Annotated in this window: 93 protein-coding genes and 1 pseudogene (1 of these 94 running past the window's edge); 33 read left to right on the plus strand and 61 right to left on the minus strand. The window is 61.0% G+C overall.

Annotation, left to right across the window (positions count from 1 at the left end):
- Positions 1–269 precede the first annotated feature (269 nt).
- The gene (locus tag DXB86_RS01465) at positions 270–1,850 is read left to right on the plus strand and encodes a lipopolysaccharide biosynthesis protein (protein WP_233504110.1); all 1,581 of its coding nucleotides are present in this window, start codon (positions 270–272) and stop codon (positions 1,848–1,850) included.
- Positions 1,851–2,205: 355 nt separating this feature from the next.
- On the opposite strand, the gene DXB86_RS01470 is transcribed toward DXB86_RS01465, so the two are convergent.
- Positions 2,206–3,045 (minus strand): metallophosphoesterase, encoded by an 840-nt coding sequence (locus DXB86_RS01470; RefSeq protein ID WP_117735905.1) that lies wholly within the window; start codon positions 3,043–3,045, stop codon positions 2,206–2,208.
- 253 nt (positions 3,046–3,298) lie between these two features.
- On the opposite strand from DXB86_RS01470, the gene DXB86_RS01480 reads away from it, so the two are divergent.
- The 3 genes from DXB86_RS01480 to DXB86_RS01490 all read left to right on the plus strand — a co-directional run bounded on the left by DXB86_RS01480 (position 3,299) and on the right by DXB86_RS01490 (position 7,484).
- Positions 3,299–4,900 (plus strand): potassium/proton antiporter, encoded by a 1,602-nt coding sequence (locus DXB86_RS01480; protein WP_117735906.1) that lies wholly within the window; start codon positions 3,299–3,301, stop codon positions 4,898–4,900.
- A 226-nt stretch (positions 4,901–5,126) separates the two neighbouring features.
- The gene (gene serC, locus DXB86_RS01485; protein ID WP_117735907.1) at positions 5,127–6,251 is read left to right on the plus strand and encodes a 3-phosphoserine/phosphohydroxythreonine transaminase; all 1,125 of its coding nucleotides are present in this window, start codon (positions 5,127–5,129) and stop codon (positions 6,249–6,251) included.
- 69 nt (positions 6,252–6,320) lie between these two features.
- On the plus strand, positions 6,321–7,484 hold the full coding sequence (locus DXB86_RS01490; RefSeq protein WP_117735908.1) for a phosphoglycerate dehydrogenase: 1,164 nt from the start codon (positions 6,321–6,323) through the stop codon (positions 7,482–7,484).
- Between the two features lie 347 nt (positions 7,485–7,831).
- On the opposite strand, the gene DXB86_RS09950 is transcribed toward DXB86_RS01490, so the two are convergent.
- Positions 7,832–8,881 carry a hypothetical protein gene (locus DXB86_RS09950; protein WP_117735909.1) on the minus strand — a complete coding sequence of 350 codons (1,050 nt, stop codon included), beginning with the start codon at positions 8,879–8,881 and terminating at the stop codon, positions 7,832–7,834.
- A gap of 154 nt (positions 8,882–9,035) precedes the next feature.
- On the opposite strand from DXB86_RS09950, the gene DXB86_RS01500 reads away from it, so the two are divergent.
- Both DXB86_RS01500 and DXB86_RS01505 read left to right on the plus strand, forming a co-directional pair.
- Positions 9,036–10,256 (plus strand): M20 family metallopeptidase, encoded by a 1,221-nt coding sequence (locus DXB86_RS01500; protein ID WP_117735910.1) that lies wholly within the window; start codon positions 9,036–9,038, stop codon positions 10,254–10,256.
- A gap of 39 nt (positions 10,257–10,295) precedes the next feature.
- Positions 10,296–10,985 carry a DUF1015 family protein gene (locus tag DXB86_RS01505; protein ID WP_117563978.1) on the plus strand — a complete coding sequence of 230 codons (690 nt, stop codon included), beginning with the start codon at positions 10,296–10,298 and terminating at the stop codon, positions 10,983–10,985.
- A gap of 129 nt (positions 10,986–11,114) precedes the next feature.
- Here the strand turns inward: DXB86_RS01505 and DXB86_RS01510 are convergent, their stop codons facing one another.
- The 3 genes from DXB86_RS01510 to DXB86_RS01520 all read right to left on the minus strand — a co-directional run bounded on the left by DXB86_RS01510 (position 11,115) and on the right by DXB86_RS01520 (position 13,065).
- Positions 11,115–11,750, minus strand: a complete 636-nt coding sequence (locus DXB86_RS01510; RefSeq protein ID WP_117563979.1) for a histidine phosphatase family protein — start codon at positions 11,748–11,750, stop codon at positions 11,115–11,117.
- 17 nt (positions 11,751–11,767) lie between these two features.
- A complete protein-coding gene (locus DXB86_RS01515; RefSeq protein WP_055252053.1) occupies positions 11,768–12,310 on the minus strand; it encodes a histidine phosphatase family protein in 543 nt (180 codons plus the stop codon).
- Between the two features lie 83 nt (positions 12,311–12,393).
- On the minus strand, positions 12,394–13,065 hold the full coding sequence (locus tag DXB86_RS01520; protein ID WP_117735911.1) for a nitroreductase family protein: 672 nt from the start codon (positions 13,063–13,065) through the stop codon (positions 12,394–12,396).
- A 233-nt stretch (positions 13,066–13,298) separates the two neighbouring features.
- Between DXB86_RS01520 and DXB86_RS01525 the strand changes: the two genes are divergently transcribed.
- Positions 13,299–13,901 (plus strand): HdeD family acid-resistance protein, encoded by a 603-nt coding sequence (locus tag DXB86_RS01525; RefSeq protein ID WP_117735912.1) that lies wholly within the window; start codon positions 13,299–13,301, stop codon positions 13,899–13,901.
- Complete coding sequence (locus DXB86_RS01530; RefSeq protein ID WP_055252057.1) at positions 13,902–14,384, plus strand: DUF188 domain-containing protein; 483 nt, start codon at positions 13,902–13,904, stop codon at positions 14,382–14,384. It abuts the gene before it with no gap.
- 164 nt (positions 14,385–14,548) lie between these two features.
- Here DXB86_RS01530 and DXB86_RS01535 read toward each other — a convergent pair whose 3' ends face one another.
- Complete coding sequence (locus DXB86_RS01535) at positions 14,549–15,637, minus strand: putative manganese transporter (RefSeq protein WP_117735913.1); 1,089 nt, start codon at positions 15,635–15,637, stop codon at positions 14,549–14,551.
- A 171-nt stretch (positions 15,638–15,808) separates the two neighbouring features.
- Here DXB86_RS01535 and DXB86_RS01540 point away from each other — a divergent pair, with 171 nt between their 5' ends.
- The 5 genes from DXB86_RS01540 to DXB86_RS01560 all read left to right on the plus strand — a co-directional run bounded on the left by DXB86_RS01540 (position 15,809) and on the right by DXB86_RS01560 (position 21,628).
- Positions 15,809–16,777 (plus strand): 3'-5' exonuclease, encoded by a 969-nt coding sequence (locus DXB86_RS01540; protein ID WP_117563984.1) that lies wholly within the window; start codon positions 15,809–15,811, stop codon positions 16,775–16,777.
- Positions 16,778–17,417: 640 nt separating this feature from the next.
- Positions 17,418–18,539, plus strand: coding sequence for a hypothetical protein (locus tag DXB86_RS01545; RefSeq protein ID WP_117817598.1), 1,122 nt, complete (start codon positions 17,418–17,420; stop codon positions 18,537–18,539).
- A gap of 389 nt (positions 18,540–18,928) precedes the next feature.
- Entirely contained in the window at positions 18,929–19,294 is a 366-nt protein-coding gene (locus tag DXB86_RS01550) for a helix-turn-helix transcriptional regulator (protein ID WP_055252065.1), read from the plus strand.
- 63 nt (positions 19,295–19,357) lie between these two features.
- Positions 19,358–19,576 carry a cation transporter gene (locus tag DXB86_RS01555; protein WP_006235433.1) on the plus strand — a complete coding sequence of 73 codons (219 nt, stop codon included), beginning with the start codon at positions 19,358–19,360 and terminating at the stop codon, positions 19,574–19,576.
- Between the two features lie 99 nt (positions 19,577–19,675).
- Positions 19,676–21,628, plus strand: coding sequence for a heavy metal translocating P-type ATPase (locus DXB86_RS01560; protein WP_199410963.1), 1,953 nt, complete (start codon positions 19,676–19,678; stop codon positions 21,626–21,628).
- Positions 21,629–21,852: 224 nt separating this feature from the next.
- On the opposite strand, the gene DXB86_RS01565 is transcribed toward DXB86_RS01560, so the two are convergent.
- The 9 genes from DXB86_RS01565 to DXB86_RS01605 all read right to left on the minus strand — a co-directional run bounded on the left by DXB86_RS01565 (position 21,853) and on the right by DXB86_RS01605 (position 31,572).
- The gene (locus tag DXB86_RS01565; protein ID WP_117735915.1) at positions 21,853–22,230 is read right to left on the minus strand and encodes a metal-dependent transcriptional regulator; all 378 of its coding nucleotides are present in this window, start codon (positions 22,228–22,230) and stop codon (positions 21,853–21,855) included.
- Positions 22,231–22,435: 205 nt separating this feature from the next.
- Entirely contained in the window at positions 22,436–23,206 is a 771-nt protein-coding gene (locus DXB86_RS01570) for a Cof-type HAD-IIB family hydrolase (RefSeq protein ID WP_117735916.1), read from the minus strand.
- A 6-nt stretch (positions 23,207–23,212) separates the two neighbouring features.
- A complete protein-coding gene (locus DXB86_RS01575; protein WP_117735917.1) occupies positions 23,213–25,072 on the minus strand; it encodes an ABC-F family ATP-binding cassette domain-containing protein in 1,860 nt (619 codons plus the stop codon).
- A 203-nt stretch (positions 25,073–25,275) separates the two neighbouring features.
- Complete coding sequence (gene pstB, locus DXB86_RS01580; RefSeq protein ID WP_117564461.1) at positions 25,276–26,151, minus strand: phosphate ABC transporter ATP-binding protein PstB; 876 nt, start codon at positions 26,149–26,151, stop codon at positions 25,276–25,278.
- Entirely contained in the window at positions 26,148–27,074 is a 927-nt protein-coding gene (gene pstA, locus DXB86_RS01585; RefSeq protein ID WP_117735918.1) for a phosphate ABC transporter permease PstA, read from the minus strand. Before pstA ends, pstB begins: the two co-directional genes overlap by 4 nt.
- The gene (gene pstC, locus DXB86_RS01590; protein ID WP_117735919.1) at positions 27,067–27,975 is read right to left on the minus strand and encodes a phosphate ABC transporter permease subunit PstC; all 909 of its coding nucleotides are present in this window, start codon (positions 27,973–27,975) and stop codon (positions 27,067–27,069) included. The genes pstA and pstC overlap by 8 nt, the downstream gene beginning before the upstream one ends.
- A 25-nt stretch (positions 27,976–28,000) precedes the next feature.
- Positions 28,001–28,936, minus strand: coding sequence for a phosphate ABC transporter substrate-binding protein (locus DXB86_RS01595; RefSeq protein WP_117735920.1), 936 nt, complete (start codon positions 28,934–28,936; stop codon positions 28,001–28,003).
- 482 nt (positions 28,937–29,418) lie between these two features.
- Positions 29,419–30,855, minus strand: a complete 1,437-nt coding sequence (locus DXB86_RS01600; protein WP_117735921.1) for a M20 family metallopeptidase — start codon at positions 30,853–30,855, stop codon at positions 29,419–29,421.
- Between the two features lie 54 nt (positions 30,856–30,909).
- Positions 30,910–31,572, minus strand: coding sequence for an HAD hydrolase-like protein (locus DXB86_RS01605; RefSeq protein ID WP_117735922.1), 663 nt, complete (start codon positions 31,570–31,572; stop codon positions 30,910–30,912).
- Positions 31,573–31,728: 156 nt separating this feature from the next.
- Here DXB86_RS01605 and DXB86_RS01610 point away from each other — a divergent pair, with 156 nt between their 5' ends.
- Positions 31,729–32,589: a DegV family protein gene (locus DXB86_RS01610; protein ID WP_117735923.1), complete on the plus strand. Its 861-nt coding sequence runs from the start codon at positions 31,729–31,731 to the stop codon at positions 32,587–32,589.
- 93 nt (positions 32,590–32,682) lie between these two features.
- On the opposite strand, the gene DXB86_RS01615 is transcribed toward DXB86_RS01610, so the two are convergent.
- From DXB86_RS01615 to DXB86_RS01635, 5 genes are all read right to left on the minus strand, one after another.
- Positions 32,683–32,991 (minus strand): type II toxin-antitoxin system YafQ family toxin, encoded by a 309-nt coding sequence (locus tag DXB86_RS01615; RefSeq protein ID WP_055250871.1) that lies wholly within the window; start codon positions 32,989–32,991, stop codon positions 32,683–32,685.
- A 2-nt stretch (positions 32,992–32,993) separates the two neighbouring features.
- Positions 32,994–33,293, minus strand: a complete 300-nt coding sequence (locus DXB86_RS01620) for a type II toxin-antitoxin system RelB/DinJ family antitoxin (RefSeq protein ID WP_055250873.1) — start codon at positions 33,291–33,293, stop codon at positions 32,994–32,996.
- 113 nt (positions 33,294–33,406) lie between these two features.
- Positions 33,407–34,165 carry a TIGR00730 family Rossman fold protein gene (locus DXB86_RS01625; RefSeq protein WP_117564470.1) on the minus strand — a complete coding sequence of 253 codons (759 nt, stop codon included), beginning with the start codon at positions 34,163–34,165 and terminating at the stop codon, positions 33,407–33,409.
- Between the two features lie 214 nt (positions 34,166–34,379).
- Positions 34,380–35,519: a tRNA guanosine(34) transglycosylase Tgt gene (tgt, locus tag DXB86_RS01630; protein WP_022093813.1), complete on the minus strand. Its 1,140-nt coding sequence runs from the start codon at positions 35,517–35,519 to the stop codon at positions 34,380–34,382.
- A gap of 436 nt (positions 35,520–35,955) precedes the next feature.
- Positions 35,956–36,756: an SDR family NAD(P)-dependent oxidoreductase gene (locus DXB86_RS01635; protein WP_006235414.1), complete on the minus strand. Its 801-nt coding sequence runs from the start codon at positions 36,754–36,756 to the stop codon at positions 35,956–35,958.
- Positions 36,757–37,050: 294 nt separating this feature from the next.
- Here DXB86_RS01635 and DXB86_RS01640 point away from each other — a divergent pair, with 294 nt between their 5' ends.
- Positions 37,051–38,814, plus strand: a complete 1,764-nt coding sequence (locus DXB86_RS01640; RefSeq protein WP_117735924.1) for a hypothetical protein — start codon at positions 37,051–37,053, stop codon at positions 38,812–38,814.
- Between the two features lie 332 nt (positions 38,815–39,146).
- Here DXB86_RS01640 and queA read toward each other — a convergent pair whose 3' ends face one another.
- The 3 genes from queA to DXB86_RS01655 form a co-directional block, all read right to left on the minus strand.
- Entirely contained in the window at positions 39,147–40,358 is a 1,212-nt protein-coding gene (gene queA / locus DXB86_RS01645; protein WP_117735925.1) for a tRNA preQ1(34) S-adenosylmethionine ribosyltransferase-isomerase QueA, read from the minus strand.
- A 70-nt stretch (positions 40,359–40,428) separates the two neighbouring features.
- Positions 40,429–41,004, minus strand: a complete 576-nt coding sequence (locus DXB86_RS01650) for an epoxyqueuosine reductase QueH (protein ID WP_117735926.1) — start codon at positions 41,002–41,004, stop codon at positions 40,429–40,431.
- 37 nt (positions 41,005–41,041) lie between these two features.
- On the minus strand, positions 41,042–41,611 hold the full coding sequence (locus tag DXB86_RS01655) for a DUF3267 domain-containing protein (RefSeq protein WP_117735927.1): 570 nt from the start codon (positions 41,609–41,611) through the stop codon (positions 41,042–41,044).
- Between the two features lie 132 nt (positions 41,612–41,743).
- On the opposite strand from DXB86_RS01655, the gene DXB86_RS01660 reads away from it, so the two are divergent.
- Together DXB86_RS01660 and DXB86_RS01665 are read left to right on the plus strand one after the other, a co-directional pair.
- A complete protein-coding gene (locus DXB86_RS01660; RefSeq protein WP_117735928.1) occupies positions 41,744–43,894 on the plus strand; it encodes a methionine--tRNA ligase in 2,151 nt (716 codons plus the stop codon).
- A gap of 59 nt (positions 43,895–43,953) precedes the next feature.
- Positions 43,954–45,057 carry an RsmB/NOP family class I SAM-dependent RNA methyltransferase gene (locus DXB86_RS01665; RefSeq protein WP_117735929.1) on the plus strand — a complete coding sequence of 368 codons (1,104 nt, stop codon included), beginning with the start codon at positions 43,954–43,956 and terminating at the stop codon, positions 45,055–45,057.
- 24 nt (positions 45,058–45,081) lie between these two features.
- Here the strand turns inward: DXB86_RS01665 and DXB86_RS09955 are convergent, their stop codons facing one another.
- Positions 45,082–45,252: a hypothetical protein gene (locus DXB86_RS09955; protein WP_156333777.1), complete on the minus strand. Its 171-nt coding sequence runs from the start codon at positions 45,250–45,252 to the stop codon at positions 45,082–45,084.
- A gap of 190 nt (positions 45,253–45,442) precedes the next feature.
- On the opposite strand from DXB86_RS09955, the gene DXB86_RS01670 reads away from it, so the two are divergent.
- Entirely contained in the window at positions 45,443–46,534 is a 1,092-nt protein-coding gene (locus DXB86_RS01670) for a hypothetical protein (RefSeq protein ID WP_117735930.1), read from the plus strand.
- Positions 46,535–46,614: 80 nt separating this feature from the next.
- On the opposite strand, the gene DXB86_RS01675 is transcribed toward DXB86_RS01670, so the two are convergent.
- Complete coding sequence (locus DXB86_RS01675) at positions 46,615–47,505, minus strand: DegV family protein (RefSeq protein WP_117735931.1); 891 nt, start codon at positions 47,503–47,505, stop codon at positions 46,615–46,617.
- Between the two features lie 320 nt (positions 47,506–47,825).
- Here DXB86_RS01675 and DXB86_RS01680 point away from each other — a divergent pair, with 320 nt between their 5' ends.
- The 3 genes from DXB86_RS01680 (at position 47,826) to DXB86_RS01690 (ending at position 50,842) form a co-directional block, all read left to right on the plus strand.
- Positions 47,826–49,742, plus strand: coding sequence for a fructose-1,6-bisphosphatase (locus DXB86_RS01680; RefSeq protein ID WP_117735932.1), 1,917 nt, complete (start codon positions 47,826–47,828; stop codon positions 49,740–49,742).
- Positions 49,743–49,820: 78 nt separating this feature from the next.
- Positions 49,821–50,216 carry a GtrA family protein gene (locus DXB86_RS01685; protein WP_006235398.1) on the plus strand — a complete coding sequence of 132 codons (396 nt, stop codon included), beginning with the start codon at positions 49,821–49,823 and terminating at the stop codon, positions 50,214–50,216.
- Positions 50,217–50,434: 218 nt separating this feature from the next.
- On the plus strand, positions 50,435–50,842 hold the full coding sequence (locus DXB86_RS01690; RefSeq protein ID WP_055250894.1) for a GtrA family protein: 408 nt from the start codon (positions 50,435–50,437) through the stop codon (positions 50,840–50,842).
- Positions 50,843–51,002: 160 nt separating this feature from the next.
- On the opposite strand, the gene DXB86_RS01695 is transcribed toward DXB86_RS01690, so the two are convergent.
- From DXB86_RS01695 to DXB86_RS01730, 8 genes are all read right to left on the minus strand, one after another.
- On the minus strand, positions 51,003–51,878 hold the full coding sequence (locus DXB86_RS01695) for a DUF4430 domain-containing protein (RefSeq protein WP_233504111.1): 876 nt from the start codon (positions 51,876–51,878) through the stop codon (positions 51,003–51,005).
- Positions 51,879–51,887: 9 nt separating this feature from the next.
- The gene (locus DXB86_RS01700) at positions 51,888–55,001 is read right to left on the minus strand and encodes an InlB B-repeat-containing protein (RefSeq protein ID WP_158555252.1); all 3,114 of its coding nucleotides are present in this window, start codon (positions 54,999–55,001) and stop codon (positions 51,888–51,890) included.
- 431 nt (positions 55,002–55,432) lie between these two features.
- Positions 55,433–57,196, minus strand: coding sequence for an AarF/ABC1/UbiB kinase family protein (locus DXB86_RS01705; RefSeq protein WP_117639742.1), 1,764 nt, complete (start codon positions 57,194–57,196; stop codon positions 55,433–55,435).
- 8 nt (positions 57,197–57,204) lie between these two features.
- A complete protein-coding gene (locus tag DXB86_RS01710; RefSeq protein ID WP_117583986.1) occupies positions 57,205–57,621 on the minus strand; it encodes a hypothetical protein in 417 nt (138 codons plus the stop codon).
- Positions 57,622–57,720: 99 nt separating this feature from the next.
- Positions 57,721–59,244: a C69 family dipeptidase gene (locus tag DXB86_RS01715; RefSeq protein ID WP_117735934.1), complete on the minus strand. Its 1,524-nt coding sequence runs from the start codon at positions 59,242–59,244 to the stop codon at positions 57,721–57,723.
- A gap of 365 nt (positions 59,245–59,609) precedes the next feature.
- Entirely contained in the window at positions 59,610–60,464 is an 855-nt protein-coding gene (locus DXB86_RS01720) for a bifunctional 5,10-methylenetetrahydrofolate dehydrogenase/5,10-methenyltetrahydrofolate cyclohydrolase (RefSeq protein WP_117735935.1), read from the minus strand.
- A 2-nt stretch (positions 60,465–60,466) separates the two neighbouring features.
- Positions 60,467–61,099: a cyclodeaminase/cyclohydrolase family protein gene (locus DXB86_RS01725; protein ID WP_158555253.1), complete on the minus strand. Its 633-nt coding sequence runs from the start codon at positions 61,097–61,099 to the stop codon at positions 60,467–60,469.
- A 185-nt stretch (positions 61,100–61,284) separates the two neighbouring features.
- Positions 61,285–62,136 carry a zinc ribbon domain-containing protein gene (locus DXB86_RS01730; RefSeq protein ID WP_117735937.1) on the minus strand — a complete coding sequence of 284 codons (852 nt, stop codon included), beginning with the start codon at positions 62,134–62,136 and terminating at the stop codon, positions 61,285–61,287.
- A gap of 341 nt (positions 62,137–62,477) precedes the next feature.
- Between DXB86_RS01730 and DXB86_RS01735 the strand changes: the two genes are divergently transcribed.
- From DXB86_RS01735 to DXB86_RS01760, 7 genes and pseudogenes are all read left to right on the plus strand, one after another.
- On the plus strand, positions 62,478–63,077 hold the full coding sequence (locus tag DXB86_RS01735) for a hypothetical protein (RefSeq protein ID WP_117735938.1): 600 nt from the start codon (positions 62,478–62,480) through the stop codon (positions 63,075–63,077).
- Between the two features lie 217 nt (positions 63,078–63,294).
- Complete coding sequence (locus tag DXB86_RS01740) at positions 63,295–63,888, plus strand: hypothetical protein (RefSeq protein ID WP_117735939.1); 594 nt, start codon at positions 63,295–63,297, stop codon at positions 63,886–63,888.
- Positions 63,889–64,192: 304 nt separating this feature from the next.
- The gene (locus DXB86_RS01745; RefSeq protein ID WP_117735940.1) at positions 64,193–66,673 is read left to right on the plus strand and encodes a phosphatidylinositol-specific phospholipase C; all 2,481 of its coding nucleotides are present in this window, start codon (positions 64,193–64,195) and stop codon (positions 66,671–66,673) included.
- Between the two features lie 385 nt (positions 66,674–67,058).
- Positions 67,059–67,298 (plus strand): annotated as a pseudogene (locus tag DXB86_RS10170) (DUF1016 N-terminal domain-containing protein); the annotation flags it as partial.
- A 35-nt stretch (positions 67,299–67,333) separates the two neighbouring features.
- On the plus strand, positions 67,334–67,990 hold the full coding sequence (locus DXB86_RS10085; RefSeq protein WP_233504112.1) for a YhcG family protein: 657 nt from the start codon (positions 67,334–67,336) through the stop codon (positions 67,988–67,990).
- Positions 67,991–68,053: 63 nt separating this feature from the next.
- On the plus strand, positions 68,054–68,842 hold the full coding sequence (locus DXB86_RS01755; RefSeq protein ID WP_117735941.1) for an ADP-ribosylglycohydrolase family protein: 789 nt from the start codon (positions 68,054–68,056) through the stop codon (positions 68,840–68,842).
- Between the two features lie 32 nt (positions 68,843–68,874).
- Positions 68,875–69,096 (plus strand): hypothetical protein, encoded by a 222-nt coding sequence (locus DXB86_RS01760; RefSeq protein WP_055250924.1) that lies wholly within the window; start codon positions 68,875–68,877, stop codon positions 69,094–69,096.
- Positions 69,097–69,609: 513 nt separating this feature from the next.
- Here DXB86_RS01760 and DXB86_RS10175 read toward each other — a convergent pair.
- The 3 genes from DXB86_RS10175 to DXB86_RS10035 form a co-directional block, all read right to left on the minus strand.
- Positions 69,610–69,780 (minus strand): SHOCT domain-containing protein, encoded by a 171-nt coding sequence (locus DXB86_RS10175; protein WP_117735942.1) that lies wholly within the window; start codon positions 69,778–69,780, stop codon positions 69,610–69,612.
- A complete protein-coding gene (locus DXB86_RS10030) occupies positions 69,707–70,078 on the minus strand; it encodes a DUF1499 domain-containing protein (protein ID WP_147330810.1) in 372 nt (123 codons plus the stop codon). Before DXB86_RS10030 ends, DXB86_RS10175 begins: the two co-directional genes overlap by 74 nt.
- Positions 70,079–70,194: 116 nt before the next feature.
- On the minus strand, positions 70,195–71,532 hold the full coding sequence (locus DXB86_RS10035; RefSeq protein ID WP_199410965.1) for a hypothetical protein: 1,338 nt from the start codon (positions 71,530–71,532) through the stop codon (positions 70,195–70,197).
- Positions 71,533–71,750: 218 nt separating this feature from the next.
- On the opposite strand from DXB86_RS10035, the gene DXB86_RS01775 reads away from it, so the two are divergent.
- Positions 71,751–72,932 (plus strand): cation diffusion facilitator family transporter, encoded by a 1,182-nt coding sequence (locus tag DXB86_RS01775; RefSeq protein WP_117735943.1) that lies wholly within the window; start codon positions 71,751–71,753, stop codon positions 72,930–72,932.
- A gap of 18 nt (positions 72,933–72,950) precedes the next feature.
- On the opposite strand, the gene DXB86_RS01780 is transcribed toward DXB86_RS01775, so the two are convergent.
- The 15 genes from DXB86_RS01780 to DXB86_RS01850 form a co-directional block, all read right to left on the minus strand.
- Positions 72,951–73,934: a hypothetical protein gene (locus tag DXB86_RS01780; RefSeq protein ID WP_117735944.1), complete on the minus strand. Its 984-nt coding sequence runs from the start codon at positions 73,932–73,934 to the stop codon at positions 72,951–72,953.
- 174 nt (positions 73,935–74,108) lie between these two features.
- Positions 74,109–75,776, minus strand: coding sequence for a formate--tetrahydrofolate ligase (locus DXB86_RS01785; RefSeq protein WP_117735945.1), 1,668 nt, complete (start codon positions 75,774–75,776; stop codon positions 74,109–74,111).
- A 144-nt stretch (positions 75,777–75,920) separates the two neighbouring features.
- On the minus strand, positions 75,921–76,988 hold the full coding sequence (gene ruvB / locus DXB86_RS01790) for a Holliday junction branch migration DNA helicase RuvB (protein WP_117735946.1): 1,068 nt from the start codon (positions 76,986–76,988) through the stop codon (positions 75,921–75,923).
- The gene (gene ruvA, locus DXB86_RS01795) at positions 76,988–77,608 is read right to left on the minus strand and encodes a Holliday junction branch migration protein RuvA (RefSeq protein WP_117735947.1); all 621 of its coding nucleotides are present in this window, start codon (positions 77,606–77,608) and stop codon (positions 76,988–76,990) included. Before ruvA ends, ruvB begins: the two co-directional genes overlap by 1 nt.
- Positions 77,608–78,129, minus strand: a complete 522-nt coding sequence (ruvC, locus tag DXB86_RS01800; protein WP_035137351.1) for a crossover junction endodeoxyribonuclease RuvC — start codon at positions 78,127–78,129, stop codon at positions 77,608–77,610. The genes ruvA and ruvC overlap by 1 nt, the downstream gene beginning before the upstream one ends.
- 137 nt (positions 78,130–78,266) lie before the next feature.
- A complete protein-coding gene (locus DXB86_RS01805) occupies positions 78,267–80,252 on the minus strand; it encodes a hypothetical protein (RefSeq protein ID WP_117735948.1) in 1,986 nt (661 codons plus the stop codon).
- Between the two features lie 117 nt (positions 80,253–80,369).
- Complete coding sequence (locus DXB86_RS01810; protein WP_089572163.1) at positions 80,370–80,732, minus strand: desulfoferrodoxin family protein; 363 nt, start codon at positions 80,730–80,732, stop codon at positions 80,370–80,372.
- A 150-nt stretch (positions 80,733–80,882) separates the two neighbouring features.
- The gene (locus DXB86_RS01815) at positions 80,883–84,347 is read right to left on the minus strand and encodes an SNF2-related protein (RefSeq protein WP_117735949.1); all 3,465 of its coding nucleotides are present in this window, start codon (positions 84,345–84,347) and stop codon (positions 80,883–80,885) included.
- 135 nt (positions 84,348–84,482) lie between these two features.
- A complete protein-coding gene (dnaE, locus tag DXB86_RS01820; RefSeq protein ID WP_117735950.1) occupies positions 84,483–88,286 on the minus strand; it encodes a DNA polymerase III subunit alpha in 3,804 nt (1,267 codons plus the stop codon).
- Positions 88,287–88,484: 198 nt separating this feature from the next.
- Complete coding sequence (locus DXB86_RS01825; RefSeq protein ID WP_117564497.1) at positions 88,485–89,906, minus strand: 6-phospho-beta-glucosidase; 1,422 nt, start codon at positions 89,904–89,906, stop codon at positions 88,485–88,487.
- Positions 89,907–90,033: 127 nt separating this feature from the next.
- Entirely contained in the window at positions 90,034–91,464 is a 1,431-nt protein-coding gene (locus DXB86_RS01830; RefSeq protein ID WP_117564498.1) for a PTS transporter subunit EIIC, read from the minus strand.
- Positions 91,465–91,570: 106 nt separating this feature from the next.
- Positions 91,571–92,425, minus strand: coding sequence for a PRD domain-containing protein (locus DXB86_RS01835; protein ID WP_117564499.1), 855 nt, complete (start codon positions 92,423–92,425; stop codon positions 91,571–91,573).
- Between the two features lie 398 nt (positions 92,426–92,823).
- The gene (locus DXB86_RS01840) at positions 92,824–96,447 is read right to left on the minus strand and encodes a UvrD-helicase domain-containing protein (protein WP_117735951.1); all 3,624 of its coding nucleotides are present in this window, start codon (positions 96,445–96,447) and stop codon (positions 92,824–92,826) included.
- 3 nt (positions 96,448–96,450) lie between these two features.
- Entirely contained in the window at positions 96,451–99,639 is a 3,189-nt protein-coding gene (locus tag DXB86_RS01845) for a PD-(D/E)XK nuclease family protein (protein WP_117735952.1), read from the minus strand.
- A gap of 221 nt (positions 99,640–99,860) precedes the next feature.
- Positions 99,861–100,160 carry a YerC/YecD family TrpR-related protein gene (locus tag DXB86_RS01850; protein WP_022094855.1) on the minus strand — a complete coding sequence of 100 codons (300 nt, stop codon included), beginning with the start codon at positions 100,158–100,160 and terminating at the stop codon, positions 99,861–99,863.
- A gap of 324 nt (positions 100,161–100,484) precedes the next feature.
- Here DXB86_RS01850 and DXB86_RS01855 point away from each other — a divergent pair, with 324 nt between their 5' ends.
- A complete protein-coding gene (locus DXB86_RS01855; protein ID WP_055250947.1) occupies positions 100,485–100,850 on the plus strand; it encodes a phage holin family protein in 366 nt (121 codons plus the stop codon).
- Positions 100,851–100,992: 142 nt separating this feature from the next.
- Here the strand turns inward: DXB86_RS01855 and DXB86_RS01860 are convergent, their stop codons facing one another.
- Positions 100,993–101,421, minus strand: a complete 429-nt coding sequence (locus DXB86_RS01860) for an Rrf2 family transcriptional regulator (RefSeq protein WP_117564502.1) — start codon at positions 101,419–101,421, stop codon at positions 100,993–100,995.
- A gap of 253 nt (positions 101,422–101,674) precedes the next feature.
- Here DXB86_RS01860 and cysK point away from each other — a divergent pair, with 253 nt between their 5' ends.
- Together cysK and mnmA are read left to right on the plus strand one after the other, a co-directional pair.
- A complete protein-coding gene (gene cysK / locus DXB86_RS01865; RefSeq protein ID WP_055250951.1) occupies positions 101,675–102,613 on the plus strand; it encodes a cysteine synthase A in 939 nt (312 codons plus the stop codon).
- A gap of 181 nt (positions 102,614–102,794) precedes the next feature.
- Positions 102,795–103,895: a tRNA 2-thiouridine(34) synthase MnmA gene (mnmA, locus tag DXB86_RS01870; protein ID WP_117735953.1), complete on the plus strand. Its 1,101-nt coding sequence runs from the start codon at positions 102,795–102,797 to the stop codon at positions 103,893–103,895.
- Positions 103,896–103,903: 8 nt separating this feature from the next.
- On the opposite strand, the gene DXB86_RS01875 is transcribed toward mnmA, so the two are convergent.
- From DXB86_RS01875 to DXB86_RS01890, 4 genes are all read right to left on the minus strand, one after another.
- Complete coding sequence (locus DXB86_RS01875; RefSeq protein ID WP_117735954.1) at positions 103,904–105,277, minus strand: DNA-binding protein; 1,374 nt, start codon at positions 105,275–105,277, stop codon at positions 103,904–103,906.
- Between the two features lie 138 nt (positions 105,278–105,415).
- The gene (locus DXB86_RS01880) at positions 105,416–106,435 is read right to left on the minus strand and encodes a M42 family metallopeptidase (protein ID WP_117736017.1); all 1,020 of its coding nucleotides are present in this window, start codon (positions 106,433–106,435) and stop codon (positions 105,416–105,418) included.
- A 274-nt stretch (positions 106,436–106,709) separates the two neighbouring features.
- Positions 106,710–107,876 (minus strand): lactaldehyde reductase, encoded by a 1,167-nt coding sequence (fucO, locus tag DXB86_RS01885; protein WP_022094861.1) that lies wholly within the window; start codon positions 107,874–107,876, stop codon positions 106,710–106,712.
- Between the two features lie 165 nt (positions 107,877–108,041).
- Complete coding sequence (locus DXB86_RS01890; RefSeq protein ID WP_117735955.1) at positions 108,042–108,758, minus strand: YoaK family protein; 717 nt, start codon at positions 108,756–108,758, stop codon at positions 108,042–108,044.
- A 268-nt stretch (positions 108,759–109,026) separates the two neighbouring features.
- On the opposite strand from DXB86_RS01890, the gene DXB86_RS01895 reads away from it, so the two are divergent.
- Positions 109,027–111,177, plus strand: coding sequence for a YgiQ family radical SAM protein (locus tag DXB86_RS01895; protein ID WP_233504113.1), 2,151 nt, complete (start codon positions 109,027–109,029; stop codon positions 111,175–111,177).
- On the opposite strand, the gene DXB86_RS01900 is transcribed toward DXB86_RS01895, so the two are convergent.
- The 5 genes from DXB86_RS01900 to DXB86_RS01920 form a co-directional block, all read right to left on the minus strand.
- Complete coding sequence (locus tag DXB86_RS01900; protein ID WP_158555254.1) at positions 111,174–112,094, minus strand: CPBP family intramembrane glutamic endopeptidase; 921 nt, start codon at positions 112,092–112,094, stop codon at positions 111,174–111,176. The two genes, DXB86_RS01895 and DXB86_RS01900, sit on opposite strands and share 4 nt — an antisense overlap.
- A gap of 83 nt (positions 112,095–112,177) precedes the next feature.
- Positions 112,178–112,378: a hypothetical protein gene (locus DXB86_RS01905; protein WP_117583961.1), complete on the minus strand. Its 201-nt coding sequence runs from the start codon at positions 112,376–112,378 to the stop codon at positions 112,178–112,180.
- Positions 112,379–112,593: 215 nt separating this feature from the next.
- Positions 112,594–113,970, minus strand: coding sequence for an ATP-binding cassette domain-containing protein (locus DXB86_RS01910; RefSeq protein ID WP_147330811.1), 1,377 nt, complete (start codon positions 113,968–113,970; stop codon positions 112,594–112,596).
- 3 nt (positions 113,971–113,973) lie between these two features.
- Positions 113,974–115,029 carry an ABC transporter substrate-binding protein gene (locus tag DXB86_RS01915; RefSeq protein WP_117735959.1) on the minus strand — a complete coding sequence of 352 codons (1,056 nt, stop codon included), beginning with the start codon at positions 115,027–115,029 and terminating at the stop codon, positions 113,974–113,976.
- 2 nt (positions 115,030–115,031) lie between these two features.
- Positions 115,032–115,343: the final stretch of a [FeFe] hydrogenase, group A gene (locus tag DXB86_RS01920; RefSeq protein ID WP_117736018.1), read on the minus strand. The gene runs 1,443 nt beyond the window's last position; only the last 312 of its 1,755 coding nucleotides appear in the window; the start codon falls outside the window, past its right edge — the gene reads right to left on this strand; it ends in the stop codon at positions 115,032–115,034.

Here is a 115,343-nt window from a genome sequence, read left to right on the forward strand (position 1 = left end):
TAGCCCGAGACGGGCCCGGGCTGACAATTTCGACTGTAATGGACGTTTTTAAACGACTAATCGTTGGGGACACTCTTGAACAGGCAACAACCAAGGAGCGTCCCCGGATGCCGGCACTCGGGGACGTTCCTAAAGTGCCGGCACATAAGGAACGTCCCCGAGTGCCGGCTACTGAATGGCGCCGCCGAAATTATCGAACAACCTGTTCAAATACACGAACGAACACCGTCGCGTCTATACTAGAGTGCAGCAATAGAAAGGACTCCGCTTTGAGCATCACGCCCCTCGATAGCATTCGCCGCGCCATCGCCCGCCGCAATGGCGTCGCCGACCCCGCCGTAGCGGGCAGCGGCACCGCAAGGGCCCAGGGCGGACGCATCGAGAACGGCCTGTTCCCCGCCTCCCACACGGCCGAAGAGCTCGCGCGCATCCAGGAGCTAAGCCAGCGTAACGCCGGCGGTCCCGACAGCAGCCAGGCCACACGCCGTCGCCGCGAGCGCGATCGCCAGCCCGGCCCCATCCACCGCATGGTCAATGCCTGGTGGAACCGCCTGCTCGGAGCCGTCTACGGCGGCGGCTTCTCCACGCAAGAAGCCGAGTACGAAGATCACGCCACCCGTCGCGACTACCTTTGGAATACCCTGGGCACCGCCGTATGGGGCATGGCGTTTCCGTTGCTCACCATCGTGTCCACACAGCTCGTGGGCGCCGAGGAGGCTGGCAAATTCTCCATCGCCTTTGTCACCGGCACGCTCATCATGATCGCGTGCAACTACGGCGTGCGCAATTTCCAGGTCTCGGACATCGACGAAAAGACGTCCTTTGCCTCTTACCAGCTCAACCGCTGGATCTGCGGAGCGCTCGCGCTGGCATGCGGCCTGGTATACAGCAGCGCCCGCGGCTACGATGCGCAGATGGCCACAATCGGCCTGGGCGTCTACCTGTATAAGGTGATCGACGGCATTGCCGACGTGTACGAGGGCCGCCTGCAGCAGGCCGACAAACTCTACCTGGCCGGCATGAGCCAAACGCTACGATCCGTCGGCGTCATCGCGGTCTTTAGCGTGGTACTGTTCCTCACGCGCAGCATGCCCATCGCCGCCATGGCCATGGGTGTTACCGCGATCGCCTCGCTCGTTCTGGTCACCGCGCCGCTCGCCCTGCTCGAAACCGAAAAATCGCGCCGCGTGAGCCTGCGCGAGGTCGGTCACCTGTTTATCCAGTGCGCCCCGCTTTTTGGCGCGCTGTTCCTGTTCAACCTTATCGAGAGCATGCCCAAGTTCGTGATGGAAGGCACGCTGGCCTACAAGCATCAGCTGTACTTTAATGCCCTGTTCTTTCCGGCGCAGGCTATTTTGTTGAGCATTGGATTTATCTATAAACCGCAGCTCCTGCGTTTGTCGAGCATTTGGGCTAATCCTCGCAAGCGTCGTCGCTTTGACCTGATTATTGTTGCCGTTATGGCACTGATCGTGGTCATCACCAGCGTGTGCGCCGCATTTATGGCAGGTCCCGGTATTCCCCTCATGAGCTTCATGTACGGCCTCAATTTTGAGCGCTACCGCACGCTGGCACTGCTGATGGTTGTCGCCGGCGGCGTCACCGCGGCCATCGACTTTCTCTACGCCATCATCACGGTGCTGCGCCATGCCGGCGACGTCACCAAAATCTACCTGATCTGCTTCGCCGTAAGCGTAGTGCTGCCGGTGATCCTGATCAACCTGCTGGGTCTGATGGGCGCCGTGGTGAGCTACCTAGCCATCATGGCCCTACTCCTGGTGCTGCTGATTATCGAATACGCCCACATCCGCCAACGCATCGAGCGCGACCGCAACCCGTACGGCGCCTAATTGGCGCAATGGGGGGTCTCGTTGCGGACGATTTGCGACACGCAAAACTAAGTGAGTAGACTTTTGCCGAATCCCTGACCACACCGGCAAAACACAAGTCAGTGACCTGCGGTTTTGTTGAGGCAAATTTGCCGGCTGCTCGGCATTTCCAAAAAAGTCTACTCACTTAGCCAGCGGGCAGCCAAAAAAGAACCGTCGCAACGTCGTTTGACTCCGTTGCGACGGTTTTTCGAGCATTTTCGCACTGCCGAGGACGCAGACGTTCCTCATTTCTCGCGCTTACCGAGCAAGAAGGCGCTATTCTCCGAAAGTAGTCAAAAAAGCTCCGTCCCAAATTAGCTACCCTTTGCACCGATTATTCGCCTGGGTTGATATTCGCGTAGAACTCCGCGCCATCATCCAGGCGCAGGATCCCGACGCGGCCGAACTCGGAGCCGGTGGCGGCGGCGCAGTCGATATCGATACGATCGGGCACGCCGGCGGTATCCTCGCCACCCAGGCGCACAATCTGCCCGCGGCCCGACTCCTCATCAAGCCCCGCCAGGCCGCCAACCTCGCAATAGCGCCCAAGCGACACCGTGGGCGTGTGGCCGCTCACCACGACCGGACCCTCGCCCTCGGCAGAAAGCAGTCCCGTCGGCGCATCCCAATAGCCGTGACGAATCCACAGCAGGTCATCGGACGACTGCACCGCGAGCATCTGCTGCAGCAGCTCGCGATCGGCACCCACCGCTCCGACGCCATCGGCACAATCGACGCCATGCTCAAGTAAAAACGCGCGCGCCGCCTTCATCTCGATTCCAGCATGTACCAGCAGATACGGGCGCTCCTCGGTCTCGGCCACCGCGTAGAGCGGCAGCGCGGCCATCCATCGCACGAGCTCCTCGTATGCCTCAAATTCCATGTCGTTGAGCTGCTCGCTCGTCGTCCAGCCACCGTTGATATCCCAGGTCTCGGCATCGAGCGGATCCTGGCCAATGATGGCATCGAGCATGATCTGCTCGTGATTGCCCTTGAGCACACGGGCGTTGGGCAGCGAGCACACGAGCTTAATAACGCCGACCGGATCGGGCCCGCGATCGATCATGTCGCCCAGCACGTACAGCGTGTCGTCGGACGTCAACGAGATCTTAGACAGGGCCTCGTCAAGCGCACGCACGTGCCCGTGAGCATCAGATGTCACATAGATCGCCATGGTACGCCTCTCCTTGCATTGCGGCCAAAGCCCGGCGCCGCAACTAAAACTTCAAGTTGAACTTAAACGTTACCCATTGTACTCCGTTGCAATAAAGCTGGAAAGGGTTTCCGAGCAGAGGCAAAGACGGCAGCCGTCTATGACGATATCGCGCACGCCCGCAATCCAACCCCATAAACCCACCATCTTTGGGTACAAATAACCGCAGACAACTAACCGTGCCACGCCAACCACCCAGGAGCGGACACCATCCATGAACCAGATCCTTCTTTTTATCGGCCTCGTCATCATTTTGTGCCTGACCATCAAACCCGTCGGCAAAAAGCTCCCCTTCCCCACCCTGCTTATCTTTATCGCGCTCGGCATGCTGTTGGGCGTCAACGGCCCGGCGCATATCGACTTTAGCGACTACGCACTCACCGAAACCGTCTGCAGCACGGCGCTATTGTTCATCATGTTCTACGGCGGCTTTAACACCAACATAGACCGCGCCAAGCCCGTCGCCGCGCCGGCGGTGCTGCTGAGCACGCTCGGCGTCGTCATCACCGCAGGCATCACCGGCGTGTTCGCCCACTTTGTGCTGGGCTTCGACTGGATCGGCGGCCTGCTGCTGGGATCGGTCGTGGCGTCCACCGACGCGGCCAGCGTCTTTAGCGTTCTGCGCGAGCACAGCCTTTCGCTGAGGGGCGGCACCGACTCGCTGCTCGAGGTCGAATCGGGCTCCAACGACCCCGTCGCCTACATGCTCACCGCCGTGCTCGCGACCCTCGCGGCGGGCGGCAATATCGACATTCCCGTGCTGCTGACCAAGCAGATCATCCTGGGCGTGGGGTTGGGCCTTGCCATCGGCTGGACATCCAGCCGTCTGATTGAGCGCGCACACGCAACGGCCGAAGGCGCGCAGACCATCTTCTTGTTCGCCGTGGCCATCGTCGCCTACGCGCTGCCGAGCTACCTGGGCGGCAACGGCTTTTTGGCCGTATACCTTGCAGGCATTGTGCTGGGCGCAAGCGACATCACCGGTAAGGTCGAAATGGCGCACTTCTTCGACACCCTCACCGAGATGGCAGAGATGACCATCTTCTTCTTGCTCGGCCTGCTCGTAACGCCCGCACGCCTGCCGCAGATGCTGCTGCCGGGCCTGGCGCTCATGGCGTTCATGCTCTTCGTGAGCCGCCCCATCGCCGTCGGCGTGCTCCTAGCGCCCTTTAAGACGAATCCCAGCCAGGTCGCGCTCGTAAGCTGGGCGGGCCTGCGCGGAGCAGCTTCGGTCGTCTTTAGTCTCTTTGCCGTGGTGGCCGGCGTTCCCGGCGGACACGACCTATTTGACCTGGTGTTTGTGATTGCCGCGTCGAGCATCGTGGTGCAGGGCTCGCTGCTGCCGGCGGTGGCGAAGAAGCTCGATATGATCGATGCGACCGGCGACGTGCGCCGCACCTTTAACGACTACCGCGACGAGGACGGCATGTCGTTTGTAAAGCTCAAGGTGGGCGCTGGCCATCCGTTTGCCGGGCGCTCGCTCGCCGATATTGGCAGCGCGACGGACATGCTCGTGGTCTTGGTGCTGCGCGACGGGGCACACCCGGTACTGCCCAACGGCGATACCGTCATCGAGGAAGGCGACCTTCTGGTGATGGCAGCCCCAACGTTCGAAGAGCGTGCCGAGGTTACGCTGCGCGAGGTCACCGTGACGCCCCACGGTCGCCTGGCCGGTCAGCGCCTGCGCGACGTGCCGCAGGGCAAGCACCCGTTTATCGTGGTGATGCTCAAGCGCGACGGCCAAACCATCATCCCCGATGGCAACACCCTAATATACGCCGGCGACGAAGCCGTCATCGCCACGCTGGCGTCGTAGTGACCAGGGGTTAGCTAATTTGCGACGAAGAAATCAAGCGCCTAGAGAACCTCATGCCTTCGCTCGCAGATTTGGATTTGCCCGAGGAGTAAAGCACCCCTCCTCCATGTAACCATCCTGTAAATCATAGCGGCGCACTCGGGTTTTGCTGTGATTCGGTCGCGCCTGACGCTCCACTGTGCTAAAGTATCCCGAACGTTCAAACGACTACGAGGGGAACTAGAAGATGGCACGTGTGCACAACTTCTCAGCTGGCCCGGCCGCGCTGCCTACAAGCGTGCTCGCCGAGATCGCCGACGAGATGATGGACTACCGCGGTTGCGGCATGTCCGTACTCGAGATGAGCCATCGATCTAGCATGTACCAGCAGATTATCAACGACGCCGAGGCAACCCTGCGCCGTCTGCTGAGCATCCCCGACAACTACCGCGTCCTGTTTTTGCAGGGCGGCGCCACGCTGCAGTTTGCGGGCATCCCCATGAACCTCATGCGCCGCGGCCGCGCCGGCTACGTCGTGACCGGCAACTTTGCCAACAAGGCGTACAAGGAGGCCGCCAAGTACGGCGAGGCCGTGCTGCTCGCGAGCTCCGAAGACACCAACTTCGACCGCATCCCCGACATGGCCGACATCAACGCGCGTATTGCCGCCGAGGCCACGGGCGACGGGCTCGACTACGTCTACATCTGCCAGAACAACACCATCTTTGGCACCATGTACCGCGAGCTGCCTAACTGCGGCGATGTGCCGCTGGTCGCCGATGTTTCGAGCTGCTTTTTGTCGCAGCCACTCGACGTCGAGCGCTACGGACTCATCTACGCCGGCGCTCAGAAAAACGCCGGCGCCGCTGGCGTGACCGTGGTCATCGTGCGCGACGACCTGATCGCCGACGGCCCGGCCTTTGCGCAGACGCCGCAGTACATGAACCTTAAGACCCAGGCCGCCAAGGGCTCCATGCTCAACACGCCCAACACCTTTGGCATCTACGTGTGCGGCAAGGTGTTCCGTTGGGTTGAGCAGACCGGCGGACTTGCCGCCATGGCCGAGCGCAACTGGGCCAAGGCCAACCTGCTCTACGACCTGCTCGAGCACAGCGAGCTGTTCCATGGCACCGCGCAGGCCAACAGCCGCTCCATCGCCAACGTCACGTTCCGTACCGGCGACGCCGAACTCGACGCGGCCTTTGTTGCGGGCGCGGCAGAGCACCAGATCCAAAACGTCAAGGGCCATCGCCTCGTCGGCGGAATGCGCGCCAGCGTGTACAACGCCGTCACCATGGAGGACGTGCAGGCGCTGGCCACGTACGTGAAGGACTTCGAAGCGCAGCATAGTTTGAGCCCGCGATCTAACTAGCCCGCAACACGCGGGCCGACCAGCCACTTCAAACCACTTGTTATAAACAAATCCGCTAAGGAGTTTTTCATGCGCAAGATTAAAACCATCGACGACATTACCAAGGACGGCAAAGTCGAATTTGGCGAGGGCTACGAGTTTGTGGGCACCGCCGAGGAGGCCGACGCCATTCTGATGCGCTCCACCGACCTGCACGGCTACGAGCTGCCCGAGGGCATCCGCGCCATCGCCCGCTGCGGCGCCGGCGTCAACAACATCCCCGTCGAGGAGTACGCCAAGAAGGGCGTCGTCGTCTTTAACTCCCCCGGCGCCAACAGCAACGCCGTCAAGGAGCTCGTCCTGGGCATGTTGGTGCTCTCGAGCCGCGGCGTGGTGCAATCGATGAACTGGGTGCGTGACAACGCCGACGACCCCGAGATTCAGGTCGATGCCGAAAAGGCCAAGAAGGCCTTTGTGGGCCGCGAGCTCAAGGGCAAGCGCATCGGCGTCATCGGCCTGGGCAACGTGGGCTCCAAGGTCGCCAACGCCTGTGTCGATCTGGGCATGGACGTCTACGGCTACGACCCGTTCATTTCCGTCGAGCACGCATGGGTGCTGAGTCGCGAGGTGCAGCGCGTGGGCACGCTCGAGGACCTCTGCCGCGGCTGCGACTACCTCACCGTGCACGTGCCCAGCAAGGCCGATACCATCGGCATGATCAGCACCGAGCAGATCGACCTGCTGGCGCCCGACGCCGTGCTCATCAACTACGCGCGCGAAACCATCATTGACGAGGACGCCGTCGACGCTGCCCTGCGCGAGGGCAAGCTCAGCTGGTTTAGCTGCGACTTTGCCACGCCTAAGACCGTCAAGATGCCCAACACGTTTATCACCACGCATTCGGGCGCCGGCACCGGCGAGGCCGAGGCCAACTGCGCCGACATGGCCATCAGCGAGCTCAAGGATTACCTGGAAAACGGCAACATCGCGCACAGCGTCAACTACCCCGCCTGCAGCATGGGCAAGGCGCGCGCCGCAAGCCGCATTGCCTGCCTGCATGCCAACGTGCCCAACATGATCGGCCAGATCACGGCCATTCTCGCCAAGGACAACGCCAACGTGCAGCGCATGACCAACGAGTCCGCTGGCGAGAACGCCTACACCATGTTCGACACCGATGAGCACCTGGACGGCAGCACGATCGAGGCACTCAAGCATATTCCGTCGATGTATCGTGTGCGCGTGATTAAATAGCGCCGGCGCCAATCCTGCCAGACAGACCACGAAGCCCATTCGGCCCCCGTTTTCACGAAACGGGGGCCGATTTTGTTGCTCCGGACGACTTTAAAATGATACCCATAACAAGTTTTTTCAGATAATCGATAGTGAGGCTCAAGTCGCTAAGCACACCCGCTTTGATAAACAGCTTTATCAGGGACTTTAGTAGGTAAAAATCGATCTCTATGTGCCGAATGTAAGTTGACTGTCCATTTTCCGAAACAACTTATTCTAGATAGCATTTTTAAGGCCCCTCCAAGGCGAAATATAAGTCTTTTTGTGACCAAAACTCTAGTCCGCGCGACCGTTTTCCACCCGCGCGGCTACATTCCTGCCCAATCGATAAAAATCTCCTCACGAAGCCGCCGTTCGAGCTCCTGCTGTCGCGGCGTCTTGTCTTTCAGCGGCACATCGAGATAGGACATGATGAGCTCCATCACCACGCGGAAGGCATCGGAGTCGGCCAGCTGACCATAGGTCATCAGAATGACGGGATATCCCATCGCTTGCAGCGCCGTCGTTCGATCGGAGTCCGAAATCTTGGATTCAATGGATCCGTGAATGGCTTTACCCTGGCATTCAACCAGACACTCTCGGCTGCCGTCCTTATTTGCCAGCAGGATATCGGCATAGCGCCTATCAAGCCCCGAAATCAGGCGGGCGCTGCGCGTCATACGAATCTCAACGTTATTGGTAAGGCTCAGCCCTTCGCCGCCGCGCAACCTCGTAAGGCCAAACAGCATCGAAGCCTGGACCTCGAGCGGCGATGCTGCCACCCCCGTAATGCATTTCGCGGCTCGTATGAACGATTTAGCGCCGCGGAGCCCCCGGACCTTATCGACGAACTCTGTAAGCTCAGAGAGCTCGATCAAGGGAGGTCGTTTCCACAAGTCCGTTGGATTCCCCGAGACATCCTTTACGTTTTCCCAGCCCGACCGTGCGTCACCCCACCGGCCCCCGTATGCCTGCTCAAGTGCCGACTTTACCTGAGGCGCAATCTTGCACACGGCAAAGGTGCCGCACATCTCATACATGCACATGATTAGACGCTCGTTTGAGACCGAGGAAGCCAGGGTCAGCAGGGTAAAGAGTGGGGACGCAACATCGAGGCCAAACTCCGTCTGCCGCACGGAATCAAACGGCCTCTCCCCGTTCCAAACATGCCTGACAATGCGATCGCCCTTACGTCCGCAGCTGCCCTGCGCCAACACGTGTAACGGGGTGCCCAGGAAATGCGTGACGAGCGGATGCTCACATAGGTGCTCCCTGCGCGGATCGTCCGCAGAATCGGGCAGGTCCGGCATTATTGCCAAGACCTGTGGAGGTATCCGGTGATACCGAAAGGCAGATATGTCGCACAGCATGTCGTCCATGAAGGGTACGTACCCGCTGCGTCGCTTGTGAACCCGCCCGGACGGCAAACGCGCTGGCTCGGCCTGCGAACGGTAAATACTGCCACGCCCACGTCGCGGATCTCTCAGGAGGCTTACAATCGGTTTGGAAAGCAAACTGATTGTGAGGTTGCATATGGTTGATGAGGATTTTGCCTGGCGGCTTGCGCAGGAGCTTGTGCGGATCGACAGCTCAGACCCGGGCGCGTATGAGGATGAAATTGAGCGCTTCATTAAGAGGCTCATTGAGCAGCAGCTGGCACAACTTGATAGTTCTGCGCTCGATGCCGTGCAGATTGAGGAGCTCGAAGTGCTGCCCGGGCGCCGCAACCTTAAAGTCACCGTGCCGGGCCAAAGCGACGAGCCGCGGCTGATCTATATCTGCCACATGGATACCGTCACCTTGGGCGATGGCTGGGACGCAGACATCGAACCGCTTGGGGCGGTTGTGCGCGACGATAAACTCTATGGCCGCGGTGCCTGCGATATGAAGGGTGGCCTGGCCTGCGCCATTGCCGCACTGGTCCATACGCTCGAGCGCGTGGCGGCGGATGGCGCGCTGCCACGCCGCGGCTTTTCGCTCATCTGCTCGGTCGACGAGGAAGACTTCATGCGCGGCTCAGAGGCCGCGATCGATGCCGGCTGGGTCGGCTCGCGTGAATGGGTGCTGGACACCGAACCCACCGACGGACAGATTCAGGTGGCGCACAAGGGGCGCACGTGGTTCGAGATTGAAATGGCTGGCGTGACGGCGCATGCGAGCCAGCCTTGGAAGGGCGCGGATGCCGTCGCCGCCATGGCCGAGGTCGTGTGTTCGCTTCGTCGCGCGTTTGCGGCGCTGCCCGCGCACGATGAGCTGGGGCCTTCGACCATCACGTTTGGCCAAATCGAGGGCGGATATCGCCCCTACGTCGTACCCGACCGCGCCAAAGTCTGGGTCGACATGCGCCTGACCCCGCCGACCGATACGGCCGCCGCAATCAATATGGTCGAGCATGCCATCGCCGTCGCCGAAGCCGCCGTTCCCGGTTGCCATGGCAGCTACACCGTGACGGGCGACCGCCCCGCCATCGAGCGCGACCCGAACTCTCCCCTTCTAGCAGCGCTCAAGCGTGCCGCCGATGACGTAACGGACGCGGACACGACCGTCGGCTTCTTTACCGGCTACACCGATACCGCCGTCATTGCCGGCAAGACAGGCAACCGCAATTGTATGAGCTACGGCCCCGGCTCGTTGGCGCTCGCACACAAGCCCGACGAGTATGTGCCCCATGCCGATATCGTTCGCTGCCAAAACGTGCTCATCGCGCTTGCCGATAACACGCTCTGGGACGCAAGCGGCCAAGTTGGGGCATAATAAGCCGCGAACAAACCGACTCGCGCGTTAGGACCGCCCATGAAAGCACTTCCGTTTCCCTGCATCCGCCCGGCTCAGGACCGTGTGCTCGAGGCGCTGCCTGCGATGGGCGGTATCCTGAGCGGCAACGACGCCCTGCGCGGCGCCATTGCTGACGGCCTAATGCTCAAGGATCCAGGCGCGGCGTATTACGTGTACGAATGCTCGGGCGAGCCGGGTCGCGCGACGGGTGTCGTGGCGATTTGCCCGGTTAACGTACTGACGGGTAGCGACGAGGCTGCCGCCGAGAGCGTCGACGCACTCGCCGCCGCGCGCGCGATCGCCGAGCTCAAGGTGCAGCCGCGCCCCGTGTCGCTCGCCTACGAGGCGTCGCCCGTCATGGATATCATTTTGAGCGCTGCCAAAGAGGGCGCATCGCTCTACGCCGTCACCGATCCCGCGGGCGTCACACATCGCGTGTGGGAGGTCAAGCGCGAGGACGCCGTTGCCGCCATCCGTGCCATGCTCGATCAGGCGCCCGACCCGGTGTTCGCCGGTGACTCCGCCTATGTCGCCGCACTGGCTGGGGCATCGCAGATTCTGGCCGACGAGGCCCGCGCTGCCGGCGCCTACTCTGGCAAAGAGCCGTTCAACTTTGCTGTAGCCGTGCTGTTCCCCGCCGCGCAGGTCAGCGGCAGCGCGCCGCAGGTTCCGACGGGTCTGCTCACTCACCAGGTCTCACGGTTCTAGCGAACTCAAACGCTAAGCTGGAAAACCCAGCATCCAAACAAACAAGGGGCGGAGATGCAGCAAACGCATGCACCTCCGCCCTTTTCGCATCAAACAATTACGCCGGTAAACCGGGCCGCAACGTCAGCGTTATCCACGCTGCGGACCTGCCGCCGCCACGAGCGGCTCTAGCCCCAGCTCGCGCGCGTAGTCTTCCTGCGTAAAGACTTCGACCAGTTCAAACGTATCGGCCGCATCGTCAAACGCAAAATGCAGCACTGAGCAGTTGCCCGGCACGCGTTCGCGCTCGTCGGCCGCCGCGCCCCGCACGTGGTCCAAAAACTCCTTGATAGCTGAGCCATGACTTACCGCGAGCACGCACGTATGGTCCGGACGCTGCATAAGATCGGTCAGCGTCGCCACCATGCGCGTGCGCACCTGGATCTGGCCCTCGCCGCCAAACTGCCGATAGAAGTCGCGCCACGGGCGCTCGGGCATAAGCATCACGCGCTCGGCCTCAAAGTCGCCAAAGAACCACTCACGCAGGCCGTCCAGGCGCTCGTACGCCAAGCCCGGCCACAAGTTGGCGATAGTCTGCTCGGTGCGATGAAGCGTAGAGGTGTAGGCATGATCGGGCTCAATGCCGCGCGCACGTAAAAACATGCCGGCGCGCGCCGCCTGGTCGCAACCCAACTGCGTAAGCGGCGAGTCACTCCACCCCTGAATGATACGCTTAAGGTTGAATATCGTCTGTCCATGACGGACCAGATACAGATCTTTATTCATAGGGGTCCTTTCGTTCCTTACCAACCCAAGAGCGAAAACGCCCCGTCGCAATAGCCAAAATGAAGCACGGCACCGTTGTCGGGTAGCTCTCCCCCGCCAGTCACATACTCAAGAAACTCCTGGCAGGCTGAGCCGTGGGAAACCGCCAGCACGCAGTCGTGCTGCGGCCGGGCCATAATACGGGACAGCGCCGCGACCATGCGCGACTGAAGCTGCACTTCCGACTCGCCGCCAAAGGCCACCGGATAATCGCCCCAGGGCTGCGGCGGCATCTCGCGATTTGATGTGCCCTCCAGCGAGCCAAAATGCCACTCACGCAGGTCATCGACCAGCTCAATGGAACGGCCCTCGCCAACGATAAGCTCGGCCGTATGCCGCGCCCGGCCCAACGGCGAGGAATACACATGATCAAAGGCCACGCCACGCGCCGCAAACGCCGTACGCGCCGTCAGCGCCTGCTCGCGCCCGCGCGCCGTAAGCGGCGAATCGTGCCAGCCCTGCAAAATGCTCTGCACATTGAGCTCAGTCTGCCCATGCCGCACCAAATACAGATCTGCCACACACCCTCCCCTCGTACCACCACAAAGGGGACAGGAGCCTTTGTGGTGATTTTGCCGCCGGATTGCACCGCAACGACGCACAACTACAGCAGCACGTCGGCAAGCGGACGCTTGGGTACGTGGTGCACCTGCGCCTCGTCGCGCCAATAATTGATGGAGCCGTCGGGGTTGGAATCGATCGCATCGATCACCTGTGTCTCGGCCGGAACGCCAAAGGCCATGATCAGCTTGAGCTCATACTTGTCGTTATCGAGCCCCATGGCATCGATCGCGCGGGGCGTAAAGGCCTTGAACATGCAGGCTGCCACCTCGGGCGTGGCGCTGCGGGCGGCGAGCATCATCGTCTGCGCGGCAATGCCCGTGTCGACCTCGGTAATGGGAGCGGCAGGCTTGCCCGGAACGGCGCGCTCGGCCAGAATCGCGATGTAGCCGGTCGGACGCTCGCCCTCGGCAGGACCCGGCCAATCCTTAAGCGCGCCGGCCCATGCAAGCTCATCAAATACACGCGCGCAATCCTCGGCACCGCTCACCACATGAAAACGCAGACGCTGAGCATTGGCGCCGCAGGGAGCCAGGTGCGCCAGTTCCGCCAGCTCGAGCAAAAACTCGCGCGGCACGCGCATGGACTCGTCAAAACGGCGGCACGTACGGGCGCGGCGGACCAGCGCGTCAAACGTGTCCAGGCCAAGCTTTTCGCAGCCCTGCTTTGCCATCGATTCTGCGCTTACCGGCGCTGCGGGAACTGCTTCGTTCATAAGACCCCCAATAAAAGCCAATTGTTCTTAAGAAAATCTAACCTAAAACGTAGGCAATTACACACAGCGGCGCAATGTTCCACACCTGTTGAATATTCCGCATCCAAACGGGAACAAAGGTAACAATTCGGGAAGATGAGGCTCCCATTCGCCCTTCCCGCCCCACGCGACGGCGCCCTTGGGCGATACTGGTTGCAAGAGCTACGGCTTACGCCGCACGGAAAGGAGACATCATGGGCATCTTTAAGAACGATGACAAGCAATCGAGCGCGTTTGGATTTGACGAGAAAAGCATGGCAGGCAAGGCCGTCAAGGCCGTGCGCTGGATTTACGCCATCACGGGCGTCTTGGCGCTCATTGCTGGTATCGCGCTGCTTTTTGCACCCGCCAAGTCCCTCGTCTTTTTGACGACCGTCCTGGGCTTCTACTTTGTGATTACGGCAGCCATCAGGCTGTTCACTGCCATTTTTGAGCCGCTGCTGCCCACCGGCTGGCGCGTCACGAGCATCATCTCCAACCTACTCATTATCCTGGGCGGCGTCATAATCCTGCGCAACCAGGCCTTCTCGACCGCGACGCTCACCACGATGGTGGTTATCGTGGCCGGCTTTGGCTGGATTGTCGAAGGTGTCATGTCCATTCTGGAGTCCGAGCTTTCGTCCAACCGCGCCCTCGCTATCCTGAGCGGCGCACTTTCCATCATCGCCGGCATGTTCGTGTTTATCTATCCGCTGTGGTCGGCCAAGATGCTCGTCATCTTTAGCGGCGCCGCGCTGCTGGTGTTTGGCGTAACGCTGATTGTTCGCGCTATTCAATTTGGCAAACTGGTGCACTAGATGCCGCGAACGCTCTTTATTGATGCCGACGCCTGCCCGGTCACGCGCGAGTCGATTGACTGCGCGCGGCGGGCGGGCGTCGCCGTTGTTATCGCCGGCAACAGCACGCAAAACCTGGAACGGCACATTCGCCGCGACGACCCGCGCGATGCCGAGCACGCGCGTCGCGGCTTTTGGGTCACGACGCTCGACGTGAGCGTGGGCGCCGACAGCGCCGACTTTGCCATTGTCGAACGCCTGCAGGCGGGCGACGTGGTCGTGACGCAGGACATTGGCTTGGCGAGCATGGTGCTCGGGCGCGATGCCGCCGCCATCGGTGTGCGCGGGCGCGTGTACGACAAGGCGACTATCGATATGCAGCTGTTTATTCGCCACGAGGAAAAGAAGGTACGCCGCGCCGGCGGACGCACTCGCGGTCCGGCAGCATTTACCAGCGAAGACCGCGCCCGCTTTAAACGCAACCTCACCGAGTTGCTGCACTAACCAAGGTAGATTTTTGAGACATGCCTAAAATCTACCTTTTTGTTTTGAGCGGTGTGAGCGCTCGGAATCCATAGCTCAACAAAAAACGGGCTTCAAAATGCCATGCGTCGCCGCATTGCGCAGGCGCTGAGCATGGCTATTTGAAGCCCGTTTTTTAGGCCTACTTAGAGGCCAACGGCGGAGAGGATGAGGCCCCAGCCAGCGCCGATGACGTACATCATGATCAGGAACACGGCATTTTCGCGGGCGCTGCGGTTGGTGCGGAACAGCACCAGATAACCCACGCCGGCGGAAATGAGCGTGCTGGCGAGCATCGGCGCCAGTTGCAGCGCGCCTTCCAGATACAGCTGCGTAATGACCACGCTCGCCGAGCAATTGGGAATCAGCCCGACAAGCGCCGAACCCAGGACAGCGAGTGTCTCGTTGCCGCGCAGGAACTGCTCGATCGCGGACTCGCCGAACGTCTCGAGCACGGCGACCAGAATCAGCGTCACCAGAAAAATGAATACCGAGACCTGCACGGTGTGCGAGATCGCACTGCGGATGATCGACAGGACAGGCGTCCCTTCGTGGGAGTGAGAGTGACCGTGACCATCATGGTGTTCATGTTCGCCCTCATGACCGTGATCGTGGCCATGTCCGTGTTCGTGCTCGTCCTCGTCTTCATCACAACCGCAATGGTCGCGCTCGCACAGCTCGTGGATGTGGTCGGCGCTCACGCCTGCCTCGGCCACCTCGTCGATGATGTCACCGCCGCTGTGGTCGTCGTGCGCGCAGTTCACGTGGGCCGGGTTGGCCGCGGTTCCCAGCACGGTACGGCGAATCGCCGCGTGCGCGCGGGCGTTACGGCGCAGGCCGCGAATGGCAGCGTCCACGATAAAACCCGTGACCAGTGCGATCAGCGCTTTCGAAGCCAAAAGCATCGCCATAGTCTGCACGGGAACCTGCTCGGCAAGCAACAGCGGCAGCATCTCATCGGAGGTCGAAAGGAACACCGCCACCAACGTGCCCAAGGTCACGACACGGCCGGCGTACAGCGTTGCTGCCATGGCCGAAAATCCGCACTGCGGCACCATGCCCAGCAGCGAGCCAACCACGGGACCCGCAGCGCCGGCGCGCTTGATAGCGCCGTTGACGCGGTCGCCCGCAACGTGCTCAAGTGTCTCGAGAGCAAGATACGTCACCAACAAAAACGGCAGCAGCGACAGCGTGTCCTTGCCGGCGTCGAGCAGAATATCAATCAGTAAATCCATGACGGATGGAACCTTTCGTGTCTTTCGGCAGCATTGTAAAAGTCCTAGCGGTCAACTAGGGTATTGTAGTTGTCCCGGGCGCGGTGCCAATAGTTGCCTATGGTAAACTATCATCTCGCCATAACTCAGTAACCTCGAGCCGCACAACGCGGCCCGTCCAAGGAGTAGCATATGAACGTATCGCAAGCACTCGAATACGAGCGACAGCCGTTTATCCCCATGTTTATCTACGGCGACCACGGCGCCATGGAGTCCGAGCGCCAGAAGGGCGAGGAGGCCCTCAAGGTGCTCGAGACCGAGTACTTTACCGCCGAGGGCGACCCCGGCTTCGACTTTGCCACCGTGCGCGACCTGGCCGACCGCAACCGCGACCTGTGCGACCAGATTGGCGAGGCGCGTCTGCGCAACGTGACGCCCGCGACGCTCTCGCGCGGCCTGTCCGATGCCGACACCTGCGCCGCCATCGGCAAGATGCAAAAGCGCACCGCCGCGTCCGTTATGCGCGAAATCCGCGGCGACCGCGACGCGCTCGGCGTGGCCTACGCCCGCAAGCCCATCCAGGGCACCGTGCTCGGTATCGACATCGAGACCACCGGCCGTGCACCCGAGCGCGGCTATATCATCAACGTGGGCTGGGAGATCATGGAGCTCACCAGCGACGCCGTCCCGCATGACGCCGAGGCACACTACTGCGGCCTGCCCGACATCTACCGCGGCGAAGATGTGCCGCTGTCGAATATCCACCACATTACCTGGGACGACATCGACGGCAAAACGCCGTTCCGCGAGAACAAGGAGCTGCAAAAGCAGCTGCTCAAGCTTATGAAGAAGTACCCGTACATGGCGCATAACGCCGCCTTTGAGGACAGCTGGTTCAAGATTCACCTGGACGGTTACGCCGAGGCACGCCGCGCGGGTAAGATCATCGTCATCGACTCGCGCCAGATCTGCCGCAGCCTGGACGCCGACGCGCGCTCGCTCCCCCGCGAGTCCGCCCCCGCCGCGCTCGAGAACTGGGCACGCCGTCGCGGCACCCTCGCGCCCGACGCCAACGAGCAGCATCTGGGTCTGGACGACACCGACCTCATGCTCCGCACGGTACAGGCCGAGTTCAACCTCAAGAACCTATTCGCGAAATAACCGATCCATCTGCGGGAGCGCCTGCCAGGCACAGTGCAATCCGTCTGGACGCACCGGCACGCAGTAAACTAGGGCGCAGTCTTATGGCTGCACCCTAGTTTTAATCAAAACGAGCAAATACGCATGCTTCACATAGTCGGCAGGTTGGCCCACCTACTTTTTTCGAGTTGTTCGGCCAGCTGAACCACTAGTCGAGGCCCCTTGAACCGCAATCGAGCGCTATAGTCGCCCCAATTTCGCAACCAAGCCCTATAAATCTACCTGAATCAATTCGAATAGGACGTTGCGATCGCACCATTCGTATAGGATAAGGCCGAATAACTCAAATTATGTTGGTGAGGCATCTGAGCGGTCGGCAAAAACGCTTAGAAGCTACGAATCCGCAACTAAAGTTCACCAAAATGGGGCAGCCGACAGAAACCTCCCCAGCTGAAGCTGCCCCCCCTCAATACGACAGCTCAAAAACCCACCGTTCGCAGAAGATAAGCCGCGCCCCAATACCGTTGCCCGAAGTTTCGAGCGTATATGGCGTCCGCTATGCCATCATGCGCGTATGGGAATCGTTCTGTCACATACCACGGCACGCGCTGTATACCAAACAGTCAGCTCGCTCGCAAGCCACGCGACCGATCCCATACCTATGGAAAAGATCAAGGTGTCTGCGCCGACCACGTCCAACCTGGAAGCGGCGCGAGCATGGCTCAACAGAAAGAATGTCGATTCTGAAAGCATCCATGTGCTGACGTTTTCCAATAATGCCAAAAGGCACCGCAAGGGCTGCATCTGCCACTGCACGCGCTATACGTTTGATGCAGAAAGCTACCTAGAACTCGAGCCGAACGTTTACATCGTCGATATCAAGCTGTGCGCGTTAGAAGCAGCAGCCGACCTCAACCTTTCGGAGCTCGTTGAGTATTACTTTGAAATCTGCGGCTCCTACGCGCTTGGAACGTCCGACGAAACTCAATATCGCGAGCGCCCAGCCCTAACCAGCGTTGAAGAGCTCAGAGCCTTCTTTTCAGAGGCATCGGGGTATCGTGGATCTAATAAAGCACTTAAGGCACTTTCTTATGTACGCGAAGGCTGTCGCTCCCCACTCGAAACGGCGTTTGTCATGATGCTGACAATGCCCAAGTCAATGGGTGGCTTAGCCATACGCGCTATCAAAACGGACTATCCGATCCCAGTCCCCAAAAGATACGCCGCCCTAACGCGACGGACGGTTTTCTACCTCGACGCGCTGCTCGAAAATTCGATGACCGATATCGAATACAACGGCTTTTACCACGACGAGCCCGAACAGCAATCAATTGACGAGGAACGCCGAAACACGCTGCGAAACATGGGATATGCCGTTATCACAGTTAGTCGTCATTCGTTTTTCAAGCAGTCCGCTTTTAGGCGGGTCATGGAAGCGATTCGCATTCGCGAGAAGATATGGCCCGGTCGACTCCCGGATAACTTCGCCATCCTGCAAGAAACTCTTCGTCAATTTGTCTTGCGGCGCTACTTCGAATACGGTCGCCGCGTCCTGGAGACACTCAAAGAAGAAGAGGCCGCCAAGCGCGAAATTGCAAGCCAATATCCGCAAGCTGATGACCCGAGCATCAACGATGTGCCAGAACCCGACGACATGCAACACGTCGGGGCCCTTGCTGAGGAAATCAATGGGCCTTGGGAATGCGACATGTTCGCAAAAATCGATGAAAACCGCACGGAAGACGACACGATTATTGATCTAATTGAGAATTCGCTCTTCTAAAGGCGATCTCTGCGGATGTCCACCTACATTTTTCGACTTATTCGGCCACCGATGTGCCAGATTGGCTGCAGCAATGCTCAATATAACTTTAGATAAAACTGATTCTGCAGGAACTCCCGTAGAGGAAGAACTGATTCTCGCTGTATTTAACACGATAAAGTACAAATATGAACAGTCCTAATGCTTCTCAAGGTGGCTTTCTTAGCATGCTGGCCGAACATCTCGAAATATGTTGGCGAGTATTGCGTCGATGTATCCCAACCCGCAGAAAATCGCAGAGGCGGCAAGCAGTCATCGAAGTTAACGTAAATTGTATTGACATATGAACATGCGCTCATATAATCGGAAGTAAGTTATATGATCGCATGTTCATATGAAAGGATATTGCAATGAGCAGCCACGCTGATGAAACAAAGACTGGCATCGAGGCCACCGAGCCGATCGTCCCCACCACCTGCTCGCCCGAGGACCTTCCCGACGAGGAGCTGTTGTACGACCTGGCCGACCTGTTCAAGGTCTTCAGCGACACCACACGCATCAAGATTCTCTATGCCCTCATGGGTCGCGAGCTCTGCGTGGCTGACATCGCCGAAGCGACCGCGACCTCGCAGTCTGCGGTGTCGCACCAGCTGCGCACGCTTAAGCAGTCGCACCTGGTCAAGTTCCGCCGCGACGGCCGCAACATTCTCTACTCGCTCGCCGACGATCATGTCTACACCATGCTCAACCAGGGCATGAGCCATATCTGCGAATAGCAATCAACCACGGTATCAGCGCGGCCGGCACCCAGACCGCTAACACAGGGAAAGGAACCCACCATGAAAAAGCAGTTTAAGCTCGACGAGATCGATTGCGCCAACTGCGCGCGTGAACTTCAGGACGAGCTGGCTAAGCTCGATGGCGTCAAGTCCGTTTCGGTCAACTTTATGACCCAGAAGCTGACGCTCGAGGCCGACGACGCCGAGTTCGACGAGGTCCTGGACCGCGTCGTTGAGTTTACCGCCGATGCCGAGCCGGACTGCGAGATCATTCTCTAACCCGCGCATACGTTGACCTGTAAGGCCGCGCTTGCCGCGGCCTTTGCTCGCGAAATTATATGAGCAAGTGTTCATACACTCAAATGGGAGGTTTGAATCATGGCGGCCGCCGATTCCAAAAAGAAAAAGAAGAAGCGCAAGAAGAAAGAGTCCCTTGAGCACAAGCGCAACCGCATCCTGGTAGCACTGGGCATTTTTGCCGTTGTTTATGCCCTCGACGAGCTCGGCGCCCTCGCTATCGCATTTGGGGAGCCCGGCAACATCTACGCCAGCTTTGTGCTGTTCCTCGTGCCGTTTTTGATTGCCGGCTACGACGTACTGCAAAAGGCATTCAATAACATCCGCCGCGGCAAGGCCTTCGACGAGAGCTTCCTCATGGCCGTCGCGACCATCGGCGCGTTTGCCATGGTGCTCTTCCCCGACACCGACCCGCACATGGCCGAAGGCGCCGCTGTCATGCTGTTCTACCAGGTCGGCGAGTTGTTCCAGGCATACGCCGTGGGCAAGAGCCGCAAGTCGATCAGTGCCATGATGGACATCGCGCCCGACTACGCTAACGTCGAGCAAGCCGACGGCACACTCGAACAGGTCTTTCCCGATGACATCGCCGTCGGCACCGTGATCGTGGTCAAGCCCGGCGAGCGCGTGCCTATCGACGGCGTCATCGTCGAGGGCGAAACCCAGCTCGACACCGCCGCACTCACGGGCGAGTCGGTCCCCCGCCCGGCCAAGACCGGCGACGATATCATCAGCGGTTGCATCAACATGACGGGCCTCATCCACGTGCGCACCACCAAGCCCTTTGGCGAGTCCACCGTCGCGCGTGTTCTGGAGCTCGTGGAGAATGCCAGCGAAAAGAAGGCGCGCACCGAGAACTTCATCACGCGCTTTGCCCGCGTCTACACCCCCGCCGTCACTGGCGCTGCCGCGGTGCTCGCGCTTGGCGGCGGCCTGGTGACTGGCGCTTGGTCCGATTGGATCCTGCGCGGCCTGACCTTCCTGGTCGTCAGCTGCCCGTGCGCCCTCGTGATCAGCGTACCGTTGAGTTTCTTTGGCGGCATCGGCGGCGCGTCCAAGCTGGGCGTTCTCATCAAGGGCTCCAACTACCTCGAGACGCTCGCCGACGTGGACACCGTCGTCTTCGACAAAACGGGCACCCTCACCAACGGCACGTTCTCAGTCGTCGCGGTGCACCCCGAGGCTGGCTATACCGAGCAGTCGCTGCTCGAAGTCGCAGCCCTTGCTGAATTGTTCTCTGATCACCCCATCGCGCAGTCCGTGCGCGACGCCTACCAGGGCGAGGTCGACCCCAAGCGCGTGAGCGACTCCGCCAACGACGCGGGCCACGGCGTGACGGCAACCATCGACGGCAAGCACGTCGTCGTCGGCAACGCCAAGATGCTCGCCGCGGCCGGCGTTGAAGCACCGGACTGTGAGGTTGCCGGCACAATCCTCCACGTTCTCGTTGACGACGTGTACGCCGGCCACATCGTGATTGCAGACACCGTTAAGGCCGATGCCGAGCAAACGATTCGCAACCTGCACGCCGCCGGCGTCAAGCGCACCGTCATGCTCACGGGCGACCGCGAGGAGGTTGCGACGTCCGTTGCCGAACAGTTGGGGCTCGACGAGTTCCACGCGCAGCTGCTGCCGGGCGACAAGGTCGAGCGTGTTGAAGTGCTGCTCGAGGCCGAAAGCGGCAAGGGCAAGCTCGCCTTTGTCGGCGACGGTATCAACGACGCGCCTGTGCTTACGCGCGCCGATGTGGGCATTGCCATGGGCGCTATGGGTTCCGACGCCGCAATCGAGGCGGCGGACGTCGTGCTGATGGACGACAAGCCGTCCAACATCTCCCGCGCGATCCGCGTGGCGCGCAAGACCATGTCGATTGTTTGGCAGAACATCATCTTTGCGCTGGGTATTAAGCTGCTGATTTTGGTGCTTGCGGCGCTGGGCATCGCCAATATGTGGCTTGCCGTCTTTGGCGACGTGGGCGTGGCGATCATCGCCATCCTGAACGCCATGCGCGCGATGGGTGTCAAGAACCTGTAGCGCCTGTGGTCCCTCCGGCCGGGGCCGGGCTTGGTTTTGAAAACGTCCTCGACCAATGAAGCGCCCCCGTTCTGCTCCTTCGGAGCTACGAACGGGGGCGCTTCTGGTCTGCGGAGTGTTTTCAAAAACCAAGCCCGGTCCCGGCCTGCGGTAACGTTGCTGGCGGTTCTTGGACATCGCTTGGTGGCGGGGTTCCTTGTCTGAGTTGGACTTGGTTGGCGGGGCTACTGGTCCCGGTCGCTGTCCCGTCCCAGCATCGCCCTCAGCTTCTCAAAGCTTTCCTCGCTCAGGCAGTGCTCCATGTGGCAGCCCTCTTGCGACGCGACCTCAGCCGAAACACCCGCATCCTCCAGCAGCCCCACGAAAAAGCAGTGACGCTCCCACATTTGGCGAGCGACCTCCAGACCACGCTCCGTCAGATGAACGTCGCGCTTGCCCATTTCGACATAGCCGTTGCTTTCCAACGTCGCCATGGCCTTGGAAACGCTCGCCTTGGTTACGCCGAGGTACTCCGCAACGTCGATCGAGCGCACGATGCCCTGACGTTCCGATAGAACGTAGATCGATTCGAGATAGTCTTCTCCGGATTCACGCAGGGCCATGGGCCGCCTTTCGCGATGGCTTCTAGTTAGCCTTTGGATACTTTTGCTTGATTTACTTTACCGCAAAAGTTGCCCATGTCTTACTACTTTGCCTAAAAGTTAGCCGTGTTTCACAAAACATGCGGGACGAAAACAAAATGGAGACCCCGCAAGGAGTGTCCCCAGCTGCCGGCAGAAAAGGAACGTCCCTAAGTGCCGGCCGCAGCTACAGTAGCCCAAAGTGCTTGGCGGCGTTGTAAATGCCGTCGTCGTCTACGGCGGTCGTCACGTAGGTCGCCGCGGCCTTCACGGTATCCTGCGCGTTGCCCATGGCCACACTTGTGCCCACGGCCGAGAACATCGACAGGTCGTTCTCGCCGTCGCCAAAGGCGATCGCCTCGCTCGCGTCGATGCCCAAGCGCTCCAGCGTCGCCGCCACGCCCAGGTCCTTGCCGCCGTTAGCGGGAATAATATCGCAGAACAGATCGCACCAGCGCGTAGTGAGCGAATGCGACACCGCGTCGGTCACGATATGCTCGTCGGCCGGATCAACAAAGGCGCAAAACTGGTAGACCGGCGCGTCAAAGGCATGGTCAAACGGCTCCTCGTGATAGACGATTCCCGCGTTGTTGCCGGCCGCCACCACGCGCTCGGACAGGCGATTCACAAACGAGTTCTCGCCCTGCATGCACAGCGAGTCGTAGCACCCCTCGGCCACCTGGTCCACAATCACCGCAACATCGTCCGGATCGATCGGGCAGCTGCGGTAAACGCCCTTGCCATCAAAACAATGCTGGCCCGAAAGCGTAATGTACGCATCCCAACCCAGGCCGAACAGCCAATCCGGCATCTGGTAGGTCGGGCGACCCGTGGCGATCACGCACGCAATCCCCTGCTCATGAAAGCTGTCGAGCACCTGCTGCGCCGACGCCGGAATCCGGTGCGTCTTAAAACTCAGCAGCGTGCCGTCGATATCGAAAAATGCGGCCTTGATCATCCTCGCCTACTCCTCGCCCTCGAGCTTTTCACTCGCCTCGAGCCACGCCATCTCCAGCTCGTCCATGGCGGCGTGGGCCTCGTCGATCTTTGCCTGCTGCTCGCCGAGCGTCGTGTAGTTGGTAGGATCGACCTGGGCCATGGCGGCCTCGGCCTCCTCCACGCGAGCGCGCTGCGTTTCCATCTTGCGCTCGAGCGAGCTCACCTCACGACGGAGCTTTTGGCGCTCGGCATTGGAAAGGCCGTTGGGCTGACCGCTCGACTTGGGCTTTTCGGCCGCAGCTGCCGCGGCACCGGTGTCGAACGTACCGGTCTTGGCGCTCGGTGCACCCACGGGCTCGCCCTCGGCGGTGGCGTTGCACAGGCGCAGGTATTGGTCGACGCCACCGGGCATATGCGTCAGGTGGCCGTCGAGCAGCGCCCACTGCTGGTCGGTCACGCGCTCCATCAAAAAGCGGTCGTGCGTCACCAGAATCAGCGTGCCGGGCCAGCCGTCCAGCAAGTCCTCGACAATCGCCAGCATGTCGGTATCCAGGTCGTTGCCGGGCTCGTCCAGGATGAGCACGTTGGGTTCGTCCAGGATCGTCAGCAGCAGCGACAGGCGACGGCGCTGGCCGCCCGAAAGATCACCGATGCGGCTCCAGAGCTGCTGCGTCGTAAAGCCCAGGCGCTCGCAAAGTTTCTCGGGCGAGGTCTCCTTGCCGTCGATGACGTAGTACTTCTTATAGCTGCTCAGCACCTCGCGGATCGTGTCACCCATGTAGGGCTCGAGCTCCTCGAGCTGCTGCGATAGCACGCCAAAACGCACCGTCTGGCCAATCTTCACGCGGCCGCGAAGGGGCGCGATCTTGCCCTGGATCACTTCAAGCAGTGTGGACTTGCCAGCGCCGTTCTCACCCAGCAGACCATAGCGATCGCCCGCGCCAATGAGCCAGGTCACGTCGGAGAGCACCTGCTTGGGCGCGCCATCGGCATCTGCATAGCCGGCGTCCACGTCGATCACATCGATAACCTGCTTGCCCAGGCGGCTCACGGCCAGGCGCTTGAGTTCCAGCTCGTCACGCACGGGCGGCACGTCGGCGATCAGCTCGCGAGCAGCCTCAACGCGAAACTTGGGCTTGGTGGAGCGCGCCTGGGCACCGCGGCTCAGCCACGCGAGCTCCTTGCGCGCCATGTTGCGACGGCGTTCCTCGGTAACAGCGGCCATGCGGTCGCGCTCCACGCGCTGCAGGATGTATGCCGAGTAGCCGCCCTCGAAGGGATCGACCTGGCCGTCGTGGACCTCCCACATACTGGTGCAGACCTCGTCCAAGAACCAGCGGTCGTGCGTGACCACGAGCATGGCGCCCTGACCGCGCTGCCAGCGGGCCTTTAGGTGGCGCGCGAGCCAGTTGATGGTGCGCATGTCCAGGTGGTTGGTGGGCTCGTCGAGCATGAGCACGTCGTAGTCGCCAATCAGCAGGCGCGCGAGGTCCACGCGGCGGCGCTGACCGCCCGAAAGCTCGCCCACCGTGCCCTCCCAGGGCACATCACTAATGAGGCCGGCGAGGATCTGGCGCGTACGGGGGCTCGACGCCCACTCGTACTCGGGGGCGTCACCCACAACGGCATGATGCACGGTATCGGTATCGACAAGCTGGTCCTTTTGGCCGAGTAGACCGATCGTGATGCCGCGGCGGTGCGTCACGCGTCCGTCATCGGGCTCCAGCGTGCCGGCGAGCACGCTCAGCAGCGTCGACTTGCCGTCGCCGTTTTTACCGACAATACCAATGCGGTCGCCCTCGCCCACGCCGAGCGTCACGCTATCGAAAATATGCTTGGTGGGAAACTCTAGGCTGACGGAATCGCATCCCAAAAGAATCGCCATATGCCCTGCTCCTTCGTAGAAATTCAACGTTCTCCATGATAGCGAAAACCACCACAAAGGGGACGGGCGCCTTCGTGGTGGTTTTGGGCAAGCGCACCAGCACACGACACAAAAAGGCGGGCCATCTCCCGCAAGAGATGACCCGCCTCTCCAATCAGTCCCGCGGCAACCGTGGCCGCCGCGGGCCTCAAGCATGTCCCGGACTAGGAGAACATGCCGGTGAGGTAATCATTCAGCCGCTTATCCTTGGGCCGTTGGAAAATCTCGTCGGTCTCGTCGTACTCGACCATATCGCCCATGTAGAAAAACGCCGTGCGGTTGGACACGCGCGACGCCTGCTCCATGTTGTGCGTCACGATGACGATGGCGCGGTCGGCCACGATCGACGACATGAGGTCCTCGATCGCCAGCGTCGAGATGGGGTCGAGCGCCGAGCAGGGCTCGTCAAACAGGATTACGTCGGGGTTGAGCGCCAGCGTGCGCGCAATGCACAGACGCTGCTGCTGACCGCCCGAAAGCGCGTAGGCGCTCTTGTCGAGCTTGTCTTTGACCTCGTCCCACAGCGCGGCACCGCGCAGACTTTCCTCGACCATGCGGTCGAGCTCGTCACGGTCGGTGATGCCGTGGCGCTTGGGCGCAAAGGTGATGTTGTCGCGAATGGACTTGCGGAAGGGGTTTGGCTGCTGGAACACCATGCCGATGGAGCGACGCAGCTCGTACGTGTTCTCGGTCTTGGTGTTCACGTTGCGCCCGCGGTAGTTGATCTCGCCCTCCACGCGACAGCGGCGAATCTCGCGATTCATCAGGTTGAGGCTACGCAAGAAGGTCGACTTGCCGCAGCCCGAAGGCCCGATGAGCGCCGTGATCTCACCCTTGTGGAAGTCGAGCGACGTATTGTGCAGCGCATGGTGGTCGCCATAGTACACGTTGACGTCCTTGGCGGAGAGCACGACCTCGTCGCTCACGGCCTTGCCGCTCACGCGCACGCGCCTCTCGCTCTCCCCCACGCTCGACAGAAAGTCCTGGGGGGTGTCGGACGTGGCCGCCTCGGTTGCGGGCGTTGCATTCATATCGCTCATTCGGCCGTCATCTTCCTTGCCAGTTGCTTGCCCACGATACGGGCGACTACGTTAAACAGCAGCACGCAAATCATCAGCAGTGCCGCGGTGCCCCAGACGATCTGCTGGGCCTCGGGGCTGCCCTCGCCATAGATCTTGTAGATGTGCACGGCCAGCGACTCGCCGGGACGGAACACGTTCCAGGCGCAGGTGGGGCTCGACAGGTTAAAACTCAAGAAGTTCAGGCGAACCGGCGAGCTCATGCCCGAGGTAAAGAGCAGCGCCGCGGCCTCGCCAAACACGCGGCCGGCCGAAAGCACGATGCCGGTCACGATGGCGGGCATGGCCTCGGGAATCAGGATGTGCAGTGTGGCCTCCCAGCGAGTGAGGCCCATGGCCAGGCACGCATCGCGCTGGGCCTGCGGCACGTCCTCGAGCGCCTGCTGAATCACGCGCACCAGGATGGGGATGTTGAACATGGTGAGCGCGACGGCGCCGGAGATGATGGAGTACTTCCAGCCCAGCTGCACCGAGAACACCAGAAAGCCGAACATGCCTACGACAATGGAGGGCAGCGAGGACAGCGTCTCGATGGCGGCCGAGGCGATGTCGCGAATAGGCCCATCGGGCGCGTACTCAACCAAAAAGACCGCGCCGCCCAGGCTGATGGGCACCGAGATGATCAGGGTGATCAGCAGCAGATAGAACGAGTCGAACAGCTGGTAGAGCACGCCGCCCTGCGTTCCGTTGGCGCGTGCGGGCTGCGTGAGAAAGCCTGGCTGGAACAGCGTCGAGATACCCTCGAACAGGATGTAGGCCACCATGGAGACGACGATAAGCATGACGATGGCGACAATCGCCGTCAGCACGCCCGTGGCGATGCGGTCCTGCTTTTGGACACGCCCGAGTCTCGCCTCGTCGATGTGGATGCGCGTGCTAGCCACGAGCCTTCGCCCCCTTGCGGCCGATAAGGTGGATGATCAGGATAAAGATGAGGCTCATGCCCATCAGCAGCAGACCGAGCGCCCACAGAACGTCGTCCTGGGCCGAGCCCTCGGCATAGACCGCCATGGACGTGGTGAGCGTGGTGGTAATGGTCGAGGCAGGCGACAGCAGCGACGTCGGCATGGCCTCGATGCCGCCGATAACCATGCGCACGGCGAGCGTTTCGCCAAAGGCGCGGGTCATACCAAGGATGACCGCGGTCATGAGCGACGGCATGGCGGACTTGAGCACCACGTGCCAGATGGTCTGCCAGCGGGTATAGCCCAGCGCGAGCGAGCCCTGACGGTAGCTATCGGGCACGGCGCGCAGGCCGTCGACCGAAAGCGTAGTCATCGTCGGCAGAATCATGACCGCCAGTACGATGGCGCCGGGCAAGATGCCCAGACCCGTGCTTACGTGGAAAACGCTCTTCATAAGACCGACGACCACGTGAAAGCCAATCAGGCCAAAGACGACCGAGGGAATGCCGGTCAAAAGCTCAATAAGCGGCTGAAAGACCTTGGAGCCAAACTTAGGCTGGATCTCGACCGCAAAGATGGCAGAGCCGATGGCGATGGGCAGCGCGATGAGCGTGGAGAGCACCATGACCGCAAACGAGGTGACGATCAGGGGCAGGGCGCCGGTGTAGGGCAGGCCGTTTTCGGCTGTGTTGGCCAGGTCCCACTTGGTGCCGGTGAAGAACTCGACGACCGAGACGCCGTCCTTGAGAAAAGCCGAGAGGCCCTTTTGGGCGACCATAAAGATGAGCGCGGCAACGACAAGCGTCACGAGCGCTACGCACGCGCCCGTGACGCCCAGGCCCACGTTCTCAAGGTCGCGCTTTGGCAGCTGTTTTGCCATTGCAAACCTTTCCGGGGGCGATTGCTTATTTAGCAGAGACCTTGCCGCTGGCGTCCTTGACGACCTTCATGGCAGAGACGGGGATAAAGCCCTGCTCCTCGACGAGCTTACCCTGGACGTCGTCGGAGAGCATGAACTCTAGGAAGGCCTTGGTGGCCTCGTCGGCGTCCTTCGCGCAGTACATGTGCTCGGTAGCCCAGATCTTAAAGGAGTCGTCGGTGACATTTGCGCTCTTGGGCTCGACGCCCTCGACCTTAATGGCGTTGAACTTGGAGTCGTCGAAGTGCGAGAAGTCGAGGTAGGAGATGGCGTTGTCGGTGCTGCCCATCTGAGTCTGGACGTCGCCGGACTTGTCGAGCTCGGCGTCGCCCTTAAAGTCGACGGCCTCGTCACCAAAGACGGCGGCCTCGAAAGTGGCGCGGGTACCGGAGCCGGCCTTGCGGTTGAGGACGACGATGGTGGCGTCGTCGCCGCCGACCTCCTTCCAGTTGGTGATCTGGCCGGAGAAGATGCCCTTGAGCTGCTCGAGGGACAGGTCGTCGACCTTGACGTTCTTGGAGACGACGGGGCCCATGCCCACGACGGCGACCTCATGGTCGACGAGGTTCTTGACCTGGTCGGCCTCGAGCTTGGTCTCGGCGAAGACATCGGAGTTGCCGATGGTGACGGTGCCGGCGGCGACAGCGGTCAGGCCCTTGCCCGAACCGTTGCCCGAACCGGAGACGGAGACGTCGGGGTTGGCGTCCATGAACTTCTCGGCAGCGGCCTCGACGAGAGCCTGGAACGAAGAGGCGCCGTCGTAGGTCACCTCGCCGGAGACGGACTCGGCGGCGGTGCTACCCTTGGCGGCGGCGTCGGATGCGCCGGAGCCGCCACAACCAACGAGACCGAGACCGACGATGCTGGCAAGACCACCAGCGAGGCCGAGGAACTGACGACGAGAATAAGCCTGATCGAGCATGATCTTCCTTTCATACATGCGACTCGCGGGCACCCTGCCCGCTTTGCTGAAAGGAACGATACGGCCCCGACCGGGCAGCGGCTGCGCCAACTGCGGTTTCTTACGGGCATTTGATAGGCCCTTACCGCAAGCGCGGCTCGGCTTTACAAACGAATAACAAACCCGCCGCCAAGCATGACCCGCCTTTTACAAGGTAGTCATTGGGGACGTTCTTAAACGACCACCCCAGCGAGCGAGGATTATTGGACACTCAAATAACGAGAGTGGATAATCTCCCACTTTGAGCCTGTACACAGGCCAAAAACGGCAGACTATCCACTCTCATTCCGAGATGAGCTGCTACGCGGGCTGGTAATACCGCGTAACCCCAAGCAAGATATAGGGGTTTCCCAGGTGCCCGAGATTGCCCCGAAAGAGGAGCGCCGCGTACTTTGGTACGCAAGCGACGGTTTGAGGGGCAAGGTCGGGTGCCTGGGGAAGCCCTAGAGCTCGAGTTCGTTGAGGCGAAGGATCGCCACGATATAGATCTTGAGCGCCTGCTTGAGCTGTTCTTCGCTGGCGCACTCGTTGGGGCCGTGCATCTGGCCGCCCCATGCGGGCAGTTCCAGGCCAGTCTCCTCGAGACCAAACGAGACGGCGCGGGCAAAATTGCGCGCGTACGTGCCGCCGCCCATGGCAAAGGGCTCTGCATGCTTGCCCGTAAACTCGTTGTAGGTATCGATGAGCGCCTTCACGGCCGGGTCGTCGGCAGAGACCGAGAACGGCACCTTTGTACGACCCACGCGGCACGTCACGCCAAAGCGGCCCACGAGCGGCTCGAGCTGCTCACGGATGGTATCGGCGCTCGTGCTATCGGGGAAGCGCACGTCGATGACCTGCTCAATGTGGCCATCTGCCACACGAATGACGCCGGGGTTGCAGGTGAGCGGGCCAAACGCCGGGCTCGTCGCGTCGATACCCAGGCCGCGACCATAGGCGTCCGCATGCACAAAGGCCAAAAACTTGACAAACTCGTGCTCGGCAGGCGCCAGCAGGCGCTCGTTGCGTGCGCCAAACGTATCCTCCACCTCGCGCAGATACCCCACGATCAGGCCGACGGCATTAATCGTTCCCTCGGGCATCGAGGCATGGCCGCCGATACCGTGGGCAAAAATCTGCGCATGACCGTTGTCGAGCGTCGTAATCTCAAGGCGATCGGCGTTTTCGACGGGCGCCGGCAGCTCCTCGGCGGCAATCGCCAGCTCGCAGATAGACTGCGACGGAATGGCGTTGCTCGCCTCGGCACCGCTCCAGGACACAATGCGCCCGCCGTCGATCTTGGGGCTCACAAGCGTCGCCCCAAACTGGCCCTTCTCGGCATTGCAGACCGGAAACTCGGCATCGGGCGTAAACAAAAAGTCGGGGTCTGCGTGGTTCTCCAGATAATGGTGAACGTCGGACATGCCCACTTCCTCATCGCAGCCCAGCAGCGCGCGGAAAGTATAGCGCGGGGTAATGCCGTGCTTGAGCAGATAGGCGCCGGCGTAGAGTGACAGCACCGCCGGACCCTTGTCGTCGATAACGCCGCGGCCGAGCAGCCAGCCCTCGCGACGCTCCAGCGCAAACGGGTCGGTGTTCCAGCCCGGGCCGGCGGGCACCACGTCCACGTGGCAGATGGTCGCGAGCTGCTTGTCGCCGCGGCCAGGGATATCGGCAATGCCCACATAGCCCTCGTCGTCGCTCGTCTGATAGCCAAGCTTCTGCGCGATGCCGAGCGCACAGTCGAGCGCGTCACGGACCGGGCGGCCAAACGGCGCGCCGGGCTCTGCATCGGCAGAAACTGCCACGGACGGATAGCTCACCAGCTGCTCGATATCGGCGACGACATCTTCCCAGACCTCGTCGACATACTCAGCGACGCTCTGCTCCACCTGATTCATAGACTGCCTCCTTACCAATGAGCGGCAAGCGTACCCGCCCCTCACATTTAGTTCCTAGATAGAGAAAAGTTTAGCAAGCTCGGCCACCGAGTGCACCACTGCATCGGCACCCGCCGCCTCATGCTCACCCGGCGCCGCCGCGCCCGAATAGATGCCGATGCACGGCACGCCCATCGCGTGCGCGCCCTCGACGTCGTTAAAGCGATCGCCGATCATCACGGCATCGTCCGCCGTCGCGCCGAGCGCCGCCAGGGCATCGCGAACCGAATCGGCCTTGGTCTCGCGCCCCTGCGGCGGATTCATGCCAACCACGGCTTCGAACTGAGAAAGACCAAGCTCATGCACCATGTCGATGCATTTGGCCTCCATGCGTGACGTCGCCACGGCCATACGCTTGCCCCGGGCGGCCAACTCATCCAGCAGCTCGGGAATCCCATCGAACACGGGGTACTCCTCCGGTCCCAGCTCATCAAAAAAGGCGCGGTACTCGTCGGCCACCACAAGCGACTCCTCGCGGGAAAAGCCGTAAAAGTCGTGAAAGCTCTTCCACAGGGGCGGCCCGATCATGCGGCGCAGATCACCCATCTGCGTCTCCGAAAACCCGCGCGCAGCCAGCGTCTTGCGCGTCGAGGTCATCACTACCCGACCCGTATCGGCCACCGTGCCGTCAAAATCGAACAGCACAACCGGCCGCTCGCAAAGTTGCAATGCCGCCATCGGCACCCTTCTTCCCCAGTTGATGATTTCCACACCACCGCTTCAAACTGTTGACTATTCAACAATTGAACCTAGCAATGTAGAGCAACTCCACTATACTTGTCGCACTTTGCTTTCAGAAGGCGGCGCTGCCGCGCCCCAACGAAAGGTGCAATTATGTCTTTTGCCATCATAACCGACTCCACGTCGGACATCTCCCCCGCCCGTGCCCAAGAGCTCGGCATTTACGTGATTCCGCTGCATGTGATTATCGAGGGCGAGGACCTGCTCGACCAGGTGCAGATTACCGCCGAGGAATACGTCGCCCGCATGGCTGGCTCCGAGCAGCTGCCGCACACCTCGCAGCCGAGCGCCGGCGAGTTCAAGGCGCTGTTTGACCGCGTACGCGCCGATGGCCACGACAGCGCGATCTTTATCTCGCTGTGCAGCGAGTGGTCCGCCTGCTATTCCAACGCATGCCTGGTCGCCGAGACCCACGAGCTCGACGTGCGCTGCATCGATTCGCGCACCGGCTCGGGCGCCGAGGGCCTGCTGGTGGAGTACGCGCTGGCTATGCGCGAGGACGGCCGCAGCCTGGACGAGACCGAGGCGCAGATCCGCGCGGCCCTGCCCGACGCCCACCTGCTGCTGATTCCCCGCACGCTCGAGAACCTCGTTAAGAACGGCCGCGCGCCCAAGCTTGCCGGCCAGCTCACGCAGATGCTCAACATTCGCCTGGCCGTTTCGCCGGAGTGGAAATCGGGCGAGATCAAGGCCATCAAAAAGGGCCGCGGCGCCAAGCGCATCGTCGCCAACACCATGGCAGATTGCCTCGCGTTTTTGGACGAGCACCCGGGCTCAAGCGTGCGTGTGCTCACGACCGGCGCCGCCGAGGAGCAGGAACTTGTCAACGAGGCACTCGCGGGCCAGGATTACGTAGACGCCGGCACCGGCCCCATCGGCTGCACCATCGCCACCCATGTAGGCGTCGACGCCATCGCCATCAGCTACTGCCCCCGCTACCAGCCCATCCACTAGGGGCACCTTTACCACTTGCGGTGGAATAGGAACTGTTTTTGGCTTATCAGCCGCAAATCAATCCCTATTCCACCGCAACTTAGAAATCGGCGATCAGCCCAGCGGACCCTGAAACAGTTCCTGATGAGTGCCCATTCTCACCAGCCTAATCACTGGGTTAGTCTTATGGGGAAGATAAAGAACGACCACATCGACCAAGCCATCGGATAGGTGGAAATCGATGTGGCCGTTGTAGTTTCCGCCCGGGTTTGAGAGCTCGTGGGCGCCATACTCCGCCGGAAGTGACCCATGAGCCACAAGCTCTGCAACCGCCGCTTTAAACTCACTTTTTAGCTGCGGATGCATGCGCATCGTTCGTTTGTAGTCCACCTTAAATTGAGCCTCGACTTTAATCTCGAACATCGCTATTCCTCATCGAGGAATGACATAAGCTCATCAGCGTTATTGAATGACAGGCTATCGTCCGGCAAAATCCCCAGCTCATGAGCCTCGGCGATCACCATGGCGCGCCTCGTCACCTCGTTGGGCACCTCCGCCCTTCCTACAATCTCAAAAGGAATCTTTCGCTGATTTACCAGCTGCCGAACGGCAAGATTGAGATAGGAATTGAGGCTGAGGCCGACCGAATCCAAGAACTCAGTCGCCTGCTCCTTGAGCCCCTCTTCGATTCGAACCGTCGTAGGCTTAACTGTTGCTGTAGACATTTGCGACCTCCTCGCCCTCGTCTTTTACACCAGTATACCCAATATAAATGGCAATCTGATGTTAGATAACATCAGATTGCCATGCGTATTCATGTCGCGTGGGCACGATTGATCTACATCAGCCCGCTGAGCGCAATGTCAACGGCCTCGTTGAGGTCGTCGGTAATGTGTACCAGATCCGGATCGAGCGGGCTAATCATACCGGTGCTCATCACCGGGCCGTTGAGCCAGTCGAATAGGCCCTGCCAGTACTCGGTGCCCACCAGCACGAGCGGCATGCGCTTGACCTTGTGCGTCTGCACCAGCGTGAGAACCTCGAACATCTCGTCGAGCGTGCCAAAGCCGCCGGGAAATACGATGGCGCCCGAGCTGTACTTAACGAACATGGTTTTGCGCACAAAGAAGTAGCGGAAGTCCATGCCGAGGTTCACGTATTTATTGAGCCCCTGCTCGTGCGGAAGCTCGATACCCAAGCCGACCGACTTGCCGTTGGCGCTCGCCGCTCCCCTGTTGGCCGCCTCCATGACGCCGGGACCACCGCCGGTGATAACCGCCACGCCGCGCTGGGCGATCTTGCGGCCAACGGCGCGTGCCGCCTTGTAGAGCGGATCGGTCTTGGGCGTGCGGGCACTGCCGAAGATGGTCACCGCAGGACCAAGCTCGGCAAGTGCGCCAAAACCATCAACGAACTCTGCCTGAATGCGCAGCACGCGCCAGGGGTCGGTGTGCAACCAGTCGGTCGAGTCCTCGGGCGCCAGCAGGTTGGCGTAGGTGTTGTCCTTGGGAATCATGGGACCGCGCATGACCACGGGGCCGCGGCGGTACGTCTCGTCGTAGGCTGGCTCGCCCTCGACGTTCTCATTCTTAATCATGGGATACTCCTCTCGAGAAAAAGAAAAACGGGCGGGGTCGACGCCATGCGCCAAACATCCGCCCGAACATCAACTATTCGGTATGGTACCCACGATGCATCAAGTGCTTGCAAGCTATCGGTCATCGGTCGCGCAGACAGTGTTAGCGAACGTGATGACCGGCCGGCGCTCGCACCTTGCCGTTGCCCGCGCTCTGCAAGCGCTCGCGCCGCTCTTAGTAGTCCACCGCCGCAGGACTGTTCATCCAGTCGCTCACAAACGCGCCGTAGCGGCCCTCGATAATGGCCTGACGGGCACGCTGCATAAGGTTGAGCAGGTAATAGATGTTGTGCATCGACAGCAGAATACCGCCGAGCATCTCCTTCTGCGTGACCATGTGACGGATGAGCGCGCGGCTGTAGCCGCCCGTGCACACCGGGCAGGTGCAGGTGGGATCGATGGGGCCGTCGTCGTGCGCAAAGCGCGCGTTGCGGAAGTTAAGGCGACCTTCACTGGAGAACGCCGTACCCATGCGGCCGGTGCGCGTCGGCAGCACGCAGTCGAACATGTCGATGCCCACGCCCACGCCGCGCACGAGCGTGGTAGGGTTGCCGACGCCCATGAGGTAGCGAGGCTTGTGCTTAGGCATGTACTCGGAAACCAGCGGCGCCAGTGTCTCGAACATGGTCTCGTGGTCCTCGCCCACCGAGTAGCCGCCGATGCCATAACCCGGAAAATCGCCGCACTCCTCCAGATGACGCAGCGAGCGCAGGCGCAGGTCCAGGTGCATACCGCCCTGAACGATACCAAAGAGCGCCTGGTCATCGCGGGTATGAGCCTTATAGCAGCGCTCGGCCCACATGCTCGACAGCTCAACAGCGCGCTCAACGTAGGCGCGCGTGGCGGGATAGCCCGGGCACTGGTCGAGCTGCATGCAGATGTCGGAGCCGAGCTTCATGGCGATTTCCATGTTGTCCTCGGGCGTCCAGAACACGTGGCGACCGTCGTAGTCGTTGACGATAAAGCGCACGCCCTCGTCGGTGAGCTTGACGGCGTCGTTGTGGCTGAACACCTGGAAGCCGCCCGAGTCGGTGAGGATGGGGCCGTGCCAGTTCATGAACTTGTGCAGTCCGCCCAGCTCGGCGATGGTGTCCTCGCCGGGGCGCATGGACAGGTGGTAGGTATTGGCGAGCACGATCTGCGCGCCGAGCTGTTTGACGGTCTCGGTGGGAATGCCCTTGACGTTTGCCTTGGTGCCCACGGGCATAAAGATCGGCGTCTCGATATCGCCGTGCGGGGTATGCAGCACGCCGGCACGCGCGTGCGTGGTCGGGTCCTCGGCGATCAGGTCGAATTTAAAGAGGTTTTGATCCATAAACTGGAACTCCTTGGTTGCGGTTCATACGCAGACCATTATACGAGCAACCCGCAAGAAGCACCGACTCGACAGAAACTGGTGCGAGGAGGATACGGCAGGGACACGGCAAATGAGCGTGGATTTTTGGACGCTTACCGGATGAGCGTGGATAATCTCCCACTTTTTCCCAAAGCACAGCCCAAAAACGGGAGATTATCCACTTTCATTCTGCGGGCACTCATTTAAGTACGTCCCCGATGAGTGGAGCTATTTACCAGCCACGGCAACGCCGATATTTTGGCAACGTCAGCGAGCGGGTCGCATTTGAGACAAGGTGCCGTGAAATGAAAGGGCGCTGACCTTCTGGTCGCGCCCTTGAAATTGAACGGCAGATTGTCCAAATGCGGCCCGCGCAGCGTCGGCCGGTCCGCCGTTCGGTAGAACGGCGGAACCCCTAAGGACGCTGGCCCATGCCACCCTCGAGGGTGACGGTCTCGCCGTTCATATACTTAAAGTCGGGACCGCAGAGCTGAACGACGACGCGGCCGATTTCCTTCTCGACGTCGCCGTAGTGACCCGCCGGCGGCATGTGGACGTTGGCCTTGAACGCCTCGGGATAGGCATCCTGGAAGTTCTCGAGCGCGGCGGTCCAAGCAAGCGGGCAAACGATATTGACGTTGATGCCGTCCTTGCCCCACTCGTTGGCGGCAACGCGAGTCAGACCACGGATGCCCTCCTTGGCGGCGGCATAGCTGCACTGACCATAGTTGCCAAACAGGCCGGCGCCCGAAGCAAAGTTGACCACGGAGCCCTTGGTCTCCTTCAGGTGCGGGTAGGCCTTCTGCATGTACAGGTAGGTGGCATACAGACCGGAGTAAATGGCGAGGTTGAACTGGTCCATGGTGTGATCGGCGATCGTCACGCCCGAAGCGCTGGCCTGAGCATTGTTGACGACGGCGTCGATGCGGCCGAACTCCTCAATGGCCTTGTCGATGACGTTCTGGACGACGGCCTCGTTGTCCTGACCAGCCGAGACATCGGCCTGAACAGGCAGAACCTTGACGCCGTACTCGGCCTCGAGGGATTCCTTGGCAGCCTCGAGCTTGGCAACGTTGCGGCCGGTAATGACGAGGTTTGCGCCCTCCTTGGCAAAAGCGATATCGATACCGTAGCCGATGGAGCCAGCGGAGCCGTCCTTGAGCGTGGCCTTGCCGCCGCCGGTGACGATCACGGTCTTACCAGTGAAAAGTCCCATATAAAGTCCTTTCAAATCGCGACGGGCCTGCCCGTCGACTGCGCGCATCCAACTTCACGCGCCAAAAGCTGAAATGCAACTTTAGCGGGTTCAAGTGAAAAATAAAGCCCATGGCAGGCGAACGGCGCAACGTCTTTCGGCGAAGGGAATGTCAAGTACAAACTGGATAAAGTGGCCGAGTTTTTGCTATCGACGCGAGCCATCGAACACGTTTTGAAACTTTGCTGCAGCGCGCGGGATGTCGGCGCGAGACTTTATCATAGGGTGACAAACAACGATGAGGAGCACATGCCTATGACAGACGAGCTGGACCCCCAGACTCAACAGCATATTGATGATTCCGCAGACGTCACTGCAGATGCCGACGCTGTGACCTGCGATGATATTGACCTCGACGGCCCATTCTTGGACGAAAGCGCTACGGCGGAAACCCCTGGCGCCGAAGATGCAGACGAGCAAAACGACGATGCGCCCGCTCAGGACGACCGCCCCGTACAGGATGCTGCTCCGCAAGCTGCGGGCCCTATCGAGGTTTCTTCGGAAGAAGAGCTCGACGCCGTCATGGACTCCATGATGGATGCCGTCAAAGCGATGAAAGACGCCGTGGCCGACGCTGACGTTGACGCCGAGGAAGAGGAGGCCGCCGAGGCAGCCTCGACCTTCGTACCCGGCGAGACTCCGGTTGCCGACCAGGGCAGCACCATGCCCTCGTTTCTGCAGCTCGAGCATCCCACGATTGGCACCGATGCGGTCGACCCGCACGCAGCAGGCTTTTCTGTGATCGAAGGCGGTACCGGCAATATCGCCGTGCCGCAGACTGCCGATGCGGACGCTGCCGACACCGCTCGCCCGACCGCCCCGCACTCCTCCGCCGCGAGCCGCGATCTGGGGACCGCTGTCTCGAACACTGCGAACGCCGTGGGCACCTTTATCGCCCAGGGTGCCTCGGCCATGCGCGAGATGAACGCCGCGAAAAAGGCACTTGCCGATGCCCGCGCCCACCTGGCCGAACTTGAGCAGCGCATTGCCGATCAGGCCGAGGAACTCGAGACGCGCCAGGATATCGCAGGCCGCTACGACCAGATCGTCGCCGACCAGCGCCAGGCGATTGCCACGGCCCAAAAGACTGCAGCGGCCGCCGAGATTGATCGTGATGCCCACGCCTCCAAAGCGACAGAGCTCAAGGGTCAGCTCGAACAAATGAAGACAGAGGATGACGCGACTGAGCTCCGCCTGAAGGCCGCGCTCGACGCCGTGGAGGCCCGCGAGGCGAGCTCTCGCGAGACCGGCAACCGCCTCGTTCGACGTCTTGAGGATTCCAAGCGCATCCGCGACAAGGTGAAGGCCGAGCGAGACGCCGGCATTGCGGCCGCACAACAAACCGTCGACGCCACGCGCGCCCAGCTCGAGACGCTGCGCCATGAGTATGCCGAGCTGCAACGCAATCCCTCGGCAAATCCCGCCAACTATACGGTGCGCACCAGCGAGCTCTCGATGCAGATTTCCGACACGGCAGATGCCCTGCGTAAAGCCGAAGAAGATGTCCCGCGCATCACCGCCGACCTTGAGCACTCGCTTGCCGCAGCCGAGCAGGCCGTCGAGCAGGCTCAAGCCCCTATCGCCGACGCAAAACGCGCGCACCAAGCCGTGACGACCGAAGCCGATGCCGCGCGCGACGAGCTGCAGACGGCGAAGACAGCCGCCGCGACTCGTCAGCGCGAACTGCGCGAGAAGATCACTGCCGAGGACAAGGCACGCCGCGACCAGGAGCAGAGCATCGCCAACGCCCAAGCAGATGCCGCACATGCGCAGTCGATCATCGAACAGGCGACCGAAGTGCACGACCACCCAGAGATCACTGAGTCGCTTGCAGGATCCTTGGCCCGAGACAAAGCCGAACACGCCGAGACCGAGCGAGAAGTCGCCCAGCTCGAGGCCACCGAGGACGCGGTGCGCGAACGTACCCGCGACTCACGCATCAAATTCACCGGCGCCATCGTCTGCATCGTCGCCGCAATCCTGGCGATCATCCTAGCCTGGCTGTTCGCAAGCAAGTAGTCATTGGGGACGTTCTTAAACGACTAGTCAAACAAGAACGTCCCCAACGACTAGCCCAATGACGAGAGTGGATAATCTCCCACTTTGAGCCCCCAAGCAGGCCAAAAACGGGAGATTATCCACTCTCATTCTGCAGGCACTCATTTAAGTACGTCCCCAATGAGTACCTGCCGATGCTTTGGCGAAGTCAGCGAAAACGCCCCTAAGCGAGCAAGGTGACGTGAAAGAGGGGGGCATTGACCTTCTGGTCATGCCCGACGATTGAACGTCAGATTGCCGCTTAGGAGGGTTTGCAGCGTCGGCCGGTTACGGCGTTTGTAAAACGCCGTAACCTACAAAATGAGCATGGCGTCGCCAAAGCTGAAGAAGCGATAGCGCTCCTCGATAGCGGCGGCGTAGGCATCCATGATCTGGTCGCGGGAGGCCAGCGCGCTCACGAGCATCATGAGCGTAGAGCGCGGCACGTGGAAGTTCGTGATCAGCGCGTCGACCACGTGATAGGTCGAGCCAGGCATGAGGTAGAGCTGCGTCGTCGCGTTCTCGCGCACCACGATGTCACCGCGGCCGAGCGTGTCGGCGCCGTCCTCACGGCCTTCAAAATAACGCGCTGTCACGGCCGGATCGGACACCGGGGCATCCGTGTCAAAGGCGCTCTCGAGCGAGCGCACTGCAGTGGTGCCGACGGCGATCACGCGATGCCCCTCGGCCTTAGCCTTATGCACAGCGTCGACAACCTCCTGCGACACGTGGTAGCGCTCGGTGTGCATCACATGCTGCGTGGGATCGTCCTCCTCCACCAAACGGAAGGTATCGATGCCCACCTCGAGCTCGACGGCGGCAAACTTCGCGCCCTTGGCCTCGATAGCCGCCATGAGCTCGGGCGTAAAGTGCAGACCCGCCGTGGGAGCGGCAGCCGAGTGCTCCTCCTTCATGGCATAGACGGTCTGGTACTTCTCGGGATCGCCTTCGTAATCGGTAATGTAGGGCGGCAGCGGCACGTGACCGGCGGCGTGAATGGCCTCGTCGAGCGTGCGCGGCTCGCCGGCGGCATTGCAACCGGCCGGCTCAAAGCGCACCAGACGGCCGCCGCGGCTATCGGTGACAAAGTCGACGACCTCGGCCGTCAGCACCACGGGCGCGCCCTCGGGCGCATGGGCGCCACCGGCGCGATACTCAATCTGAGCACCGGGCTTCAGGCGCTTACCCGGCTTGACCAGGCACTCCCAAACGTGGCCCAGCGGGTCAACGTCCTCGCGGCGCTTGAGTAGCAGCGTCTCGACCACGCCGCCCGAGCCTGCCTTGCGACCGATCAGGCGGGCCGGCATCACGCGTGTCTTGTTGATGACGAGCACATCGCCCGGCTCGATATAGTCGATGATGTCGCGGAAGATGCGGTGCTCGACGGTGCCGCCATGCTCCAGCGGCGTTCCTGCCTGGGAGCCTTTGCGATCCACCACCAGCAGGCGGCAGGAGTCACGCGGCTCGGCAGGAGCCTGGGCAATCAGTTCCTCAGGAAGGTTATAGTCAAAATCATCGGTACGCATAGACACGTCGGATTCTCCTTATATAGCTAAAGTCCGCTCTACATCCTAGCAGGCTAACGTCCCAAATGAACTACTTTTTGGCGGCTTTACGCTCATCGCGGATACGGGCGCGGTCCATGGCCGCCTCGACGGCCGAGAAGCGGCAACCACAGTAGTTCTGCCGATACATGCCAAGCTCGCGCGAACGACGCGTGGCCTCGGGGTAATACGGGCGAAAATCGCGAATGACCGGGGTGAGCCCATGTGCCGCTGCCAAGCGCTCAAGCACGTCATTACAGGTATCGAACAGCTGATACGGCGAGACGGCGAGCGTCGTACCCACAAACTCAAACCCGTGCTCCTGGGCCACGCGGCACGCCTCGGCCAGACGCAGGGCATAGCACGCGCGACAGCGACGGGGCCGATCGGCACCCAGCGGGGCCACGCCGGCCTCCCAGCGCTCGCGATCCTCGCTTGCCTCAATGAGCTCGATGCCGCCGTCGGCACACCACCGGCGCAGCTCGTCCAGGCGGCGCTGCCATTCATCGCGCGGCTGAATATTGGGGTTGGTCCAGCAAATCGTGGGCTCAAACCCCTCCTCGCGCAGCAGGCGGACCGGCTCAAGCGAGCACGGCGCACAGCACGCATGCAGCAGCAGCGGCTTCATGGACATCTCCTCTCCCAGAAAAATCATCCCAAAAAGACTACCTTGCGAAAAAGCGAACGCCAAAGGACGTGTCCTCGCAGGCGACAATGCGGCGGTCGCGCAAAATGGTCCGCACGTAATACCAGTCGCCCACACAGCCCGACAAATGCAAGCCGGCCGCCAGGTAGCACAGCAGCGGATAGCCCGAACATGTAAACCCCAGGGCAAACGCCGCCGTCACGATAACCGTCGGCGCCAGGCAAACCGCCATGTACCGCCGGCGCGAATACACAACGCCCTCGGCGCAGGCGTAAATCATGCAGGTTTCGAGATTTGCTCCGAAGGTCACCCGAGCACCAGCAGGCGCAAACAGCTTAAAGAACACCGCGTGCACCAGCTCGTGCACGGCAAATGACGCCGCCGAAACCGCACCCAAGCCGATTATCCAGCCCAAGACGGCCATCCAGCCGCCCGCGTCAGCCGCATCCAAGTCTGCAGGCCCGCCCAGCAGCATAAACACCGGCACCAGGCACACGGCAAATGCACCAAGCACTGCCATCCCCCACACAAAGCAGGCGTGCAGAAAATCCTCGTCCTCAAACGCATGTATGTTGGAAATCTCATTCATAGCATCTTAGGATAGCGCCCCTGCCACGTACCCGTCCGCATGTGCGATAATGTCGAACGATATGCACGAATTGACCACCGCGTCGCCAGGCCTTGCGCCCGGCCGCGCTCTCACCATATGCGAAGGAGTCCCATGGCATCCAAATACTCCATGAACGACCGTCCCAGCTGGCCTCGCCGCGCCATCGTTACCGCCGGCGAGCCCTACGGCAACAAGGGCCTTCACTTTGGCCACGTTGGTGGCGTCTTTGTCCCGGCCGACTTCTTCGCCCGCTTCCTGCGCGACCGTCTGGGCCGCGAGAACGTCATCTTCACCTCGGGCACCGACTGCTACGGCTCGCCCATCATGGAGAGTTACCGCAAGCTCAAGGAGAACGAAGGCTACGACAAGTCCATCGGCGAATATGTCGAGTCCAATCACTCCCGCCAGGCCGCGACCCTCAACAACTACAACATCAGCTGCGATATCTACGGCGGCTCGGGCCTTGAGCCGGCGGCCCAGATCCATAACGAGGTTACCGCCGAGATTATCGAGCGCCTGCACGAGCAGGGCACCATCTCCAAGCGCTCCACGCTGCAGTTCTACGACGCCAAGGCCGGCACATTCCTCAACGGCCGCCAGGTCATCGGCCGCTGCCCCATCCAAGGCTGCAAGTCCGAGAAGGCGTACGCCGACGAGTGCGACCTGGGTCACCAGTTTGAGCCCGAGGAGCTCATCGCGCCCAAGAGCCAGCTCACCGGCGAGGTGCCCGAGCTGCGCCCGGTCGACAACCTCTACTTCGACCTGCCGGCCTACCTCGACTTTATGAAGACCTACACCGCCAAGCTCGCCCAGAACCCGCAGGTTCGCTCCGTGGTCTCCAAGACCATGGAGGAGTGGCTGCTGCCGGCACAGCTCTACATTCAGAACAAATTCCGCGAGGCCTTCGATGCCGTCGAGGACCAGCTGCCCGAGCACACCGTGCTGGAGCCCGAGGGCAACAAGAGCAGCTTTACCGTCACCTTCCCCAGCTGGAAGGAACGCGACGACGCCCACGCGGTGCTCGCCAACGGCGGCGTGCGTTTCCGCAGCGGCAAGGCGCTCGTGCCCTTCCGCATCACCGGCAACATCGACTGGGGCGTTCCGGTGCCCGAGGTTGACGGCGTGAACGACGTCACCTGCTGGTGCTGGCCCGAGAGCCTGTGGGCGCCCATCAGCTACACCCGCACCGTACTCGCTCGCGACGCCCGCGCCGCCGGCGTGACCGAGGGCGTCGCCGCCCAGGATGCCGCCCTCATGGGCGAGCCCGCCGCCGATTCCACGCAGGTCCCCGCGCCCACCTACCAGCACAGCTCGCTCGACTGGCGCGACTGGTGGTGCTCTGACGACGCGCAGATCTACCAGTTCATCGGTCAGGATAACATCTATTTCTACTGCATCGCGCAAACCGCCATGTGGGAGGCCCTGGGTTGGGACCTTACGCAGAGCACCGTCAGCGCCTGCTATCACCTGCTCTACATGGGCAAAAAGGCCAGCTCGTCCTCGCAGACGCCTCCCCCGCCGGCAGACGACCTGCTCAACCACTACACCTGCGAGCAGATGCGCGCGCACTGGCTGTCGCTCGGCCTATCCGAGAAGCCGGTGAGCTTTAGTCCCAAGGCATACGACACGCGTGTGACCGGCAAGGACAAGGACGGCAACGAGGTGCGTGCCTGCGACGACAAGCGCGTTATCGATCCGGCCCTTAAGGAGAGCGCCCTTTTGACCGGCGTGTTCAACCGCCTGGCCCGCAGCTGCTTCTACGGCGTCGCCGCCAAGGAGGGCGACGAGAGCCCCTATCGCAACGGCTGCATCCCCGCCGGCGCCGCCTCCGCCACCGTGGTCGAAGCCGCCGAGCAGGCAGCTCTCGCCTTTGAGCAAGCCATGTACAAGTTCGAGACGCACCGCGCGCTTGCCGTGTGCGACGACTACCTGCGTGCCGCCAACAAGCGCTGGAGCGACGCCTCCAAGGCCGCCAACAAGCTCGAGGGCGAGCCGGCCAATGCCGCGATGACGCAGGCCCTTGTCGACGCCTTTACCGAGCTGCGCGTGGCGACCGTCCTGATGCACGGTATTGTGCCGGCCGGCTGCGAGCTCATCTGCGAGTACTTCGACGTCGACCCGGTCGCTTTCTTTAGCTGGGATAACATCTTTGCCTCCACGGACGAGTTCGTGGAGATCCTGGGCGAGAAGCCCGGCGAGCACCGCGTGAAGCCGCTGCCCCCGCGCTTCGACTTCTTTAGCAAGCACGAGAGCCAGTACTAAAGCACGCCAGCAGCGGCGTGTCCGGAAAGTAGTCAATTTGGGATGGGAAGGAAAGACGGATGTCCAAGCCGCGTCGTCGTAAGCAGAAAAAGCAGGTCAAGGCCGAGCTCAAGCTCAGGCAGTTTGCCGCCACCGAGCTTTCCGACCAGCTTGCCGCCCTTCCCTGCGCTGCCGACCTGCCACGCTTTATGGTCGACACGGTCGCCGGCGCCTATGCGCCCGCCGATGCCGAGCTCATGATCGAGGGCTTCGGCGCCGCGGCCACACGCCCGGTCACACTGCGCGCCAACACGCTCAGGGCGACCGCCGAGGACATCGCTGTGGCGCTCGATGCCGCCGGCATCGCCCACAACCCCGTCGCCTGGTACCCAGACGCCTTTATCTTGCCCGAGGCCCAGGTTTCCGATCTGTGGGACCTCGACATCTACCGCGACGGCAAGATCTACCTGCAGAGCCTGTCGTCCATGATGCCGCCGCTGGTCCTGGGCGCACAGGCAGGCGAGGACATCCTGGACATGTGCGCAGCCCCTGGCGGCAAGACGACGCAGATCGCCGCCCTCACGCAGGGGCAGGCGCACCTTACCGCCTGCGAGATGAGCATTCCCCGCGCCGAGAAGCTCGAAGCCAACCTCCACCGCCAAGGCGCAAAAAACGTGCCCGTCATGCGCACCGACGCACGCGAGCTCGACGAGTTCTTCCGCTTTGACCGCATCCTGCTCGACGCTCCCTGCACCGGCACGGGCACCGTCATCAGCGGCAACGAGAAAAGCCTGCGCGGCCTGACCGAGCAGCTGCTCGTCAAATGCGCCCGCTCGCAGCGTGCGCTTCTGGACCGCGCCATGGGAGCCCTCAAACCGGGCGGCACGCTCGTCTATTCGACTTGTTCGATCTTGCCGCAGGAAAACGAGGACGCCCTGCAAGAAGCCCTCGACAAGCATATGGACTGCGAGCTCATCCCCCTCGACGGCACGCCAAGCGAAAGTGAGGCACGCCGTGCCCAGGAAGCTGGTGAGGAGCCGCGCATCGAGTCCAACGCCCTGACCGAGGCCATTGCCGCGGGTCAGGTATCGGCCATCGCCAACGGCCTGCCCGGCACGCTCACCATTCCGCCCAGCCGCGAATTTGAGGGCTTCTACATTGCCCTGATCCGAAAACGCAGCTAGCGCACGGATCCAAAACTCAACAAGCTATCTCCGTGCGCGTTTGCCCTGCTGGTCGCGATGCTGTTTAAGCATCGTGCGCTCCTTGCGTTCGGCCCTTTTGCCCTTAATGGCCGTGACCACAAAGTAGATGACCGCGGCGGCTACGATTGCGCCCACGCATAGGCCAATCGAGCCCAACATTGCCGAAAATTCCATACCGCGTCACCTCTCTTTTAAACGGGACTTTCAAGATAGCACCTCGATCACCGCCACCACAGCTCCTTCACGTTCGCCGCCCTTCGGTCTAACGGAGGACGCGGCGGGGAAAAATCAACTCGTCAAACGATTTAGCAAGCACAACGCTGCCGGCACCCTGCCGGCCGTCATCACATAGAATCGAGCCTCCATGGATACCCTCAACGATCTAAACGAGCGCGTCGACGCCTTCGTCGGCACCAGCTCCTTCGACACGCCTGCCGCGGCAAACGACCAAGCTCCCATCGATGTGCCCGCCGAGGTTCACGAGGACATCGTCGCCTCGGTCGATTTCTCCGAGGTCGAGCTCGCAGACGAGTTCACCGAGCCCCAGGTAGCCGTCACGCCCAACGGCCTGCTCCCTATGGAGCCCCTGCCCATCGACGGGCGTTTGCGCAAGGCGGCCCTCCGCATGCCCGACGAGATCGAGGAGGCCAGCGGCTTCACGCTCTTCGGCCGCCGCATCAAGTCGCTCATTTACACCACTGATGTCGCGGTCATCCGCAACTCCAACGCCGATGCCGTCTTTGCGGTCTACCCTTTCACGCCGCAGCCCGCCATTACGCAGGCGCTGCTGACCGTCGCCGAGTGCCCGGTCTTCGTAGGCGTGGGCGGTGGCACCACCACCGGCAAGCGCTCCGTTCAGATGGCAGCCGTCTCCGAGATGCAGGGTGCGGCGGGCTGTGTGGTCAACTCCCCCGCCACCGCCGAGATGGTCGAGCACATCACCAACATCGCCGACATCCCCGTCATCGCCACGGTCGTACGTTGCGACGACGATGCTCACGCCAAGGTGCGCGCCGGCGCCAAGATTCTTAACATCGCCGCCGGCAAGAACACGCCCCAGGTCCTACGCGAGCTGCGCAAGCACTATCCCAACCTGCCGCTCATCGCGCCGGGCGGCAAGACGCCCGAGAGCATCCGCGAGACCATCGCCGCCGGTGCCAACGCCATCATCTGGACACCGCCTTCGGCCCAGCAGCTACAGACCGACATGATGCAGCGCTACCGCAAGATGAAAGAAGACGCCACGCCTGTCATCTCGCACGACGATGTGCCCATTATCGACCAGGTCGCCGCCGCCGAGGTCAGCCAGGTCGAGAACATGAATCCCGACGTGCCGATTCCCGACGAGGTTATCGAGCGCGTCGCTTCGATCCACGATCATATCGAGGAGCGTCGCGCCAACCGCGGCCTCAAGCCGTCACTGCACGGCTTCTTCTTCCGCGGAAAGAAACGCTAGCAAAACATCTTGGCCCGCCCCACAAACGTGAGGCGGGCCGTTTTCGTTTGAGCAATCATGCAGCGATGTGATGGGGCAAATTAATCCACGCGCTTGTCGCCCATAAAGAAGAGCGCCACCGTGCCAGGTCCGGTATGCGAGCCAATCAGAGTACCGATGTTATTGATCTCAATCTTGCCTTTAAGCTGCGGAATCTGTTCCTCGATCAGCGCCGCAACTGCCTCGGCATCCTCGCGGCACGCCGAGTGCGACATGACGCACTTACCCGAATAATCCGCACCGTCCTGCACGTGTGCCATCATGGTCTTAGCCATCTCGGAAATCGCGCGCTTCTTAGTGCGAATCTTCTCACGTGGCGACAGCCCACCTTCGCAATCGACCGTCATAAGCGGGCAAATCTTAAGCGCCGTGCCGATGATCGCGCTCGCGGCCGAAATGCGACCGCCGCGCAGGTAGCTCGACAGATCGGTCGAGAAGAACCAGTGGTGCAGGTTGAGCTTGTGCTCCTCGATCCAAGCGGCCGTCTCGTCGAGTGACGCCCCGCTATCGCGCACGTCGGCGGCATATTCCAGCAACAGGCCAAAGCCCGAAGACGCCGCCAGCGAATCGATGACGCGCACCTTGCCGCCCTGGGGATAGCGATCCGCGAGCATCTGCGCCGCAACGCAGGCCGATCCATACGTGCCCGAAATACCCGATGACAACGTCAGGTGCAGCACGTCTTTGCCCTCGGCAACAAACGGCTCCCAAAACTCCTCGTACTCACCCACGCTCACCTGAGACGTCTTGGGCATGGCGCCCGCGGCAATCTGGGCAAAAAACTCGTCCGGCGTAATCGACTGATACAGATCGTCCGTATAGACAACATCGTCGATCTCGTAATGAAAACACACGACAGGGATATTGCGCGACGCAAAGAACTCACGGGTTCGGTCGGCGGCGGATTCACAGGTCAGAACAAAATCACTCATATGAGGCTCCTTACTCATTGCTGCGCAAATTATCGCACAGTGAGCCTACATACGGTACATATGTCCACTATTTACCAAATCGAACCAAAAATAGCGAACATCTTTACCACCATCGTCTCCACCGGCCCCACGCATAAATATCTGAGAAAACACCCTCTGTCGTCTCCACTCAACCGCCATATCTACCTCCACTAAATCGATTTACCAAACCGTTCGGCTAACAATTCGGCTGCCCATCCCCAATCGAAACAAAAGCGGCGCATACTGATAAACGTTTTACGCTGTTTATCAGTTTTACCAGCCCTATCGGAAGGTGTTTCATGGTCGCATTCGATCGCAATCCGCAAGACTTCAAGTATCTGCGCCTGCTGTCGAGACAGTTTCCCACCGAGCAATCCGCGTTTACCGAGATCATCAACCTCTCGGCCATCCTCAACCTGCCCAAAGGCACTGAGCATTTTATGAGCGACGTGCATGGCGAGTACGAAGCCTTTATGCACATCCTCAACAACTGCTCGGGCGTCGTGCGCGAGCATATCGACGAAATCTTTGGCGAAACGCTCTCCTTTGACGAGAAGGGCGAGCTGTGCACGCTTATCTACTACCCGCGCGAGAAGATCGAGCTGGTCCGCAGCCAGCGCGAGGACTCACCCACCTGGTACAAGACGATGCTTGACCAGCTCATCATGGTCGCTCGTTCGCTTTCAAGCCGCTACACGCGCTCCAAGGTGCGTAAGGCCATCCCGCGCGATTACGCCTATATCATCGACGAGTTGTTACACACGCACCCGGACGAGAACAACTATCGCGTGCGCTATCACGAGCGCATCGTGGAGTCCATCCTAGAGACCGCCAGCGCCGACGACTTTATCGAGTCGCTTGCCTCGCTCATCAAGCGCCTGGCCGTCGACCACCTGCACCTGGTGGGCGACATCTTCGACCGCGGCGGCGGCGCGGCCAAGATTATGGACCGCCTGCTCACCTACCATTCGCTCGACATCCAGTGGGGCAACCACGACCTGCTGTGGATGGGCGCCGCTGCCGGCGAGCCCGCCTGCATCGCCACGGTGCTGCGCAACAACCTACGCTACGACAACTACGAGATCCTGGAGAACGACTACGGCATCTCGCTGCGTGAGCTTGTCGCCTTTGCCGATGCCACCTACACCGACGGTGAGCCCATCACCCCGCTGATCAAGGCCATCAACGTGCTGCTCTTTAAGCTCGAGGGCCAGATTATCCAGCGCCACCCCGAGTTCGATATGACCGACCGCCTGTTACTCGACAAAATCGATCACGACACCGGCACGGTCACGCTCGCCGACGGCAGTGTGTGGCCGCTCACGACCAACGACTTCCCCACCGTCGACCCGGCGGACCCCTATACGCTCACGCCCCAGGAGCAGCACATCATCGACAAGCTCGTGTCCGAGTTTGTCACCGCCGATCACCTGCATCGCCATATCGATTTCCTCTTTTCCCATGGCTCGATGTACAAGGTCGCCAACGGCAATCTGCTCTTCCACGGCTGCGTACCGCTCAACGAAGACGGCACCTTTAGCAGCATGAACTGTCTGGGCACCTGGCACGCTGGCCGCGATTATCTCGATTTTTGCGACCACATCGCCCGCCGCGCCTGGCGCGTGGGCGACCGCGACGCCCTCGACTGGATGTGGTACCTGTGGATTGGCTTTAACTCACCCGCCAGCGGACGCCTGGTGCGTACCTTTGAGCGCGCCTATATCGCCGATAAGAGCACCTGGGTCGAGCCGATGGACCCGTACTTTACGCTTACCAAGTCGCCCTCGGTCTGCGATGACATCATGCGCGAGTTTGGCGTCGTGCCCATGGCATGTTCACCGACCGGCCACATCATCAACGGCCACACGCCCGTTAAAACCACCAAGGGTGAGCAGCCCATCCGCGCCGAGGGCAAACTGCTGGTCATCGATGGCGGCTTCTGCCGCGCTTACCATCCCAAGACGGGTATCGCCGGCTATACGCTCATCTCGAGCTCGCGCGGCTGCCGCCTCAAGTCGCACCGGGCCTTTACGACGGTTGCCGAGGCACTCACGCGCAACGTGGACATCGAAAGCGAGACCAACCGTTTTGACCAAGCAGACCGTCGCCGCATGGTGAGCGACACCGATACTGGCGCCAAGATTCGCAGCCAGATCCAGGATCTGCGCCAGCTGCTCGATGCATATAGAAACGGTGCTATCGAGGAGCGCGTCTAGCCCCACCCGCGGGGATTGGCTAAACTTGCTGAGTTTGTCATCCCCACGGCGCCCCGGCGCCACCATAAGGCAGGTACCATGCAAAAGCTCCTTGCGCAGATCATGAAGTTTGGCGTCGTCGGTGTCATTGCCACGGTCATCGACTTTGGCATTATGAATCTGCTCCACTACGGTCTGGGCCTCAACATCCTGATCGCCAATACCAGCGGCTTTATCATCTCACTCATCTTTAACTACCTCGCCAGCATGAAGTACGTGTTTGCACACAAGGAAGGCATGAGCCGCCGCCGCGAGTTCATTATCTTTGTCGTGCTGTCCGTGATCGGCCTGGCACTCAACGACGGTATCGTGTTGACACTCAACGCCGGTCTGGGACTCGAGGCCAATATCGCCAAGATCTGCGCCACCGCGCTTGTCATGGTCTACAACTTTGTGACCCGAAAGATCTTCCTGGAAGGCGACGAGACCAAGTAACTCGCAACCTTACAGCTTTACGATGCCCACGGATGACGCGCGTCGAGCGCTGTGTTGTTCGTGGGCTTTGCTCGTTTACGGGCAAATTTTCAACGTTTGCGGATTAGCTCTTGAAAATTTGGCGAGTTCGTATAGTTCTTGGCAAAGACCTTACGTTTCCCTTGCAAAAGCTCTAAAGTATCCTCTGCTCGATTCATCAACGCATTGGATGTGATTACGTGCGCAAGGCACTGGCACAACCTCATACCAAGCAGTTCCTCAAGTTCGCTGTCGTGGGTCTTATCTCCTTTGGCATCGACTGGGGTATGCTCATTGCGCTTGTCGAGCTGTTTCATCTCGACTTTTTGATGAGCACCACGGTCTCGTTTACCACGTCCGTCGTGGTCAACTACTGGCTCAGCATGAAGTATGTGTTCGACCACCGCGAGGGCATGAGCCGCAAGCGCGAGTTCACGATCTTCACCATCCTGTCGGTGATCGGCCTGGGCCTCAACGACCTATACATGTTTGTGGGCGTCACGTTTTTGAGCATCGGCTACCAGGCCATGAAGGCCATCGCCACGTTCCTCGTCACCTGGTACAACTACTTCAGCCGTCGCTTCTTTCTCGAGGGCGCACGGTCGTAGTCGATTCACTATTTGCTTGAATGTATAACCGGTTGGAATTCCCGTTCCAACCGGTTTTTTTGTTTGCCGAGAGACCCGGCGACCCAGTCCCATTCGCATGAAAAACGGGCGGCCCGGATGTTTGTCCGAACCGCCCGTCTGGCGCACTATGTCGAGGTCCCTAGCCTGTAACGTAATACCAGACCACGTTGTCGCCATTGGAGAGAACGTAGTTACTGCAGGCCGTCATGGGCGTTGTGCCGTTGACGGAGTACATCCAGCCGCTCGTGCCACCGTACTGTTTCTCGGCCAAACCACCAATCGCGGAGACATACGTGCCGTACGACGAGCCATGTGCGTTAACGGAAAGGCCCAGCGCGCACAGGGCATCATAGACGGTAGCGCCTTCGTTAAAGGTAAAGGTGCCACCAGAAGACACAGGATTGCCCACAGCGCTCGATGTGACCGAAACCGTCACTGTTACGTAGCTGGACTCCTGCGAGCCGCTCTGGCCGCCCGAGGAGGCGTTTCCACCATTAGAGGATGAGGCTCCATCAGACGACTGGCCACCGCCAGACGCATTGGAAGTATCACCGGCTCCCGTATTTTGGGCAGCGGATTTATCGCCAGACTTCTTGCCGTCCTGGTCCTCGGACTTCTTGTTATCCGAGTTCTTGTCCGATTCCTTGTTTGAAGACTCGGAATCGTCCTTGGACTTGGACTCATCTTTTGCGTCATTCGATGACTTGGAATCCTTGGAACTGGCCTCGCCCGAAGTCGTAGTCGAGCCAGACACCTTGGTGTCCTTGGTGACGACGCTCTCCCCCGTCACGGTCTGAATGATCCAGTCGATGGACCAGGCACCGCTCTCGGAAGGATGGACGAAACCCAGCGAGACGACGATCAGAATGGTGCACGCGGCAGTCAGGACGCCGAGGAGCGTCTTGCGACGAGGGGCGGACGCCGCCGAAGCGGCGCCCTGTTGCTTTGCTTCGTCGAACTGAATGAACGAGGAATCTGGTTGCTTGGGGTCAGCGTCCTTGGATTTATTGGACACAGCCCTCACCTACCGACGTTTGGTGAACACGAACACGCCGACGATGGCGAGACCGATGACGCCGGCGGCAACGCCAACAATGGCGAGCGGGTTGGTGCCAGTCTCCTGCTCGGAAGCACTAGAGGACTTCTTAGCAGTGGTCGTGGAAGCAGCACCCGTATCGGACTTGGAATCGGACTTGGAATCGGACTTCTTGTCGGACTTGTTGTCCTTCTTGTCAGACTTCTTGTCAGACTTCTTCTCGTCCTTCTTATCGGACTTATCGGTGTCCTTCTTGTCGGACTTGTTGTCCTTGGTCTCGGTCTTGGTCGACACCGTCGTCTTGGTCGTCGGCTTATGACCCGGGGCGATAGCGCCGCCGGCCTGCTGGCCCTTAGAGCCGGAGCCGGAACCCGTGCCAGTGCCAGCGCCAGCGCCGGAACCGTTGCCAGCGCCACCGTTGCCACCATTAGTGCCAGAACCGCCATTGCCGCCAGGGTTAACGGCATTCTTGGTCCACTTGGCATACAGTGTCAGATCGGCCGTCACTGGCGTACTGAAGTCATACGCCTGCGTGCAAGCCTCATCGGTGAACCAACCGCCGAAAGTGTAGCCCTTGCACTGTGGCTGAGTCGAGGGCTCCGTCGCCGCCTTGCCTTCCTTCACGCGTTGAGAATCGGGCATCGCCGCATCCTTACCGTTGGCGTCGAACGTCACGGTATAGCGCTTGACCCTTTGGCCATTACCCTTGACAGCAAACAGCTTGCCCGAGTCATTGACATAGTAGAGTGAACCATCGGATCCGACCGAAATAGAAGCCATGCAGTACTGCTGGTCGCCCGCCACGGGCGTATAAAGCAGTTCGGCCTCGTCATCGCCAATACGGTAACGATAGATGCCGCCCGGGTTGTTGTTGGACGTAAAGTAGACGTACGTCTCGCCATTCTGGACAGAAACGACCGGCTGCGACTTTACATCACCGCCGCCCGAAGCCCCCTGACGAATATAGCTACCGTCCGCCTTGCAAATGGAATAGTCCACGGAAAGCGTCTCGGCATCAATCACTGCAAGCTGACCGTAGTGATACGTGTACTTGTTCTGATAACCGCCCATAAAGGATTCGGTCGATGAGCCTCCGACCACAATCTTGCCGTTGGCCAGCACCGGCGTCGAGGTCGAGCTGCCACCAAACGTCACCTTGCCAAGCTCAGAAAGGGTTCCGTCCGTTCCAACCGAAAGCTTATGCAAAACGCCATCGGCGCTCACGACATAGGCAATCGATCCATCGACCAGCACCGTCGTGCGCACGCGCTCGGCAATCTTGAGCGACGCAACGGTCTTTCCAGTTTCGGGGTCGACCGTGCTCACCGTACCGGAATCATCTGCGATGACGCCATAATTGCCCGAGAACGCCAAGCCGGCCCAGTAATAGCCCTTGCTGTTCTCGTTCTTATGCTGCCACATAACCTTGCCATCGGAGATGCGCACGCAGAGCAGGTAGCCGTCGCTCGAGTCGGACCAGCTGGCCGATGCCGTCCCAAAGTAGGCAAAGCCGTCACGAACCGTAATGGACGCAAGAGACTGCTGAGCACCATCGGGGCCAGCAGGCAACTCATCGGTTACCCAAACCGTCGCCAGAGCATCAACCGTCAGCGCCTGCAGGCGACCGCTCGAAAGCGGCACGAGCATCACGCCGCCAGTGTATACCATACGCGAGGTCGAATCGATCTTTGCCGCCAAAGGCGATTCGGCAACGGTCTCACCCGTGTCGACATCTTTCTTGAGCAGCTTGGAACCAACGGCCACGTAGAGGTAGTCACCGACCAGCAACGGGTCGGAAATACCCTTGCTCCATTCGTTCGAGCCCTTGAGCTCGCTCACCCATTTTGCCTCAGCGTCTTTCGTGGGCACAGGAGCGTCGGTTACTTTGTCGGCGCTCGTATAACCAGGCCAATCGCTATCCCAGTTAGGACGTGCGGCACCCGGGTCAACAACAACACTGTCGACGCCGGGCACAGTATCGCCGGGAGCAAAAGCCCAGACGATTTTGTCGCCAGACTTGAGCACATAATCGCTATCGAGCTGAGACCCAGGAACGCCGTTGACAAAGAACGACCATGCACCCGACAGCTCGATGCCATCAAGCGGAGATACGAGACTATAGACGCCCCAATAGCCAAATTCGTCGTACATTTTTGACTTTATGCCAAGGGCATCGAAGTAAGCAGCGGAGGCATCCTTGATCGACGTGCCCTTAACAAACACCTGGATCGACGGGTTCGTCCAACGCTGAGCTATCCCGGTCTTTTTGCCAATAATCTCCATCGTGACGGAAACCTGCTCGGGTGCGGGGTCGCCGTACTTCGAGTAGCACCAGACGACGGAGTCGCCGTCCTTGAGCGTGTAGCCGCCCGCGCCGACCTCGGAGGCGCTGCCGTTGACGAACAGCTGCCAGTACGCGCCGGTCGCCGAGTCGTAGCCGAGCTTGCGGTCCTTATCGAAGGGCGACGTGATCGTGTTGAGCGCCCAGCCCCAGGTGCCGTTGGGATCATAATCGGTGGTCAGGCCGGCCTGCTTGAAGAGCTGCTCGGAGAGGTCGGCCGCGGTCGAGCCCTCCTTCAGCGTGATTCGCTGCGCGGCGGCCCAGGTCTGCTGGGCGCCCTTGGCGTCGGTGCCGACGACGGAGCACGTGGCAGAGACATCCTGGCTCTCGGCCTTGGCAGGCTGAGTCTTGGCCTCTCCAGCGGCAGAGACAACGGCGGCGTCCTGCTTCGAGGCATCGGACGTCGATGCAACCGGCGCCTCATTGCCTGCAGCGCTATCGTCCTCAGTCTTGTCGGTAGGGCCCGAAGTTGTCGCGGCGGCATCTTGCTCGGCAGTGCCCCCATTCGCCACCACGCCGCTCGCATTGAGGTCGGCAGCGGGGCTTGTCGCGGACTCACCAGAGCCGTTCTCGGCAGGCGTCGCAGCCTGAGCCACAGCCTCGGCAATGCCCTCGGCGCCCTCGGCCCACAGCTGAGCCGGCGTGGTGCCAAAGGCCATCGCGAAGGCCAGGAATGCCACCAGGCCGCGCTTAGCTACACCGCGCGCAATCGCGCCACGGCGATGCGAGACGCGCTGGCGCTCGTCCACAAACATATCCATTTGTCTCCTACTGTCTGTACTTGGAGCGTTGCCTTGAGGCTGCCCCACGTCATCGCGCATGTTGCGCTCGAGTTCCCCCATCGGGGTCCCCCTTCCCTCCAGAGCCCTATGCACACCGGCGGCATACGCCGCAGCCGCATGCAAGATGGGAGGCGATCCGACTTAACCTTAACGACTCGGGCACGTCGTCCGATCTGCGACGCGAACATCCCGAGCCAAGAGGAATTACGGTTACTGGTACAGCCGGGGACTTGCACCCCAATTCTCCCAAACGCGCAGGTAAACCGCGCATTCATGCGTCTCCGCACCACCATCTAGGCCATCGATTATTACCGTCAAAATGGTATCACGCAAAAGGGCCTCGCACGCAGGCGAAGCCCAAGGTAAAAGCTATTGTTTGCGATAGGAAAATGCGGTGACGGTCGCGGCCCCTAGTGCTTGCCGCCGTGACTGTTGAGCCAGATATTGCGGCCCAGCATAAGCGCCAGCACCAGTGCGCTGACGTAGCCCATAAAGCCAATGACCGGGATACCAAACACAACCGGCTCGATGCGCGCGTAGTACACCACCGACGAGCCGATAAACAGGCCGGCAATCACAATTGCCATCGACATGCGGTCGATAATTCCACCCAGCTGTCGCAGCGCCTTATCGCTGCTCATGATCTGCGTGTTCACCTTAAGCTGGCCGCGCGTGAGCATGCGCGACGCCAAGCCCAGATACTCGGCCGCCTCGAGCGAGCCTTTTGCTGCGCGATAGCTGCTCGCGGCAAGATCGCGCCCCATGTCGCGCACGCGCGCATAGGTGCTTTTCTCGTTTTTAATGTGCGTTTGGATGATCTGGATCATGTTGACGTTGGGCATGTACTCGGTCAGCAAACCCTCGAGCGTCACCATGCCGCGCGCGAACATCGTCACCACGCTCGGCAGCTCAACGTCATTCTTACGCGCGAGGTTTAACAGCGAGGTCAAAAACTCGCCGATATCCAGATCCTTCAGGTCGAGGCCCGCAAAGTCTGCGACGATAAAGTCCAAGTCGGACAAAAAGGCCGAATGGTCGAGCTCGGCCGAGTCGCCGCGCGTCACGGCAAAGCGCATGAGCGAATCCTTGAGCTTGGGCACGTCGCCCTCGGCCACGGCAAAGATCATATCCTTGACGATGCCGCGGTCATGGCTCGACATGCGCCCGACCATGCCCAGGTCAATAAAGTAGACAATGCCGTCCTTGAGGATAATGTTTCCCGCATGCGGGTCGGCATGGAAAAAGCCGTCGTCGAGCACCTGCGTCGAGTAGTCCTCGACGATTGCGGCACCGATCTTTTCCAAGTCATAGCCCTCGGCCACCAAGCGTTCAGGATCGGCGATCGAAATGCCGTCGACGTAGTCCATAACCACAACGTGCTCGGTGCACAGGTCCAGATAGGATTTAGGACACGTCACGCCATGAACGCTCTTATGGAACTCGTAGAAGTCGTTGAGGTTTTTGGCCTCGGCCAAAAAGTTGGTCTCCTCGCGAAACGAGGTCCACAACTCCTCGACTACGCCGTGCAGGTCAACAAATTGATCGGTGTTGACGAACTTGGAAACGATACGCACCACCGAGCGGATGATATCGATGTCCTGTGCCATAACCTGCTGCGCACCGGGGCGCTGCACCTTGACGGCCACGTCCTCGCCCGTCACCAGACGAGCGCGGTGCACCTGCGCGAGCGATGCGCTACCAAGCGGATTGGGGTCGATCGCATCGAACATCTCCCCCAGGCGCAGGCCGTATTCTTCTTCCAGACAACTGAGTACGACCTCGTACGGCACCGGCTCCACGTCGGAGCGCAGACGACGCAGCTCGTCGCAAAAGCGTTGCGGCAGAATCTCGGACCGGTTGGCCAGAATCTGCCCCATCTTGACGAACATGGGGCCGAGTTCCTCGAGCAGGCGGCGCAAACGAACCGGCGTGAGGTTATCCCACACACGGTACTTTTTGACCAGGCGAACAATCTGCCCGATGCGTTCGCGACGACCCGCCGGCGTGAGCTGGTATTCCTCGTCCGGCGCCATCGCGTCGGGCTCCTCTGGCACCATATCGACAGCGCGCGGCTTCTTGCGAGCGCCCGAGACGGCGGCGTCGACCTCATCGACAACCGCCGCCTCGTCACCCAAGGGATCTAGATTGTTGTAATCGGTGGTGGAATCTGCCATCTGCGCTGCTACTCGGCCTCTTCGGTATCCTTCGCATCGTCGGGCTCAACGGACTCGACGGGCACCGAGGTCACGTTGTCCTCGACCGAATCGACGATGTCGCGCACATGGGCCAGGAAGGCCGTACGCTCGGGCGCGGTCATAACGCGGACGCGAGCCAGAATGAGCTCGTCGAGCACGCGTTGGGCCGCGGTCTCGCCCTGCATGCCCAAGCGCTCGGTCAGATCGGAGATGGTACCGCCGGCCTGCTCGAACATGTCGGACACGCTGCGGGCGATATCGGGGGTGGCGGTGTCCTTGCGGACCTGCTCGCCTTTGGTGTTAAGGTCGTCGAGGACCTTCTTGCCGCCTTCGACAGCAACGGCGGCAGCGCCAAAGCCCACGTTGATGGCGCCGTTAACAAGCTGATCGAGTTTCATAACCATGGTTGTCTCCAATCACAAACAACTGCATTGGCGTTCTTGTACCCAAGATTGAGTGAAAGCGACAAAGCGTTTTAGCGCTATTCGATCGACGGGAAATCCCTATCTCACGTTGTCGTTCATCGCGAAAGAGTTCTTCATGGCGCAGCTCGTGGTGTAGAGCACCTTGCCCAACAGGGCATCGGTCTCCACGCGCACGAGCTCGGCAAACTCCTCGTTGGCGCGTGCAAGCTCGGCAGGCACCTCGGCCTCGGGCAGAACGGCTACGGCAGCGTCGACGTCATGAATCTGCTTGTGGCCCATGCCGCCGACCTTCTCCTGATAATCCTCGACCGCGCGACCGCACTCATGGAAGCGAACATCGGCCAAGGCACCGATCAGGCGGTTGGCCCAATAGAAATGCTCGGACGTCACGCGAGCCTGCGTGCCGGCATAGTACTCGGGCATGGTCTCGACATTGGCGTACAGCGGTACGAGCGCGTTAAACGAGTTGGAGCCAAACGCCATCCACTGCACGGCGCGATACGCCGGCTGCGCATAGGGGCGCAGCTGCAGCACGGCAAGCTGGCTGTTGCGGTTGATGCCGATGGGACGATAGGCGCCGCGCGTGGCGGGCGTGCCCTTGCTGCCGTAGCAGTCGTACTCCGTGCCCTGGTAGTGGCTCGAAAGCACGTACTTGATGTCCTCGATGGTCACCTTGCGCTCGGGCACGCGGCTCCAGGGAATGTCGTCGCTCTCGGGCGTGTAGTCGGCGTCGGGACCGTCCCACACATCGCTGGGGTTGAGGCAGCGCTGCATATACCAGGCGCGCGGCGTGTTGTAGACGTGATCGCTGTCGCTGTGCGAGCCAAAGGCCTCGCGCGGGTTAAAGACCGCGGCGGGACCGTCACCCTCGACGCCCAGCGTTAGGTCCAGATGCCACTCTGCCATCCAGGAGCGCAGGTCGGCAGAGCACATGTGGTCGACCTGAGCGCCCTCGGCGTCGTCCAGGTCAAAGCTGTCAATACCCAGCTGGTTGGGCATGGTCACATAGGCGTCATCGGGCACGCGCTTGGCGATCCAGTGGTGGCCGCCGATGGTCTCGAGCCACCAGATCTCGTCAACGTCACTAAAGGCGATGCCATTGTTCTCGTAGGTGCCGTAGCGCTCGAGCAGGTCACCCAAAATACGCACGCCGTCGCGGGCGGACTTGGCGTACGGCAGCACCAGGGTCACCATATCCTCCTCGCCCAGTCCGCCGGGCTGGGCCGGAACATAGCCGTCCTCGCCCTCGTTGCCCTTGGCGGGTACATAGTCCACGAGCGGATCGGCGCCGCGGACGCGCTCATTGGTGGTGAGTGTTTCGGTTGCGGACATGCCAACATTGAGCTCGTTGAAGCCGGCCTCGGCCCAAATGCCATGGCCCGGGACAACGTCGGGGACGCTCGTGTAGCGCATGGGGTTGTCGGGCAGCTCAACGGTCAGGTGGCTCAGGACACTCGTGTAGACACGCGGCTGCTCGTCGGGATGCACCACGCGCATGCGCTTGGGCTCAAACACCCCGTTGGACGAGTCCTCGTTGCGGGCGACAAGCGTCGACCCGTCGTAGCTCGCGTTCTTACCAACCAAAATCGTTGTGCACGGCATGCGCATCCTCCTTGAGCGAAGAAATCAAACGGCAACAGTGTATCGCTTCGGCGCAAAAAGGGCGAAACCACGGCCACAGCAACCCCTGTGTGCAAAAAATGTCAAATATGAGTACTGACACCAATTTAGTAGCAGCTATTTTGCCGGGCGTGGGCGTCGAAAGTCTACATTTGTACAAAAGTTAGACTATGTAATTCCTCAAAGGTCCAATAAAATAGGGTCCCTATCGATACTAAATATCGTTAGAGAGCCAAAATGACCTAAATTATATGCGACTAGCTTGGCAACAGTACTCATATTTGGCATTTTTTGCACACGGCGTGTCACGGGAGTATATATCTAACCCCCTAATCAGCCAAAAATGCCTAGTTCAATGCGCGCTCCGCCGCCTCGATCACGTGTTTGGCGAGAATCGCCGTCGTCACTGCGCCCACGCCGCCCGGCACGGGCGTGATGGCGCCAACAATCGGCTCCGCAGCATCAAAATCGACGTCGCCGACCAGCTTGCCGGCGGCCTCGTCCCAGTTAATACCCACGTCGATGATCGTCTGGCCCTCGCGAACCGCATCCGCGCCAATCGTACGCGCACGCCCAACCGCGGCAACAACAATGTCGGCAGAACGGCACTCGGCAGCCAAGTCGCGCGTATGCGTATGGCACATCGTCACTGTGGCATTGCGAGCCGTAAGCATGGCGGCAACGGGACGGCCAATCACCAGCGATCGACCGACCGCCGCAACCTTGGTACCATCCAGCTCAACGCCGTAATGGTCCAACAACGCCAACACGGCCTCAGCCGTGCAAGGAGCAAAGCCCACTCCACGACCCGAAAGCGTGGTAAGCAGCGAGGCCGGCGTCATGGAGTCAACATCCTTGGCGGGATCGAGCGCCGCGGCAACTGCATCCTCGTCAAGACCGGCAGGCAGCGGGCGAAACATCAGACAACCGTGAACAGTGGGGTCGGCATTGATGTCCTTAATAGCCGCCAGCAGCTCATCCTGCGAAACATCGGCAGGCAGCAATACGCGACGAGCTTCGATGCCCACCTTTTCGCAGCGCTTGAGTGCACCACGCTCGTAGGACAGGTCGTCCTCGCGCTCGCCCACGCGAACGATGGCCAGCGTCGGCACAACGCCGCGCTCGCGCAGGGCGGCGCAGCGAGCGACGAGCTCCTCGGTCAAAGCACGGGCAACGGGGGCCCCTTTAAGCAGCTCGGCCATGGCTATCCCCTCTTCCTGGCGGCATCTGCGGCACGGCGCGCCAGAGCATCGGCGCGCGGAAGCCACGTATCGAGCAGCTCATCGCACGCCGCCTCGAGCTCCTCGGCGCGGGCACGATCCTTCATAGACGTGGTGTTGGCGAAGAGTGTCAGGCTTGCGCCCTGCATGGCGGCGCGGCAGAATACGGCGCCGCATGCCACGTCGGACAGCAGCTGTCGGGAGCCCTTGTCCGCCATGTCCTCGAGAAGCGCCAGCGCACGACCGCACGCATCCATAATGCGGTACGGCGGCATGGCCGCCACGTGCAGCGCATCCTGAATCGCGGCCGGTCGAGCCGGATCCTCGCGCGAAATACCGTACGCCGCAGACACCTGGCCGTACGCACGAACGTCCTCGGCGACCAGACCCACAAGTTCCTGTGCCAACTCGTCTGCCTGGGCGAATGCGCGCGTCAGATCGTCCGCGCGATCGGCAAGCGCGGGGTTCGTCGCGCCATAGCGAGCAACCATCCCGCACAGCGAGGCGCCCAGTGCTCCCACAAACGCACTGGCGCTACCGCCGCCGGGAACGGGCTCGCGTGCAGCCAACGCCTCGGCAAACCCTCGGCAGGTTTTGTCCATCATCTCTTGGCTCATCGAAACACCTCTGCCCACCGCGCCGGCCACCATGGGCCGCACGCATAATAAAAAATGGGACAACGACGCCAGGAAGCGGTTGTCCCATTCATCGATCTTGTCCAAGCCAGTCTAGCCCATAAGACAAAGACTGTCAGGAGCTCTGGCTATCGGCGTTTCCGATTGCCGGCTATAGGCACGGATGCCTAGTCCACCTGAAACGTCGGCAACAGCGTGTCGATAATCTTCGACCCCATGTCGCGGTTCGCGGTCGAGTACTCCAAATGCGCCGTGGCAATTGTCGAATCCGTGACGATCGTCTTTTCGTAAATGATCGTATCGCCCTCGCGCCACGAAACCACGTACCAGTTGTCGCCCTCCGCGGTATAGAGGTCGGCCTTACCCGAGGTGTCCTCATCGACAAACATCTCGTGTGCAGTTTCGTCGTTAACGTTGACGTAGCCAAACAGGTTGATTACAAAGCCCGTCTCCGGGTCCTCATACCTAGCGCCGCTGCCATTGGGAGTGTCTTCCATCTCAAAGCGATTGGGAATCGACATGCTATAAGGATGCATGTCGTTCGTGTACGTATGCACGTCGGTTAGGTAATCGTCCGAATCGCCCGAACCGTAGTATGCCGACTCGTCCTCGGGAACGGCCTCGTCATCGGACGACGAGGATTCCTTGGACTTGGACTTGTCGCTCTTCTTCTTGGCAGAAGAATCCTGCTCGTCCGAAGACCCGGTATCGACCACCGAAATCTGCGTGCCGGAACTCTTTGACCCGTTTAGCACCGTAAGCGCAAACACCGTGCCGCCCCCAAGGAGTACCACGGCGGCACACGCCACCGCGATGACAATCGGAGCTTTGCTCTTAGGCTTTTGAGGTGCGGGCGTGACCGGCGGCATCGACTGGGTCAGGCCCGGGCCGGACGTGGGCGCAGAAGTCGGTGCGGCAGCCGTAGGCGTCGGCACGGAACCACCCGCCAGCGAGGCCCCACAGTGCGTACAAAACGTCGATCCATCGGGAACTTGCTGTCCGCATTTTTGACAGAACATCGTTCGACCTTTCGTGGTTTAGCTTTTGTCACAGCCAAGTCTATACGCCCCCACCCAAGACGCTGTTGCGCAACATGGAAAAGTCGATGCTGAGCCGTGCCGTCCCATGCGCCCCGTGCCCCAAACATGGGACACATGGCCCACCTTTCGAGACTCCCGGGCAGCACAAGCTGGGGCATATCTATAGGTAAGGAACCCGTTGGGGCGCGGCCGAGCGACGGCCGCAAACAACGAACGGAGGTATCGCCGCACAGTACACAGAGACATCCGCCGCCAGCGCAATCAGTACCCCAACAACCCGCGGCGCCGTGATGTCATCGGCAGACAAGGAGGACGCCATCATGAAGAAAAAGACCCTATCAATCCTTTCCCTCTGCATCGCCCTCTTTGCCGCGTTTGCCCTTGTCGGCTGCGGCGGGAGCGCATCGGGCGGCGGCAGCGCCCCCAAGAGCGAGAGCAAGGAAAAGGCCCCCGTCGCCAAGAAGACCGACTTCATCTGGTTTAAGGTCGAGATGCCCGAGGGCGTCGGCGTAAGTGACTCTGCCGGCAAGAATGCCGACAGGGTCCAGCTCACCTTCCCCGAAGATGAGAACGCCTCGGCCGATCGCTTTATCCCCGTTTGGAAAAAAGCGCTGACGGCCGAGGAATCCCACGCCGACCAGGCGGAAAAGAAGGGGGACACGTTCCAGTGGAAGGATGGCGGGTCCGTCGAGTATAACGGCAGGACGTGGCTCGTCGGAACATACGAGGACAACAGCGGCATCTCAACCATGCTTTTTACCGACGTTGAGCCGGGAAGCGTCTACGTCCTCATCTCGAACTTCGACCAGCACGAGAAAGAAGCCGAGACGCTCCTCAACTCCATCGAGTTCCCCGATGACATGGAAGAGGCAGTTTCCGAGGCACGCGAAGTCGAAATTTCGAGCATCGAGATCAAGTAACGGGGCACCCGCACGCGCCCCATTAAAACAACGGGCGCCCAACCCGGGGAGGGTCGACAGCACCGGCCCTCCCCTCTTTTGCGCCCGGACATATTGCCACTTGCCGGCGCAAATCCGGCCCCCAGAATGGGACACATGGCCCACCCGAACGAGCCGCTCGCGCGTACAGTAAAGGCAAGTAATCCATGGGCGGTTACAGATCGAGGAGGACACGACCATGAAAAAGAAGGCCTTTGCGATTCTCACCCTCTGCATCAGCCTCTTTGCCGCGGTTGCCCTGGTGGGTTGTGGCGGAAGCGGTGGCGCTACCGGCAGCAGCGGTGGCGGCGGCGCGGAAAAGCCAACCGTGGATATGAGGACCGACTTCATTTGGTTTAAGGTCGAGGTCCCCGAGGGCGTCGAGATTACCGACGTTGCCGGCGACACGGCCGACAGGGCCCAGTTTAAGTTCACCAAGAGCGAGCACGCCAGCGACCGCTTCATCCCCGTCTTCGACCCTGACAAGAACGCCGACGAGCTGTTTGACTACGAGGCCAAGTGGAAGACCGACTTTGAGTGGACCGAGAATGATCCCGTTAAGTACAACGGCAAGACCTGGCGCAACGCTTCCTACACGCACACGGGCGGCGTGACGACCGAGTACTTCACCGACGTTGACGGCGGCAGCGTGTACGTGCGCATCGACAATGTCGAAGAGCACAAGGACGCCGTCGAGACCATGATGAAGTCCCTGGAGTTTGCCGATGATATCGCCAAGGCCAAGACCGAGGCCATGGACGTCAAGCTCGACGATATCGAGATCAAGCGCTAAGCGACTCGCGAGCGTAACGGGAAACACGAGCGCAGTGCAAACGAGCGACGGTGCCCCAGCGTTTCGTACTAAGGGAGGATCGGCTCGCCGGCCCTCCCTTTCTTATGCCGATAGCCGGCGAACGCGAGGGTGCCGGACGGCAAAACCACCCCCAGCGCGGTAGCAACACAAATAGACAAGCGCCCCAACGCGTCCGCCCGCCGATTAATAGCACCGCGCAGACAATTAAGCCAACACGTTTAGACATCCAGGCAGTATAGTGACCAAAACGAGCGCATAACCGCACCCCGCGAATGGAGGAGTTATGACCGAACACCACGCCATCAGTCGTCGAGCATTTACGCTGGGCCTAGGACTCGCAGCATTGTCGCCATTTGCAAGCCTGCCCGAAACCGCGGCGCTGGGCCTTCCCGTGCGCGCGGCATTTGCAGAAGACACGCCCACACCGGCGGCCACCCTCGACAAGTTCGTCATTCGCCTTCGCCCCGCGGGCTATTTTCGCACCGCGAGCGTCAACCAAGACGGCAACGTTCGCGGCAACGTCTGCCACCTGTTTAATGACGGCACGTCCAGCAAACTCATCCTTGAACACGTAGTGACCGATGCAGATAATACAAATTGGTATGCCATCCGCACCTTACTCAATTTCGAAGAGCATAAAAAGACGGGCTACAGCATTTGGTCGGTCGACGGCGACTCGGACAAAGATGGAAAGGTCATCCACGTATGGAGTGGCGAGTATGACGACAAGCCCAGCCGCGCTTTTGCGTTTAAACGCCAGTCAAACGGAACCTATATCATCCGAGACCGCACGGTCGAGAAAGAAACCGAGAAAAAAGACATTAAGTACCTGGCAATAGAATCGGACGGCAAAGACCAGGACAACAATAAGATCTGCCATAAGAGTAAGAGCATTCCGTGGGAGCTCGAACTTATCGGTTACGATATGAAAAAGAACGATGCCACGGTTAGAAGTATCGACTGGACCACGTATAGCAGCTACGTCGACGGGCCCTGTTGGATGAAATACGTCGACAACAACAAGTTCCTCGACGAACTGAGCATCCCGGGCACGCACGATTCGGGCACCTGCAGCGTGGACAACGACACCGAGCCCCAATCCTCCCAAGCAAAATGCCAGCAGGATTACATCCCCACGCAGCTGCTCGAAGGCGTTCGCTATTTTGATATTCGACTTGGAAAGGGTGAAAACCCCGGCATCGACCACGGAGCTTGTTACCTGCTCAAAAAAGACGGGAACTTTATGCATCTCTCCGATGTCATCGGGTACTTCAATACGTTTTTGAGCGAAAACCCGACAGAAGCGCTCATCATGCTCGTGTCGCGGGGCAATGGCGAGGCTACCAACGAAAGCCTCACGACGGCCTTTGGCAAGGTTTTGGATGAGAACCCCGACCTGTTCTACACATCGAGTCGCATCCCCACGCTGGGCGAGGTGCGCGGAAAGATCGTCCTGCTGCGTCGGTTTGGGCTCGCCGGCAACAGCGTAAGCAGCCACACATGGGGCCTCGACCTCACCCAATGGGACGACAAAATCGCAGCACACACCGACAGCACCTCTATGTGTCTCGTTCGAGACGAGCGGGGCTTTGAAGCCGTGGGGAAAACGGGTGACGAAGAGCCCTATTGCACCAAGGTATACGCCCAGGACCATTACGAATGCACAGGAACCGACAAAATCGGCTGGGTCGATATGGCGCTGCAGGAGACAACCAAGCTCGCCCGTATCATGGTGGACGTCGAGGACAATGACGGGGCCAAGGTAAAGGTCCTGGAGCACAGCTGGTGTATCAACTACACCAGCTGCACGAACTACAAGCAAGGAAGCAATCCTTTTACCGCAGCACGAGTGGTCAACGAGCATCTATACAAGAGCCAGTATATAAACAGCACCGGAAATGAGAGCACAAAGGAGGACTGCCTCAAGCACATTGGCATCATTGCGTCCGACTTTGTTGATGCGGCACTGGCCCGAAGCATCTACCAGCGCAATTACGATGCGAAGCACAAGCAGACCGTTTCGTACTACCTCCCGACCCGTATGCGCATGACATACGGCGACTCGTTGAGCGATGCCTCGCTCCAGGATGGAAAGACCGTTGGCGAGGGTCGTTTCCGCCTTGTCGACAGCAGTAACGTACTCAGCGTGGCGGCTTCGGGCAACACGTTTGCTATCGAATACGTGGATGTCGACGCCCTGGGCAACGAGACCGTTACGGAACTGCAGGGTTCCGTGCCCATCGATATCGACCCGCGCGCACTGACGCCCCACTTTGAAGGGCTCGAGGGCCTTAAGGCCGGCGAGGACGTGCGCGCAAAGATCGCGGCGCCGCTCGAGGGCAAGCTCGAAGGCGATGCCTGCACCGCCCAGCTCGAGTTTATGCACGATGCAAACGGTGTGCCGGGCACGGCAATGGCCGAAGGCGAGGCATTTACCGCAGGGACGTACTGGGTGCGCGCGAAAGGCCTTTTGGGCGACGCGGCGCAGAACTACGAGCTTGCCACCGACGGAGCCGCAAGCTTTACTGTGGCGGCTTCGGGCGACGCGGGCGGTGCAGGCAACACCGGCACCGGCACCAACGCGGGCAGCGCCGACAAGAACGGCAAGGGCAACAAGAGCAAGGGATCGGGCGGAAAACTCGCCGGCACGGGCGACGGCTCTGGCATTGCCGCCGGGCTCGCTGCCGCCGCCGTGGCGACAACGGTCGCCGGCGCGGCAATGCTTGCCAACGATCGCGAAGACAGCGAAGGCGCTAGCGAATAGGCAAGCCGGCTTTCAGACGCATCGGCTCAATCAGGGGCGCAGAATACCGTTCTGCGCCCCTATTTTTGACATGAAGGAGTAGCAAAGTGTTGTTATCCATGCGTGTCACTCCCGCGGGGTTCGCTAAAACTGCCTCTATGGCCACATTTTAGTCACCGCAAGGCTCCGATGCGAAGGTGCCAGACAGCACAGCAATTCGTGTCCGCGCGAGACTTTAAACTAAATGCGACAAAGATGCATTCCACAAGAGGAGAGTGGGGCGACAGTGATGGGCGAACTGGTAAACCGTGGAGAATCGGCAATCGTGCCAGAAGTTTTTTACAAGCAGGTTTCCTCGATTCTCAACGCCGCTCGCGACAAGGCCTATACCGCCGTTAACTTTGCGATGGTTGAGGCGTATTGGGAGATCGGCAAGAGCATTGTTGACGAGCAGGGCGGAGAGGAGCGCGCAGCATATGGAGAGGCATTGATTGCAGGCCTCTCCAGAAGGCTTACCGCGGATTTCGGAAGAGGCTTTGGCATCGCAAACCTTCGCAATATGCGTCAGCTCTTTCTTGCGTTTCCAATTCGCGACGCACTGCGTAGCGAATTGAGCTGGACTCATTACCGCAGGTTGATGCGCATTCCCGACCCTGATGCTCGCGCCTGGTACATGAACGAATGCGCCGATTCTCGTTGGAGCACGGTCAGCTCGAGCGCCAGATCAACACCATGTTCCGCGAGCGCCTGCTTGTCAGCAAGGACAAGGAGGCCGTCACCCAGGAAATCCAAAAGAGCGCCCCGGCTCGTCGCCCCGAGGATATCATCCGCGACCCATATGTACTGGAGTTTTTAGGTTTCTCGGACGATACTGCGTTTCGCGAGAGCGATCTAGAGCAGGCGCTCATCACGCATCTTCAGAAGTTCCTGCTGGAGCTTGGCCGTGGTTTCGCTTTCGAGGCGCGCCAAAAGCGCATCACCTTTGATGGGCGCCATTTCTATATTGACCTTGTGTTTTACAACTATCTGATGCGCTGCTTCGTGCTCATCGACCTTAAGACCGATGACCTTACGCATCAGGACCTGGGCCAGATGCAAATGTATGTGAACTACTACATGCGCGAGCTCATGAACGAAGGCGACAATCCGCCCATAGGCATCGTGCTCTGCGCGGACAAAAGCAATTCGATCGTCGAGTACACGCTGCCCGAAGACAACGACCAGGTGTTTGCCGCCAAATACCTGCCGTATCTTCCAAGCAAGGAAGAGCTGGCGCGCGAGCTGAGTGCCGAGTACCGCGCCATCAACGAAGCGACTAATGGCGAAGCGCAAGGGTAGCGGCACGTTGCGACCGATACCCCCGACGGCGCTCCACATCACCCGGGATAAGAGGAGCTTTCCATGACAGACAGACCGAAAACAACACTGCGCGACTGCATCTATGGGCTTGCCGTCGGTGACGCGCTGGGCGTTCCCTACGAGTTCAGGCCCCGCGGTACGTTCGAATGCGCGGACATGATCAGCTACGGCACGCATGGGCAACCCGCCGGCACCTGGAGCGACGACACATCTATGACGCTTGCTACCTGCGACTCGATTAGGGAGCTCGGGCACATCGACACCGCGGACATGCGCGACAAGTTCGTAAGCTGGATTGCCCGTGGCGAGTATACGATCGACGGCGTTTTCGATTACGGCGGTACGACCGCCCGCGCCCTGCGCACCGGCAAAGGAGGCTCCGGCGAGCGCGACAACGGCAACGGATCGCTCATGCGCATCGCTCCCCTGGCGTTCACCGATGCGACAGACGAAGAGGTCAGCAAGGTCTCCGCGATTACGCACGCCCACAGAACGTCGACCGACGCATGCATCATATTTGTCGAGCTGATGAGGGATGTGATGAACGACGTGCTCCCCTCGTGGGCGCTCCATCTGAAAGGCGTGCCTGAGCAGGAGATCAGGTCGGGTGGCTTCGTGCGCGACACGCTTAAGGCAGCCACCTGGTGTTTCGTCAACACTAACAGCTACGAAGATTGCGTGCTTGCCGCCGTCAACCTAGGCGACGACACCGACACCACCGCAGCCGTCGCCGGCGCCCTCGCCGGCACGGCATACGGTCTCAAAGCCATCCCACAGGAGTGGATCGACACTCTGCGCGGCAAAGAGCTGATTGAGAGCTGCCTGTTTTAAGGCGCCATTCAAGAAATAAGGCAGGAGGCATCATGGAGAGGAAGATCGCAAATATAGACGAGTTCCAAGTGGACGAAAACGGGATTCCGCTATTTCCAGTAGGACTGAAGGAGGAAGCCAGCCTCTATGTCCTCCCCGACGGGCGTTACCTCCCCTGCGGGGTCTACAGGACCGCGGACGGCGGTTCGATCATTTATGAGCCATCCGAACTAAGCTTCTTCGGGCAGATGCTTGCTCAATTCAAAGAGAACTAGAGGCTTGATTGCCCGTTAGATCGACACTGCTCCAAGCCATGGGGCGGGTAGGATGTCTCCCGCCGCGGCCTGTGAGGTAGAATTACGACTGCCGCGGAATCCGCCTGCGGGCAACGCTCCGATCTCCGATTGGGGTGAAGCCTATGAACTTGTTTCTTGAAATCCTGCGCCTCTCGATGTATGTAACCGGCATCGTCCGGAACCTCTACTCGATCTGGCGGGAATATAAGCAGTAACGGATAGCGAAGGGAGTCATGCAAAGGGCCGGTCGCACCCGGCCCTTTAGACGATAGTACCTGCGTTGCCCGCGCTTCCAAAGTTGACCGACTGAGGAGCGGGTTCCGCGGCACATCCTGATTTTACCCAGTGGCAAGGCTCTTTTACAGCCGTTCCACCGTTTATTTACATCCGCCAATCAAGACGAGGCTACTACGCACCTTTATTACACACGATGTTTTCAGCCTGGTATAAACAAGTTCAATAATAGAATGCAAATCCAACCATCGTGTCTGATTACGAAAGGATTTTTGCCTTTTCTGCAGCAAACTCTTCCTCGGTAAGTACTCCACTCTCACGCAGTGCTGCAAGCCTCTCAAGCCTTGCAACTACATCAACCACTATCCGCCAGCGTCTCAATAGTCTGTGAAACCTGCGGATACCGCTCAAGCTCCTTCGATAGGGCATCGACTATCTCGGCAATATTCTTTGCATTTTTGCCCCCGTTTAATACGTTTGCCCTGACCTTAGATGACGACTTGACAGTAACGCCAGATCCGCCTTCAACTGGAACAACCGAAATACCGATATTTTCGCCCCAAGACCAAAGGCTCATACCAATCTCGGCTGCAACTGTTCTTGTTGTGGGCGATGCACTATCAACTTTTACTTTAGGCAGCTTTTCCATAGCTGCCTTCAAGGCATTAAACGTGTCGTCAGGAGAATACGGTACCTGAAGCTGAAGCTGCTGATCCGCAAAACCCATAATCTGGCCTCCGCTTCTTACAAGATTAAGGCTATCGGCAATGGTAGCACGTTCCCAGCAGTCTTAAATTCGTCTCATGACCTTGCGATGCAGCCCGACGCCCCGGCTCCGCTTCCCTACTTCCCAAAGATCGCAGCGAACAATCCCTTGCGCTTGGGTTTTTCTTCTCGGTAGGAACCCTCGGCAGCCGCTGCCACCTGACGTGGCTGCTCGTCGCCTCCACGGCGTACGATCTGGTATAGAAACGGCGATTTAACGTATTTGACCTCGACGGGCGTGGCGTGAACGGTGCTTTCGCCGGACAGATGCAGGCTCGGATTGAGCGGCGCCACAATATGCGTCTCGCGCTTGTCGCTAAACACCACCGCCGCCGCACGGCCCGTCTGGCCGTTCACGGCAATGCGCACCTGCTCGCCATTACGTCCATCCGACGCGGGACGATCGACAAAGTAGACCGGCACCATAACCAGGCCGTCCTTGTGCTTGCGGGCCTTGCGCGCCCAGGTGCGGATGCTCTTTTTATTGAGCCCCAGGAAAGTCTCGGCATCGTTGCCAACAATGTCGAGCGCCAGCTTGTCAATGACCACCTGGTCCTTGGTGGACGCATCGACGGAGACAACGCGGAAGTCGCCTTCCTGCATGGCCGGGTCGAACGACCCAACCTTGGCAAAGTCCCATGGCTCCAGAATGCCCATAAGGCGAACGTCCAGGTAGTTTGCCCTGGGATATGCCCAGTCGAGCACCTCGTAGTACACCAGGGTCTCCTTGCTCAGGCCCTTGCCCGGGAAGGACGCCATCATGCGCAGGTCCGCGAGCGCCATGGGGAAGTAGAAGAGCATCATGTCGTTTTGAATCGCGTCTTCCACATCGTGACCGGCAAAGGCGTCTGGATATCGGCGCACCAGCTCAAGCGCATTGGCGCGCGCCTGCTGCGGCGTTATCTCGCAGGGAATACCCTGCTCGGGCACATATTTCGCACCAACGCCCATGGTCAGGCGCTTGCTAAACGTCCCCGGCTTGAGCAGGTCGGCGACACCGATCTTATTGCCGCAGGACGGGCACTCAAATACGCGCTGGGTCGACTCGCCCTCAAAGGACGCTCCGCAGAAGGGACAGGGGATGCTCACGTGCGTGGCCTCTTGGAACTCCTGGGCCGTGCCGCGATCTTCCCACAGCAGATGCTCCAGAACCGACTGATTGCGCCAGTGCTCATTAAAGAAATACCAGTCGGGGTCCACCGGGCGCTCGAGCTGCGACACATGCGTGAGCTTAAGCAGCCCATCGACAACCGTCAGTGGCGTATGGCGAATGCCCAGGGCGCTCTTGGGCTCCCCCGCATCGGCCTGCCACGGAACGACCGTGCCGCAATAGGCGCACTCAAAGCTGCGTTTAGCCTGGTGTGAGTACATAGGGCCGCCGCAGTTTTGGCATTTAATGGCAAACATCTCGTCCATGAATACGTCCTCCTTTGCACTGGGGCTGTCGACATTAAGTATGTCGGGCAGGTAAGCACGTGCCCATACCCATGTGGCCCAAAATCGAGCACCCAGGCAGACGAGAAGGCTCGCTCGTTAGCACCGGCAGACTATTGCTGCATTTTCTGAGCATCGATGCACGGCGCCCCCGCGCGAGCTACACTATCCCCTTAAACATGATTGTGAGGACGACCGCTATGCTATTTGTAAATCGGCTGGTACATACGCTTGTTCCCGGCAGCGAGGGCGAGCCGGTCGATACCTCCCGCCGCACCAACGCGGGCTTCGCCGCAAGCCTCATCTGCATTGGCCTCAACATCACCTTGTGCCTGGCCAAGGGCATCGCGGGCCTGCTCGCTGGCTCCGTCTCCCTCATCGCCGACGCTTTCAACAACCTCTCCGATGCCTCGAGCAACATCGTGAGCCTGCTCGGGTTCCGCCTCGCCAGCCGCCCGGCAGACGAAGGCCACCCCTATGGCCACGGCCGCTACGAGTACCTCGCCGGCTTGTTTGTCGCCGTCCTGGTTTGCGCCGTCGGCATCAACCTGATCCTCGAGTCGGTCACCAAGATCATCAAGCCTTCCCCCACCGCTTACACGCTCGTTTCCCTTGCGGCACTGGCTACATCCATGCTCGTTAAGCTCTGGATGGCCGCATTCAACCGCGCGCTGGGCAACCGTATCGATTCCGAAACACTCATTGCCACAGCACAGGACTCCAAAAACGACGTCATCACCTCGGGCTCGGTCTTGGTGGCGGCGCTTATTTCGCAAACGACCGGCTTTGACCTCGACGGCTGGGCAGGCCTGGGCGTGGGCATCTTCATCTGCATCAGCGGCATGGGCCTGGTGCGCGACGCCATCAGCCCACTGCTGGGACAGGCGCCCGACCCCAAGCTCGTCCAGGCAATCCGCGACAAGATCATGTCCTATCCGCAGGTCCTAGGCACACACGACCTCATGGTGCACGACTACGGCCCCGGCCGCCAGTTTGCCAGCGCCCACGTGGAAATGCCCGGCGAAGGCGATGCCTTTGAGCACCACGAGATTCTGGACACCATCGAACACGACATCAAACATCAGATGGGCATCGACATCACGCTGCACTGCGACCCCATTGCAACAACCGGTGACGACCTGCGCGGCTGGGTCAAGCGCGGCGTAGCGCAGATCGACCCCGCGCTATCCATCCACGACCTTCACGAACACGACGGCTTTGTGTCATTTGACCTGGTGCGTCCCGACGACTTTGACATATCCGACGAGGAGCTACTGGAGCTCGTCACGCGCATCGTGCACGAGCGCCGGCCCGATGCGTCATGCGTCGTCACGTTTGACTCGGGCTTCAGCTCGCCCGACCGTCCGGCCGAGCAGCTGTAGCCCCGCTCCGCTCGGCCGCTAGTTTCCCTGTGCGCCCAAAATGCCGTTTTGTAGGGCGTTCCAGGCATCTGTCGCCATGTCTCCCAAGTTCTGCGCGGTATCGCCCAGGTTTTGTGTCGTATCGCCCAGCTCTTGCGCCTTGTCTCCCAATTCCTGCGCCTTGTTGCTCAGGTCCTCCAGCATGTTGGAGCTCGAGCTGTCGGTGCCGCTTTGGCCGTCGGACGAGTTGCTCGAGCTGTTCTTATGCGTAAGTTGAATTTCAAGGGTACCGTTGTCGTTATAGTAGGCAGAAGTAACAACCCAGTTGGCATCGACGACGGGCGTTGAGCCATCATCAGTCAGGACCACGGCATTCGAAAGATCGGCGCCGCGCGACTTGAGGAGCTTTTTGGCGTTGGACCAGTACTGCCCCGGGATATCGCCCAGCTCTACTGCACCCGCCTGGGCGACCTCTGTCTGCTCGGCCGTCGTGCTGGTTGCAGCACCTCGCTTGTTGAGCATGCCCGACACGATGGCAAACACAACCGAGAGCGCAAAGAAGATCGCCAGCACAATGAGGATCTTCTTGATCACACTCGACGAACGCGACGGCGCCTCCTCCTCGTCCTCGCCATACTGCGGAATCGATTTGGGATACTCGCGATAAGGCTGGCGCGCATACGGATCGCGCGACTCATAACGAGGCTGGGTCTGTGCCGTACGCGGCATATACGTCGTCTGCTGAGGCTGCGGAATGGGATTTTCCGGCAGGTTGTTATAAGTGCCTGCCGCCGCATAGCCATACGGGTCCGGCGTCGCATTGCCATACGGGTCCTGCGGTGCATAATCAAACGGATCCCGCGGTGTATCGCCATAGCCCATAACTCGTGTGGGTTCGGCGGACGTCTGCGTCGTATCGGAAGCAGCGTAGCCGGGATTCGGCACGACGCGGGTCTCATCGGCGCCATTGCCCGTCCGCGGGGAGCCATATCCGCCCATCACGGTCGTCTTGTCCTGGTCCATGCAACGTTTCCTTTCCGTCGCCTGCAAGCATCAAGTTATCCATGCATTCTACCCGCGCAAAAGCCTATGATGGGCAAAGGCCGTCGGTATCTACAAGACAAGCGCGCCTAGAACCAAAAGCCCCGCTGTGCTGTGGGGCACGGCGGGGCGGACTAGCAGCTATGGACAGCAGGCTTAGAACAGGCCAGTGATGTTGCCGTCGTTGTCGACGTCAATGTTCTCGGCCGCGGGAACCTTGGGCAGGCCCGGCATAGTCAGGACGCTGCCGGTCAGCGCGACCACAAAGTGGGCACCGGCGGAAACCTTGAGCTCGCGCACGGTGATGCGGAAGCCCTCGGGAGCGCCCAGCGCCTTGGCATTGTCGCTAAAGCTGTACTGGGTCTTGGCGACGCACACCGGCAGGTTGCCAAAGCCGTTCTCGCGCAGCTCGGCGAGCTGGCGCTTGGCAGCCGGCGTAAAGTCGACGCCATCGGCGCGGTAAACCTTAGTGGCAACGGCCTCCAGAGCATCGGCAACATCGGCGCCGTCCTCGTAGGCAAACTTGAGCTCGCTCGGCTGCTCGATCAGACGCATGACCTCGTCGGCCAAATCGAGCGCGCCCTCGCCGCCCTTGGCCCAGACCTCGGAAAGCTTAACGTTAACGCCGAGCTTCTGGCACTCGGACTCGATGAGCGCAAGCTCTGCCTCGGTGTCCGTCGGGAAGCGGTTGATGGCGACCACGCAGGGCAGACCGTAGACGTTCTGGATGTTGTCGACGTGGCGCAGCAGGTTGGGCATGCCGGCCTTGAGGGCCTCGAGGTTCTCTTCGTTGAGATCGGCCTTGGCAACACCGCCGTTGTACTTAAGGGCGCGAGCGGTCGCGACGATCACGACAGCGTTGGGACGAACGCCCGTCATGCGGCACTTGATGTCGAGGAACTTCTCGGCACCCAGGTCGGCACCGAAGCCGGCCTCGGTAATGGCGACATCGCCAAAACGCATCGCCATACGCGTGGCCATGATGGAATTGCAGCCGTGGGCGATATTGGCGAAGGGACCGCCGTGGACAAACGCGGGCGTACCCTCGAGCGTCTGCACCAGGTTGGGCTTGAGTGCGTCCTTGAGCAGCGCAGCCATGGCGCCCTGAGCCTTGAGGTCGCGGGCGCGGACAGGCTCGCCGGCAAAGCTGTAGCCGACGACGATCTCGCCCAGACGCTCCTTGAGGTCGTTGATGCTCGTGGACAGGCACAAGATCGCCATGACCTCGGAGGCAACAGTGATATCGAAGCCGTCCTCGCGCGGCACGCCCTGGGCCTTGCCGCCAATGCCGTCAATAACGTGGCGCAGCTGGCGGTCGTTCATGTCGACGACGCGCTTCCAGGTGATGCGCTTAACATCGATGCCGAGCTGGTTGCCCTGCTGAATATGGTTGTCGAGCATGGCAGCCAGCAGGTTATTGGCGGCACCGATAGCATGGAAGTCACCGGTAAAGTGCAGGTTGATGTCTTCCATGGGGATGACCTGAGCCCAACCGCCACCGGCGGCACCGCCCTTTACGCCAAACACGGGGCCGAGCGAAGGCTCACGCAGGGCCACGGCGCTCTTGACGCCGCGACGGCGCAGGCCATCGGCCAGGCCGATGGTCGTGGTGGTCTTGCCCTCTCCTGCGGGCGTGGGATTGATAGCGGTCACGAGGACAAGCTTGGCCTGGTGATCAGTTGGCTCGTTGAGCAGGGAATAGTCGACCTTTGCCTTGTCAAAGCCGTACGGAATCAGATGCTTAACGTCGACGCCGGCGTTCTTGGCCACCTCGGTAATAGGCAGCGGCGTGACAGAACGTGCGATTTCGATGTCAGTAGGCATGGGCGGTCCTTTCGTTACCGAATGAGAAAAAGACCAATCCAGCATAGCACGCGCGCGCAATAGTAAAGCACCCGTAACCGACAAACGGCGATATGTTTACCCAATGTCCAGCGATAGCCTAACAGCCCGCCAAAACAAAGCGCCCTAAACGGTAGGTTCAATCCCCAAGTGTTCAAAGGTGCGCAAGGTTGCCTGACGGCCCTGGGGCGTGCGGATCATCAAGCCGCACTGCAGCAGATAGGGCTCATAGACATCCTCGAGCGTACCCGGGTCCTCGCCCACCGCGCTGGCAAGGGTCGTCAGGCCCACGGCACGGCCGGAGAACGTCTTGGCAAGCGTCTCCAAGATGCGAATGTCCATCCAGTCCAGGCCGAGCTCGTCGATCTCGAAGAACTCGAGCGCCTGACGGCAGATATCAAGCTCAATAGGACCGTTACCGCGCACCTGCGCATAGTCGCGCACACGCTTGAGCAGACGGTTGGCCAAGCGCGGCGTGCCACGCGAGCGCGAGCCGATCTCGAGTGCGCTGGGATGGTCGATCGTCACACCTAGGATGGTCGCCGAACGCGTCACGATCTGAGCGAGTTCCTCGACCGTGTAGTAGTCCAGGCGATACGAAATGCCAAAGCGGTCGCGCAGCGGGCCGGTCAGCATACCCGAGCGGGTCGTTGCCGCCACCAGCGTAAACTTGGGGATATCCAGGCGAATCGAACGTGCGGCCGGGCCTTTACCGATCACGATATCGAGCGCAAAGTCCTCCATAGCGGGATACAGAACTTCCTCAACCGAGCGGTTGAGGCGGTGGATCTCGTCGATAAACAGCACGTCACCCGGCTGCAGGTTGGTAAGGATGGCCGCCAGGTCACCGGTACGCGCAATAGCGGGGCCGCTCGTCGTCTTGATCTGAGCGCCCAGCTCGTTGGCGATAACCGTGGCCAGCGTGGTCTTGCCCAGGCCCGGAGGGCCCGAGAAAATCACGTGGTCGAGCGTCTCGCCACGGCTCTGCGCCGCCTCGATGAGCACGCGAAGGCTCTGCTTGATATGCTCCTGACCGCAGTAGTCATCCAAGCGCTGGGGACGCAGGGTACGGTCGACATCGAGGTCCTCGGGCGTCAGCTCCGAGCCCACCATGCGCTCGCCGTGCGCCATGGATGCCGCCGGCGAGTTGCCGGGCGTCGCCCACAGGTCCTGAGAGTCATCGGCTTCCCACATCACGCATCCATTCCAAGTCGCTTAAGCGCCGCGCCGAGCAGATCCTCGACACGCATATTCTGCCCATCATACCCGCTCAGGGCAACATCGGTCTCCTGCGGGCTAAAGCCCATGGAAAGGAGCGCCGCGCGGGCATCGTCGATGGCCGAGGGAGCGGCGGCGGGAACCGGCATCGCAACCTGACCGGGGATTACGTCGACCGGAACAAAGCCCTTGTCCTTGGCAAAGGTACTCTTGAGCTCCAGGATCAGACGCTGGGCGGTCTTTTTGCCCACACCGGGCACCTTGGCCATGCCCTTGTCGTCCTCGGCCATCACCAGGGAATACAGCTGTCCCACGGTATAGGTGGAAAGCACGGCAAGCGCCAGGCGCGGGCCAACACCCGACACGGACACGAGCCGGTCAAACATCGTGCGCTCGTCCTTGGAGGCAAAACCGAAGAGTGTCATGGCGTCCTCGCGCACCTGCATACGGGTATAGAGGCGAACCTCGCCGCCGGGCGTCGGCAGCGTGGCGGCAGTGCTGCCCGAGATGCCGAGCTCAAAGCCCACGCCCGATACATCGACAACGGCCGAGCTCATCGTGGCCTCGACAAGCGTTCCATGGAGCTGGGAGATCATCAGTATCCGGTTCCTCTCTGTTGATAGAACTCGCCGCCGGTAAGCGCCCGGGTGCGGCTGAGGTTAACGTGACAGATGGCGCAGGCCAGCGCATCGGCGGCATGGTCTGGGTGAGGGTCGTGATCGAGCTGCGTGAGCGTGCGCACCATGTAGGCAACCTGCCGTTTATCTGCGGCACCGGTGCCCACCACGGCCTGCTTGATCTGCATGGGCGTGTATTCGCCAATCTCGAGCGCGCATTCCGAAAGCGCCACGAGCGCAGCACCGCGGGCATGCGCCGTTGGAATGGCCGAGCGAACGTTAGCGCCAAAGTAGATGCTCTCGATAGCAGCGGTATCAGGTCGATAACGCTCCACGACACCCTTGAGGTCGCGGGCGATATGCGACAGGCGCACCGCGAGCGGGCTGCCCGCGCTGGTCTCGATACAACCGTAGGCACGGCAGCGAACCTCGCCACGCCGCTCCTCGATAATCCCCCAGCCCGTATGGGCCAAACCAGGGTCGATACCCAAGATAACCAAGCCGACCTCCCCTCGCCACAAGTACAGCACAAGGCAAGGCCCCGAGCATCATTCACGAACGTCTGTTCTAGAATAACACAACGGGACCAAGATGCTTAGTTGAAGTGTCGGGGTTGGAAGCGAATCCTATCCCATAGTTAGTTCTGCGAGAAAAAAGGAAACTGACGGGGATCCACCGGCGGATGCGGCATCGGTCCGCCCTGGGGTCCACCCTGCGGGCCACCCTGGCCGCCCATCATCTTATCGATGGCGTCCTGAACCTCGCCCTCGAACTTTTTCATGCCCTCGTGCAAACGACGCTGACCGTCCTCAGAGCGCAGCTCCTCCATCTGCTCGGGCGAAATACCCAGCAGCTCACCCAAAATGCCCATCATCTCACCGCGCATACGGTCACTCGTATCGTCGTCGGCAAAGCGACGCACCTCGGCGCGCGCCAGCGAATCAACCGTCATGCGCTCCTTGCCGTTGAGCCCCAGGTCGGACCACGCGAGCATGTACGGCCAGGCGCGCTCGACAAACGAACGGGCCGAGACGATCGGCGCCGTCGGCAGTATGCGGCGAGCGGCCTCTCCCTGGCGCACGAGCATCAGCAGCAGCGAGCAAGCCTCGGGCTTGCCGGTGGCCATCGGAATGTCGTCGAAGGGACGATTGCGGTCGACGTGTGACTCGAGCGCGCCATCAACCTCGCCCGGCTCGAGCCCACCGAGCAGCTGCGCCGCGCGATCGAGCATGTCGACCGGGCCATCGAGCGTCGAGAGCGCCCGCGCCAGCACGCGCTCCATGCAATCTTCCACCGCATTGAGCGTCACGAGCTCCTGCGGCACCACGGCAGACGTGCGGTTGCGCACGCGCGCCACAAACTCGAGCGTCGACAGGTACACATCGCCAAAAGGCGCGTAATCGCCCTGGTAGCCACCGCAAAGCGCCGGTGCCGCCAACGCATACTCGGTCTTGGAAAGCGGGCTCAGAGCCATCGCGCCCAGCTCGAGCGCCGTATCCTCCAGCATGAGGCCCAGCGTACGCGAGCGCAGGCGCTCGGCATCGCCCGCTGACACATCGCGGTCGAGTACGCGCGCCGTATCCGGCGCATCGCGCTCAACCGTGCGAATATGCAGGCGCTCGGCAATCGCGCGAACGGCGGCACAACGGGCGGCCTCAGCCTCTTCCTGCGCTGGCGTAAAGATGCGGTTGCGGTCCAACACCAGGCCGATCACGTTGCGCGAACCCAATGCATCGACAGCCAGCGCCGCAAGCAAAGACGACGGCAGATCGCCCTCGAGCGCCACCACGGCACGCGACGTGCCATGGGCACGGGCGTTATCGCGCACAGCGAGCACCAGCGCCTGCCACAACCACTCCTCGGAACGAAACTCGGGCAGCTCGTGGTCCTCCAGGGCATCGAGCATTACGCCGCGCTGAATCTCCTGAACCAGCAGGCTCTCTTCAAAACACGGCGCTTGGGCCACCACGCGCCCACAGTCGTCGAGTACAAACGACCCGCCGGTATACACCGACTCGTCATAGGCACCGACCGGCGCCATGCAGGCAAACCACACGCTGCGCTTGGATGCGATCTTGCGGTAGGCACCGCTGCGAACGGCGGCAATGGCGGCCGTCTCGCGGTCGGTCATATCAAACGCGTTGAACTGAAAATAGGCGATGAGGTCGACGCCGGTCGGCAGCATCTCGAGCTCGCGGTCCAAGTCGAAGATCACGGCGATACGCACGCCGTCCACGTCGAAGACCGGCGGCGCCCAACGGGCATCACCGTTCCCACCACGCTGCAGGGCAATGCTCGAACGGGCCGGCACCACATGGCCGTCCTTGAGCATCATGTAGTCGAGCAGGGGCTGGCCCTCAAACGAAACCGCCGCGGGCACGATGCAGATCATATCGAGTTCTTGGATACGCTCGGCGACAGCGGTCAGGCCTGTCAACATGTCGTGCTCAAAGTCGACAGTGCCCACCAGGCCCCCGGGCATGGCGCCCATAAAGAGCGGAGCCGGCACGCACAGCACGCGCGCCCCGCGCTCGTGGGCCAGACGAGCCTGGTCCTCGATGCGGCCGCAAATGCCCTCAATATCACCCAGGCGCATATCGATCTGTGCAAGCGCGAGCTTCATGGCTCAGCCCTTTCCGTCGTAAACCATCGAAATCGTAGTAAAAGCGCCGGCCGCATGATGCAGTCGGCGCTCGCATGTGCATATGCTAGCTATGATACCCCGAGCGGGGGCGCGCTCCTAGAACGTCGCGGACCACAGCCCGTGCAGGTTGCAGTAGGCATAGACGGTACCGGTCTTGGAACCGCCGGCAAAAAACGTCGCGGGCTTCATGCCGGGCTCAAGGTAATGGACCTCTAAGCGGCCCTCGGCCTCAAGGGCGATCCACTCAATATAGTGCTCGGGCAGGCTGGGGTGCTCGACCGAGCCAACGCGTGCGCGAATCACGTGACCGTCGCGCTCGGTCTCGACAACAGGCACGTGCTTCTCGTGCGCCGCGTCCTCAGTGTTTGCGGTCAGTTCCGTGCAACCGGCAGGGGTTGCAACGTCGTTGCCAAGGGCGGCAATGAGCTTACCGTCGGGGTCTTTAAAGAATTTCGCCATGATGTTCTCCTTTGCTGACGTGCCAATGTTCTTGATGGTTCTTATGCCCAAAGGCAGACAAACCATCCACGGCATTGCAAATGAACACATAACGGGCGGGGACGATGGGGCAGCGTGCGCTATCCGCCCTGGCGGCCCCACCCGAGCGGGTTAGCGCCCGTCGCCGCCCAGCAGCGCCAGAACATCTTCGCGGGTAAACAGCGCCGACGAGATGCCGTCGCCGCCGAGCACGCTGTTGACCAGGTCGCGCTTGGACTCCTGCATCTGCATAATGCGCTCCTCGATCGTGTCCTTGGCGATGAGCTTGTACACGGTCACGGTATGTTGCTGGCCAATACGGTGCGCGCGGTCGGTCGCCTGGTCCTGCGCTGCCACGTTCCACCACGGGTCGTAGTGGATGACCACGTCGGCCGCCGTCAGGTTAAGGCCCACGCCGCCCGCCTTGAGCGAAATCAAAAAGACCGGAACCTCGCCCGCTTGGAACTGCGCGACCATCTTGGCGCGGCTCTCCTTAGACGAAGCGCCCGTGAGCTTAAGGAAGGCGATGTCCTCCCTGGCCAAGCGCTTACCGATGATATCGAGCATACCCGTAAACTGGCTGAACAACAGGATGCGATGCCCGCCGTCGAGTGCGCCGTGCACGAGCTCCATACACGTATCGAGCTTGGCGCTCCCCGCCTTGTAATCCTCGTAGTGTAGACGCGGGTCGCAGCAGATCTGGCGCAGCTTGGTGAGCTCGGCGAGCACCTTGAGTTTGTCCTTCTTAAACTCCCCAGCCTCGCGGTGCTGCACCTGCTGGGCGATGCGGTCCTGGTTGGCCAGGTAGAGCTTGCGCTGCTCGCCGGTAAGCTGCGCCATGACGGTGTCTTCGATCTTCTCGGGCAGGTCGGCCACCACGTCTTCCTTAACACGGCGCAGCACAAACGGCGACACGAGCGCCTGCAGGCGAGCGGCGCTATCGCCCTCGGCATGCTCGACGGGGCTCTCAAAGCGCTTGGCAAACGACTCGCGCGTCCCCAAAAGGCCCGGCATCAAAAAGTCGAAGATGCTCCAGAGCTCGGACAGGCGGTTTTCGATGGGCGTGCCCGTCAGGGCAAAGCGCACGCCGGCAGGCAGGCGCTTGGCGGCGCGCGCCACCTGCGTGAGCGGATTTTTAATGTACTGTGCCTCATCGAGCACCACGCGGGCAAAATCCCGCTCGACGTACTCGTCGATATCGCGCCGCATAAGGTCATACGACGTCACGACCACGCTATGCTCGGCCACGCCGGCGATCTGCACGCGGCGTTGAGCCTTGGCGCCCACAATGGCGCACACATCGAGCGACGGGGCAAAGCGCTCCAGCTCGGCAGTCCAGTTGTACACGAGTGAGGCCGGGCATACCACGAGCGTGGGCTTGGTGTCCCCCGCCTCCACGCGCGCCAGAATATGCGCAATCATCTGGAGCGTTTTGCCCAGGCCCATGTCGTCGGCCAAGATGCCGCCAAGGCCCAGGTGTTCAAGCGAGCCGAGCCACTGGTATCCGTCGACCTGGTAGCCGCGCATCGTTGCCTTGAGCGATGCCGGCACCGTAAAGTCCATCTTGCCGAGCGTGTCCAGGCGCTCGACGGTACGGCGGAACGCAGCGTCGCGATCGGCCTCGAGCGCCGGCGTGCGTGCGAGCATGCTGTCGACGAACAGGGTGCTCGACGCGGGAAGCGACACGCCGTCGAGCAGGTCGACGGCATCGACACCCAGGTCCTCGGCAAGGCCAAACGCGGCGCGCGCTCCCTCGTCCAGGCGAATGATGTCGCCGGACGTAAGGCGCGCAAACGTTTGATGGCGCTTGTACGAATCGAGATAGACGGCAAGGTCCGCGGCCGAAAGCCCGCTCGCGCCCAGCTCGACATCGAGCAGATTGCTCTTAACGGTCGCACGAACCGAGAGCTTGGGCGCGGGGCGGACCGAGATCTGGCGCAGACGGTCGCTGAGCATGATCTCACCCAGTTCGGACAGGGCAGACAGGCCCTCGGTCAGCAGGCAGAACAAGCGGGCGTCATCGCGCTCCTCAAACGCCAGACCGCGCTCGTAGAAATCGAAGTACAGGGCCGCCGTATCCATAACGCGAAACTCCGCCACCTCGTCGCGGGGCGGCACACCGGGGCGCTGCTCTTCGAAGGGGCTGCCCGGAGCGCCCAGGCTAAAGAGATCCGCCGACCAATCGCCGTAGGTAACCGTAATTTTGCAGGTCACGAGCCCATCGTCGACACCGATCGCCATAGCAAAGCTCGGCTCGGGTGCCACGGTATCGAGCGCGGCGGGCGCGGTGAGGTCGGTGTAGTCGCGCAAAATGGGCAGCGCCATACGGCAGAACTCACCCACCTGCTCGGCGGCAATATGGGCGGGCGTGCGGCACGGCAGCAAGCGCGACAAAAAAGGTGCGGCATGCTGAGCAAATGCAGCGTCGGTACGGCGCGCGCGGCGCGTGTCAACCAAGTAGGCGGCATCGCCCGACGCAAAGCAGTACATATCGGCGGGCAGGCGCAGGTCATAGCTACCACCAGCCGCCGGCGCGATTTTGGCGGCAAGCAGCGGTGGGCGCTTAGCGGATGCCTCGTCCTCCCCTTGCGGAGACAGCTCAACCGCCACGTCGTAGGTGCGATGCGTCGTCATCCCCCGCGACCAGGCGGGCTCAAAGGAGATGGTCTGGCCGCGCAGCAGGTCCAGCACATATACGATGCTATGCTCGGACAGCGGCAACTGACGCTCGGCAACAAAACCACTGCGGGCAAAGTCGTACGACGCCGAACGCGAGCTTGTGATGTCATCGAGATAGGCAACTGTCGTCACAACAAGGTTGAGCAGCTTTGCCGATGTTTCGTCAAAGGCCTCAGGTGAATGGACAAACGTGAGCTTCTTGCCGTACGAGAAGGTGCCGCCTCGGACATAGGCGTCGGCCATGCCGTCGATATCCTTGACCACGTAGGACACCGAACCGCAGCGAATGCGGAACTCGAGCGCCCAGCTAAAGCGGTCGGCGAACAGCGGATTGTAGTACGGCACCAACGAGGGCTCCAACACTGCCTTGGGGGCATCGGGATCAACGGCACCGGCAAGCTTGCGGCGCATGCTAGCCAGCTCATCCATGCGCGCGTCCGAAAGATCGGAGAGCGCCGCCATGAGACTGGGGCTCGTGGGGACAGGCGCCGGAAAGGGAAAGTTGGGGTTGACGGCCGGCGCTTTGGGCGCGGTGCGCGCGGGCTGTTTCGGTTGCGCCGTAAACGTGCGAACCGGCGTGCGCAGCCCCTCAACAGGCTCAATGCCGCTCGCGTCCAGATACGCGAGCGCCGTGGCAATGGCGTGCTTGCACATACCGGGGTAACGATAGGCAGCGGGGCAATCGCAGTCGTAGTCGATCACCTCGTGCTCGTCCATATCGAGCGCCACGTGCGTCTTGTACAGGTCGCCGCGCGAGCCGCGCACCGAGCCCTCAACCGTCACGTTTTTGGAGAAGCGCGAGCCGCTGTCCTCAATCGACAGCACGGCACCGTTGAGCATGAGCGAGCGGCCCTTCATAAAGGTGCCGCTCAGCGCCGCCTCTTTCCGGAGCGCCTGCACGAACGTCCCCTGCGCCATCACTTCCTCCAATCTCGCGCGCCAAATGATTTTTCTGGGACGGGGATGAAAAAATCATTCCCGTCCCAGAAAAACTGGTCTTCCGCCACACGTCATCCAAAATGATTTTTTAATCCCCGTCCCAGAAAAATCATTTTAGATCACCGTCACTCTGCCTTGGTTACCCACGATAGCCTTGGCCTCGGCCAGCAGCGGAATCGAGCGCGCGTTGACCTTGGCCGGCACCTCGGCACGTAGCACGCGCCCGTCCACCTGCTCGATAAAGATCTCCACGCGGTCGCCGCCCGGGTTGGCGGTAAGCACCGTGGCAAGACGCGCCATATTGCCCTGGCTAAAGCGGCTGTTGGGCACCATGACCTCAAACACCTTGGGCTTGTTGTTCTCCTCGTTAAGCTCGAGCGGCACGATCTCCTGCGCGATGATCTGGTCGCCGCGGTCCGAGCGCTCGAGCTTGCCCTTAATGCGCACAAAGGCATCGGACAGCTGCGCGCCGGTCTCGGGATCGACCTCGCCGTACAGGTACCCCTCGGCCTCCTTGTAGGTCTTGGGGAACACGACGACGGTGGCCTCGCCTTCCATGTCCTCGAGCTGCACGATGCCCATGGGGTCACCGTTTTTGGTCACGCGCTTGGACACGCTCGAGACCATGCCGGCCCACCACAGCGCCTTGCCCTCGGGAATTTCCTGGTTGATGGTGCCGCCCGTAGGATTCTGAACTTCGTAGCCAGTGTCGATCTGCGAGAACGAGAAGTCACGCGCCTTGGCTAGTGCATACTCAAACGGGCGCAGCGGGTGGTCCGAGACATAGATGCCCAGAACCTCCTTCTCCTGGCTCAGCTTAAGGTGGCGGTCCCACTCCTGGCCGTCCGGATCGGGCACGCTCACCTCAAAGCCCGAGCCCTCAACGTCGCCAAACATGTCGAAGAACGAGGTCTGGCCGCTCGCGCGGTCCTTCTGGCGCTTTATCGCGGCGTCGATGATGTTCTCGGGGTTGTTCTTGTCCACAAAGTGCATCATCTGACGACGCGGATACCCCGTGGAGTCGAAGGCGCCTGCCTTGATCAGCGATTCGATTACGCGACGGTTGGCCTGGCTCGAGTCCACGCGCTCGACAAAGTCGTGCAGTGTCTTAAACGGACCGCCCGCCTCGCGCTCGGCGATAATCGCCTGCGCCACGCCGGTGCCCACGCCGCGGATGCCGGCCAGACCAAAGCGCACGCCCTCCTTGGTAGCCGTGAACTCGGTGCCGGACTCGTTGACATCTGGCGACAGCACGGGGATGCCGTCGTGACGGCACGCCGAGACGTAGTGCACGATCTTGTCGGTCTTGCCCGTATAGGACGTCAGAACGGCCGCCATGTACTCGTGCGGATAGTGCGCCTTGAGCCACGCCGTCTGCATAACCAGGATGGCGTAGCCGGCGGAGTGCGACTTGTTGAAGGCGTAGGATGCGAACTCGAGAACATCGTCCCAAATCTTCTGGGCGACCTCGCGCGTGTAGTTGTTCTTGATAGCGCCGTTCATCCAGTGGTCGTAGGTGGTCTCGTCCGAGCCATCCTCCCAGTGGAGCACCGTCGACGTGAGCAGCTTGATCTTTTTCTTAGCCACGGGCTTACGGATACGCGAGTCCGATTCGCCCTTGGAGAAGCCGCACATCTCGACGGAGATGAGCATAACCTGTTCCTGGTAGACCATGGTGCCGTAGGTTTCGCCCAGGATGTCGTCCAGGCGGTCGTCGTAGGAGACGGCCGGCTCCTTGCCGTTCATACGGTTGATGTAGGACGAAACCATGCCGGCGCCCAGCGGGCCCGGGCGGTACAGGGCGATCAATGCCACGACGTGCTTGTACTCGGTGGGCTTCATGTTCTTGATCGTGGCCGTCATGCCGGCGGACTCGACCTGGAAGACGCCGGCGGTATGGCCGGAGCCCATGAGCTTAAAGATCTCGGGGTCGTCAAAGGGGATCTCTTCCTCTTTGATGTCGATGCCGAAGTTCTTTTTGATGTTTGCCTTGGCCTTGGAGATAACCGTCAGCGTGCGCAGGCCCAAGAAGTCCATCTTGAGCAGGCCCATGTCGGCAACGGTATGACCTTCGTACTGGGTAATCTCGACGCCGCCCTTGGTGTCGAGCTTGGTGGGCACGTGCTCGTTGACGGGGTCGCGGCAGATCAGAACGGCGCACGCGTGCACACCCTCGCCACGGGTAAGGCCCTCAATCGAGAGCGCCGTGTCGATGATGCGGCGGGCGTCGTCGTCCTTTTTATAGGCCTCGGCAAAATCGGGGTTAAACAGATCCTCTTTGCCGGGTTGCTTTTCGAGCACCTGCTTGAGCTTGACCTTGGGGTCGCTCGAGACCATCTTGGACAGACGCTGGCCCATGTAGACCGGGTAGTCCAGGACGCGCGCAGCGTCGTTGATGGCCTGCTTGGCCTTAATGGTCGAGTAGGTGATGACGTGGGTGACCTTCTCGGGGCCGTAGAGCTGGCGAACGTGCTCCACGACCTCGAGGCGCCGCTCATCGTCGAAGTCCATATCGATATCGGGCATCTCGGTACGCTGCGGGGACAGGAACCTCTCGAACATCAGACCGTTCTCGAGCGGGTCGAACGCGGTGATGTTCATGGCGTAGGCGACGATAGCGCCGGCGGCCGAGCCACGGCCGGGGCCGACGCCGATGCCGTTGTCCTTGGCCCATTGCACGTACTCGGCAACAATCAAGAAGTAGGCGGCAAAGCCCTTGTCGCAGATGACTTTGTATTCGTACTCAAAGCGCTCTTTGATGTTGACGCCACCAATCTCGCGCGTGGCCCAGTCGTCGCCGTAGTGCTGGCGCAGGCCCTTCTCGCACTCGCGGCGGAACTGGCTCTCGTGCGTCTCGCCGGGATCGAGCAGCGGGAAGCGCGGCAGGATGATGGAGTCCCAGTCCAGCTCAACGTAGCACTTGTCGGCGATCTCGAGCGTGTTGTCGCAGGCCTCGGGGCAATACGGGAACATCGCCCGCATCTCCTCCTCGGTCTTCATGTAAAACTCCGAGCCAGTCATGCGCATGCGGTTAGGGTCGTCGACCTTGGCGTTCATGCCAATGCACATGATGACGTCCTGCACGGGCGCGTCCTCGCGGCGCAGGTAGTGGAAGTCGTTGGTGGCGATGACCTTGACGCCCACCTGCTTGGCGATGTCGATGAGCGTGCGGTCCATCTGCTCATCGGTCAGGCCGTTGTCGGTGGTGATGCCGTGTTCCTGGATCTCGATGTAAAAGTCGCCGGGTTCGAAGGTATCGCGGAAGGTCTCGGCCCACTTGATGGCGCCCTCCATGTCACCGCGGTCGATGTATTTGGGGATGATGCCCGCGATGCAGGCGCTCGTGCAGATCATGCCCTTGGCGTGGCGGCGCAGGTTGTCGAGCGTCACGCGCGGCTTATAGTAAAAGCCCTGCACGGCGGCCTCGGAGACCGTCTGCATCAGGTTGACGTATCCCTCCTGGTCCTTGGCCAGAAGAATCATGTGGTAGAGCTCGGGCTTATGGTCGCGGGCAAGCGTCTCGTCCGGCGTAAAGTAGACCTCGCAGCCAAAGATGGGCTTGATGACCAGAGGCGGCTTGAGCTCGTCGATGTTGCCCTTCTCGTCCCACATGGCCATGTCCTTCACATACTGGGCATGCTCGCGCGGGCTGGACTCGGGATCGGGCTCCACCAGCTCGTCGCGGCGGTCCTTTTCCAAGAAGGCCTTGTCGTGGCTCCAGGTTTTGTACTCGGGCGTGTTGTGGTTGACGGCGTCGCAGGCCAGCGCCAGGTCGGGTACGCCATACATGTAGCCGTGGTCGGTAATGGCCACGGCGGGCATGCCCAGCTCAACGGCACGATTGACCATATCCTGGATACGGGTTGCGCCGTCGAGCATGGAGAAAACAGTGTGATTGTGCAGATGGACGAATGCCATGTGATGAGCTCCGATGCGGGTTCGTGTTCTGACTGAACGATTTTACCCCACGGCACGGACAGCGCCCGAACCTAGCCAAACCCACACGGGCAGTCTTTTTGGGACGTGTCTTTTTTAGCTGCTTTGACCTGATTGCTTCATTCGTCGCAAAGGGGCCGGACCGCGACCCCATGTCGCGGTCCGGCCCCTGAGGAAAGCTCAGCTCAGGTCCTCGCCGTTTGAGGCAATTACCTTGCGATACCACTCGAACGATCTTTTCTTGCTGCGCCGACGTGTGCCGTGTCCTTCGTCATCGAGGTCGACATAAATGAAACCGTAGCGCTTGCGCATCTGGCCCGTTGCGACCGAAACCAGATCGATCGGTCCCCAGCACGTGTAGCCCAGGAGGTCCACCCCGTCGATTTCGACGGCGTCCTTCATAGCCTGGATGTGCTCGCGCAGGTAATCGATACGGTATCCATCATCCACAAAGCCGTTCTGATCCGGCTCATCCGGGGCTCCGAGACCGTTCTCCACGATAAAGAGCGGCTTTTCGTACCGGTCGTATATGTCGTTCATGGTGATGCGCAGCCCTGCGGGATCGATGAATCTGCCCCATGGCTCCATCTTGAGGTAAGGGTTGGGGGCACTCTTGAGTAGATTGGAGTCGAACTGCCCCTCGGTGTTTGCCTGCGCCACGCGCGTCGAGTAGTAAGAGAAGCCCACGAAGTCCACCGGATTCTGCGCAAGGACCTCCTCATCGCCCTCCGCCCAAGGAATCGCGAACCCTTGACGCTCATACTCCGTGAGCATGTAGCACGGATAGTGGCCGCGCACCTGCACGTCGGTGAACATGTAGTGCTTGCGATTCTCGTCCTGAGCCGTTTTAACGTCGGCAGGGTTGCAGGTAGCAGGATAGAAAATACCCGCATTGAGCATGCAGCCGATTTGCGCACCAGGGATGATCTCATGGCAGGCGCGCACCGCGCAAGCACTCGCCACGAGCACGTGATGCACCGCGTTATGAACGGAGACGTAGCGGTCCTCCCCCTCATCAAACACGATGCCTGCCGCCATGAAGCACGCAGAGGTCATGATGTTGATCTCGTTGAACGTGAGCCAAGAGCGCACTTGATTGCGGTAACGTGCGAACACAGTGCGAGCGAAGCGCTCAAACATGCCCACGAGAGCGCGGTTGCGCCAACCGCCGTATGCCGTAACAAGATGCATGGGCACGTCATAGTGGTTGAGCGTCACCACCGGCTCGATGCCCTGTTCGAGGCAGGCGCGAAACACATCCTCATAGAACGCGAGGCCCTGCTCGTTGGGTTCGGAGTCATCCCCGTTGGGGAATATACGGCTCCATGCGATGGAGAGGCGCAGAGCCTTGAAGCCCATCTCGCCGAAGAGCGCGATGTCCTCGCGGTAATGATGATAGAAATCGATGGCCTGTTGGGCCGGGTAGTAATGGTCGGACAGCGGCTCGAGCGGAACGTCGTCACCCCTGATGACGGCGAGACGGTCCCGCCCGTACGGCAGAAGATCCGCGTTGGCGAGCCCCCGCCCGCCCTCGTCCCAGGCACCCTCACACTGGTTGGCGGAAAGCGCGCCGCCCCAGAGGAAATCAGAACGCAATGGCATGGGAGTCCTCCTTATCTTGCTTTTAGTGCGAACGGGCACCACCATGCAGCGGTGCCCGTCCGGGTTCATGGGGCCCCAGTTCCGAGAAGAGACTCGTTGCGCTAAGGCACCCTTCTAGATGCAGCGCTTAAGCCTCAAGGGCCTCCTCGGCTTCCTTCTCGCCCGATTCGCGATTGTCGAAGCCAAAGACCATGCAGAGGGCGAATGTCACCGCAAAGCCAATCGCGCAGCTGATGGCGCCCGGAATGATGTCCTGGCTGAACTTGATGACGTTCATCCACGGGAAGCCGACTCCCGAGAAGACGAAGATGCGCGCGTTGAGCAGACCGCATGCAAGGCCGCCGGCCGCGCCGCCGATCATCGACCAAGCGAGCGCCTTCTTATCGCGCAAGAGGATGCCGTAAATGATGGGCTCGGATACGCGGCCGAGCGCATAGGTAGCGAAGGTAGTCCAACCGAGCTGACGGTTAGCCTTGCCCTTTGCACGGATGCCGTAGGCGAGCGCGACCGCAAGCGTCACGTAAACAACCACCGTCGTACCCGGAGTGCACACGGCGTCATAGCCCACCTCAAGCCAGCCGGGCATCATAGCGGTGAGAATCGGCACATGCATGCCGGTAGCGATCACGAGGTTCCACGTCGCACCGACCACCAGACCGCACAGCGGACCGGCGTTCGCGCCGAGCCAGATGATGATATCGGCGATGATGCCCATAATGAAGGAGACGGCGGGGCCGAAGACGCAGAGTGCAAGCGGCAGCATGATGAGCATGGTCCCCACTGGAATCACGAGGATGCGCAGCATGTCAGGGCAATGCTTCTTGATAAGCCCCTCTACGTAGGACTGAATCCACACGATGAGGATGATGGGAAGCACCGACTGTGTGTAATTCACCAGCGTCATGGGGATGCCGTAGACGTCGAACGGAGCGCCCTCCTCGACGATAGCGAGCATGCTCGGATGAATCATAATAGCAGCCGTCATGAGCGCGAGCACAGGACTCGTCTGGAACTTCTTGGCCGCCGCATAGGCACCGAAGATCGGCAGGAAGTAATATGCCGCGTCTCCCACCAAGGTGAAGAGCCGGTACATGCTGCCCTCCGCGGCTAGAAGGCCCGCGCCTTCCGGACCAAGCAAAATGGTGAACATGCGGAAGATACCCGCGATGCAGAACACGGGCAGAATGGGAGCGATAGAGCCGCTCACCGCATCGAGAATCAGATTGCCGATGCGCTTCGGAGCGAACCGCTCCTTCCAGGGAAGCCTCTCTGCTGCGTCCAGATCTTCATCAATCGCCGTCTGGACTTCAAAGCCGCCTTCCCTGCATACCGCGTCGTAGACCTTGTCGACGGTCGGCCCGATTACGAGCTGCACCTGGCCGCCAGCGTGCACCACGCTAATCACTTCGGGAATCGCATTGAGCTTGGCGTCATCTGCAAGCCCCTCGTCCTTAAGAACGAGGCGCAGACGCGTCATGCAATGCGTCGCGCTTGAAACATTCGCCTTGCCGCCCACCTCTTCGATGATTCTTTGGGCGAGTTTTTGATAGTTAGTCATCATTCCTCCTTTTACGCCACGAATCGTCGTGGCACGAGATGGTTCTCGTACTTTCGGAGGTCATGCCCTGCCCTAACACAGGTTACAATCCTTCTGGCCTGGGTTGTCAGCGTCCGGCTGTGCCGGATTCCGCCTTCGTACAGATACGGTTGACATGGAGCATGAAGTAAAGCTTCTCCTCGTCGGTGAGCTCCGTATGCCATTCCCGCTTCATATAGGTACAGATGTGGTCGATGCATTGCGCAAGCTCGGGAAACTCCTCGCGCGAATTCGCATAAAGCGGCAAATTGGCGCTGCTGAGGCTATCGTTACCCTTGATACGCTTGAACAGATACTGCACGTGTGTCGCAAACCGTGAGAACTCAAAAGACTCCCGATCGATGATGGTACGGAAATCGTACTCGACGATATCAGTGACATCGTTGAGCAGGCGCTCAAACGATTGGGCGCGATCGCTTGCCACAGTAACCTCTGCCCCAGTCTTTGCATTGACCAAATTCATGGCGATGCTTGCCACCTCTTCGCGCGGCAGCTCGACGCCCAACTCCTGCCGCACGCGCGCGGTAATGTAGCGGCCGATTTTGTATTCCAGCGGATAAAGCTGCTGCACATCATAGGTAAGGGGCATATCAAAACGAATGCCCTTCCTCTGCCGCGCAATCGCAAAGGCGATATGGTCGGCCATGATGAGCACGGCGTTGGGACTGAGTTCGTAAGGCAGCTCGTTCTCTACAATATCCATGATCTTTGCCGTAAACAGCACCACATCGGCAGGAAGATCCTGCATGATACGCTGCCCCTCGGCATCGATGCTATAGAACGTGCGCTCGATATGGTCCATCGCGAGCTCCCGGGGGAAGTCACCACCGAAGCCGACACCCTTGCCGAGCGCCACGACCTCGCGACCGCGACTATCTCGACAAATCACGGCGTTATTGTTGAGCTTTCTGATCGCCAGCATATCGATGCACCTCCTCTCTTGATGATAGGGCACTCATTCGGAGCTGAACAAAAAGGGCATGACCTCGGCAGAAAGCAGCACCCTACTTGCCTACGGTCATGCCCTAAAGTGACACCCGAATATATGTGCAATTGAATAACGAACGGAATCCGGATGGCCATGCTCCCCAAAGGGATAACAACCCATCACATGTATTTATAGGCCCACCCGAGATGAACGTCAAGTGTAAATTTGCGTAATCCGCACCCTTGATTGGCAACTTCATCCGCGTAATCCGCACCCCCGACTGATTCTGAGTTGCGGTGAAATAGTTCCTGATGGAGCCAGCTGGGCCGTAAAACAGGAACTATTTCACCGCAAGTTATGGGGAGACTGGGCGTGCGGACGGCCCTGGTGAGCTAGAGGTTGTAGGTGACCACCTGGGACTCGGCGGGGTTGGAGGGATCGGACTGCTCCACGCGGACGAACTTGACCGTCACCGTCTTAAAGCCCGCCTTGTGCAGAACATCCGAATAGACGCGCGCCTGCAGGGCGTGCTTCTCGAACAGCTGGTCGGGTGTCTCATCCGGCGTGCCACCCGTCTTGTAGTCGATGGCCAGTGCGCGTGACGGATCGGCCGGGTCGGTCGCCAGTGCATCGATGGCGCCCTCGGCATATGCACCGTAGCGGGCAATGTCCTTGTCCTCGCAGCCCAGCGAAAAGAACGGCACCTCGGCGCGAACGCACGGCCAGGCAAGCAGCTCGGCACGGACCGCCGACTTGAGCCAGCGGTCCAGGGCAACGTCGAAGCGCTCGCGCTGCTCCGGCGTCAGGCGCCACAGACGCGCCAGCGCATCGGCACGCGCGGCGGGCAGCTCATCGGCACCCATCTCGATCAGCCACTGGCAGGCGGCATGGAACGCCGAGCCCAGCGCCATGGGGTTGCCGGCGGGCTCGACAGCAGCCACGTCCGCATCCGTCATCTCGGAACCATCCGACTCCGCATCATCGCCGGCCTCGTCCATGGGCACGTGTGCCTCGGCGGCACGGTCCTCGGACTCGGCATGCAGCGCCGCGGCAATTGACGAGTAGCTGTACGAATCGCGCGCCGGATACGGGCAGGTGCCCATGCGCACGCCCACCGCCTGGGGATACACGAGCTCAAACGCATCGGGCTCGGGGTCGGCAGGACCGGGAACGGCGGCGCGGGCATCCGCACCGGCACCCTCCGGCTCCGCATCGCCGCGGACAAGCCTGCCTTCGGCATCAAGCGAAGCATTGGCCTCAAACGACTGCTCGCCAAAAGCAAAGTTAGCCAGCGAGATGAGCTCGTAGTCGCCCGGCTGGGAGTTGTCGAACACCAAACGGTCGGCATCGAGCTGCGGCATGTCCAGGCCGTCCGTCGGCAGGATGCGGCGCAGCACGTCGTAGGTCAGATCCGTCTCGACATCGAAGGTCGGCGCCGTCACCTTGCCGCGGCTCACGCCGACATCCATCGCCAGAATGACCAGCTCGCGCGCTCGCGTCATGGCGACATAGAGCAAGCGAGCCCGCTCCTCGAGCGAAAGCTGCAAGTCGTCGTTGCGCAGGCGAACGAATGCCTCGGCGGGAGAACCCGTCGCGCAGACATCCTCCATGAGCTCCGGCGGCAACCATAGCGACGTGCCCTTACCCTTAAACGCATGCTCAAACTGCTTTTTGACGTCATCGCCCTTTACGAACGTGCCGTCCGCGAGTTTAACGCCGTCGAAGCGTGCCGGCAGCGCCACGACCTGCGCTCCACCCTCGACACGCCCCATCTGAGCCGCACCGGACGATTTGCGCACGCCAAAACACTCGGCAACCGCTACGACCGGATACTCCAGACCCTTGGACGCATGCACCGTCATGATGCGCACCGCGCCGTCGCCCTCCTCGTTGAGCGCGCCCGGGGCCTCCTTGCCCGCCAAGAAGCGGTCGAAGGCGAGCGCGATGGAGCGCGGAGAATTGCCGAGCTCAGCCTCCGCCTCGGCCACGGCGTCGAGCGCCTTGAGCACGTTGGCGGCGATGGCCTTGCCCTCGGGACCACGCTGCGCCAGACGCACAAACCAGCCGGAGGCGTTGACAGTATCGCGCGCGATGGCGGCGAACGAATCGCGCCCCACGCGACGAAGCGCATAGCGCAGCACCTCGCGGGCGCGCGTCAGCAGCGGCAGATTCCGCAGCCCCGGCACATCGCAATCGCTCATGATGCCCACGTCGATGTTGCGGCGCGAGGTCTCCCCCGTCTGGTCGTCCAGCTTGGTCGCCAGCGCCAGGAACTCCTGAGCGCCGAGCGCAAACATCGGCGAGGCCAGCAGCGGCATAAGACCCTGCGCCGTATCGGCCGGGTTAGCAAGCGCGCACACCAGGGCACGCACCGTTTGGACCTCGGCAGCCTGGGCAAAGACCGAGCCGCCCGCGATGACGCAGTCGAGCCCCTGGTCGCGGAAGGCCTGCGCATAGACATCGGCGTTGGTCATGCGGCCCAGCAGCAGGACCATGCTGCCCTGGGGCTGGCCCGCTTTAACGAGTGCTTGGAATCGCTCCGCAATCGCACGAGCTTTCGCCTGCGTTCGCTCCTGCGTACTGCCACCGGCAACGAAGATCGCCTGGCGGCGCGATGCCTTCGCCTTGAGCTTGTCCTCGCGTTCGTCGCTCGGTTCAAGATCCAAGAACCCCTGCATCAAACCACCGGTGTCGCCGTCAAAGACGCGCGCCACATAGCGCAGCACCTCGTCGTGGCTGCGGAAGTTGCGTACAAGCTTGACGAGCTCGCCGGCGGGGGCATCGGATGCGACAGCCGTCTCGGGCGCAGCAGAGGAGCCCACTTTGCGCTCCTGGCGGCGGAAGACCTCGACCTCGGCGCCACGGAAGCGGTAAATCGACTGCTGCGCATCGCCTACGGTGCACAGCGCGCGCTCCCCCGCGCCCGTCAGGTAACGGATCAAATCGACCTGCATCTGGTCGGTATCCTGGAACTCATCGATCATGACCATCTTAAAGCGACCTTCATAGGCCGCTCGGATGGCGGGATAATCGCGCAGCGCCTCGTACGCCATGCGCAGCAGGTCGTTGTTATCAAGCGCGGACTGGTCAGCCTTGAGCGCGCGGTATTCCGCCTCCACAGCACGAGCAAGCCCCACCAGCGCATCGAGCGCGGGACCACCGCAGGCCAGCACGATATTGATAAACGCATCGGCAGCCTCGGCCTTGAGTAGCTCCACCTGCTCCTTAGAAAACGCCTTGCTCGCCCGAGGCATGCTGCACGACATCATGAGTCGCGCCGCATCCTCCATGGTTTTGCCGCTCGCCTCAAACGCGTCGATGGCGTCGAGTGCCACCTGTGCCTTCTCGGTCGCGGCCTTGCTTGCGCCCAGCGCCGCGCGATAGGCATCGGCGAGCGCTGAGGTATCGGCCTGGCCGCGCGCCACGCACACGTCGTCCATACCGCCCGGCAACTGACTCGACAGCTCCAGCAGGTCGCGCACCAGACCCTTGATGGTCGTGCCGGCGCCAAAGGGACCGCCCTCGCCCGCCATGGGATACCAGGCGTAGAGGGCCTTGAGCGATGCCGCGAGCTCGGGGACGGCATCGGGCGCCGTCGCGCGGGCCAGCACATGCTCAACAGCCTGGTCCATAAGCTCGTCGGTATCGGTGAGCACCGTGAACTCGGGATCGATGCCCAGCTCCAACGCATGTGCGCGCAGGATACGCGAGCACATGCCGTGAATGGTCGAGATCCACGCATCGTCGACGGTCAGGGCTTCCTCGTCCATGCCCTCGTCGATGAGCGCGCGGCGCACACGGTCACGGATCTCGGCCGCGGCATCTTTGGTAAAGGTAATGGCGAGCACCTGGTCCAGATGCTCAACGAACGGACCGGATTCGGGCGAGAGCGCGTAGACGATGCGGCGCGTGAGGGTAAAGGTCTTGCCCGAACCGGCGCCCGCCGAGACAAACAGCGGACGGTCGAGCGTTTTGACGACTTGCAGTTGTTGCGGCATCAAAGTCGAAAGATCCATGGTCTACACGTCCCTCCTTACAAACGTTCCTTCGTGGTTATACGAGCAGCGCGCATGCGCGGCCTGAGCCGACGTCGGGTCGACGGCGGCAACGTCGCCTGCCTCGAGTTCGTGCAGGCGCTCGGCGATGCCGGCCTCCACGCGATCGAGCAGGGCGTCGAAGTCCATGCTGCCACCCTCGCCGGGAAAGCCCTTCTTAAGCCCCGGGATGCGGCCGTCACCACGCTCCTCCTCGAGCAGCTCGGCACTCGCGGCGCCGCGCAGCGCCGGTTTGCCGCCCTTGGTCGAAAAATAGAGCGCCGCACGGGCATCCAGATCCAGCGCCCGGCGCATGGCCTGCGCATAGATAAGCGTCTGGGTATGGGGCGGCAGCCACCGCGGGTCGTCGATGGCGGCCTCGCCCGATTCCTCGTCGCGCACCGTGGGGTCGGCGAGTTTAAACTCCTCAACGCCCGTGCGATGCTTGTAGTCGATTACCACGGCGCGATTCTCGGCATCCACATCCACGCGGTCGATGCGCCCGCCGAGCGGCCAACCGGCATACTCGACCTGGAGCTCGTTGAACGCAAACTCCAGGTAGCGCGGAGCAAAGGGGGTGAGCGCCTCGGACTCGTAGGCAAGCACGCCCTCCAGCTGCGGCAAGATCTCAGCCACCTGGCGCTCCTCCACTGGAGAGAGCGGCACCAGCGGGCCCTCGGTACCGCGCTTGCCCGCATGCTCGGCCAGGGTCTCGGCAAAGACCTCGCGCAACAGCCCCTGCGCGCGCGGCAGATTCATGGGCGTCACGCGCTCCATGCCCTCCTGCGGAAGACGTGCATGCAAGTGCTCCAGCACGTCATGGACAAAGTTGCCCTTCTCCATGTTGCCAAAGCCCGCATCGATGGACTGAGGTTTGACGCGATACGAGACGAACCAGCACAGCGGGCAGGTGGAATAGGCCTCGATCTGCGAGGCGGACGTCAGGCGCGGCACGAGCGGCGCGCCCTCGCCCTCGCCATCGCGACGGCGCAGGACCAAATACGGCACGGCCTCGGCACTCAGATGCTGAGGGGCTTCACAGGTCACGCGCTCGCGCCTAAGACCTTCGCCTGCCGCGGGATCGAAGTCCCTTACGATATCGCCCTCACCCACGCACTTCGCCTTGTCGGCGTCAGCGGCCTTAGCGTCACCAGTGGCCTTAGCATCGTCAGCGGCCTTAGCATCGTCAGCGGCCCTAGCATCGTCAGCGGCCTTGTCGGCGTCAGCGGCCTCGGCGTGCGCCCGCAGCTCGGTCCACACGGCAGCCGGATAGCACTCGCGCGCCTGGCGATCGTGCGTCACGCGGGCGAGCGCAACCGGACCACGCGACGCTTGCATCGCACGGCCAAAGCGCACGCGCAGCAGGGCCGCAGGCTCAAGCGTCACGCCCTCGCGACCAAGGCTCGCCGTCAGCGTAGCCAGCGGTCCCTCCTCGTGCGAGAGCGGATAGCTGTCCAGATCGACATCGGCAAACAGCACAGCATCGTAGCTGCCGGGGCGCAGAGCCGCCGCATCGGCAAGCGAAGCAAAACGAACCTGAGCACGTGGCGCACGGTCAACCTCGTAGGTCTCGTAATCGTAGGCGGTACTACGCTTGTCCACCTTGGTGCGAATGCCATCGAGCACGGGCACGATCGCGGCCTGCGACACGTCGAGCGCGCGGGCGCCATTCATAAGGATGCCGATGACGTGGCGCAGCAGGGCCACCTCCGCTTGGCGACGGGCTTGGCCATCCAAGCTGCCCAGCGAGCGATCGGGCAACGCCTCGGCAACGGCAAGCATGGCCTTGAGCGCCGTCACGGGCTTGTCACGCCACAGCGCCTGGAACACGTCCGAGACCACGCACGGCACGTTCTTAAACCAGTTCTCGTCGCTCGCCGCCTTGCGCGCGCCCCTCACCTGGCCTTGGACGCTCTGCAGCAGGCTCTTAACGCCCGCGGTAGTCTTGCTGCGCGAGAGACGCATATTCTTATCGAAGGTACGGGCATTGACGGCATCAGCGCCCGAAAGCGGACTGTAAATCCAGTCGGTAAGCTCCGGCGCGGGCCACCACTCAGTCTTAGAAGCTGCCCCTTCGTCGGCGGCCTTCATACGCTCGATCAGGTTGGCGAGCGCCGTGAACTGCCTGCCCGCAATGGATTGAGAAAACGCCGTGAACTCAACTGTCTCGGCAGCGATATGACGAGCCGCCAGACGAGAGGCGAGCTCACCGAACAGCTGGGGTGCCCGGGCAGAAACAACGAGCACGCGTACGGGGTCGGCGGGCGTTGCAGCAGCCTTATCGTCCTTGGACTCCTTGTGCGTTTTCGCCAACTTATCGATGGCGTCCGCATAAGCATGGGCACGGGCATGGGGGCCGGCGACCTCAATAAAGGCAGGCTGAGCGGCGGTCCCGCAAGCGGCATCAGACGCGACGGCGTCCTCCCTCGGCGGCGCGGCCTCGAACAGCACACCGCGGGCATCAAATGCCGCGGCAAGCTCCTCGCGCATCGCCGCTTGCTCGCGGGCAAGCAGCACGACAACCTCTCCCCCGTTGTTTGCCACGGCGGACAGCAGCTCGAGCAGGCTATACGTAAATGACGTGACGCCGCGCACGCATACGGCGCGGGTGCACGCCGGCAGGTTATCGGCCAGGGCATCGGCCATAATGTCAGCCGCCTCGCAGGGCTCGACCATATCTCGACGGTCCAAACCGCGCGCATAGGCGCACAAAAGTTCAAACACGCGAGCCTCGGCGTCGCTTTTGGGCTTGGGCTTGCAAACGTTGTCGCAGCAACGCTCGGTGCCTGTCCCTGCCACACCCGGCAGCACATCGCGAGCCATACGCGCGAGCATACGCACCGTGCCCTGGCTGCGCGAAAGCGGCTGCAGGTCGGCGTCGTCGAGGCGCGCTACCATGTCCGAAAACAGCATCTGGCGCTGCAGGTTGTCGACGAAACCGCGCCCGTCGCCCAAAAGCTCCCAAAGCGAGCGAAGCCACGATGTAGGCGTCTTGTAGTCAATACCCAGCGAAACGCCGGCTTCCGCCGCATCATGACGGCACAGGTCGAGCTCAGCAAACGTTGGCGCCAGCAGCACGGCACGCCCGTGGCGGGCAATAAGGTCGGCAAGCAGCGCCGCCTCGGCATCGCTCAAATCCGCGCCGGCGTTGGTGGTATAGATTCGAACAGGCATGGTCCTCCACTCAAACCGTTCGCAATATTCAATGTTTCCATCCTACCCGCCCGCGCGGACAGATTTGCCCTACGCCAACAGATTTGACCCCTTGGAGACGGAGGAAAATGGATCACCGAGGAGGTCAGTCTAACCCAGTGATCCGTTTTCCTCCGTCCCCAAAGGATCAAAAAACCGCCCCCGAAGGGACGGTTCTGCGCAATTCGTTTGTTGCCGCTGGCCTACTCGCCATCCTCCAGTTTGATGAGGATCTTGCGATAGCCGCCGTACTCGCCGTTGAGTGCCTTTGAAACGCGGCTCACCGTAGTGGACGAAGCGCCGGTGCGGGCCTGAACCTCAACATAAGGCTCGCCCTCATCCAGATAACGCGCAACCTGCAGACGCTGCGATAGATCGCAGATCTCGCGCGGCGTGCAGATATCGGTCAAAAACGCTTGGATATCCTTCTCGTCATCCAAAAGACTAAATGCGTGGACCAGCTGCTTGACATCAGGCTTGTCAAACATGTTCTCGATATTCATCGATCACCGCCAAACCCGCCATAAGGCATCGAAGTTGATACTGACATCGGGCATCGTTCGCCCGTTCTATGCAATAGGGCAACGCCTGTGGCTTTTGCCCGTAGCAGTGTAGCACACCACCAAACTAAAGCGACAAGACTCTCTGCCAGCGGCGCGTTTTTCAGGACGAACGCCGTTTTGAAACCGAATGCGCACGTAAGCTCCACGAATATCTGAGACAATGGGCGGCCGAACAAGGCGGCACACCCGAGCGGCCGTCCAAGCCGCCGCAGCAAACCGCTTCACGCGACACCGACGCACCCTGCGCAAGAAAGGATTCACACCATGCGCTTTATGCTTAACTGGCTCTTTACCTCGATCGCCATCGCGATTGCCACGTTCCTCGTCCCCGGCATCCAGCCCTTCGGTTTTGCCGAGGCCTGGGTCTGTTTCGCCTTCGTGGGACTGTTCCTGAACATCGTCGATTCGCTCGTCAAGCCGTTTCTGACGGTTATCTCGCTGCCGCTCACGATCATTACGCTGGGTATTTTTCAGCTCGTAGTCAACAGCTTTATGCTCGAGCTGGCCAGCTATCTGTCGGTCAATCTGCTGGGCGCGGGTATCTCCATCGCCAGCTTTGGATCGGCCTTTATGGGCAGCATCCTGGTGTCCATCATGCGCAGCATCCTCGACAGCATCGCCGAGGGCTAAAACGGCCATTCCGGCCGCGCCCGTCTCAACAGCCCAAAACGAAGGCCGCCCATCACAAAAATGGGCGGCCTTCTTATTTGCCAAGTCTCAAAGGGCGAGAGAATCTGCCATTTCCACCCCGTCCCCAAATGGCAGGTGTGGGTTAGATGACGTAATCGTAGCCTTCGTTGGGAGCGACAAGTTGATCGAGCGTCACACCGTCGAGGTAGTCGTTGATAAGCTTGTCCAGGTTCTTCCACACGTCGAGCGTGGGGCACTCGTCAGAGCGCGAACAACCCTTGCAGTCGCCATCCAGGCAGGCGACCGGCGCCAGGCTGCCCTCGGTCAGGCGCAAGATCTCGCCCACCGTGTACTGCTCGGGCGGGCGCGTGAGCACATAGCCGCCGCCCTTGCCGCGCATGCCCGAGAGCATGTTGGCGCGCACGAGCGTAGCCAGAATATTCTCGAGGTACTTCTCCGAAATACCCTGACGCGCCGCAATCTCTTTAAGCGGGATACGGCCTGTCGCCTGGTGCTCGGCCAGGTCGACCATAACGCGCAGGGCATATCTGCCCTTTGTGGAAACCAACATATATATAGCTGCCTTTCGGTCTTTTAATTCGTAGAAATTCTAGCCGAAAAATTGGTTTTGAAAATACCTATTCCCGTCAAGATGGTTAATCGACTCGTAATAATCTTCTATTTCCTATTGCGTTACTAGGCTTTACTGTCTACTATGCTTGCCAACAGCAAAACGAACAACCTATAAGGTTTGTGGGTTTCGCTGCCACACACACCGTAAAACCACACGGTATCCAGTCATTTGAACACTTTGGAGGTTCACCATGAGCAATGTTTACACGTCCATCGATCAGCTTATCGGCCACACCCCGCTTCTGGAGCTCACCCACTTCGAGGCCGACGAGGACCTCAAGGCCCGTGTGCTCGTCAAATTGGAATACTTCAACCCCGCCGGGTCCGTCAAAGACCGCGTCGCCAAGAACATGATTGACGAGGCCGAGAAGGCCGGCAAGCTCGTGCGCGGTGGCGACTACACCATCATCGAGCCCACGAGCGGCAACACCGGCGTCGGCATCGCCTCGGTGGCGGCGGCCCGCGGCTACAAGGTGATCATCACTATGCCCGAGACCATGTCCGTCGAGCGCCGCAAGCTCATGCAGGCATACGGCGCACAGCTCGTGCTCACCGACGGCTCCAAGGGCATGAAGGGCGCTATCGCCAAGGCGGAGGAGCTGCAGAAGGAAACTCCCAACAGCATCATCGCCGGCCAGTTTGTGAACCCCGCGAACCCGGCCATTCACAAGGCCACGACCGGCCCCGAGATCTGGGACGACACCGACGGCAAGGTCGACATCTTCGTCGCCGGCGTCGGCACCGGCGGCACCGTGACCGGCGTGGGCGAGTTCCTCAAGGAGCAAAACCCCGAGATTCAGGTCGTCGCCGTCGAGCCCGCCACCTCCCCGGTGCTCTCTAAGGGCCAGGCCGGCCCGCACAAGATCCAGGGTATCGGTGCCGGCTTTGTGCCCGACGTCCTCGACACCCAGGTCTATGACGAGATCATCCCCGTCGAGAACGACGATGCCTTTGCCACCGGCCGCGCCGTGGGCCACAAGGAAGGCGTGCTCGTGGGCATTTCGTCCGGCGCCGCCGTCTGGGCCGCTCTGCAGCTGGCCAAGCGCCCCGAGAACGAAGGCAAGACCATCGTGGCGCTGCTCGCCGACACCGGCGAGCGCTACCTGTCCACGGCGCTCTTCCAGGACTAGAGCTTCTCGTTCTTAGAACGAGTCCAAGGCACGCCGGTCTCCCCTCTCTTCTGGCAGCCTGAGCTCATCCCAACAGGATGCCCCACGAGACGTCCGAACTTGCTACAATGTCTGCGGCGCGGAACCAGCCTCCCGCGCCGCTTTTCTTTTTTGGCCACATGCCACCAAGGAGAACCTCCTCATGCACAACAAGCGCGTGCTCGTCGCCATGAGCGGCGGCGTCGATTCCAGCGTGACCGCATATCTGCTCAAAAGCCAGGGCTACGAATGTGTCGGCGCCACCATGCGCCTCACCTGCCCCGCACCCGACCCCGCCACGGGCATGAGTAAGTTCGACCGCGACATCGCCGATGCAAAGGCCGTCGCCGAGCGCCTGGGGATACCCCATCACGTGCTCGACTTGCAGCAAACCTTCGACCGCAACGTGATCGAACGCTTTGTGAACGCCTACCAAGAGGGGCTGACGCCTAACCCGTGCATCATCTGCAACCGCCATATTAAGTTTGGCGCGCTGCTCGATGCGGCACTCAATATGGGCTGCGATTACATCGCCACAGGTCACTACGCCAAAACGAGCCAGGCGTCCGACGGAACCTGGCAGCTGCATCGCGGCGAGGACCCTAAAAAGGACCAAAGCTACTTTTTATATTCGCTTACGCAGGAGCGCCTGGCGCACACGATCTTTCCGCTGGCAGGCCTGGACAAGGAGCACGACGTGCGCCGCATTGCCGCCGAGCAGGGCTTTGCCAACGCCAAGAAAGCCGAAAGCGAGGACATCTGCTTTATCGCGGATGGCGACTATGCGGGCTATATCGAGCGTCGGTGCGGACATCCCGCTACACCGGGCGATATCGTATGGCGCGACGGCAGCGTGGTCGGACGCCACAACGGCGCGTTGCGCTATACCATCGGCCAGCGCAAGGGCCTGGGCGTCGCGATGGCGCATCCCGTGTACGTAACGGGCGTCGACGCCGCCAACAACATTGTGCATCTGGGCGAAGCCGAGGACCTAACCGCGGCGGCGCTAACTGCCAATGAGTGGATTTGGAGCGCGCCGGCAGAGTGCATGGAGGCCGAGCTCGATGCCGGCGGCATTCGCGTGGGCGCCAAGTACCGCTACCGACAGAAAGACCAGGCAGCGACCCTTACGCGCGGCGAAGACGGGCAAATGTTGCTGACCTTTGACGAGCCGCAGCGCGCCATCGCCCCCGGCCAGGCTGTCGTTATATACCGCGGCGACATCGTCCTGGGCGGCGGCACCGTGACCGGCGCACTTAAGTAGCCGCGGGTTTATCGCTGCACGTGTCGAAGTACCTCAACAGCGGCACCAACCTCGATTATGCGACGCTCGAGGCCGCGGCGGATGGCCTCGAGTCGACCCTCCGCCGTGGCCCATTCGCTCTGCGAAAGAATCTCGATCGCCTCATCAACAAATCCGTTGAGCCGCGATGAATCGAACCAATCGAGCGAGTCCGCAAGCGCCAGCTGGACGGAAGGGTCGGGCCCAAACGGCTTAGCAGCAAACCCAAACTCGCCAGCCGCGAGCAAGACAGTTGGCACGTTATACCACAGACAGTTACCGCTATCGAACAGCGGTGCAGGCCTTATCTCCAGGGTGTCGACATTGCGGATGATACCGAAGTTTCGCCAATGGCGATCGCTGTTGGCCAAAAGGGCATCGCAAACGATCATCTGCGACATAGACCTTCTCACAGCGGCCTCGTCTGCTCCATGCTTACCAAGAAAGCGGCAGTACCGGTCGTACGTCGAGCTTCCTCGCTGGCCACCAAGGGCGTTCTTAACGTAAACAGCCGGAACATATTCCTCGCGGCCGTCAAGAAAGTCGTCGCACAGACACACAGGGCCATCGAACATGCGCTCAACCGTGTAAGGAACAAACTCCCCCTTGGAAAGCAAGCGACGATGCAGAGCCGTTGCAACCGCCTCGTTAAAGGGCCGTTGGTCGTCCATCCCGCACCCTTTAGCCAAAACGCGAATGCCGTTTCGGATCATCCACGATTTAGGGAGCTCGCCCTCGGACGTGTTATCCGGATTTTTTAGACCGATGCCTTCCAGCCAACCCGAACGCTCTTCGGGCGCCGATCGCTCAAAATCATTCTCGAAGTAATTGATGCTTTGCCATTTGAGTTCGGCGCAATCGGCCGGCCGCAGCCAATAACAATCCGAAAGCGATAAGCCCAGGCACCGAACCGGAACCTCGATGCCACTGGCAATTCCCAGTTCACGATAGCGCGAGACGAGTCCAGGGCGGACGTCAGGCACCGACCGATGGCTCCACCACACGTTGAGCTCCCGTTTATTCACCGTAGGAGAAGAGCTCGAGCATGTGCCAAACGGCATTCGTTGCGCATCGAGGACCTCGGCGATTTCGAAGGGAAACTCACGCGTCGGATCAAATGAGACATGCGCGACCTCATGGTCGGCCGACATCAGCGTAAACTTGCGTCCCACATCGGCCGCAGGACGGCGTCCTCGCTTGCGGACCTTTTGGTAGGCGGTCGCAGAATTGTACTCGACCATCTTCCGGCCGCCCACAATATCGCACACAAGCGTCCCCGATGCGGCAAGTTGCGATATGCGGGCTTTCGTAACGCCCAACAGGCGGGCGGCATCACCCATAGATAAGTACTCAGACGTATCCATACGCCGCATCACCTCGTTAAGTAATTTACGCGTTTAGTTAATAGATTACTTACATCATAATACTAAACGACCTAAAGCGAAAAAAGGCCCGAGAAATCGGGCCTTAGCGATTGGTCAGCCGAGTCGCAAACTGCTTCCTTAGCGCTGCACGTAGGCGCGGACCAGCTCAAAGGTGTTACGCACACCGTCGATGTGGCTGCGCTCGTAGTTGTGGCTCGCGTACACGCCGGGGCCGATCAGACCATGGCGAATGTCATAGCCGGCCGAAAGCGTGGCCTCGACGTCGGAGCCGTAGTGCGGGTACACATCGATGGCGTAATCGAGCTCCAGCTCGCGCGCGATGTTGGACAGCGTGGTTACCAGGTCGTAGTTGTACGGACCACCCGAATCCTTGGCGCAAATCGAAACCATGCGCTCTGTGCAGCCAAGGTCGTCGCCCACGCAACCCATGTCCACGCTGATCATCTCGCGCGTGTCGGCCGGCACAAAGGCACCGCCGTGGCCAACCTCCTCGTATACGGTAAAGAGCAGCGATACCTTGCGCGAAAGCGTCACCTCGCCGCCAGCAACGGCGCGGGCCAAACCCAGCAGAATCGACGCCGATAGCTTGTCGTCAAGGAAACGACTCTTGATGTAGCCGCTCTCCGTCACCGTGGTGCGCGGATCCATAGCGATGATGTCGCCAGTCTGAATGCCTAGCTCGAGCACGTCGTCCTTGCTGTCGACGTTCTCGTCGAGCAGGATTTCCATGTTCTTCTCGATGGTCTTGACCGGCTCGTCGGCCACGTGCGCCGAAGGCTCGGTATTGAGGACCACACCCGTGTAGACATTGCCGTCGCGCGTGTAGACGGTGCAGTTCTCGCCATCGGCCGTAGACCACTGATGCCCGCCGAGCGTCGTGGGACGCAGGCGACCATTGTCCTTGATGGAGCGCACCATAGCGCCCAGGGTATCGACATGGCTCGCCAGGACAAGCGGCTCGCCCTCACCACCAAGCTCAACCAACACGTTGCCCTTATTGGAGCGCTCGGGGCCAAAGCCCATATCGCGCAACGTTTCCATTAGATAGTCAGTAGCCGCACGGGTATAGCCCGTAGGCGAGGCAATAGAAGTCAGCGTCTTAAGCTGGTCAGTAATAAAACCAAGCGTAGAATCCATTTGGGACACCATCCACAACTCCAAAGTCAACATCCCGTAATCAGTAAAAGCCCCAACAACGATACCATCACGCACAAATATTTACCCAGCGAGATGACCCATCGAGCTCTTCCGAACAGCGCCCGCCACGACAACGAGCCGGCGGGCCCCGCCCGTTAGCCCCAGAATCTTTCCGCAGGACAGAAGGAGGCCCCGCCGCACGTAGTGCGCAGCGGGGCCTCCGACATGTCCGAGGACGATTCTGGGGCTAACGGGCGGGGCCCGCCGAACCAGGTTAAGCAGCCGGGCAGATCTTCTTGAAGAGCTCGATGACGTCGTCGAGCGTTGCCTCGCGCGGGTTGCCCGGGAAGCAGGCGTCAGCCATGGCGTCCTTGGCCAGGACCTCGATCTCGTCAGCCTTCATGGCCTCGCAGACGTGCGGGATGTTCACGTCGGCAGAGAGCTGCTTGACGGCGGCGATGGCGGCGTCGGCGGCCTCGTCGGTGCTCATACCCGTGGTGTCAACGCCCATGGCGACGGCAACCTTGGCCAGACGCTCGGCGCAAACCGGCTTGTTGAACTCCATGGCGATCGGCAGCAGCATGGCGCAAGCGACGCCGTGCGGGGTGTCGTAGTGAGCGGACAGGGTGTGAGCCATGGCGTGGTCGATGCCCAGGCCAACGTTGGAGAAGCCCATGCCGGCGACATACTGGCCAAGAGCCATGCCCTCACGGCCGGAGCCGGGCTGGCCGGACTTGGCCTCGGCGACGGAGTCGCGCAGGTTCTCGCTGATCAGCTTAATAGCCTCAAAGTGGAACATGTCGGAGAGCTCCCAAGCGCCCTTGGTGGTGTAGCCCTCGATGGCGTGGGTTAGAGCGTCCATGCCGGTGGAGGCGGTCAGGCCGGCGGGCATGGAAGCCATCATGTCGGGGTCGACGACGGCGACCTCGGGGGCGTCGTTGGTGTCGACGCACACGAACTTGCGGACCTTCTCGGGGTCGGTGATGACGTAGTTGATGGTCACCTCGGCAGCGGTACCGGCGGTCGTCGGCACAGCGATGGTAAACACGGCGTGGTTCTTAGTGGGAGCAACGCCCTCGAGGCTGCGGACATCGGCAAACTCGGGGTTGTTGATGATGATGCCGATAGCCTTGGCGGTGTCCATGGAGGAGCCGCCACCGATGGTCACGATAGCGTCAGCCTCGGCGGCCTTGAAGGCCTCGACGCCGTCCTTGACGTTCTGGATAGTGGGGTTGGGCTTAATCTCGGAGTAGAGGCTCCAAGCGATGCCGGCGGCGTCGAGCTCGTCGGTCACCTTGGCGGTAACGCCAAACTTGACCAGGTCGGGATCGGAGCAGACGAAGATCTTCTTGTAGCCGCGACGCTGGAGCTCGCCGGGGATCTCCTTGATGGCGCCGGAACCATGATAAGAGATGGTATTGAGAACGAAACGATTAGCCATTGATAGCCTCCCATCGTGTGCGGGGCACCCATTACGCCCCGCGCTATGAGTCCCATCCTAACGCTTTTGAAACAAAAAACACGTGAGAACGTCAAAATTGTTAAAGCGTTTCAACAGAAGATGAAAAATATTGCGGCAAAGGGACAGCCCCTTTGCCGCATTCGGTTACTTTCGACAGCCCTCTTTCCAAGCCTCGGCCGCAACCTTCCAGCGAAAACGCAAGTCGCGCTCGCGGTCGATGAACATGATGGCAAACGCGATAAACAGCAGCACGCTCGCCACCGCAATGGCGTGCAGGCCCATGCGCTCAATACACCAGTTGCCCAGCACGGCGCCAAACACAAAGGTGAAGATCACGCCAAAGTACAGTGCGCCGTTTTCCAAAAAGCCGCGCTTGTGGGTGATGATATAGTCGTCCACGTTTTGCAGGGCGTTGCGCAAGTTGCCGATGCACATGGTCGTAGCGATGCCGTGTCCATGAATCTTGCGGAAGCTCTCGACCTGCATACCGCAAGCAAACGAGGTAAGGCAGTTGGCGAGCAGGTTGAAATCGCCACCGGGGATAAAGCTCACGCCCAGCAAGATGACGGCTTCAAAGAACACCGTCACCTGGCGCCAGTGAATCACGCTGCCAAACCGCTCGTGTACCAGGTCGGCAAGCATAATGCCCACGGCAAACGACACCACGGGGAAGAAATAGCGTCCCGCGAGCGCCCAATTGCCTTCCGAGATGCTCACGCCCACCAGCAGGATATTGCCTGTCTGCGCGTTGGCGAAAACATGGTCGCGCCCAATGTACGAATACACATCCATAAAGCCGCCGGCGAGCGCCAAGATGATGCCCAGCTCAATGGACTCTGATATCTGTTTGGCACGCTGCATCGTCGTGCATCCTCCTTGTTGACGACTCTCTCGTGCGTTGGCGGAAACATAGCCGCCGTTCATACTGTAACCCATTGACAACATGGCGTGCGCGCGAGACGACCCCTTCGACACGGGGATACACAGTCTGGAAACAAACGGCGGGAGAGGCGCCGACACCCGCATCGACGCGCCGATCCGCCAGCCAATGTACTCCACCAGTCTTTTTGGCGCCGTCCCAAAAAGACTGGTTACAATTACGTGCAGCATACTAACAATGGGAGGAATCGTGGCAAAAAAGCCCCAGGACGCTCAGCACAACCAGCACGGCAAGCATGCCCAGCGCGGCCAGCAGCAAAAACGCAGCGGTAAGGCGCAGGTCACGGCCGCCCCTGCCACCCGGGCCGCGCACACCCAGGCAGCGCCCTCACGCCCCTGGCGTCCGGGCCGCGATAAGTTCCTCCCCGTCAGCCGCGCTGACATGGATGCGCGTGGCTGGGACCAGTGCGACTTCGTCTATATCTGCGGCGACGCCTACGTGGATCACCCCAGCTTTGGCATGGCTATCATCAGCCGCGTACTCGACGCGCACGGCTACAAAGTAGGCATTATCTGTCAGCCCGACTGGACCGACCCCGCCAGCATCACGGTGCTCGGCGAGCCGCGCATGGGCTTTCTCGTCAGCGCCGGCAACATGGACTCCATGGTCAACCACTATTCGGTGACCAAGCACCGCCGCCACACCGACGCCTATACCCCTGGTGGCGAGGAGGGGCGCCGTCCCAATCGTGCCGTCACGGTCTACGGCAACCTCATCCGCCAGACGTTTAAGGACGCCCCCATCATCATCGGCGGCATCGAGGCGAGTCTGCGCCGCCTGGCCCACTACGACTACTGGCAGGATAAGCTCAAGCGCTCGGTGCTGCTCGATTCGGGCGCCGACATCCTCATCTACGGCATGGGCGAGCACGCGATCGTCGAGATCGCCGACGCGCTCGACGCGGGCCTGCCCATCGATCAGATCACCTATATCAACGGCACCGTCTACCGCACGGATTCGCTCGACGAGGTCTACGACTACGACCTGCTGCCCAGCTGGGACGACCTTGCCGCCGACAAGCTCAACTACGCGCGCAGCTTTAACGTGCAGCAGCAGAACATGGACCCCATCACCGGACACCGCCTGGTAGAGCCCTACCCCAACAGCGTCTATGTGGTGCAGAACCCGCCGTCGGCGACGCTTTCCACCGACGAGATGGACGAGGTGGCCGAGCTCCCCTACGCACGCGATTGGCATCCCGACTACGACGCGGCGGGCGGCGTGCCGGCCTTTGCCGAGATCAAGTTTTCCATTAGCTCCAACCGCGGGTGCTTTGGTGAGTGCTCGTTTTGCGCGCTCACCTTCCACCAGGGTCGCGTGCTGCAGATGCGCAGCCACGATTCGATCATGCGCGAGGCCGAGTTGCTCACGCGCGATCCCGAGTTTAAGGGCTACATCAACGACGTGGGCGGACCGACGGCCAACTTTAGCCGCCCTGCCTGCGACAAGCAACTCAAGCACGGCGTGTGCAAGAACAAGCGCTGCCTGTGGCCGAGCGTGTGCAAGAACATGGTGGTCGACGAGAGCGGCTACACGCAGCTGCTGCGCGACCTGCGCCAGCTGCCGGGCGTCAAAAAGGTCTTCGTGCGCAGCGGCATCCGCTTCGACTACACCATGGCCGATGCCTCGGACGAGTTTTTGCGCGAGCTGCTGGAGCATCACGTCTCGGGCCAGCTGCGCGTAGCACCCGAGCACGTGAGCGACGCGGTGCTGTCCGTGATGGGCAAGCCGAGCCGCGCCGTCTACGACGCGTTCTGCCGTAAATTTGAACGCTTGAACCGCGAATACGGACTCAAGCAGTATGTGGTGCCGTATCTGATCTCGAGCCACCCCGGTTCAACCATGAAGGAAGCCGTGGACCTTGCCGAGGCCGTGCGAGACATGGGCTACATGCCCGAGCAGGTGCAGGACTTCTACCCCACGCCGTCCACCATGTCGACGTGCATGTACTTCACCGGCGTGGACCCGCGCACCATGGAGCCGATCTATGTAGCGCGCGACCCGCACGAGAAGGCCATGCAGCGCGCGCTCATCCAGTATCGCAAACCCGAGAACTACAAGCTCGTGCGCGAGGCGCTGGAAAAAGCCGGCCGCCGCGATCTGATTGGCTACACCAAGCATTGCCTGATTCGCCCCGTGCCCCCGCGCCCGGGCGAGACGTCTGCTGGCGGTGGGCATGGCACCGGCAAGAAGGGCAGCAAGGCCCACGGTGGCGCCGCCGGCAAGGGGCCTAAGGGCAGCAAGGGCCACGGCGGCATGTCGCGCGCGCAAAACACTGCCGGGCGCAACCGTGCAGCTCAGGGGCGTCAGGGCGCCAACGGAGGCGGCAGGCGCAACTAGCGCGGAAATGCGGTAGATGTGGTCGCAGCGCTCTGTTGGCACGCTTGGCGCAGTGAGTGCATCGCCTCTACCAGAATCGCGCCGGCGATGGCAACCGTAATTGCCACGTCGAGCGGCGTGTTCACAAACCACAGCAGGCCTATGAGATACGACCCGGCGTTAAAGGCAAAGTGCAGCAGAATCGTGTAGCGGAGCTTTCCGGTCGTCACGAGCACCCAGCCAAAGACCAGACCGGCGGCGCCGGCGTAGCAGCCCTGCACCCAGTTCATATGCATAAAGCCAAAGATGGCCGCCTGCAGCACAATCGCCGTGGCGATGCCCCAGGTACTCGGGGCCGCCCAGGGCACTATGGCGCCGTCTTGCGCCCGCGCGCGACGCCGACGCTTCCAGAGTGGGCGGCACTGCGGATTAAACGCTCGGAGCGAAAACTCAAAAATAATGCCGCGCACCAGCAACTCCTCGCAAAACGGAGCGCCGAGCACCGTGGTCAGGACAGCCAGGTAGCTCATGTCGCCCATGCCCGTTTCCTCGACAAGTTCACTGTAATCGGCCGCCGCCTCGGGCAATAGCGACAGCACGGCGTCGGTCACGTAGCCAACGACCACCTGCAGGGCCAGGCCGATCACGATAACGCAGGTGATGCGTTTCCACGCCCCACGCGCTCCCCCGCCAAGCGGGCGCTCGCCCTGCCAGCGCGCCATAAACGAGCGCGGCCACAGATAACGCCACCACAGCAGCGCCATCAAAAACGACGCCGTCTGCGCGGCAGCCTGGAACCATTGGATATCGAGATTGTCGATCGGATAGCCCGTCAGCACCGATACGGCATCGAGAACTGAAAACAGAACCACGCTCAGGGCTATATCGGCAGCGACAACGCCAAAACAGGCAAGCGCCCACACCATCGCATTGAGCATGCCAACCTCCTCAAAACCGTTCCCTAGTTCTACCACAACTCGGCAGAGAGCTGATCCCATGGGGACGGAGGAAAACGGATCACTTATTGATGAGAATCGGGCGCAGTGCCAAAGGCCCCGTTGGGCGAAATGTCGAACGGAAAGGTGCCGCAGCGATTAAACGCGGCGATAAACATGCGGATGGCGTTGGACGGCGTGGTACCTACGAGCTGGGTTGCCGCCGCGAAGGCCGCCTTTTCCTCGGGCAAGACCTTCGCGACAACCGGGGTCATGTGTTCTGCCATGGCGCTTCCTTTTTGAAACGACGGTGGTGCGGATAGATGCGGGCCACGCGGCTGGGCGACGGGCTGTGAAGGCAACCCGATTGGCCCGCATCTGGAGTGTGTTTCTACGGCGTTGGTATTACTAGGTATCCCTAAGTATTACCCCGCAGATAGAATACCATACCCGACCCCATGGGGGCGGAGGAAAACGAATCATTTTGTTGCTGAGTAGGTATTTAGAGCGTGATGATGTCCGAGATATCGAGGGCCTGAGCGTCGGCGACATCGTGCGATGCGAGCAGCAGCATACGGCCGTCGAGCAAGTCGAGCACGACCTCGGCGCATGCGTCGCGCGCAGCGGTATCTAAACCGGTAAAGGGCTCGTCAAGAATCACCGCGCCGCCCGGGCACAGCAGGGCTCGAGCGATCTCGACGCGACGGCGCTGCCCGCCCGAAAGCTCGGCCACGCGAGCATGTACATCGACCCCCGGCACCAGCAGGCGCAACAGGGCCGCAGCACTCGAGGCGTCCACGCGTGCATCGGCGCACACAAGCACGTTATCCAGCGCCGAGGCGTCCTCGACCAAGCGCGCATCCTGAAACACCATGGAGCACGGTGCGCATTCCCCCGCTGCCAACGAAAGCAGCGTCGACTTGCCCATGCCCGAAGCGCCCATCACACAGATACGCCCACCCGCGGGCAAGTTGAGCACCAGACCATCCAGCGCCGGCGCCCAGGGCGCGCGATCGCCCACGGCAAGCGCAAGCTCCGCCGCAGCGCCATCGCTCGCAGCCCCCGCACGCCCGCGACTACCACGCCCATGCGCCCGCACGGCCGCGCGCCACGCCACGGGCCCCGAAACCCGCAGCAGCCACACCAGCACGCGCTCACACGCCCACGAGGCGGCAACGACCAGCACGGTCCACGCCAGCAGATCAGCCGTCTCAATCAAAAGCTTCGCCTGATAGATGCGCTCACCCACGGTGCCCACCGCCATGCCGATCAGCTCGGCTGCCACACCGGCCTTCCAGCTCATGCCGATCACGGTACGCGCACACGAAAGCACAAACGGCAGGACTTCGCGCCAGGTGTGGGCGCAAAACAGTCGCCAGCCCCGCACGCCATGCAGACGAAACATCTGCTCCAGTGGCTTATCCACCTGCGCCAAGCCTTCGACCAGTGAGAAATATACGCCCGGCAGCGCCATCAAAAAGACTGCCGCGATGCTCACGCGCGCCGACCCCAACCAAATAAGCAGCAGGACCACCACGCAGGCAACCGGCGTCGCCTTAACAAACGAAAGCGCCGGTGCCACCAGGCGGGCAAACGTCCGCGACCGCACCGAGGCTCCCGCCAGCACGCCGCCACACACCGCGGCAAGCGCCAACCCGCCCAGTATCCGCGCGCCCGAGCCCACCAAAATCGCCCAGGTACCGCCGTCGCACACCAGGCGCAGCAGCGCCAAGGCAACAGCGCCCGGCCCCGGCAAGATCAGCGGCTGCGCCACCAGCGCCGCCACCAGCATCCACACGGCAAGCCAAAAGGCGGCGACGGCACCTGCTGCCGCCACCGCCTTCATACGCTCTGTCATTTGTCGAGCAAACGCACGCACGGGCTACTCCATGTAGTAGAAATCGTCAGCCGGGAGCTTGCCGCCCACGGCGCTCGCATCCGCATCGGCCAGCACCTGCAGATACCCGCTAAGTGCCGCCTTCATATCCTTGCCCGTTTGGCAGACAAGCATGCACCCGGGAATCGCCTTCTCGGCGATCTTGGCGTTATCGACGATACCCGCATCGACCACGGCCTGCGCCCAGTCTGCCGGCGCCGCATTGACGGCCTTCACGCTCGCCGCATGGCAGCGCAAAAACTCCGCCACGGCCTCGGGATGCTCCTCGGCAAAGGCACGGCGTACCACGGTCACGCCCGTCAGCAGGCGCGAACCCGTGTCGCTCGCCAGCTCATCCCACACATCGGTCAGGCTCACCGGTGCCGACAGCTTGCCCTCGCTCTTGGCGATGGCAGCGGTCTTGAACGGCTCGGGCAGCACGCCCACGGCAGACGGATCGGCAAGCAGCTCCGACAGCACTTCGGTGGGCTCGCTCTTAAACTCAAGCGTCACCTGGCCGGTCAGGCCCGCGCGCTCCAGCAGGTAGTTCATGACGTACTCCGGCGTGGTGCCCTTGCCCGTCATGTAGACGGTACGGCCCGCCAGGTCGCCAAACGAAGTAACGTCCGCGTTACCCGTCACCACGTTCAGCACACCCAGCGTGTTGATGTCGATGACCTGCACCGCGCCCTCGGTCTTGTTGTAGAGCACGCTCGCCACGTTGGCTGGCACCAGGGCAATGTCGATATCGCCCTGAATGACCTTGGGCACGATCTCGTCGGCGGCAGTGTTGATCGCAAAGTCGAACTCATTGTCCGTCTCGCCATCGGCAGCCTGGTCCATAAACTGCACCAGGCCAATCGAGGTCGGTCCCTTGAGCGAGGCGACGTGCACCGCGACCGGCTCTGCAGCAGCACCGGCGCCGTCCGTGGCAGCCGAGTCCGCGGCGGACCCGGCACCGGCAGCCCCGCCGCCACAGCCCGCGAGCGCAAGCGACAGCGCGCCCGCGGCAAGCGCCGAGGCAAACCCCCGGCGCGACATCTCAAAATCAAACGCGCGCATCGTTAGCACGTCCCTTCGTTAGGCATCGACCAGGCGTGATGATCGGTATGCAGCAGCTCCTCGGCCAGCGGCGAGAGCGGCGCGCCCAGGAACTCGCGGTAGCACGCCTGGACATCGGGATTCTCGTGCGAGAAGCGAATGTCCGCAGCGGCATCCAGGCCCCACAGCACCTGACCGCGCTCGGCTGCCAGCTCGCAGCCGTCGTGGATGGGCTGACCGCCGCCACCGACGCAGCCGCCCGGGCACGCCATGACCTCAACGAAGTCATAGCTCACGCGGCCGTCGCGAATCGCGTCGAGCAGGCGGGCGGCGTT

Origin of the sequence: Collinsella sp. OM06-18AC (genome assembly GCF_003438785.1) — a bacterium.
Taxonomy (GTDB): Bacteria; Actinomycetota; Coriobacteriia; order Coriobacteriales; family Coriobacteriaceae; genus Collinsella.

Bases quoted from the DNA above. Each gene is read 5' to 3' on its own strand.
- DXB86_RS01560 (WP_199410963.1), top strand. From the start codon at position 19,676: ATGGCGGCCGCCGATTCCAAAAAGAAAAAGAAGAAGCGCAAGAAGAAA.
- DXB86_RS09950 (WP_117735909.1), bottom strand. From the start codon at position 8,881: ATGGACGACATGCTGTGCGACATATCTGCCTTTCGGTATCACCGGATA.
- DXB86_RS01815 (WP_117735949.1), bottom strand. From the start codon at position 84,347: ATGGCGCAGGGGACGTTCGTGCAGGCGCTCCGGAAAGAGGCGGCGCTG.
- DXB86_RS01840 (WP_117735951.1), bottom strand. From the start codon at position 96,447: ATGGATCTTTCGACTTTGATGCCGCAACAACTGCAAGTCGTCAAAACG.
- DXB86_RS01710 (WP_117583986.1), bottom strand. From the start codon at position 57,621: ATGGTTATGAAACTCGATCAGCTTGTTAACGGCGCCATCAACGTGGGC.
- DXB86_RS01890 (WP_117735955.1), bottom strand. From the start codon at position 108,758: ATGCAGCGTGCCAAACAGATATCAGAGTCCATTGAGCTGGGCATCATC.
- DXB86_RS01805 (WP_117735948.1), bottom strand. From the start codon at position 80,252: ATGAAGCTCGCGCTTGCACAGATCGATATGCGCCTGGGTGATATTGAG.
- DXB86_RS01670 (WP_117735930.1), top strand. From the start codon at position 45,443: ATGGATACCCTCAACGATCTAAACGAGCGCGTCGACGCCTTCGTCGGC.
- DXB86_RS01725 (WP_158555253.1), bottom strand. From the start codon at position 61,099: ATGAGCCAAGAGATGATGGACAAAACCTGCCGAGGGTTTGCCGAGGCG.
- fucO (WP_022094861.1), bottom strand. From the start codon at position 107,876: ATGGCTAATCGTTTCGTTCTCAATACCATCTCTTATCATGGTTCCGGC.
- DXB86_RS01855 (WP_055250947.1), top strand. From the start codon at position 100,485: ATGCGCTTTATGCTTAACTGGCTCTTTACCTCGATCGCCATCGCGATT.
- DXB86_RS01755 (WP_117735941.1), top strand. From the start codon at position 68,054: ATGACAGACAGACCGAAAACAACACTGCGCGACTGCATCTATGGGCTT.
- DXB86_RS10085 (WP_233504112.1), top strand. From the start codon at position 67,334: ATGCGCCGATTCTCGTTGGAGCACGGTCAGCTCGAGCGCCAGATCAAC.
- serC (WP_117735907.1), top strand. From the start codon at position 5,127: ATGGCACGTGTGCACAACTTCTCAGCTGGCCCGGCCGCGCTGCCTACA.
- DXB86_RS01510 (WP_117563979.1), bottom strand. From the start codon at position 11,750: ATGAATAAAGATCTGTATCTGGTCCGTCATGGACAGACGATATTCAAC.
- DXB86_RS01555 (WP_006235433.1), top strand. From the start codon at position 19,358: ATGAAAAAGCAGTTTAAGCTCGACGAGATCGATTGCGCCAACTGCGCG.
- cysK (WP_055250951.1), top strand. From the start codon at position 101,675: ATGAGCAATGTTTACACGTCCATCGATCAGCTTATCGGCCACACCCCG.
- DXB86_RS01540 (WP_117563984.1), top strand. From the start codon at position 15,809: ATGAACGTATCGCAAGCACTCGAATACGAGCGACAGCCGTTTATCCCC.
- DXB86_RS01830 (WP_117564498.1), bottom strand. From the start codon at position 91,464: ATGACTAACTATCAAAAACTCGCCCAAAGAATCATCGAAGAGGTGGGC.
- DXB86_RS01775 (WP_117735943.1), top strand. From the start codon at position 71,751: ATGCTATTTGTAAATCGGCTGGTACATACGCTTGTTCCCGGCAGCGAG.
- DXB86_RS01570 (WP_117735916.1), bottom strand. From the start codon at position 23,206: ATGATCAAGGCCGCATTTTTCGATATCGACGGCACGCTGCTGAGTTTT.
- DXB86_RS01665 (WP_117735929.1), top strand. From the start codon at position 43,954: ATGTCCAAGCCGCGTCGTCGTAAGCAGAAAAAGCAGGTCAAGGCCGAG.
- DXB86_RS01680 (WP_117735932.1), top strand. From the start codon at position 47,826: ATGGTCGCATTCGATCGCAATCCGCAAGACTTCAAGTATCTGCGCCTG.
- DXB86_RS01600 (WP_117735921.1), bottom strand. From the start codon at position 30,855: ATGAATCAGGTGGAGCAGAGCGTCGCTGAGTATGTCGACGAGGTCTGG.
- DXB86_RS01825 (WP_117564497.1), bottom strand. From the start codon at position 89,906: ATGCCATTGCGTTCTGATTTCCTCTGGGGCGGCGCGCTTTCCGCCAAC.
- DXB86_RS01605 (WP_117735922.1), bottom strand. From the start codon at position 31,572: ATGGCGGCATTGCAACTTTGCGAGCGGCCGGTTGTGCTGTTCGATTTT.
- pstC (WP_117735919.1), bottom strand. From the start codon at position 27,975: ATGGCAAAACAGCTGCCAAAGCGCGACCTTGAGAACGTGGGCCTGGGC.
- DXB86_RS01550 (WP_055252065.1), top strand. From the start codon at position 18,929: ATGAGCAGCCACGCTGATGAAACAAAGACTGGCATCGAGGCCACCGAG.
- DXB86_RS10035 (WP_199410965.1), bottom strand. From the start codon at position 71,532: ATGGACGAGATGTTTGCCATTAAATGCCAAAACTGCGGCGGCCCTATG.
- DXB86_RS01490 (WP_117735908.1), top strand. From the start codon at position 6,321: ATGCGCAAGATTAAAACCATCGACGACATTACCAAGGACGGCAAAGTC.
- DXB86_RS01625 (WP_117564470.1), bottom strand. From the start codon at position 34,165: ATGATTAAGAATGAGAACGTCGAGGGCGAGCCAGCCTACGACGAGACG.
- DXB86_RS01705 (WP_117639742.1), bottom strand. From the start codon at position 57,196: ATGGCAGATTCCACCACCGATTACAACAATCTAGATCCCTTGGGTGAC.
- DXB86_RS01810 (WP_089572163.1), bottom strand. From the start codon at position 80,732: ATGGCGAAATTCTTTAAAGACCCCGACGGTAAGCTCATTGCCGCCCTT.
- DXB86_RS01595 (WP_117735920.1), bottom strand. From the start codon at position 28,936: ATGCTCGATCAGGCTTATTCTCGTCGTCAGTTCCTCGGCCTCGCTGGT.
- dnaE (WP_117735950.1), bottom strand. From the start codon at position 88,286: ATGGCATTCGTCCATCTGCACAATCACACTGTTTTCTCCATGCTCGAC.
- DXB86_RS01735 (WP_117735938.1), top strand. From the start codon at position 62,478: ATGAAGAAAAAGACCCTATCAATCCTTTCCCTCTGCATCGCCCTCTTT.
- DXB86_RS01480 (WP_117735906.1), top strand. From the start codon at position 3,299: ATGAACCAGATCCTTCTTTTTATCGGCCTCGTCATCATTTTGTGCCTG.
- DXB86_RS01470 (WP_117735905.1), bottom strand. From the start codon at position 3,045: ATGGCGATCTATGTGACATCTGATGCTCACGGGCACGTGCGTGCGCTT.
- DXB86_RS01685 (WP_006235398.1), top strand. From the start codon at position 49,821: ATGCAAAAGCTCCTTGCGCAGATCATGAAGTTTGGCGTCGTCGGTGTC.
- pstB (WP_117564461.1), bottom strand. From the start codon at position 26,151: ATGAGCGATATGAATGCAACGCCCGCAACCGAGGCGGCCACGTCCGAC.
- DXB86_RS10030 (WP_147330810.1), bottom strand. From the start codon at position 70,078: ATGGGTTTTGCGGATCAGCAGCTTCAGCTTCAGGTACCGTATTCTCCT.
- DXB86_RS01565 (WP_117735915.1), bottom strand. From the start codon at position 22,230: ATGGCCCTGCGTGAATCCGGAGAAGACTATCTCGAATCGATCTACGTT.
- DXB86_RS01545 (WP_117817598.1), top strand. From the start codon at position 17,418: ATGGAAAAGATCAAGGTGTCTGCGCCGACCACGTCCAACCTGGAAGCG.
- DXB86_RS01610 (WP_117735923.1), top strand. From the start codon at position 31,729: ATGTCTTTTGCCATCATAACCGACTCCACGTCGGACATCTCCCCCGCC.
- DXB86_RS01520 (WP_117735911.1), bottom strand. From the start codon at position 13,065: ATGAACGAAGCAGTTCCCGCAGCGCCGGTAAGCGCAGAATCGATGGCA.
- DXB86_RS01655 (WP_117735927.1), bottom strand. From the start codon at position 41,611: ATGAATGAGATTTCCAACATACATGCGTTTGAGGACGAGGATTTTCTG.
- DXB86_RS01675 (WP_117735931.1), bottom strand. From the start codon at position 47,505: ATGAGTGATTTTGTTCTGACCTGTGAATCCGCCGCCGACCGAACCCGT.
- DXB86_RS01720 (WP_117735935.1), bottom strand. From the start codon at position 60,464: ATGGCCGAGCTGCTTAAAGGGGCCCCCGTTGCCCGTGCTTTGACCGAG.
- ruvA (WP_117735947.1), bottom strand. From the start codon at position 77,608: ATGATCTCCCAGCTCCATGGAACGCTTGTCGAGGCCACGATGAGCTCG.
- DXB86_RS01900 (WP_158555254.1), bottom strand. From the start codon at position 112,094: ATGCTCAATGCGATGGTGTGGGCGCTTGCCTGTTTTGGCGTTGTCGCT.
- ruvB (WP_117735946.1), bottom strand. From the start codon at position 76,988: ATGTGGGAAGCCGATGACTCTCAGGACCTGTGGGCGACGCCCGGCAAC.
- DXB86_RS01525 (WP_117735912.1), top strand. From the start codon at position 13,299: ATGGGCATCTTTAAGAACGATGACAAGCAATCGAGCGCGTTTGGATTT.
- DXB86_RS01745 (WP_117735940.1), top strand. From the start codon at position 64,193: ATGACCGAACACCACGCCATCAGTCGTCGAGCATTTACGCTGGGCCTA.
- DXB86_RS01845 (WP_117735952.1), bottom strand. From the start codon at position 99,639: ATGCCTGTTCGAATCTATACCACCAACGCCGGCGCGGATTTGAGCGAT.
- tgt (WP_022093813.1), bottom strand. From the start codon at position 35,519: ATGGATCAAAACCTCTTTAAATTCGACCTGATCGCCGAGGACCCGACC.
- DXB86_RS01500 (WP_117735910.1), top strand. From the start codon at position 9,036: ATGGTTGATGAGGATTTTGCCTGGCGGCTTGCGCAGGAGCTTGTGCGG.
- DXB86_RS01835 (WP_117564499.1), bottom strand. From the start codon at position 92,425: ATGCTGGCGATCAGAAAGCTCAACAATAACGCCGTGATTTGTCGAGAT.
- DXB86_RS01650 (WP_117735926.1), bottom strand. From the start codon at position 41,004: ATGAAGCCGCTGCTGCTGCATGCGTGCTGTGCGCCGTGCTCGCTTGAG.
- DXB86_RS01850 (WP_022094855.1), bottom strand. From the start codon at position 100,160: ATGAATATCGAGAACATGTTTGACAAGCCTGATGTCAAGCAGCTGGTC.
- DXB86_RS01905 (WP_117583961.1), bottom strand. From the start codon at position 112,378: ATGGCAGAACACATGACCCCGGTTGTCGCGAAGGTCTTGCCCGAGGAA.
- DXB86_RS01640 (WP_117735924.1), top strand. From the start codon at position 37,051: ATGACAGACGAGCTGGACCCCCAGACTCAACAGCATATTGATGATTCC.
- DXB86_RS01505 (WP_117563978.1), top strand. From the start codon at position 10,296: ATGAAAGCACTTCCGTTTCCCTGCATCCGCCCGGCTCAGGACCGTGTG.
- DXB86_RS01620 (WP_055250873.1), bottom strand. From the start codon at position 33,293: ATGTCTACAGCAACAGTTAAGCCTACGACGGTTCGAATCGAAGAGGGG.
- DXB86_RS01740 (WP_117735939.1), top strand. From the start codon at position 63,295: ATGAAAAAGAAGGCCTTTGCGATTCTCACCCTCTGCATCAGCCTCTTT.
- DXB86_RS01660 (WP_117735928.1), top strand. From the start codon at position 41,744: ATGGCATCCAAATACTCCATGAACGACCGTCCCAGCTGGCCTCGCCGC.
- DXB86_RS01760 (WP_055250924.1), top strand. From the start codon at position 68,875: ATGGAGAGGAAGATCGCAAATATAGACGAGTTCCAAGTGGACGAAAAC.
- DXB86_RS01915 (WP_117735959.1), bottom strand. From the start codon at position 115,029: ATGCGCGCGTTTGATTTTGAGATGTCGCGCCGGGGGTTTGCCTCGGCG.
- DXB86_RS01535 (WP_117735913.1), bottom strand. From the start codon at position 15,637: ATGGATTTACTGATTGATATTCTGCTCGACGCCGGCAAGGACACGCTG.
- DXB86_RS01860 (WP_117564502.1), bottom strand. From the start codon at position 101,421: ATGTTGGTTTCCACAAAGGGCAGATATGCCCTGCGCGTTATGGTCGAC.
- DXB86_RS01615 (WP_055250871.1), bottom strand. From the start codon at position 32,991: ATGTTCGAGATTAAAGTCGAGGCTCAATTTAAGGTGGACTACAAACGA.
- DXB86_RS01730 (WP_117735937.1), bottom strand. From the start codon at position 62,136: ATGTTCTGTCAAAAATGCGGACAGCAAGTTCCCGATGGATCGACGTTT.
- DXB86_RS01875 (WP_117735954.1), bottom strand. From the start codon at position 105,277: ATGGATACGTCTGAGTACTTATCTATGGGTGATGCCGCCCGCCTGTTG.
- mnmA (WP_117735953.1), top strand. From the start codon at position 102,795: ATGCACAACAAGCGCGTGCTCGTCGCCATGAGCGGCGGCGTCGATTCC.
- DXB86_RS01530 (WP_055252057.1), top strand. From the start codon at position 13,902: ATGCCGCGAACGCTCTTTATTGATGCCGACGCCTGCCCGGTCACGCGC.
- DXB86_RS01780 (WP_117735944.1), bottom strand. From the start codon at position 73,934: ATGGACCAGGACAAGACGACCGTGATGGGCGGATATGGCTCCCCGCGG.
- DXB86_RS01700 (WP_158555252.1), bottom strand. From the start codon at position 55,001: ATGGATATGTTTGTGGACGAGCGCCAGCGCGTCTCGCATCGCCGTGGC.
- DXB86_RS01635 (WP_006235414.1), bottom strand. From the start codon at position 36,756: ATGGGACTTTTCACTGGTAAGACCGTGATCGTCACCGGCGGCGGCAAG.
- queA (WP_117735925.1), bottom strand. From the start codon at position 40,358: ATGCGTACCGATGATTTTGACTATAACCTTCCTGAGGAACTGATTGCC.
- DXB86_RS09955 (WP_156333777.1), bottom strand. From the start codon at position 45,252: ATGGAATTTTCGGCAATGTTGGGCTCGATTGGCCTATGCGTGGGCGCA.
- DXB86_RS10175 (WP_117735942.1), bottom strand. From the start codon at position 69,780: ATGCCCTATCGAAGGAGCTTGAGCGGTATCCGCAGGTTTCACAGACTA.
- DXB86_RS01880 (WP_117736017.1), bottom strand. From the start codon at position 106,435: ATGGATTCTACGCTTGGTTTTATTACTGACCAGCTTAAGACGCTGACT.
- DXB86_RS01785 (WP_117735945.1), bottom strand. From the start codon at position 75,776: ATGCCTACTGACATCGAAATCGCACGTTCTGTCACGCCGCTGCCTATT.
- DXB86_RS01715 (WP_117735934.1), bottom strand. From the start codon at position 59,244: ATGCCGTGCACAACGATTTTGGTTGGTAAGAACGCGAGCTACGACGGG.
- DXB86_RS01575 (WP_117735917.1), bottom strand. From the start codon at position 25,072: ATGGCGATTCTTTTGGGATGCGATTCCGTCAGCCTAGAGTTTCCCACC.